Source organism: Vibrio sp. 1401, from assembly GCF_033340295.1.
This window is the reverse complement of sequence record NZ_JAWOWF010000020.1, coordinates 1-83215: the sequence shown is the minus strand read 5'-3', so window position 1 is coordinate 83215 and position 83215 is coordinate 1. Positions and strand designations below refer to the sequence as shown.

Genomic DNA, 83215 nt, shown 5'->3' with positions numbered 1-83215 from the left:
GCCTTGTTTGTTTTGCTTCCACTCAGCTATCGCTTCCTCATCAATCCAAAAGGTCAGAGAACCACGGTTGATTAAGGATTTATTGTACTGCTTCCAGTTAGTTGTTTTGTAACGAGGTTTAGGCATGAGGCTACGACGATTGATGGGCGTAGCCGCTCAGATCGTAGTTTCTTGATTTAGTTCCATCGAATTACGCAACAAAGCCCAATACCAATGCTAGCTCCGACGCATAACTCTTTACCTTTAAAATGAATTACTTTTTCTATTTCTTGGATATAGCGTAGTGCACATGCAGACAGAGACGTACCTGTTGTGTGTGAACGATGAATAATAATAAATTCATCTCCACCAAAGCGGCCTACCATGTCTGATTCGTCGATAATACTTGATAATCTACTAGCTACAGATTTTAACACTGCATCACCTGCCTCATGGCCATGGCTATCGTTAATATCCTTAAATAAATTTAAATCTATAAAAAACAAACTAAAACTATTCTCACTGCCTCTGAAATTACGCGTAAGCTGGATCAAATGTTTTTCTATTGCTCGACGATTGTAGATATTAGTTAAGGAGTCGTGCTCAGACAAAAATACCAAACTTTCTTTTTGACGATTTAGAACTGAAGTTTGATTCTCTACTTCTTCTTTAAGTTTTGATTTTGATATTGTTGTGTGGTTTAACAATGCCGCCATTTTATTGAAGTAACAAGACAGATTTTCAAATTCCGTGAATTGATTTTCTGAAGGGATTTTATAGTCAAAATTTGACCTGCTTAATTGTTTTATTCCATTTATAAACCTTTGAAAGCTTCTCTTGAACTTTATTTTTATATAAAAGCATAATAGCATAACAACCAGAGAGATAAAAATAATACCTGCTTGAGTGTAATAATTTAAATTTTGTAGTTTTGTAGACTTATTATTAAGTATTTTTTTATAAATATATATTATTTCATTATTCATATCCTGGGATACAATGTTTATTCTGGATTGTATGACAGGATTTGATTTATTATAATTTACGACTGAATCATAATGGCGATCTTTGTCTAGTAAATGATTATTTTCGTATTGAACTAAAAAATACAGTTCGAGATTCATTTTTTTTAGGTCTTTAGTAAGGTATAAAACATCTTCATTTTGAGATAATAATTCGTTTAATTTGTTATGAGAAATCATGAATTGTGTGAAATTGTTTTTTCCCCTATTTTGAGTGTAAGCCCAAAGATAACTACTTAATGACTCTAATGATATTTGTATGTCCATTATTTGGTTTAATTGTTTCTTGGCTTTATAATCTTCTATTTTTATGAAGCTTATGTATACTATAACGCTGATACATAGTATTACGCTTAGACTGAATAGTGATGCTAAATAGTGGTTTAACGAACGATGCATTTTAATCTAGACCATCAAAATATGAATTGATATAGTTTTCTTTAAATATTTTTCTGTAATTTGGAATCTGTCCTTCTACATAGTTTTGTTTTAATGCCCAATTAGCTTCTGATTGTAATGTAAATAATAAAGAATTCGTTAAATTTAATCGAAAGTTATAATCATCCCAACTCCAAGATATTTCTTCAACTGTTGTGTTAAGTTTTTGTGATAGTATTTTCATTGTTAAATGAGGGTTTTTATCCATCCAGTTAATTGAGTGATGAAGTGACTTTATTATTTTCATTACTTCTTGATCTGATTTTTCAATGTGTATTTCTTTTGATACAAGCAAAAAGTAAAGTTTATACACGCCAATAATTCCTATGTTCTTTACTTCTTCATTTATTCTATTCTTGGCCATAAATCCGTATGGCTCCCAAGTAGATATTGCATCGACGTTTCCTTGCATTAAATGATTTATAATAACCTGCGTTGTTGATGATATTTTTTCTACTTTTTCTAAATCAATGTCATTTACCTGTAGCAACAAGTCTAAGTAATATTCGCTAGCGCTCTTTTTTATTACACCAACCTTTTTTCCTGGTAATTTATCTATACTTTCTATGCCAGACCGCTTTTTAGTTAGCAGCTTAATATCATTCGTAGAAGATGCAAAAGAAGTGATTAATGCTAAATCTTTGTATTCAAAGCTTTTAAACATCAGTACGCTTTCAGAAAAAGTGGCGTAATTAACATGGTTTTCTAGAAGTAGGTTTGAACATTCGACCCCTCCAAAGCACATGATAAGTTCGACGTTTAAATCGTTTTCTTCAAACGCACCTATGTGCTCTGCAATGATAAAAGGGGCTGACAGAGGCGTCTTAGATATACCGATTGTTGTAGGTTTGTGGATAGCATTTGATACCGTTGTTAACTTTAAATAAGCAACTACTAATGCAGAAAGAACTAAAATTATGATAACTGTAGAAATCTGTTTTGTATCCATCAAAAACAACTCCCTTCATAATAGTAGTAATTAATCTATCAGTTAAATGAGTGTAGTTGCTTATTGGGTTGATGCTAGGAGAGGAGGGGATTTATTTGTATCGTGCCAAATTTATGAGTACCTAGGGGTAATTTCGGTAACTGGCTTAGATATAAAGAATTTATCTTTAGTTAGTTCAAGTTGTAGCAAATGACTGATTTCATAACATGATGATTTATGGAGAGATATCAACTTTTTAAGTTGAAAAATTGTACTCCATTTTTGTCATTTTTCTTTATCTCATACATTGCGTGATCGGCTTTTTGATACACTTCATTAAACGGTTGCTTTCCTTTGTTAAAGAGACAAACACCGATACTCATTCCTATCGTTACTTTATGTAAGTCTTGATTTATCGCTGGAATGATTGAATCTAAGAGTTGATTGCAAAGTTGGGATATTTCCTCTCGACTTGAATGCCAGTTTAAGATAACAAATTCATCGCCTCCTATGCGTCCAACTTGAGACTTGCTTGACGCAAGCTCTGTTAAGCTATTGGCGATATTGATGAGGAGGGTGTCGCCAGTATGATGGCCTAGCTGGTCGTTAACTGCTTTAAAATTATCTATATCAACAAACACTAAAGCAGACTGCTGAGACGGTTCGGTTTGAGGTTGATGATTAAAGTTTTCCTCAATTGCTTTTCTATTTAACAATCCAGTCAATGGATCACTCGAAGCCAACTTGGCCAGTTGCTGCTCATAACGCTTTTCTTTTGTAATATCGATATGAGTACCCATCATCCGTAGTGGTTCGCCATCAGAACCATACTCGACGATGCGCCCTCGATCGTAGACCCAGCTATCACTGCCGTCTTTATGAATCATGCGATGCACTACCTCATAAAGGTCGGTCTTGCCTGCTAGGTGATCTTCAAATGCACCCACCGCAAGATCATAATCTTCAGGGTGGAGATTGTTTTTCCACGTTTCAACCGTCGCGGTTAACTCATGGGGCTGATAACCTAGCATTTTTCCCCACTGCATATTGAATATCGTCAAAGTACCTGAAGGAATATGCTGCTCCCACAAACACAGTCCATTACTGTCGAGTGCAGCATTCAACTTTTCTTGTAGTCGCGCATTCTTCCGCTTCAGCTCTTCATTTTCTTTTTCTAAGCAGGCAATTCGAGTTAGATATTCTTCCATTTTGCGCATAATTTACGTCGTTTTCGGAGCGACAATATACGAAAAATACTTTGCAATTTCTATGATTGAGCTTGGAGATATAAATATTGAATATGCGGTAAATAATAAAGAATCGGTGATGTTACTTAAGAGCAGTAAAGTAAATGCTTGGAAAACAAAGAAGGAAATAGGGGGTAAGCGAGGGGCTCTCCTGGTGCAAAGTCTTAAATGGAGGCCTTTGCACCGGGACTACTGAGGGTTAGCGGTTTAGTGCACCACAACGCTCAGGTTGGTATGTGATATCGACAATTTCAATTGTCTTCACTTGATTATTTGGCATTGGCCAGTCAAGTTTTTGGCCGACAGACAAACCGATCAGTGCGCTGCCTACGGGTGCAAAAATAGAGATATCATCACTGCTTTTCAGTTCAGAAGGGTAAACCAGTGTCTTTGTCATGGTTCTATCTTCACCTGAAAATTTAAACTCTACAGTCGAGTTCATCGTGACCACGTTATCTGGCATTTGTTCTGGCTCAAGAACTGTTGCTCGGTCGAGCTCTGCTTCTAATTCCACAAGCTCCGCTGCGATGTTTGGCATTTTATCCAACAAAGCCGTGATTCGGTTCATATCTAAGCTTGAGATGTAGATAGAATTGTTTTCTGACATTTTATGACTCCCAAATAAAAGGCCGCCTCACAAAAATGGGACGGCACTCTATATGTCAATTACGGTATCAATCATATGGACGCTATTCCATATGAACTAAACCTGATTTTAGTCTTTATAGTGCGACTTAGCTAGTAAAAAATTTTTGTTGTGAAGCTTGATTTTTCTAAATCTTTCAATCACTTCAGATATTGTTCTCTGATCACCTTGAAACGGTGAAGTCAAGTGAGTGCGTCGTTTAGAAGCAAAGCAGGATTTATCGTAGGTGTGCTCGGTTTCGATGGTCAGCCTAACTTCATAAAAGCAAAACGGTATAGTCCGTTGCTAGCATGGCTTCGGTTATCTCAGTTTGTTAAAACTACCAATATCCGTTAATAAATTACTTTTTATTTCGCAATAGTCAGATAAATACGTTCATCTACCCCTTTAGGGTAGTTTGAAATTGTAATTGATTTACATCATGTATTAATTTTCTTTCACAATTAACAATGAGCTCAGTGATAAGAACCTAACCCTTAGGAATTATAATGAGCAAGTTGAAGCTAGTAGTCATCGGTAACGGTATGGTAGGGCACCGTTATATTGAAGACTTAGTCGAGAAAGCTGATATGTCTAATATGGACATTACGGTTTTCTGTGAAGAACCTCGTGTCGCATACGACCGTGTGCACCTTTCCTCTTACTTTTCTCACCATACTGCAGATGAACTTTCTTTAGTGAAAGAAGGCTTCTACGAGAAACACGGTATTAACATGCTGATCGGCGAACGCGCGATTAACATCAACCGTGAAAACCGCATTGTTTACTCAAGCACTGGCCGAGAAGTTCAATACGACAAGCTGATTCTTGCTACTGGCTCATTCCCATTTGTTCCACCTATCAAAGGTCACGAAAGCAAAGACTGTTTTGTTTACCGTACTATCGAAGATCTTAAAGCGATCGAAGCGTGTGCGAAGAAGAGCAAATCAGGCGTTGTTGTCGGTGGTGGTCTGCTAGGCCTTGAAGCAGCAGGCGCACTGAAAGCACTGGGTGTAGAAACGCACGTTGTTGAGTTCGCGCCAAAGCTAATGGCTGAGCAACTTGACCTGGCTGGTGGTAACCAACTTCGTCAAAAGATCGAGCGTATGGGCGTGAACGTTCACACCAGCAAAAACACGCTTGAGATTGCGGCAGAAGGCACAAACGCACGCAACGTTATGCGTTTTGCTGACGGTTCAGAGCTAGAAACAGACTTCATCGTATTCTCTGCAGGTATTCGCCCACAAGACAAACTAGCACGCCAAATGGAGCTAGAAGTGGCACCTCGTGGCGGTGTTGCTATCAACGACCATTGTCAGACTTCTGATGAGAACATCTACGCTATCGGTGAGTGTGCGTCTTGGAACGAAATGTTCTACGGCCTTGTTGCTCCTGGCTACAAGATGGCGACCGTTGCTGTTGACCACCTACTAGGTAACACAGAAAGCAAATTCGAAGGCGCTGACATGTCTGCGAAGCTGAAACTTCTTGGCGTGAAAGTAGGCTCTATCGGTGACGCGAACGGTCGTACTGAAGGGTGTAAGAGTTACGTTTACCAGAACGAAGAGCAAGAAGTTTACAAACGTCTTGTCGTTTCTGAAGACAACAAGAAACTGCTTGGCGCGGTTATGGTTGGCGATACGTCTGACTACGGCGACCTGCTTCAACTTATGTTGAACGAAATCGACCTACCAGAACACCCGGATGCGTTGATCCTTCCTGCACACGCAGGCGCTGAGAAACCAGCACTAGGTGCAGACGCTCTACCAGAAAGCGCAGTGATCTGTTCTTGTTTCGACGTGACAAAAGGCAAGGTCGCACAAGCGGTCGCTAATGGTCACCACACGTTGGGCGACATCAAAGCCGTGACGGGCGCGGGTACAGGCTGTGGTGGTTGTATTCCTCTAGTGACCTCTGTTCTAAATGCTGAGCTTGCTAAATCTGGTATCGAAGTGAAGAACGACGTGTGTGAGCACTTTGCATACTCACGCCAAGAGCTGTTCCACCTAATCCGCATTGAAGAGATCAAAACGTTTGATGAGCTTCTAGAGAAATACGGCAAAGGTTACGGCTGTGAAGTTTGTAAACCACTGGCTGGTTCTATCTTGGCTTCTTGCTGGGGTGAGCACATTCTTAAGCCACAACTGGTTAAGCTGCACGACACGAACGATAACTTCCTAGGTAACATCCAAAAAGACGGTACTTACTCTGTTATCCCACGTATGGCGGGTGGCGAAGTAACACCTCAAGCACTGAGTGCACTAGCGAACGTTGCAGCAGAATACAACCTATACACCAAAGTAACCGGTGCTCAACGTATTGGTCTGTTTGGTGCTCAAAAAGACGATCTTCCAGAGATCTGGCGCAAGCTTATCGACGCTGGTTTCGAAACAGGTCAAGCGTACGCAAAAGCACTTCGTATGGCGAAGACATGTGTGGGCTCAACTTGGTGTCGTTACGGCGTTCAAGACTCTGTTGGTCTGGGTTCTTACATCGAGAACCGTTACAAAGGCATTCGTACACCTCATAAGATGAAGTTCGGTGTTTCTGGTTGTACTCGTGAGTGTGCGGAAGCACAAGGTAAAGACCTTGGCATCATCGCGACTGACGCAGGTTGGAACATGTACGTATGTGGTAACGGCGGCATGAAACCTCGTCACGCAGACCTACTTGCAAGTGACCTAGATAAAGAAACACTAATCAAGTACATCGACCGCTTCATGATGTTCTACATCCGTACTGCTGCGCCACTACAACGCACATCAGTTTGGATGGAAAACATGGAAGGTGGCGTTGACTACCTACGCGAAGTGATTGTTAACGACAAGCTTGGTATCAACGCTCAACTAGAGGCAGACGTAGCGAAGCTTGTAGACGAGTACGAGTGTGAGTGGACTGCGACCATCAACGACGAATCACAACTGACTCGTTTCGCGCACTTCATCAACTCTGACAAGCGCGATGAAAACGTCGTGTTTGTACAAGAGCGTGAACAGCACCGCCCAGCAACCTTCACGGAAAAACACCCTGAAGCGAAAGGCGACATCCTACACGTAGCGATCACTGAAGCATAAGGGAAGGTTGATTATGTCATTTGAAAAGATTTGCCAAATCAGCGACATCGTACCGGGCACGGGTGTTTGTGCACTGGTTGATGGTCAGCAAGTTGCGGTATTCCGCCCAACACAAGCAGAAGAAGTGCTGGCGATCAGCAACACAGACCCGTTCTTCCAATCAAACGTGCTTTCTCGCGGTTTGATCTGTGAGCACCAAGGCGAGCTTTGGGTGGCTAGCCCACTTAAGAAGCAACGCTTTAACCTGACAACAGGTGCGTGCATGGAAGACGAGCGTTTTAGCGTGAAAGCGTACAAAACCCGCGTAACAAACGGCGAAGTAGAAATCTCTGCGTAAGCTTGGTTTTCATTCCCTCCTCTTAGGGGAGGGAATGAACTGAAACCTAGATTTAATAGACAAAGGCTTTCCAAGCATCAACTCAGGGGAACAGGGAAGCGAGGTGTTGTAGACAGCGTTCAGGTGTCAACGGGAAGCCTTTCTCTATTAAATCTTTAACTTTTTAACTTTCAATTTTGGATAAGGACACATTCATGTCTACTGATTTTAAGCCTGCAGAATTCGTGCAAACCATGATCAATGTTGGTGAAGCGAAAACCAATACAAGCACGCGAGATCTTCTGCTTCGCGGTACGATGGCTGGCGTTATTCTTTCGCTTGCGGTGGTGGTTGCTATTACCGCGATTGTACAAACGGGTATCGGCCTTGTAGGTGCACTTGTTTTCCCCGTTGGTTTCGTAATTCTAAGTGTGATGGGTTATGACCTAGTAACCGGTGTTTTTGGTCTAGCGCCTCTGGCTAAGTTTGCGAACCGTCCGGGCATCACTTGGGGTCGTATCTTCCGTTGTTGGGGTCTTGTAGGCTTGGGTAACCTTATCGGTTCTCTGATCGTTGCTTACCTAGTGGCTATCTCTCTAACAGGTAACTTCTCTCTAGAACTGAACGCAGTAGCGAAGAAATTTGTCGCTGTTTCTACCGCGCGTAGCCTTGGTTTTGAAAACATGGGTATGGACGGATGGATCACGTGTTTCGTACGCGGCATCTTCTGTAACCTAATGGTGTGTCTTGGCGTTATCGGCAACATGACAGCACGTTCAGTGTCTGGTCGTGTAGCAATGATGTGGTTCCCAATCTTCATCTTCTTTGCGCTAGTATTTGAACACACCGTAGTAAACATGTTCCTATTCCCACTAGGTATGATTCTAGGTGCGGATTTTGGTATCGCGACTTGGTTGAACTTCAACCTTATTCCAACCATTCTAGGTAATATTGTCGGTGGTCTCGTAATGACTTGTATTCCACTGTACCTAACTCACGCAAAAACAGCGCCTTCTATCAACGTAGTTGAAGAAGAAGTAAAAACAGAGCCTGCAATCGCAAAATAAACCGCTTTTATCTGGCCCTACCTATGGTAGGTAGGGCTGTTCAACTCATTTAACTTTCGATAAGTATTGTATTGATTTAACTATAAAAAGTAATAACTCCTTGGGGTGATTTTAACCTTGAGTTAATGACTTGAGTGTTACTTTTTATGTCCAAATTTTCGATAGGCGTTGATATGACAACTGTTAACTCATCTTTAAACAGCGGCTTTGTTTCTCTTGTTGGTGCAGGTCCAGGTGATCCTGATTTGCTCACAGTAAAAGGCTTAAAAGCCATTCAAGCGGCTGAAGTTGTGGTGTACGACCGATTGGTGTCGAAAGACATTCTTGAATTGGCTCACGCATCAGCAGAGATGATCTACGTAGGTAAAAAATTAGACTTTCACTGTGTGCCTCAAGATCAAATCAACCAAATCTTGGTGCAGAAAGCGCAAGAAGGTAAACGCGTTGTGCGCCTAAAAGGTGGGGACTCATTTATCTTTGGCCGTGGTGGTGAAGAGCTAGAAGAGCTAGCCGAATTTGGCATCAAATACGAAGTGGTTCCTGGTATTACGGCGGCGGCGGGTGCAACGGCATACGCTGGTATTCCATTAACGCACCGTGACTATGCTCAAAGTGTTCAATTTATCACTGGTCATGTACAAAAAGATGGGTGTGAGATTGAATGGCATTCACTAGCGCAATCCAACAACACACTTGTGTTCTATATGGGGTTGAAGCAAAGCGGCCATATTATGGATAAGCTGATCACTCATGGGTTAGATCCTGAGATGTCATGCGCCATTATTGAAAACGGTACGCGCCCAGAGCAGCGCGTGTTCCAAGGAAAGTTGAACGAGCTATCGATCATGGCAGAGCAAGCCGTGAGCCCAGCATTGATTGTGGTTGGCAGCGTGACTCAACTTCACAACAAGTTGGATTGGTTCGCAAAGTAATACTGCCCAGAAGTGACTATATTTTACAGGGGCTTTGTTGCCTCTGCATTTCTTGCTTACGCATAGGCATTTGATCAATGAGGTTGTTGATAAACGGCCAGTCTGTTTCTGCGCCCCAACGGTGCTTTTCTAGACCATCTTTACCAAGCAAAATAGCAGTATGAGAACCTTTTTCGACCGCATAAAGACGAGCTAGCATTTTTAGGTCGAACTCTTCTTTAAGCCAAGCAGGAAAGGTATAACCTTGTTCTGTAATGACCAGTGTGACGACATCTCTGTCTTCCAACTCACACTCATTCATAAGTGTTTCTAGCAAGAATTGTTTGACGTATTCATCATTTTCCGGCGCAAAGTAGAGCACACTTCTATGTGGCCAGTATTTGGAGTGCGCTGGATAACCAAATGCTGTCGATGACAAGATACAAGAAAGCAGTATCACTAGTAACTTTCCGCCCATGACAGTTCCCCTAGAAACCCAAATAACTTTTTATACGTTAAGTTTAGTGGAATTGGCTCATTGTGCTTTTTCCAAAACTGGCATAGGGTAGGCAGCAAATAAATTGAGCGTAGAAATAGATGAGTTCGGAAAGCAAACAAAAAATCGCCATTTTGGTTGATGTACAGAATGTGTATTACACCTGTCGCGAAGCGTATCGAAGCAATTTTGATTACAACCAGTTTTGGTATGTCGCCACACAAGGGAAAGAGGTGGTAAGTGCTCGTGCTTATGCCATCGCGAGTAACGATCCAAAACAACGTCAGTTTCATCACATTTTACGCGGTGTTGGATTTGAGGTGATGCTTAAACCCTACATCCAGCGTCGTGATGGCAGCTCGAAAGGCGATTGGGATGTGGGTATTACTCTCGATGCAATTGAAATTGCTCCCGAAGTTGAGGAAGTGATTCTAGTTTCGGGAGATGGAGACTTTAGTCTGCTAGTAGAGAGAATTCAGCAGCGCTTCAATAAAACGGTGACCGTTTATGGTGTACCTAAACTTACATCTCAAACTCTGATTGATTGTGCCGACAATTTTGTCGCGATTGATGACGATTTCTTGCTGTAGTTAATAGTGCAATAAAGAAAGGCGAGTCACTCAGGCTGTACGAAAACGTACAATGACTCGCCTCTAATTTATCGTTGATTTGGCTAGTTACGAAGGAATGATCATTTGCCCTAGCAAGTAACCCAAGCAACACGCACCAATCACGCCGATTAAGCCCACAGACATGAATGAGTGGTTGAAGTACCACTTACCAATCTTAGTTGTGCCCGAGGTATCGAAGTTCACAGTCGCGATATCTGAAGGGTAGTTGGGAATAAAGAAGTAGCCATATACCGCTGGCATCAAGCCGATAAGCAGCGCAGGTTCCAAACCTAAGCCGAGACCAACAGGTAGCATCATGCGAGCCGTTGCAGCTTGAGAGTTCACCACAACCGACACGATGAATAACGCAAGCGCGAATGTCCAAGGGTAGTTGGTTACCATCTCTACGATGCCGGATTTAAATTGAGGCATAGCGTACTGGAAGTAGGTATCTGACATCCATGCAATACCGAAGATAGCAATCGCCGCCACCATACCAGATTTAAATACCACCCCATTTGGTACGTCACGCGGGTCAGTTTTGGTCGCAAGCAAAATGATACCGCCGAAGCAGAGCATCATCATTTGAATCACAACCGCCATGCTGATTGGCTTCGAGCCATCTACGATGGTACGAATGTCTGGCCACATCGCGATAACGACGATAACCAAGATCGATGCAATGAACAGCAATACAGAGTTACGAGCACTTGTTGGTAGTACTTCATCAAGAGACGTTGCAGTTGTGTTGAGGATTTTTTCTCTCCACACAGGATCTTTCAAACGCTCTTGGTATTCTTCATCGTCGTCTAGTTCTTTACCACGCTTTAGGCTGTAAAGTGACATCAACAACGTACCGAATAAGGTTGCAGGTACAGTAACGAGCAGAATTGAGAGCAGAGTGATCTCGTGTTGAATATCAGAGAGTTGCGCCAAGTAGTAAACTACGGCCGCTGAAATTGGCGAGGCTGTGATTGCGATTTGAGAGGCGACAGAAGCGGCAGCCATAGGACGCTCTGGACGAATGCCGTTTTTAAGCGCAACGTCGCCAATGATTGGCATGATAGAGTAAACCGCGTGACCTGTACCAAGTAGGAAGGTCATAAAGTAAGTCACGAACGGAGCAATAAGGGTGACGCGTTTTGGGTTCTTACGAAGCACACGCTCGGCAACTTGCAGCATGTATTTCAAACCGCCAGCGGCTTCAAGAATGGAAGCACATGTTACCACCGCTAAAATGATCAACATGACGGTGACAGGAGGAGAGGTTGGCGGCATCTTAAAGATGAAGACTTCAATCACCAAGCCAATTCCGGATACGACCCCAAGGCCTATACCACCATAACGTGAGCCGATATACAGCATCACGAGCAAAAATAGAAACTCAAGATACAACATGTGGATTTCCTTATTCAAAACAGAGGGCTACATAGCCAAATTACCTCTTTGTATTGTCTCGATATTCAGAAAGAAAATACTTCATGTTGTTCACAATCCGCTGGATAAGAAACAGCAATATTCAATTATTGGCAATAACTCACGCTACACAGGTGAACTGTTAACACAGTTTTATCAGGGTGTTTTTATGCTGTGTATTTTTGCGATCATGTGAGCGTTAAATGCGAAGAGGTTTAAGAGTTTGTTGCTATTCATCGCATACGTAACCAGACCTTACAGTTTCACAGAACGCGGAAATACAGTCATAGCTAACCCTAAGAGTGTTTCTTTGTTATGAAAACGCAAAGGATAATAGTTTGCATTGCGATTAGTGCTTGGGTATAAAGGTGTCAGAATGAATACAACTACAATAAGCCATCATGTCTGAGCAATTTTTCCCGCAACTGTTTCAAACTTCGAGTGAGATAACACCTTACCTACACGGTGATATCGGCGAGATAGGGCAAGAAGCTATCCATATCGAAAATGATATCAACCCGATCATCCAAGGCCTTTACCAGCAAATCTCGGAGGCTCATCCGGAAGCGGGAAAAGCATATTGGTTGACAAGAACGTGGGATTTACTTTGTTGGCAGCCAGTTTATGTCGCATTCATCTCTATTTACGGTTACCACACGTTGCCAAACATTCGCGAGATAGCGCAGCACCTCAAACCTTGTTTTGTTTCTGGGTACCGATTCTCCGACGAAGCGCATATACATGGCGAGCCAGAGGCGTTGATAAAAGAGGCGGGGCGTCAAATCCGAGAACTGTTCGACTTCTATCAACAAGAGATGAGTCAATGGACACGCATTCGTCCTGGCTTCACCCATCAATTGATGTCGGACGGAATCATGGCTTGTTTAATTCGTCTCCAACAGCGCTTTCCGCAAATGACTAACTCGACACTTCAGGAGCATGCGGTCTTGTGGCTAAGCGCAATGGGTTTGGATGTTGATAATAGCCGCTCACTTCATGAGACGGAATCTGATCAGCCGCTAAAGTTAGTAAGAAAAAGTTGTTGTTTAGTCTATAAGTGTGAAGGCAGAAAGCTTTGTGCAGATTGTCCTCGTTTAGAGGAAAATCGACAGCTTATGAGCAAGAAGGTTCTTAATTAACATTTATTTAACTTGTGTAACAGTGCTCGATTTGAGAGTGAGAATAAGTATCATTGCATGCTCTTGTTGACAACAAAAAGATAAATACAATGATGAAAAGGACGTTTTCTTTCAATCTCATCGTACTTGCGATGAGCAGTGGATACGCAGTTAGCTCAATAGCAGCAGAAGATCTTCAACAAACATCGACTCCGAGCGATGAGCAATTGGTTGTTGTAGGCAGTGTGATGCCGAAATCGATCTCCGATATTCCAGGAACGGTTTGGTTTGTTGGCCAAGAAGAGATTGCTCAGCAATATCGTGCGGGCAAGACACTGGGTGATATTCTTTCTGCAACCATCCCTTCTTTAGACGTCGGCACCGGTGGTCGAACTAACTATGGTCAGAACCTTCGCGGTAGAGCAATGTTGGTAATGATTGATGGTGTCTCGTTACAGTCTTCTCGCCCGATTAGTCGTCAGTTAGATGCAATAGACCCATTCAACATCGAGCGAATTGAAGTACTATCTGGTGCAACCTCCATTTATGGTGCAGGCGCTACTGGTGGTGTTATTAACATTATCACCAAGAAAGCGTACTCGGATGACTTGTCGTTTGAATCCTACGTGAGTGGCACTACAGGCTTTAATAGCAGCGATGACTTTGATTACAAACTCGCTCAGTCTATCTCGGGTGGTAATGAGCGAATTACCGCTAGAGGTTCGGTTGTGTACACCGAGACACAAGGTGCATTTGACGCAAATGGCGACATTGTCACCCCAGACATTTCACAGGGCTCTTTGCAGTATAATTCAACGCTCGATGTTATGGGATCGACCGAGATTCAAATCTCCGATGCCAGCAAGTTAAACCTTGTCGCACAATACTATGACAGCCAGCAAGATTCGCCATACGGTTTGTACATTGTTAACAATAAATTTGTTGATGTACGAGAGGGGTTCGATTCCGACCGTGAACATGGTACAGAGCGAGTTCTCTTAAGTGCGAACTACGCTCACGACAGCGTATTCGGTCATCAACTGATAGGCGAGTTATCTTACCGTAGTGAAGACCAAACCTTTACTCCTTATTACCAAAGTGCCTCTCAACAAAAAACAGAAGTTTTTGCTGGGCGCTTAGCGTTAGCTAAAAGCTGGGAGTCATTCAAACTTGTTTATGGTGTCGATGCGTACTTAGACCGTTTTGAAAGTAACCAGGCTCTGTTCGATCCAACCATTGCGAACAGCTCTGGGAACTTAATTAATCGAACCTATGCCGAAGTGGGGCGTTACCCAGATGTTGATGTGGCGTCTTACGCAATGTTTGTCCAAGGGGATTACCAAATCAATCAAGATTGGTCAGTACAAGCAGGCTACCGCTACCAATACATGGACAATAAGATTGATGATTTTGTTGCCTATAGTATACAAAAGAAGATCGCATCGGGTAATGGTGTATCAGCGGATGCGGTACCAGGTGGCAGCACTGACTACTCTGTGAGCTTATTTAATTTGGGCACCATTTATCAGCTTAACGATGAATCTCAGCTTTGGGCGAACTTCTCTCAAGGTTTCGAACTCGCTGATCCTGCAAAGTACTACGGCCAAGGTAGCTACGATGCCGCGGATGCAAATGGTCACTACGCGTTGAACAATAGCATTAACGTATCTGACTCAAAAATGTCGGGCATCAAAACGGACAGCTATGAAATTGGTTACCGATTAGATACGGATACTGTCGCACTGCAAGCGGCGGGTTACTACTCGGTGTCGGATAACTCAATCAAGTATGACAAGAAGACGCTCCTAATCACCAATGTTGATGACGAGCAACGTGTATACGGTGCCGAAGCAAACATTAACTACTGGGTAAACCGTGATATTTTGTTAGGTGCATCAGGTCACTATGTGGTTTCTGAGCTGAAAACCAACGGTAAGTGGGAAGATCTAAGTGCGGGTAAAGCAAGTACATCAAAAGCGAACGCGTGGGCGGCTTACTATCAGGATGGCTATTCACTACGTCTACAAAGCCAGACGATGTTTGATTACGAAGATGACGCAAACAACAAACTAGATGGATACACTACGTTTGATCTTCTTGGTAACGTAACACTACCTATCGGGCAGTTAGGTTTTGGTATTCAAAACCTATTTGACGAAGACTACACAACCGCTTGGGGACAACGTGCGCAGATTCTTTATGCAGCACACTACGATGCAGCAGCGTACGACTACAAAGGAAGAGGTCGCACATTCACACTGAACTACAGTGTTGAATACTAAAGCTAACTCGCTCCAAATATCAAAAAAGCCGCTTGAAGCGGCTTTTCTTTTAGGCTTGATCTGTCTGCGCTGTGTCTACAACGTTTTCCGTGTGTTCTGAAGCTTGGTTTTGTTCTTCAGCTTCCATTTTCGCGCGTTCAGCTTTGGAGATATAACGCGGCTTATTGCTCTTATGTAGCTTAGCGTTATGCTTCTTCTGCTTCGCTTTCAAGATCTGATTGATTTTCTTCTTGCGGTTCATGGTGGTGGTCCTTTAATTTAGCGAGGCAGGATAGTTACTTTTTTATCAAGTTACAACTAAATAAGCGCCGGTATCGGTCGCAAAATTCAAGTACGTTCCTATGTCCAATCATCTATCGCGTTTTAATGGAGCCCAAATGAAAACACTGTACACCGAACGTTTGATACTGCGTCTTGTGAGTGTAAATGATGCACCATTTATACTAGAACTTTATAACCGCCCAGACTTCTACCGTTTTGTCGGAGACAAACAAATTCGTACCGAATATGAAGCGGCGCGTTACATAAAAGAAAACATGCTACGCATGCAAAAAATTAGAGGCGTGAGTTTACTCGTTGTAGAGAAGAAAGAAGATGGACAACCCATCGGGATTTGTGGGTTGGTTAAACGTGACACATTACAACACTATGATCTCGGATATGGATTTTTACCTTCCGCTTATGGCTTCGGCTACGGAACGGAGTCTGCAACCGCAGTGCTGGAATACGCTAGAGAGGAAATGAAACTCGATAATTTGGTTGCCATCACCAACAATGACAATATTCGTAGTATAAGTTTGCTCAAAAAACTGGGCTTTGAGTTTGAACGAGTTGAGCAGCAATATGATAATGGCCGCACGTTAGAACTTTACACAATGATGTTGTGATTTTTGGATAGCGCATGAGCGATATTTTACTTGGCAAACTCGCCACTGAATTTAAGACAGTAAAAGCCATGGTAGAGGTTTACTGTCATGACCATCATGGAACAAAACGTGACTTATGCTCAGAATGTCATGAGCTGCTTGAATACGCAGAAGTGCGCCTCGACCGCTGTCCTTATGGAGAGAATAAACCGACGTGTAATAAATGTCCGATTCACTGCTACAAACCAGAGCCGAAAGAACAAATGCGTTTGGTCATGCGTTACTCTGGCCCCAGAATGTTACTGAAACATCCCATCTTGGCGGTTCGTCATTTGCTTCATGAAAAGCGAATGGTACCGGAAAAGCCTGCAGCGAACGCGTCAAACCGTCACAAGCGTTTATCTAAACAAAAATGCGAAGAATAAAAAAACGAGGGCGACATGCCCTCGTTTTCGTTGAGTAGAAGCGGCGTGGTTAGAGGCCAGCGGCCATACGCTGCTTGGTTTTGCTCGCAGCAAGTAGCATGTATACGCCAGTCGCAACCAAAGCGGCAAACAAGTAGCCTAGCAAGCCGTGTTCTTGGCCCATAAATTTATCAGCGACAACAGGACCAGCAACAGAGCCGATGCTGTAGCTAAACAGCATGACTTGTGTCGCAGAGACAATAAAGCGTTCATCAAGTCCTTCGCAACCTAAGTTGATTGCAATCGGGTACAAGGCAAAAGTAGCTGCACCTAAAAAGAATAATGCAGCAGCCAATACCACGGCTGACGAGGAAATAAAGGTCATACCGATCGAAAAAATACCCAAAATACAGAAAAACGCCATTAGCACTGTGCGGCTCATGTATTTGTTTAACGCGGTCACCATTGGTTGAACTAGCATGCCACCTAGAATCACTAGCGCCATCAATGTACCAATGTCTTGATGGCTAATTTTACGGTTAGTTAACTCAACTGGCATTAATCCGTAGATCGCGCCTAAGGTCAAACCTGAAACAACACAACCAATAATTGCTGCATGGTTTAGTTTGGCAATTTGCTTAAATGATAAAGCGGTTGATTCATGGCTGTTTGGCTGCTCACACTCAATGAACATTAGCACCAGCATCGCCATTAAGATCAACGTCGTGATCGCAATAAACGGAACGCCGCCACTTACGCCAAGCACGCCAATACCAAACTGGCCTAATGCTGAACCACCATAAAGCGATAGCATGTACAAGCTCAAACGTCTCGCACGCGATGCTTCGTCTCCAGACATTAGCCAAGATTCAACAATGACAAAAACACCAGCAACCGCGATACCCGCAATAAAGCGAGCGGCAAGCCACATCAATCCGTTAGCAAACACGGGTAGTGTGACGATAGTTAGCGAAAATACGGCCAAGCAACCAATAAACGCGTTACGGTGACCAACTTGACGTACGATACGTTCAATAAAAATAGCACCGGTTAATAAGCCGCCATAAAACACACTCGCCAACCAACTCGCGTAATCTGCTGAGATGTTGTATTCACCGAGCATGAGAGGGATCAAGCTCATTAAATAGCCCGAAGCCACCGCATAAAGAGACAGTGCGACGACTGGAACTGTAACTCGTGGTGATGCTGCAGGAACGACTGTGTTTTCCACTGTTTTGCGCCTATAAGTTAAATGAAATCTAAGGGTTATTCGGCGCGAATATGAGGCTAATAGTTAGGCAAGTAAAATGATAAATTTAAGTCGTTTCGATAAATAATATTTGTTAACTAGATAGGTTGATAAGTTGCATAAAAACGCCAACCTACAAACAAGGTTGGCGTGGAAGATTATTTAGTAAGTGCTTGATTTAACCATTGATCGAATTGAGTTTTAGGTAACGCACCATTGATCATATCAACGCGTTGACCATTCTTGAAAACCATAATGGTAGGAATACTGCGAATACCAAATTGCGTCGCAAGTTGTTGTTGAGCTTCGGTATCAATCTTAACAAAACGAGCCGTTCCGGCTTGCTCATGAGCAACATCAGAGAAAACAGGAGCAAAACCAACGCACGGGTTGCACCATGGGGCCCAAAAATCTACTACAACAGGCATATCACTTTGTAATAGAGCAGAAAAGTTATCTTGTGTACCTTCGATAGGCGAGCCGTCTAAAAGTGCACTTTTACATTTACCGCAAGTTGCAGATTCGGCAACGCGCTCATTAGGGACACGATTTAGACCGCCGCACGAAGGGCAGCGAGTTTTAAACGATGACATGACTTCTTCCTTTATTACGTATTGATGAAAACATGACTTACCAGTCAGCCTCATTATTTGTATACTTATTTTTTAACCTGCCGAAATAACGCAGCGCAGGTTTGTATTTGAGCCTAAGGTTCTAAGAAATTTTATTAAAATACAACAATAAATAGGTCTGCGATGACAAATTACTACGCTGAAATTACAGGTTGGGGGAAATGTGTTCCGCCAGCCGTGCTCTCTAACGATGATCTTAGCACTTTCCTCGATACTTCCGATGAGTGGATTCGTACCCGCACTGGTATCGAAAACCGCCGTATTAGTCATGTAAACACGTCAGACATGGCGACCGTTGCTGCTAAACATGCATTAGCTCGAGCAGGCGTCGATGCAACAGACGTGGATTTAATCATTGTGGCGACTTGTTCACCAGATTCATTGATTCCAAATATCGCGTCTAAGGTACAGCAGAACCTAGGTATTCGTGCAGCCGCTGCCTTTGACTTAAATGCCGCATGTACGGGATTTGTCTATGGCCTAGAAACGGGCACACGTTTGATTCAATCAGGTAACTATCGTAACGCGATCATTATTGGTGCGGAAAGATTGTCTTTCTACATCGATTGGGCAATGCGAGATACCGCTGTTCTATTTGGTGATGGTGCGGGCGCCGTTGTGTTATCAAGAACGGAAAAAGAAACGGGTTTACTACAGTCTCAAATCGGTTGTGACGCAAAAGGCCGAGATATTCTGTCCGTACCAAAGTTTGGTACTTGTATGGATCGCTTTGCGGAAGACAACGGTTACTGGGATTTCAACTTTGTAGGACAAGAAATTTTCAAACGTGCAGTAAAAGGCATGGGGCTAGCTGCGAAAACCGTACTGAAAGCATCACAGTTAACGACGGAACAAATCGATGTTGTGATTCCGCATCAAGCGAATATTCGTATTATTCAAACCTTGTGTGACCTGTCTGGAATTCCACACGACAAAGCGTTTGTTAACATTCAAAACTATGGCAATACTTCAGCTGCGACGGTGCCAATTGCATTGTGTGAAGCGGTAGAGCAAGGTCGAGTTAACCCAGGTGATAATATGCTTCTTGCTGCATTTGGTGCAGGTTTGACATGGGGTGCGGCAGTATTGAAATGGGGTGACCGCGTAACGCCAGTTTCTGAAAGTGATGCGGTTCTGCCTGAGTGTGAGCAATCCGCGTTAGAATTACTTGAGCGTGCCATTAAGCTGTGTAACGAACGCCGTCGCGACGAGGTGTAACGGACACTCTGCAAACATAAGATGAGTAAGGGAGCGCGAGGCTCCCTTATTTGATGATGCGTTCTACAGCTAACCTGAAAAATATCTTAAGCCATAAAGCCCAGGTTTGAATGAGTAAAATTACGGATGTTCGGGAAGACGTATTCCAGTGCAGCGTTATCACTCACGCCCATCCACTGTGCTAGTGTTGAACCAACTTGATCAGCGGCAATTTTGGGTATGAGTCGGCCTTGAGAGTAATCATCGTTTCCGCCCAGTATTAGTTCCGGCCATGTACCGATAGGTTGTTTCCCATTTACCGCGCCTCCAATTAATAGTTGATGGCCACCCCAGCCATGATCGGTACCATTTCCGTTGCTCATCATCCGTCGACCGAAGTCAGACATAGTGAAAGAGGTAACTTGCTTGTTTAGCCCTAACCGTTCGACCGCACGATACATTGCTAAAAGGTTTGTCGCGAGATCCTCAAGTAACACTGGATGACGTGCCAATTGCGAATCGTGTAGGTCATACCCAGAGTGTTTAACGAAAAAGACTTGTCGTTGCTGCTTCAGGACATCTTGGCTTGCTATCAATTTGTACACGGTTTGCATCTGCTTGCCGAGCGTCGATGACGTAAACAGCGGCTCGTCAGCAATGTGGTTGAGTTGCTCGCTCAGTACACTACTCATTACCATCGACTCATCAACCATCAAATTAAAATGACCATTAAATGGATTGTCAGTTTGATGAGAGAGAAGGCGGTCATAGATACCTTTGTATAAAGGGCTATCAATCGCGGTAAGCTGAACTGCGCGATCTTTTTTCAGGACGGTTTGGCGGTGTTCCATTGCCCGTAACCAAAGCGAGTTGCCATGCACACTGTATAGCGGTGTTATTTCTGATTCAGAGTTTAATACATCCAACATTCTGCCAGCCCAACCAAGATTTTTAGACTCGCTCATTCCACCAAGTAACCAAGCGTCTGTTTGAGAATTATGAGAAAACAGTTGCTCGGGAAGTGATGCTTCACCTTGCTCAATAGCTTGTTTGGTGACGGGATGGTTGAGAATGCCACTATTGAGCACGATGCTGGCATCGCCTTGTTCGAAAACGGAAGTCAACGCATTTAACTTTGGGTGTAAGCCGAGCTTCACTGGGTGATTTGAGCTATCGACAGCACTCAAATTGATAGGGAGTATGTCTTCTTTGGCGACAGAGAGTGGCCCTCTGACTTTGGAATATTGATGATAGTGCGCCTCCGATAATGGCAGTACGGTGTTGAACGCATCGTTTCCGCCAGCTAAATACACACATATTAATGCTCGAAAGTCATTGGATGGCGCTGCGAGAGAGTAACCTGGCAGACTAAGAGAGGCTAGTGCGCCCATTGATAGCGTGCTTTGTATAAAATGTCGTCGTGAAATATCCATAATTCACTCCTAATCCTGAATATAGAATTCGTCGCCAGAAATGGCGGTAAATATCACTAGAGCAAGTTTTGTTGTTGGCACATAGTCCCCACGATAATCATTCAGGGCGGTGAGCATGAGCTCTTTCAATTCAGCAGAAGCCGTTCCAGCAAAGAAACGCTCGTTAACCAATTCGACTAAGGCACGGTGATTGTCCAGAAGAAGATAAAACTCGTTAAGATCGAAGTGGTAGGAATCACCACCTCCTCTACGAGTGCTGGTTAACATATAGTTGACCAAATCGGTATAAACAGACCAATTGAGAAGTTCATACTCTGGAGAGTTAATACCAGACTCCGTAAACTCGTTAGACGGCTGATAGTCTGGAGAGTAAAAATTAAACACGGAAGGAGAACGAAGCGGCCCTTGATTAGCGATGTTCATCATCGTTGTTGCGTCTTCGTAACGTGATCCTTTAACCGTAAAACCTGATGCTCGATGAAAATTAGTCAGGACCAGTATCGGTTCTTTCACTTTTATAGGCGGGGTATCCGTCATCCCTAATGCTTCAGGGTCGAGCAATATGGCTCGAACAACGGCGGTTAGATCGCCTTTTTCTCCTTCCCCATTGTTGTTAAATATCGTAGCAACACGCGCGACGTACTCTGGGCTTGGATTTGAACTGACCAAACGTTGGATAAGTAACTTTGAAACAAATGGAGCAACATTTGGGTGAGACATCAACATATCAATCACTTTTGAAAGCTCTTCTTGTGCGGTTAGACCCGGTGGGATCACGTTCCCTAGAAATCGCTTCTCGCCGGTGTCGTGTCTTTGACTGATAACTCGCATCGGTTTCACGAATGCGATGTCGGAATTTTTCCATCCAGTTAATGCTCGCGCGAGCTCTTGAATATCAGTTTGATTGTACGTGGGGATAGGTTTGCCTGTTGCGTGGTTTAGCTTTTTACTGCCATCTAAATTGAGTTCATACAAACCGATAGTAAATAACTGCATTAACTCTCGAGCAAAGTTCTCATCGGGAAGCGTTCCTGTCGCACTATTTTCTTTTGCACTACCGAGCATAGACAAATAGCTCCCCATGACTGGATGGATGGAAACGTCATACAACAGGTCTCGGTAGTTGCCAAACGCATGCTCAACCAACAGATCGTAGTAATTCACTAACCCTGTAGGTTTGCTGGAAAGAACGCCGCCATAACGAGAAACGACTACGATCTGACTCAATGCATAAGCCGTTCGCTGCCTAAGCTGATCTTCAGCAGTAACAACAATTTGATACCAAGCATTTTCTCGGTTTGACTGTAGGCCTTTAGAAAAAGGCGTTTGATAAAGTGGTTGATGGTAGGTTGCTGGCAGGTTGATTTGTTTCTGTATCCAATCCTCTAACCCGTTTTCCCTAACCTCATTAATTAACGCAGGTGTTGGTCCAAAAGAGGTTTGATAGAGAAAACGCGCAACGGTTTGATCGGATGGGGATTGCTGTATTTGTGCTGATACATTAGACACATGGCTCAGCAATAAGATAGCCAATCCTAGTACCCAAGCAGAGATTTTATTTAGCTTCTGACGTCTCATAGTTAACTCGCTTACCCGAAGTAACGATTTAAGTCCATTTAACGGGAGTTATTAAGCTCTTTTGAGCTGTTTAGTAAATTTATGAAAATCAAGCAGCTGCATAGGCGAGTATAGTAGCTATAAGTGGTGAACAAAAAACTCAAACGATGAATTTGGTACTATAGTGCTAGAAGTTTTTGATGCTATTTTTTCTAAGATACTGATATTAAATATGGCCAATGAAGAGTAACAAGCAGAGATATCGCAATGGATATAGAAGGGGGACAGCTAAAGTACGGTTAACAAGAGATTGGTATGTTTGTTAAGGCTTAAGTTAGTTTCAAGAAATTATTGAGCCAATAAATAAAGTCCATTGGTTTGCACAAGAGAAAACCACACGGATGTTCTCTTGTACAAAGCAACAAAGGTTATTTTCGGGCAAGCTTATGGTGAGCACGAGAAAAGTGATCGGCACAAAATGCGCCCACAATCGAGAGTTCGCCAGCCAGACAAAGCGAAGCTGCGACTTCGGCTAACGCTTTCGCATTGCCGTTGCCGTGCAAACCCAAAATATCCAAACATGCTTTTTGCGTTGGAAGGCCAGTACCACCGCCAACCGTTCCCACCATGATGTTTGGCAAGGTCACGCACGCGTACAAGTTGCCTTGAGCGTCCACATCCATACGAGTGATACCAATGGCAGACTCTGCAACGCAAGCGGCATCTTGACCACAAGCAATGTAAAGCGCGGCAAGGGCATTTGCGTAATGCGCGTTGACGCCAATTGTCCCGCTGAGTAAACCACCCACCGTGGTCATTTTGCCAAATTGAACCATAGACTCCGGCGTCGTATGCAGATATTTTTCCACCAACTCAGCAGGAATGGTCACTTCGGCGGATACTTTCTTACCGCGTACCGAGCGCAGTGTGTGTGCGTTTGGTTTTTTGTCGCCTGATAAGTTGCCATCCAAGAATGCTTGAGTTGGTTTGATTGGGCTGGTCGCCAAAATATGATGGAACACTTCGTTTGTTGCGATGGTCACCATGTTTTGTCCGGAAGCGTCACCAGTCACGTATTCAAAGACCAAATAAACATGGTTTCCTTCGATATTTACATTGATGTCTTTGAGTTTGCCATGTGAGGTGGTGGATTCCGCAATTTGACGAAATACGTCAAACTGGGTCACAACCCAACTGACGAACTGGCCGGCGTCAGCAAGGTGATTAAAGGCGAATACTGGTGTTCGGCTCACCCCTTCACTTAGTAACAATGCGCTCGCGCCACCAGCGGCGGTGATAAGATTTCCGCCACGGTTGTAGGAAGCGACTAACGCGGCTTCTGTCGTTGCGAGCGGAACCAAAAAGTCATCGTTCGCATACAAGCCGTTGACGCGCAAAGGGCCTGCAATGCCGACCGGCACATTAACAGTACCAATGAAGTGCTCGATGTTGTTGGAGTAAGCATCGCAATGTGACTGCGTGAAAGGATCAAGGAGATGATCTTTATTGGTCACGTGTTCCAATACTTGCCAACGGCGCGCCAAATGCTTATCCGACAGGCCAGGGCTTAAGCAGAGACGTTTCTCTGGCTTGTGAAACTTCGGTTCTAATGCCGATTGAATCTTACTGCTGGTTTCGATATCGGAAAGGGCGGAGCTTTGAACAGGGTTATCTTGGTTTAACTTCGGCATACAAACGTTAACTGAAAAATCGAACCAGAGATTGTAGTGATTGAGGCTTTGATTACAACGTTGATTATACGTTTTGCAACAAATACCACTGTGCAAGCGCCTTTATTATCCAAGTGATTTGATATTGGAGCGACGAATTTACCGGACATAAATGGGTTTTGACAATGAATGTTGCAGTAAATGGCAGATCCGGGAGGTTATGCCTCTTAGAGAAACTGGCCTGTAGGTGTTTGGATTCGACAAGGTGTAAGCATGAGTGCCTTAAAAGCGGAATGGTTCAATCTATGAAAGGAATAAATTGTCTAACCCAGTCCCTTGGGTCAGACGTTAGTTTGAATCAGTTATTCAAAAACTAGTTGAAGGCGCGAGCCACACGTCCCGCACTTTGAATACGGTAATGACCAACGTAAGCAGGAACAAATACAGATTGTCCTTTCGAGGCAGTTAACGTCTCACCGTTATCACTGATGAGTGTCAGGTCGGCATCAATCGCCATCAAAATCTCTGCGCTATTGGCATCAACCACTTCATTGTTCGGTTGGTTAAGAATGCTGAAACTAAAGTCTGCCACTGGAACGGGGTAAAGGCTCTGGCAACCATTGGCATTGGGTTTTAGGACAAGGCTGTGAAACGGCTTAGGCACAAAGTCTGTGCATTTAACCAGTTCTTCAACATCCATATGTTTCTGCGTGAGTCCTGCACGCAAAACGTTATCTGAGTTCGCCATGATCTCTAATCCCGTACCTTTAATGTAAGCGTGTGGCGTTCTTGCGCTCAGGAACATGGCTTCGCCAGGTTGCAGCGTGATGACATTCAACAGTAATGGCGCAAACAAGCCGACATCGCCAGGGTATTGAGTGGATAGATCCAAGATGAGCTGGAAAACGTCGTTGTTAGTACCTTGCTCTGATTGGTCTGAAGCTTGGGCAAGAAGCTGTTTCAGTGCACGCTCTTTTGTTTCGCCTTCCATGGTCAGAATGTGCACAAAGAAATCGCGTAAACCTTGTGAGTTGATTTCGCGTTTGAATGCATCTAGCGGTGTGCGTAGCTCATTGATATCGCAAAGGCCAAATGCCTCAATAATCTCGTCATACGAACGAAAACCGTTCATGGCTTGGTAACTTGTCAGCGCGTACACCAACTCAGGTTTATGGTTTGGATCCTTGTAGTTACGATGGCTTGCGTTTAGTGGGATCCCGGCACTTTGTTCTTTTTCGAAGCCTATTTCGGCATCTTGTTTGCTTGGGTGAACTTGAATCGACAGTGCATGTTCGGCCGCTAAGATCTTAAACAGAAAGGGCAGGTCGCCAAATTTCGCTGCGGTTTCTGCTGATAAGTAAGCGGGTTGGTTTTGTTTGATCAGTTCAGACAAAGGCAGCGTGTTTTGCTCAACCTGAACTTCAGAGCAGCCGTTTGGGTGAGTACCCATCCATACTTCTGCTTGAGGCTCATTCGTTTCGTTAGAAAAGCCAAACAAATCGTGAATAGAAGAGGTGCTTCCCCAGGCGTAGTTTTGGATTTTGTTGTTCATTTGAAAGAAGCTATGCGATGAAATAGTGTTCAAATTCATGAATTTTTCCCATAGTTAACCCTCCGAACTGAATCGGAAGAAAAATTGAGCAGAGATACGTTAAATAAGGAGGGCGAGCGCGGTTAGGTCACTCGCCAATTTGCCCTAAGGGCGATAAGTCGATTTACAACCGAGGCTTTGGTTCGAGTGGTTTTCGTGATGGCTGCGCTTGCAAAAATGGCAGCAACAAAAGGCCAATGACGGCTGCACAAACTGAAATGGTGATGAAGAAACCCGTCCAATGATATTCTTCAAGAATTAACGCCAGTGGATAACCAGACAATGCTGCGCCCATGTAGGCGAACAAGCCCACGAATCCTGTTGCCGCGCCGGCAGAATCTTTGTGAGAGCACTCCGCCGCCGCCATACCGATCAGCATTTGTGGTCCAAAAACAAAGAAGCCGATGGAGAACAATCCCGCCGCTTGGAATGCAAAGTTGGTCAGAGGCATCAGCCAAAGCGCAGAGACAGATAAGAAAATCCCAATCGCGAACAGCAAGTTCATTGGCCCACGGTTACCGCCAAAGAGTTTGTCTGAGCCCCAACCCGCAACCAATGAACCAACAAAACCGCCGATTTCAAACATAGACAGAGCAGCGTTGGCGTTAATCAGGCTATAGTGATGCTGCTCGGTCAAGTACAGGTTTCCCCAGTCATTGATTGCGGTACGAACGATGTAAACCAACACATAACTGAACGCGAGCAGCCAGATGTATTTGTTGTTAAATACGTACGATTTCAGAATTTCGCGGTAGGTGAGGCCACGTCCGTAATTTTCTTGCGCAAGTTCTAGCGCGTCGTTGCGCCATTGGCCGACACTTGGTAAACCCATTGTTGTGGGTTTGTCGCGCAATCGCCAACAAACGAATAGACCGAGTAATACACCGATGATGCCGGGTAGAATAAAACCTTCACGCCAGCTGTAGTGCAACGTTAAATAGCCCACCAAAATAGGGATCAGCGCGCCACCAACGTTGTGTGCGGTGTTCCAAATCGCCCATAAGAAGCCACGCTCGGAACGTGAATACCAAGTCGTTAACAGCTTGGAGCATGAAGGCCAGCCCCAGCCTTGGAACCACGCGTTTAAGATCCACAGAGTAATGAAAGCCGCGAGTGAGCTAGAAAAGCCGAACGCGATGTTGACCAGACCTGTCGCAATCAATCCTAATCCCATGAAATAACGAGGATTAGAGCGATCCGAAATCGTGCCAGAAATAAACTTCGAGCAGCCGTAGGTGATGTAGAAAAGCGTACCGATAAGACCCAAATCGCCTTTATCTAAGCCAAGATCGGTAATCATCGCTGGTGCGGCGTAGTTAAAGGTCTTACGGGTAAAGTAGAAACCTGCGTAGCCGATGTACATCCCCAACATAATGTGCAAACGCCAATGGCGGTAACGCTGGTCGATTTGCTCGTTGCTTAGACTCGGTTGAGTAAATTTAGGTGAACGTAAAAATCCAAACATCTTGAGTTACACCTTAGGTAAAGTAATGCTGATTTGTGTGCCAGTCACTTGATCGCTGGTGGAGTAGATAACCATTTTTCCACCTAACGCGTGCACACGCTCTTGCATGCCGCGAACGCCCATGCCTTTCATACTCTCCTGAACTTTGAAACCGACACCATCATCGTGAATCATCAATGACATCGCCGTTTCTCCAATTGTCAGTTCAATATTGATCAACTGCGCTTCTGCGTACTTGGCTGCGTTATTCAATGACTCTTGGCATAAACGGAATAGGGTGACTTTGAGCGTGTCACTCAAGTTGGTGTAATCGCCTTGCCAGTTCAGTTGAACAGTCGTTCCGTGATTGGCAAATTCCATCTCTCGCGTCAGTTGCTCGACGGATTCTTTCAAGTCCAAATCATCCAGCATTTTTGGTCTTAGCTTGCTTAACAGTCGCTTAGTGGTGTCGTACACGTTGAGGGAAAGCCCTTCGATCATGTCGGCGCAACCCACGCGTGTTTCTGTGTTATTTACCCGCTTAATGATGTTGGCTTGTGTGCGGATTGCCGTGATGTTCTGGCCGATTTCGTCATGTAGCTCGCGCGCAATATCGCGTCTTACCGATTCTTCCGCTTTGATAAGCTGGCGAGACAAATTCTGATTGCGTGCAAGTTCGCCGCGCAGTTTGTGATTGAGGTCTTTTTGTTTCTGAACCCCTAAGCCGAGCATAATGCCGGTGATGGTTTGCGCCGAGAGAGATAATAACAAATCGGTGATTTCTAGATTTGATACGCCGCTGCGAGCCGCAATCAGAGCAATGCTGTTGAGCATGGTGGCGAGCAGGGCTCCTTGCCAGCCGTAACGAAGTGCCAACACGATGATTGGGATAGCCATACAAAATGGCGCAAATCGTTTTAGCTCTTCAGGTAAACTGGTTTGCACCAAAATACTGCCGATCAAAAGCAGCGCATAAAGCACGATATGACGCACCTGAAATACAACGGCATTACTAAGTAGGAGAGAGCTAAGCGGAGACCAACGACTTTGGAACAAATAGCTCCACAACAGGTAGCACATAGGCACCACGAGCAAGCCTCCAGAAATGCTAGCCAGCCATACCATGTAAACAGAAGGCACGTGAAATCCGACCGCCATTACGTTGATGAAGGCGGTAATGATGATCACAATGCCCATGACGGCTAAGTGGCGGTTTTGGTCACCGTAGTAGTATTTTTTCGCAATCAGAGTGACCGGGATACTGGCAATGCTCGCAATCAGCACGGTAAGCCACTGCGGTTGACCCAGTAAGATCGCAAGTGCGATGGAAAGCCCCCACTCTGAAAGATAAATCGTTGGCCAATAAGCGGTGCGAGTGTGTAGGGCGACACCTAATCGTAAAGCGAAAGGAAACAATAAGATCGCCAGCTCGGGATCATTGACAAAGTAATAGGCAATCACCCATAAGCAGAACCAGGCGCAAGCCATAACAAAAAGTCCGCAAATGGTGGTAACAGCATAAGCTCGCATTAAAAGGACTCTTGAGAAAATAGTTTGGCGAGCTCAACGTTGTTTTTCACGCCGAGTTTGTCGATGGCATTCGCACGATGAACATGCACAGTCTTGTGGCTCAAGCCAAGCTCTGCCGCGACAGACTTTACATCCAACCCAGTGGCAAGTAGCTGACATACCTCGTTTTCACGTTTTGTCAGTTGGCATAGAGAGGTGGTGTTGTCGCTAGGCGTTGCAAGTTTAAGTGCAATATCTGATGTGAGGTAACAGCCGCCAGAAGCACTGGTTCTCACAGCTTGAATAAGTTCGTCTGGGCTACAGCGTTTACTAAGATAGCCTTTTGCACCTAGCTTTAGTGATTTTTCCACCATCGCAGGGGAGTCATGCACGCTAAGCATCACGCAGGCAATGCCAGTTGGTATTTCGCTGAGAAAGTTTAAGCCGCTTTCATCTGGCATGGAAATATCTAGGATGACGACGTGTGGGTGTACCGCAGGCAACCCTTTTCGCGCTTCGGCGACAGAGCCGAATTCACCAACAACGGTAATATCACTTTCTAAATTTAATAATTGTGCGAAACCTGAACGCACGATGACGTGATCATCAACTAGAGCAACATGAATCATTATTACAACCAAATAGAGCAGACGACTAACAACAATAAGCTCCAACAGGAGCTAATAGAAAAATCTTTAATGATACTGAATTGAGCCATGCTTTTTAATGATCTTGCGCGCTTTACCGAAGTAAAGCGCGCAGAGAAGTTAGGCTTGGTTTTGTGCAAGTTGAAGCTTCTTCGCGTGTCGAATCTTCTTCTCTTCCGCGATAGCGACGAAAGCAAGCAAAACAATACAAATCATGGCGGAGGTATCTAGGGCTGCGAAGGTACCTTTCCAGCCTGTTAAACCGAAGATTGGTGTACCGTCTGCAATCATACCGAGACCAAGTTTCGCGAAGCTGTCACCGATTAGGTAAGCGAATGTACCTTTCACACCGTCAGCCACACTGATTGCTTTTTTAGGAACAAAACCAACCGCGGCAACACCGATAAGAAGTTGCGGACCAAACACCAAGAAACCAAGTACGAATAGAGATGACAAGTACATGAATTCATTTGTTGCGTGTTGGTAGAACTCAAGCGATACGATGATCAAACCAAGAGACACACAAGCAACCAATGCGCGGCGACCGTTTGCTAGGTCAGATAAGTAACCCCACATCAAAGTACCCACAAGCGCACCGACTTCGAACAGAGTAAAGCCAGAGATTGCCGTTTCTTTTGACAGACCAAGCTCTTGGTACGCGTATACCGTTGACCATTGGTCGATACCAATACGCACGATGTAAAGGAAGATGTTGGCAAAGCAAAGTAGCCAGATAACTTTGTTTTTAAGAACGTATTCAACAAAGATTTCTTTTTTGGTCATCTGGTTTTCTTCAGCGGCGGTGTCTTCTTCACTCACTGCTTCATCGAAAAGTTCTTCTACTTTACCTAGACCGTAAGCTTCTGGTGAGTCGCTACCAAAGCGCATACCGATAAAACCAACGATGATCGCGATGATAGAAGGGAACACGAACATGCCGATTACGTGTCCGTCGAATAGGTAGTTGGCACCGAAAAGAGCAACACCCGCTGCGCCCGCACCACCAACGTTGTGTGACATGTTCCACAAGCCTAGGTAAGAGCCGCGTTTGTTACGAGGTGTCCATTTTGTAATGGTTGAGTAACTAGAAGGGCCACCAGTACTTTGGAAGAAACCACTCAGAGCGTAGAAAGCCACCATCAAGAACAGGCTTGCACTACCGCCGCCCATGCTGAAGCTGAAACCAAGCATTGCAAGACCAGAAAGGATCAGCATAAAAGGGAGGAATTGCTTGGTGTTCTTACCGTCAGCGTAGTAAGACACAACGGTTTTACCGATGCCGTATGTGATGGAGAAGCCAAGGCCAATAAGACCTAGGTCTGTCATGCTCAAACCGTAAGTTGAGATCATGTCGTTTTGCGCGACATTGAAGTTCTTACGAATCAAGTACATGGTTAGGTAGCCGATAAATACGACCAAGTAAGATTGGATGAACGGTTTAAACCACATCTTTCTTCTAACTTCGACAGGAAGATCGAGGGTCGGCTTCCGCACCTGTTCGAGGAATTTTAACATGATGAACTCTCTTGTAATTGTTTTAGAAACACAACGGCGGCCGTTATGCGCTCTTGTTACCTTTGACTGAGCGGAATTCTAGAGAGTGGTTTTGTAAGGCACATGAGATGGTTGCCTAGATCGGCTAGGAAAAATTCCTAGAAATGCCTAGGAAGGCGGAAAAGCGTGAAAAGAGTCACACAAAATCCTTACTAATTTATGGGTTTTTGACAGGGTTCTTATCGGGTTGGAAAGCGTTCAAATGCAAGCAGGTTAATATACGCAAGCTTAGTGCTGACAAGGGGTGAGCACGTTTGGTTGGAGAGAATAGTGTCTTGTCGCTAAGTATCAATTGGGAACGAGAAGCAAACAACAGAGACCCAGAGGTCTCCGTTAGAAATATTAGGAATTCGATTAGGTTGACGTGTTAAGGCGCGGGGCTGTATAGACGCGGCGAGCCGTGTTTTGGCAAGTGAATTAGGTTCAAATGGTTTCTTCTTGCCCATTCGACAGTTAACGCTGTAGGCGCAGATAAGCAAACCAGAGTGGGGATACGCGCGCGAACGGCTTTGTGGATCAACTCCAAGCTGCAACGGCTTGTCATGATTGCGAAGCCACTTTGAGGCTCGATGTGATTGTTGGTCAATGCGCCAATCAACTTATCTAGCGCGTTGTGACGGCCGATGTCCTCTCGGCACAACTTGATGTTGCCTTGTAAATCTGCAAATAAAGCGGCGTGTAACGCGCCAGATTCACGTGCGGCTTCTTGATGCAGTGCGACTTTGTCTCGCAGCCCTTCGAATACATCGGAGCGCGGAGGAAGAGACGGTGTTAGCGGTGCCAAATCAGGCAAAGCTTGTTCCAGAGCCTCTACACCACAAATGCCGCATCCGGTTGTGCCGGCAAGATTTCGGCGCTGTGTTTTTAGCGCCCAGAAAGCGCGGTTGCTGATTTCCACTTCCGCATAGTGAGATTCGTGATCGCCACCAATTTCAATGTCTTTAATCTCTTTGAAATCGTGGACGATGCCTGTGCTTAGGCTAAATCCTTTCACGAAGTCTTCCAGATGGCCTGGCGTCACCATCATGACCGCTTGGCTAATGCCGTTATAGCTGATAGCTAAGGCGGATTCACTCGCCAGCGACATTTGTTGCACTGGGCGGCCATCAATCAATTCTCGGTAATTGAACGCACTTGGTTGAGGTGGTGCTTGATTGAAATCGGACAGTTCAAAATAAGATTGAGTAGTACATCTCATGAAATCACCTCATAAGCCGTTATGTATGCCAAACATTGACGTGTGGGTTGTTGTTATCGATTGAATATGTTTTTTGCTTCTGCGAAGCACTGATCGGTTAGCGCGGAGAAGGGTTCTTGTTTTCGCTTTAACAAACCTAGTGGGGCGTGAACGGCGGCTTCTTCGATAGGGATAATGCGAAGCGTATCGTTCAACTCTTCTAATCCACAGTTCAGCGGCATAATGGCGCAACAAAGGCCACTGGTTACTGCTTGGATCAAGTGAAAGGTGGAGTTACTTTCAATGACGGTTTGCGGAACTAGCCCTTTACTCACAAAGCTAAGATCAATTGAGTGGCGATAGTGCATACCCTTCGAAAGCAGCCCTAGCGGAATGTTATTGAGTGACTCCCACAACACTTCAGATTCGGCAAAATCAAAATGACGCTCATCGAATAAAACGCCAAGTTTGGTCGAGTCGAGCTCGATAACATCGAAGTAAGCGGTGTTAACTTGATCGACATAACACATCCCCAAATCTAGTTGATTGCGATTGAGTTGGTCTATGATCTGTTCGGTCGTCATGGAGAGTATTTGAAAGCGTAACTCAGGGAACTGGTGAGCTAATGGTTTGAGCAATTGCATCGGGTTTTGGCTGGCGAGTGGCACCATTCCAAGCCGAAGAGAGCCGACCAACTGACCACGGCAGTTGGCGGCTTCAGCTTGCAATCCATCATGAGCGGCTAAGACGGTTTTTGCCCAAGCTAAAATGCGTTCTCCTGCTTCAGTAAACCCTTCAAATCGTTGACTTCTTTGGATTAATTCGAGATCGAGTTCTTCCTCTAAGCTTCGGATTCTCATGGACAAGGTAGGCTGCGTAATGTGGCACAATGCGGCGGCTTGACCAAAGTGTTTGGTCTGTTCAAGTGCGATGAGATATTTAAGTTGTTTGATATCCATAATGGCTTGTTAACCTTGCGTTGTGAGTCACATGTACGGGGGGAACTCCCTAAAAAGGGCACAGCACTACCGTACTTTTTAAGCGCTGGAGCGTTTTAACTGGGGAATGGAAAACCAAAACCAAGTCAAGAATAAAACCACACTCAAAATTGATCTGAATCAAGGCTATTCCTGATATTAATTAGGGTCAAATTTAAAGTATCTATAGTGTGATAGATATTATCTATTATCAAGAGGGCCGATTTTATTGAGTTCGTTAAGCGAACTAGGTGGAATCTGATGGGAAAACGATTAACCTCATAAATTGTATTGATTAAAAATGTGACGACCGTCAGTGGAAAAATTCGTCATAGATTTTGTTTATCACTCGGTCAGGATTATCAATTGGACGCATATTGAATAACGACTTAATCTTTGATTTAGATCAAGGCGCAACAATGCGAATTGAATCTAACAGTCTTAGAAACAGTAGGCGGGTATCCGATATCAAGAATCTAGATAAGTAAACGCTCGGACAAGCGAGAGCATGTTGAGTGGTTACTTATTTGGATTAAAAAATACATGGATTAGAAACTAAGCCCTTCAATACTTCCGCATTATCTCAATAAATAACGCGCTTGTTTTCACGGGCACCCTGCTTGCTGGTATATCTGCGAGGAGTAAAGTCGTGAGCCAAAAAGAACAAATAAAAACATACAAAGGTCCAGCTGGTGGTTGGGGTGCACTGAAAGCCGTAACCAGAAGTTGGTGGGGCAGTGAAAATGCAGTTAAAAACATTCGCACCATGCTCAAAACCAACCAAAATGGCGGTTTCGACTGCCCGGGATGTGCATGGGGTGAGTCGCCAGATAGTGGTAAAGTCAATTTTTGTGAGAATGGCGCGAAAGCAGTAAACTGGGAAGCGACCAATCGTCTGGTTGATCCTGAGTTTTTTGCCAATCACAGCGTTTCTTCTCTCTCAACGCAAACCGATTACTGGTTGGAATACCAAGGCCGTATCACGCACCCAATGCGATACGATGCTGAATCCGATCACTATGTGCCAGTCTCTTGGGATGAGGCTTTTGCACTTGTCGCGAAACATCTCAATCAATTGGATTCACCACACCAAGCTGAGTTTTATACCTCTGGTCGTGCAAGCAACGAAGCGGCGTTTTTGTATCAGCTATTTGTGCGCGCATTCGGTACCAATAACTTTCCAGATTGTTCCAACATGTGCCACGAAGCCAGTGCTATCGGGATGAAAGACACCATTGGCGTTGGTAAAGGCACAGTGATCTTTGATGATTTTGAAGAAGCTGATGCGATTTTCGTGATTGGTCAAAACCCGGGCACGAACCACCCACGAATGCTTGAACCTCTGCGCGAAGCGGTGAAACGTGGTGCACAGGTTATCTGTCTAAACCCGCTGAAAGAGCGCGGATTAGAGCGTTTCCAAAACCCACAAATGCCGATTGAGATGTTGAGTAATGGCTCAGAGCCTACAAACACGGCGTACCTGCGTCCTGCTTTGGGCGGAGACATGGCAGTATTTCGTGGCATCGCGAAATTCTTGTTGCAATGGGAACGCGAGGCATTGCAAAACGGTGGAAAAGCGGTATTTGATCGTGAATTCATCAAGCAACACACAACAGGTATTGATGAGTATTTGGCTGAAGTGGACGCAACCTCTTGGGAACACATCGCGGAACAATCGGGTCTTGATTTAAGTGAAATCGAGATGGTGGCGAGCATGTATCGACGTGCAGAACGTGTGATCATGTGTTGGGCGATGGGGTTGACTCAGCATCGTCACTCTGTACCAACCATTAAAGAAGTCGCAAACGTGCAAATGTTACGAGGTAACGTTGGTAAGCCGGGCGCGGGTCTTTCACCAGTACGTGGTCACAGTAACGTTCAGGGCGACCGTACGATGGGCATTGATGAAAAACCTTCAGATCTGTTGTTGGATCGCATTGAAAGTCGATTTAACTTTGCCGTCCCGCGCGGTGAAGGCCACAACACTGTGCAAGCCATTAAAGCGATGGAAGAAGGGCAAGCGAAAGTATTTATCGGTTTGGGCGGTAACTTTGCACAAGCAACGCCAGACACAGAACGTACGCACAACGCGATGCGAAACTGTAATTTAACCGTACACATTTCGACGAAGTTAAATCGTTCTCACCTTGTCACAGGTAAAGATGCGCTTATTCTTCCGTGCTTAGGCCGTACCGAGATTGATCAGCAAGCAACTGGCCCACAAGGCGTGACGGTTGAAGATACTTTCAGCATGGTGCATATCTCATTTGGTCAGCTAAAACCGCGTTCGGAGCATTTGCGTTCAGAACCAGCGATTATTGCCGGTATTGCCAATGCTACACTCGGGGCAAAACCAATTGATTGGTTGTGGGCGATTGAAGATTACGACCGTATTCGCGATTTGATTGCCGACACGATTCCGGGCTTTACCGACTTTAACCATAAGCTTAAACACCCGGGTGGATTCCACTTGGTAAACCCAGCTGCTGAGCGTCGATGGAATACACCAAGCGGCAAAGCACAGTTCAGCTCTAGCGAGTTGCCGAAGCAGTTGATCAGCGAAGCGATACTCGAAAAAGGCCAAAAGCCAGATTTGATCTTGCAAACCATGCGCTCACACGACCAATACAATACGACACTTTACGGCTTGAATGACCGTTATCGTGGAGTATTTGGTATGCGCGAAGTGCTGTTTATCAATGAAGCGGATATTCGTAAACTCGGTTTTGAACCGGGCGACAAAGTGGACATGGTGTCATTGTGGGAAGATGGCGTTGAGCGCCGTGTGAGCGGATTTACGCTTGTTGCCTATGATGTACCAGCAGGTCAGGCGGCGGCTTACTATCCAGAAACAAACCCATTAGTTCCTTTGGACAGTTATGGGGATAGAACGTTTACGCCAACCTCTAAGTTTATTGCGATAAAATTGGAAAAATCGACATCCGATAAGATCGCTTTGGTGGAAGCGGAATAGTGACCAAACCGGCACAACGACATTTCCGATAAGCAAACGGCTGATATTAATTATCAGCCGTTTTTAATTGCGCTCAGTCTGCATTTAGTGCGCATAGCTTGTGTATAATGTTAATGACATTATGCTGCTCGATAATAGACAGATAAGGCCGATTTGAATCTAATTTCAAGTAGTAAAACTAATAAGAAGATGCTTATGACCTTGAAAAATATAATTAAATTAACAATCAGTCACTTAGTGGCAGTTTCTATTGGCATTGCGATAGGTATCTATACTTTACCGATCCTTATTGCACCACCTGCGCCGACCGATGAACAAGTTGCTAAGAGCAAGCAAGGTGCAGAATACAGCGCAGTGTTTAAGAGGGAACTCAAAGGTAGCGACGCTTTTCATTGGGGAGAGGGAGAAATTCATTTGAGTTCTGAAGTCATTACGTTGGTAGGAAAACTCGCTCCCGGACCAGACTATAAACTCTATCTATCTCCTAAGTTTGTCGAAACGGAACAAGAGTTTAATGACCTTAAATCTGAGATGAGCTTAATTGGTGATGTCAAAACGTTCGATAACTTCGTTGTTGAGGTTCCTCAAAGCACTTCAATTTCTGAATACAATACGGTTGTTGTATGGTGCGAGACATTCGGTGAGTTCATTACTTCGGCAAAGTATCAATAAACCTTAGCAGTAGAGTAAAAGGCTTTTCTTTTCACTTTACGCTAGGATGTTGTTTCGCATCATTAGAAGGCAAAGACTCTTAAACATTCTAAATTTAAGAGTCTTTGTTTAGAGTTATTGACAGAACCATTCGACTTGTAAGTCGTTTGCACCTTTCAGGCTACGTTCTGGAAAAACAAGATTTCGAACTATTTAGAGTTATTCTCTGTTTGGCTTGTTTCGTTCGATGACGCTAATCGCAATGGCTAAAAATAGAATATCTTTTACTAAAAAGAAGTTTGTCACCAAAACCCCATCAGACACTTTCCATGTATTCGGTGTTGTAATTAGAAAGCTGAGTGTCGCAAGAAAAATAATTGCGGCGGCTATGCCAGAAAAATAAGCGACTCGTGTGTTTTTAAGGCCAACGATTAATCCAATAGCGACAATGATTTCTGTTGCGCCAATGATGTTTGATACGGTTTGAACTGACATCACATCATACAACCAACTCATCAGAAAATGATTTTCAACGAGCGGTTGTATAAGCTTGGCCTCTGTAGGTGTGAATTTATAAATACCAATCCATATTAGAACTAAAGAAACGCCGAAAACTCCGATAAGATATCCAATTGAGTCACATTGATGATGGCTTTTTACGTTTTGCATAATTAACTACATTCTCCTGTTTGTTAGCGCTTCCAACAAGACCTATAAGGTTGGTAGAAAATTTCATAGGTTTTTTTTGCTCAAACAACAGATATTAAAAATCACGTGATACAGAATTACGTGTTTGATAGAACTTAAGGATATTTCGTGGAAGTTAAAATTTTTCAGGTTGACTCGTTTACATCAGAGGTTTTCAAAGGTAATCCCGCGGGTGTTTGTATCACAGAGTCAAGCCTTGATGAGGAAACGATGTTGGCCATCGCGGCCGAGATGTCGTTATCTGAAACGGCATTTCTGTCACTCAGTACAATGCAACTTCGTTGGTTTACACCGAGGACGGAAGTTGCTTTGTGTGGACACGGCACACTTGCAACGGCGCACGTTCTGAAAGAGCAGGGGTTATATAATACTGGAGATACGATTGAGTTCGTTACGCTATCTGGGGTTTTAACTGCACAACTCGATCATGAAGAAATTCATTTGGTGTTTCCTGCTCCAACTTTAGATATGCGAGCTAGTATTAACAAAGACTTACTTCATGGTTTGGGGTTAGATGCCGCCAATGTAGTCGCCTACGGTCAGTTTGATAATAAGCAGTTGGTCGTCATTAATGATGAATTTGTACTTGAACAGCTCGACCCTGATTTTGGTGCGCTGCTTAAACAAAAAGGCCGTGGCGTCGTCATCACTGCTCAATCAAGCACTGACGCCGATTTTGTCTCTCGATACTTCGCGCCTTGGGTGGGTGTTAACGAGGACCCAGTTACAGGCTCTGCACATTGCGCTTTATGTGTTTACTGGGCTAAAAAGCTCAACAAAAAGCAACTGAAAGGCTTCCAAGCCTCTAAGAGAAGTGGGGTCGTTCATACAGAGTTGTTAAGCATTGAGCACGTTAAACTTTCTGGAAGTGCGGTAACTATATTGCGAGGATATATGAGAATCGCGTAGCGGTCCCTGTGGGAATGATTTTATTTTCGTGTTACCCAATGCTCAATAGTGAATACGCTTGAATGCTTCTTATTTAAGTGGTTAATTTTGTTTGTAACCCCCCTGACACGGTGGTGTATAACGATTGGAGAGTTATATGAAAACTATCGGCCTTCTAGGTGGTATGAGCTGGGAGTCGACGCTTAGTTATTACAAATTGATCAACGAAGGAGTCAAAGAGGCGTTAGGCGGCCTAAATTCCGCAAAAATTTGTATGTATAGCGTGAATTTTTCGGAGATAGAGAAACTTCAACATCAAGGTAAATGGGAAGAAACGGCAAGCATTCTATCTGATGCTGCATCTTCAATAGAAAAAGGGGGCGCTGACTTCATTCTTATTTGTACTAACACAATGCACAAAGTTGCGCCTCAAATTGAAGCCAGTATTAATATCCCCATACTACATATCGCAGACGCGACTGCTGAGTTACTTCGTGAGAAAGGGGTTCAAAAGGTCGGACTCCTTGGTACTCAATTCACAATGGAGCAAGACTTTTATAAAGGAAGGCTTTCCGACCGTTATGGGCTTGATGTCGTCATTCCCGATCAAGACGACCGCTCTAAAGTACATAACATTATTTATAAAGAGTTATGCCAAGGTGAAATCAAAGAGGAGTCAAGGACGATATACTTGCAAATTATTGAAAAACTAAAAGAGCACGGAGCTGAAGCTGTGATTCTCGGGTGCACTGAAATTGCCTTACTTGTAAACCAAAGTCACACCGAGGTTACACTACTTGATACAACTTCTATCCATGCTCAAGCAGCAGTCCGTTTGGCAATTGAAGGTGAATGATCTACGCTTTCTTTCCTGCAAAAAAAGAGAAAACCAAGCACGTGGTTTTCTCTTTTTTATTATCAAGTTATAAGCGAGCAAATTTGAGAGTTCTGTATCCACCAATCAAGTTGCGGGCTTTGTAACCATTGTTGACCAGCTGACGGTATGCTACGTTACCGCGTAACCCAACTTGACAGTAAATCACGATCTCTTTGTCTTTAGGAAGTTCGTGCATGCGACGACGTAGTTGATCGACAGGAATATTAATTGCACCTTCAAGATAACCAACGGACTCCAATTCACCAGGATTACGAACATCAAGTAACAGTTGGTCTTCTGTCAGTGAATCCATTTCATCATAATGAATCGCGGTCGCATCGCCTTTGATGATGTTATTTGCCACAAACGCCGCTTGGTTAATTACATCTTTAGCAGAGCCATAAGGTGGCGCGTAAGTTAGCTCAAGGTGTTGCAGTTGTTCTACCGTCATACCAGCACGCTGAGCAACTGCCATTACGTCGATACGTTTATCAACACCGTCTTTACCTACTGCTTGCGCACCTAATATTTTACCTGTTACTGGATCAAACAGCATTTTGAATGACACGGTTTCTGCACCTGGGTAGTAACTCGCGTGACTTGCTGTATGCACATACACTTTTTCATAAGCGATGTTTTCACGTTTCAGCTGTTTCTCGTTTTTACCAGTAGAAGCGACGGCTAAATCAAAGATCTTACAGATCGCCGTGCCTTGCGTACCTTGGTAAGTTTCTTGGCGGCCAAGCATGTTGTCTGCTGCCATTCGGCCTTGACGGTTTGCCGGGCCCGCAAGTGGCACTAGAGTTTGCTCGCCAGTCACGAAGTCTTTCTCTTCTACCGCGTCGCCGACAGCGTAGATCGAAGGATCGCTGGTTTGCATGTATTCATTGGTATAAATACCACCAAGAGCGCCGATTTCTAAGCCAGCTTCTTTTGCTAATTTGGTCTCGGGGCGAACACCAATTGCCATAATCAGAATATCGGTGGTGAGTCTTTCACCATTGTTTAGTGTTAATTCCAATTCACCTTCTAGATGTTGGTGTTTTTCGCTCTCACCAGAGTCGAAACTTGCCACGTGCTCGTTAGGTACGAATTTCACCGACTCAAGTGCGACGCCAAGTTTAAGTTCGATGCCTTTCTCACGAATTTCAGCATGTGCGAAGCCAGCCATTTCTCGGTCAACGGGCGTCATCACTTGATCCGCCATTTCAACCAATGTGGTTTTTACGCCAAGCTGGTGGAAGGCTTCCATCATTTCCAAACCGATAAAACCACCGCCAACGACTGTAGCGTGTTCAACTTTGTTGGTTTCGATCGTCTTAATGATACGATCCATATCTGGAATATTACGCAGTGAGTGCGTTAACGGGTTATCAATACCGGGAATAGGCGGCACAACTGGACCTGCACCAGGGCTAAGTAGAAGGAAGTCGTAACTCTCTTGGTATTCAGAGCCATCAAGTAGGTTCTTAACCGTAACCGTTTTATCTTGGCGGTTAATTGAAACCACTTCGTTCATCACACGAACATCAACATTGAAACGCGCTAAAAAGCTCTCAGGCGTTTGAAGAAGCAGTTTGCTGCGTTCTTGGATATCGCCACCAATGTGGTACGGCAAGCCACAGTTTGCAAATGACACAAATGGACCGCGTTCAAACATAATGATTTCTGCGTCTTCACTAAGACGACGAGCGCGAGCTGCTGCAGATGCACCGCCAGCAACACCACCAATAATCACGATTTTGCTCATGGATTTCTCCTACTGAATGATCGAAAGCGTCTACACCTTACTTAAATAAATTAGCTGTGTCTAATGTTAATTTGGCTACATTAGCATTGACTTAATAATGTTAATTAGTAATATCTAATAAAAATTAACGTATTGATGAAGGGGCATAAGAATGGGCGACAGTATGCTACAAAGCGCGACCGAAGCGAGTGAGCTACTTAAAATTATGGCTCATCCGGAGCGCTTAATCGTGATGTGCAAGCTAATTGAAGGCGAAAAAGGGGTCGGTGAACTGTTTGAAGGCTCAACATTAAGCCAATCAGCCTTTTCACAACACCTCACCGTATTGAGAAAACACGGCATCATCAAAGCTCGAAAGGTGTCTCAGCAGGTGTTTTATTCGATTTCTGATGGGAGAGTCGCTCCGCTGATCGAAGCGTTTAACCAAGTTTTCTGTAAGCAATAATTCAAACTTTATATCGGGGTTGTTATGTTTGAAGTTCCTTGGATGTCGCTTTTGGGCGGCGTAATGGTTGGCGCATCAGCGGTAATATTGATGCTTTTCACTGGTAAGACGGCGGGAATTAGCGGGATATTAAATGGCGCTGTTGAGAATACAGATCGCGTTTGGCGAATTGTGTTCTTAATTGCGATGGCATTAGGCGGTGTGTTTGCTGTTTATGCCCTTGGCGGACACGTACCAACTGAGTACAGCGGTTCTCTTGGTTTGGTTGTCGTTGCTGGTTTGCTTGTCGGAGTCGGTACACGTATTGGTAATGGTTGTACAAGTGGTCATGGTATTTGCGGAATGGGGCGTTTCTCTGTCCGTTCTGTTGTCGCGACGTGTACTTTTATGGCAACAGCCATGTTAACCGTCTTGCTAGTCTCGTAAGGAATAGTGTCGTAATGAAAACCCACGTAATGAAAAGTATTAAGCAAATTTCCATCGTTGCATTTTCTGGTGTGCTCTTCGGCATTGGTATGGTGATTTCCGGTATGGCAGACCCGGCAAAAGTGATCGGCTTTCTCGATATTACCGGTTCATGGAACCCAAGCTTAGCCTTCGTTATGGGCGGAGCACTTGCGGTGTTCGTTCCTGCTTATCTGTTATTCATAAAGCCAAGAAGCGAATCTGTGTTTGGTGATGAGATTGTATGTCCAACTTCTAAAGCGATAGACAAAAAGCTAGTTGGTGGTGCAGCACTGTTTGGTATTGGTTGGGGCTTATTGGGTGTGTGTCCTGGTCCTGCGGTTGCCAGCCTTTTTACTGGCAACGTACAAGTTCTGCTCTTTATAGCGGCAATGTTGGTTGGGTCATTCACCGCTAAAAGAGTGGTTCGTGGCTAAAAAGAGAGCGTCGTAGATACCGGGCAATGATCACTCAGTTTGTAGTCGAGCACATCTTGTGTTTTGAAAACGGTTTGAACACCAGACGACGCCTTTAAATCACCACTCACAATAATGTGGTCTATCACCGAGCGGAATTGGTGGGTTTTATTCGGATTACGATTAGAACGCACTTTACATTCCGCTTTGGTATTTTTGGTCACTAACTTAGCATCGGTATTGTCCGATAGTACTTCCCATAACCAATCTCCTCGATAACCCAAATTGTGGTTAAAGTCGCCAAGCACCGCATATTGTTGTTTGTTGTCTTCGCGCGCTTTTATCCACTTAGCTAGTGCCTGTCCTTGTTGTTTCACTATCTTACAATCGCGGTTATTACGATACGCGCCACTGCAACCCGCTTTCAGATGTACAGAGAGTAGGTGAGTCTCGTTTTCTTGGTTTGGATTGAAAACAAGGTAGCTCGCGAAGCGCAGCTTGCTGTTGCCTCGTGTGATTGAGAAGTCTGGCTTGTCTAATACGCTTACGCCATTGCGCACGGCAAAGCCTGTGTATTGGTTAGTGTCGTTAAACTGAAGGTGTCGGTTGGAGGCGTTTGAACGATCGGAAAGATAAATAGTGAAGTCATTGCCAACGGCTTTTTGGATGGCAGCAGCACTTTCGACTTCTTGAAAAGCAAAAATGTCGGCTTGTGTTTTATCCACATAGTGGGTCAGCTTTTCAAAATCTTGTGGTGTTCTCGACACTTTTCCACCATCTATAGATAACCATTCTATGTTCCAACTGGTTAGATTGATGGAGTTTTGAGCAAATGAAAGAGAACTAAAAAGTAATATTAACGTAACAAAAAGTGATCGCATTTTGGCCTGTTGCACTCCTATCTTTTAGCGTATTCCTTTCCATCCTTTATCCTACAAGACCTCCAAAAATAGCAAGTAGATTTAGTACCAATTTTGCAATTTTCATGGTTTTCTTCGCAACTGAGATCAACGCCAATAAGATCGATTTCTTCTTGTTCGCTAGCCAATCTTTATTGATCAAAATCAATGTTTTCGAGTGGTGCTTCTCGTTAAATACGCCACAATATATTGTGTTGCCAGAATAAAAAATGACCCCATATAGTGTGTTTATGGATAACTCTGTGAGTATGCTCGGGTAAGGAGAACAAAGTGAAACCAATCGTAATCAAACGCGACGGATCAAGAGCTCCGTTCAACAGGGATCGTATCCAAGCAGCAGTTGAAGCAGCAGCGGAAAACAAAGATAAAGATGTCGCTATTTATGCTCTTAATGTGGCTCTTGCTGTCGAGTTACAGTTAAGAGAACACGATGAAGTTCACATCCATGAGATTCAAGACTTAGTCGAAAATGAACTCATGCAAGGTCCTTACAAAGCCCTAGCGCGTTCTTACATTGAATATCGCCACGATCGCGACATCGCTCGTGAGAAGCAAAGTGCACTAACTCGCGAAATCGAAGGTTTGATTGAAGAAAGTAATCTGGATCTAATCAACGAGAACGCGAACAAAGACGGCAAAGTAATTCCGACTCAACGTGACTTGTTGGCTGGTATCGTAGCGAAACACTACGCGAAGACGCACATTCTTCCTCGCGATGTGGTTCAAGCGCACGAAGTGGGTGACATTCACTACCACGATTTAGACTACGCACCGTTCTTCCCAATGTTTAACTGTATGCTTATCGATCTTAAAGGCATGCTGACGCATGGTTTTAAAATGGGTAACGCTGAGATTGATACGCCAAAATCAATTTCGACTGCAACAGCGGTAACAGCACAAATCATTGCTCAAGTCGCGAGCCACATTTACGGCGGTACAACCATCAACCGTATTGATGAGGTTCTAGAACCGTACGTAATCACAAGCTACGAGAAACACCTAGAGATTGCAAAAGAGTGGAACATTGCTGAGCCAGAAGAGTTCGCAAAAGCGCGCACTGAGAAAGAGTGTTACGACGCATTTCAATCTCTAGAATACGAAGTAAACACGCTGCATACAGCGAACGGTCAAACCCCATTCGTTACGTTCGGTTTTGGTCTTGGTACAAGCTGGGCATCCCGCCTGATCCAGAAATCGATTCTGAAGAATCGTATTGCAGGTCTAGGCAAGAACCGTAAAACAGCGGTATTCCCTAAACTTGTATTCGGCATCAAAGATGGTTTGAACCACAAATCAGAAGATCCAAACTACGACATCAAGCAACTTGCGCTTGAGTGTGCGTCTAAGCGTATGTACCCAGACATTCTTAACTACGACAAAGTAGTGGAAGTAACCGGTTCATTCAAAACGCCAATGGGTTGCCGTAGCTTCCTTGGTACTTACGAAGAAAGCGGTGAGCTGATTCACGAAGGTCGTAACAACCTTGGCGTCGTGAGCTTGAACCTTCCTCGTATCGCTATCCGTGCAAACGGAAGCGAAGAGAAATTCTACGAGCTTCTAAATGACCGCCTACGTCTTGCTCGTAAAGCACTAGAGACACGTATCTCTCGCCTTGAAAACGTGAAAGCACGCGTGGCCCCAATCCTATACATGGAAGGCGCATGTGGTGTTCGCTTGAAAGCAGACGACTCAATCGCAGATATCTTCAAGAACGGTCGTGCGTCTATTTCTCTTGGTTACATCGGTGTACACGAGACAATTAACGCGCTATTCGGTACAGAAGCGCACGTTTATGATGACGCTGTTTTGCGTGAAAAAGCGGTCGCTATCATCAAGCATCTAAAAGATGCTGTGAATCAATGGGCTGACGAAACTGGCTATGGCTTCAGCTTATATGCAACGCCAAGTGAAAACCTATGCAGCCGTTTCTGCCGCATCGATGCGAAAGAGTTCGGTGTAATTGAAGGCGTAACAGACAAAGGTTACTACACCAACAGCTTCCACCTAGATGTTGAGAAGAAGGTGAACCCGTACGACAAGATCGACTTTGAGATGCCTTACCCAGAAATCTCAAGCGGCGGCTTTATCTGTTACGGCGAGTTCCCGAACATGCAACGTAACGTTGAAGCACTAGAAAACGTATGGGACTACAGTTACACCCGAGTGCCTTACTACGGTACAAACACGCCAATTGATGAGTGCTACGAGTGTGGCTACAACGGCGAGTTTGACTGTACAAGTAAAGGCTTCACTTGCCCAAGCTGTGGTAACCATGACTCAACTAAAGTATCAGTAACACGTCGAGTTTGTGGCTACCTAGGCAGCCCAGATGCACGCCCGTTTAACTTCGGTAAGCAAGAAGAAGTGAAGCGCCGAGTTAAACACCTGTAAGGTTTACTACCACTCGTTTTAACACTTTGAAAATCAACTTTAAACAGGTTGATTTTCTCTTTCGCGATAACACAGAGACGCATTATGAATTACCACCAATACTATCCAATTGACGTTGTTAACGGACCGGGTACGCGCTGCACGCTGTTTGTGTCGGGTTGTGTGCATCAGTGCCGTGGGTGTTATAACCAGTCGACGCAACGTTTGGATTCTGGTGTACTTTTCACGCAAGAAGCGGAAGACAAAATCATCGCTGACTTAAACGACACGCGTATCAAACGCCGTGGCTTGTCGTTGTCGGGTGGAGATCCGCTTCACCCTGCTAATGTGCCTCATATTTTGAAGATAGTGAAAAGGGTGAGAGAGGAGTGCCCAGGTAAAGACATTTGGGTTTGGACTGGCTACACGCTGACGGAACTGAATAACGCGCAAAGGGAAGTGGTGCAATACATCGATGTTTTGATTGATGGTAAGTTTGAACAAGACAAGAAAGACCTCAATCTCGAATGGCGTGGCAGTTCAAACCAAATCATTCATCGCTTTACGGACATCTAATCAAGCATTCTCCGCACATAAAAAGGGCTCACGCGTGCATAACGGGTGAGCCCTTTTGGTGTGAGTTCGTTAATGTCTTTTTGGTTACGCTGTCACCGATTGGTCATCTTCAACCATATTATTTATCCAACGTTTAGATTGAATACGGTAAGTCGTCAGTACGCCTTTCACTAACTCTTCCGCGAGCAGAGACATCAAGACAAAATGCAAAGGCAGCCCTAACACCATGCCTGTGTAATAAGTAAGGGGGATGCCAATAGCCCACTGACCGAACGTGTCGATGAAAATGCTATAGCGAATATCAGCGCCACTCTTTAGTACGCCGCCAATCCCAACCATGTTAAACACCCTCAAAATCATACCTAGCGCCATGACTAAACATACGTTAAGTGCCATGTCTGCATCGGTTAACGGGCTCAGTACCAATAGGTGATGAATCATGGGCGAGCTCAACCACACTAGGAAAAACAGCAAGGTGGCTAAGATTGCGCTGGTTAACACATACCACCACGCCGTTTTCTCGACTCGGTCATAATGTTTTGCACCAATATCATTCCCAAGAAGAACGGATGCAGCGACCGCAAATCCCATAAAGGTTGAAATCAGTACCCCTTCAATCGGTGATAAGAATGAGATGATCGCCAGTTCTGAAACGCCCAATTGACCATAGATGATGCTGTAAACGATCAATCCACCAGTCCAAAGTGCATCGTGGACCAACATGGGTAAAGAAACCTTAAAGTACTTTTTTCGATACTGTTTTAAGCGGCCTTGTACCCAATCGAACTTAGTCGGAATTAGGTAAGCATATCGTTTGTAGAAAAAATAAATCAAGACGGCGGTTTGGAAAAATCGAGAAACAAAACTACCTACGGCTGCACCAAATACGCCCCATTGAGGGAAACCAAATAAACCAAAAATCAAAACATAATTAAGCGCGACGTTAACGACAATGGCGGAGATACTAACGTTGGTTGCCAGTTTGGTTTGGCCCACGGAGCGCAATACCGCTTCAATCGGTACTACTATCGCCGTAGCAATGAGGCTAAAGCCCGTAACCACAAGATAATCACGTGCATAAGTGACGTATTCAGGATCGTCTGACATAAAAGAGACGATCTCTTCATCAAAAATCGCATAAAGAACGATAAACGGCAGCGTCACCAAAATGGAAATAAACCAAGATTGCGCCAACGTTCTGCGAATTCCGGCTAGGTTTCCTGAGCCGTAGTATTGAGAAGCAAGTACGGTAACTGCACCGCACAGGCCAAAGACAACCGCTAGGTTGAAGAAAAAGATACGATTTCCAACTCCAACTGCTGCCGTTGCAGATTCTCCGAGTAGGCTTACCATGAAAATATCCACGACGCCGAGCAAAGCAAAAAGCATGGACTGAAGTGAAACAGGTAGGCCAATCGTAATCAGCTTTTGCCAAAATGCTTTATCGATGTATTCGCGTGTTAAGAGCATCGCATTTCTCCTTAAAGATTAATGCGAGTAGTTTATCCTCATGATTTGGCGGTGTATTTTTCAAAGGAATCCAAAACCTTTGTAAAACTCTCTACTAACGCACATGTGAGCCAATAAATCATGGAAGATAAACAAGAACGCTACGCGATTTCAGAAAAAACTTATCAAGAGTTTATTGATCACAGTCGAGTATTAGCACTTGAGGAGAGAGGCATTGTGCAGTGCGGCATTGCCACTTGTCGTGACTTCTTCTCTGTTTATCGTAAAAACCAAAAGAAACACATGCTGCTCTATACGGTGCGTGGTAAAGGGTGGCTAGAGAGTGGGACTTATCGATACGATTTGGAACCGGGCTCGTTGATTACAGTACCCGCAGGTGTTGAAAACGGTTTTGGTATAGAAGAAGAACCTTGGCAGATCGCGTGGCTTTTTCTTGCTCCTGATAGAGAGTGGCCGATATTAGAATGCGATGTTCGCTACCAGCTTTCATCTACACCTGAAGTGATGTATGCATGTATCCAAACGTTACTACGCAGCATTAACCTTCCAATCGATTATGGTGGTGCGGTAGGTGAGCATAGTGTGGCTCAGTTAGAGCTGATGTTAAACATGCCGCCCTCAGAGTCGATATCACGCAGCCAATTGAGGCTTCGGCGTGTATTTGACCTTGTCCAACGTCAGCTCCATAAGGATTGGAGCGTTGAGCAGGTGGCGGCTCTATATCCATGTTCGGAGCCTCATTTGCATCGACTGACTCAAAAGCAGTTTGGTCGAAGCCCAATGGCACATTTAACGCGTATGCGCATGGAATATGCTGCTAGGTTACTTCGTTCAACAGAATGGCCAATTCAGCATATTGGAGAAATAGTCGGATATCCGACCAGCGCTAACTTTAGTACACGTTTTAAAGCGTGGTCGACCATGACACCAAGAGAGTTTAGAAAAAACGGTAGAGTGGATTGGTACAACGAGGAGTGAATCGTTCTTTTTCTGAACGATAGAGCGCACAAAACTCACCGCAATCCAGAATTTTGTTCTCTAATTGATGAAATAAGTGAAAAATCATTTCGTCATTTTTTGCGATGGTGTTAACGTGAGGTTCGGTACTTGAATTTCAAAGGGTTATGACTTTCATGTTTTCTAATCTCCCAACTCCCGTATTAGATCCTATTTTATCTCTATCCGTTGCATACCGTAACGATGAACGTCCAAACAAGGTTGACCTTGGCATTGGCGTATACAAAAACAGCGCAGGCGAAACGCCGATTATGAAAGCCATTCAAATGGCGCAGGATGTCGTTGTTGAAACTCAAAAAACCAAGTCTTATGTTGGTCTTGCAGGTTGCGAAGAATTTAATAAAAGCATGATCAATTTGCTACTGACGGGAACGTCTGCAATGGATCGTGTTGCAGCTATTCAAACGCCAGGTGCAAGTGGTGCGCTGCGTATGCTCGGTGATCTAATGAAGATCGCACAGCCAGATACGACGGTTTGGATTTCCAACCCAAGCTACGTAAACCACAAGCCAGTGATGGAAGCAGCAGGCCTTAAAGTTAAGTTCTACCACTATTTCTCTTCGGAAACGAAACAAGTAGACACCGAAAAAATGATGGATGATCTTGCGAAAGCTGGGCCTTCAGATGTGGTACTTCTTCATGGTTGTTGCCACAACCCAACTGGTGCGGATATTGACTTCTCTGCTTGGCAAGCCATTACAGAATTGTCGCAGAAGAACGGTTTCATCCCATTTGTGGACATTGCTTACCAAGGCTTCGGTGATGGCCTAGAAGAAGACGCAAAAGGCCTTCGTTTTATGGCAGATAACGTTGAAGAGATGTTGATTACTACTTCATGTTCGAAGAACTTTGGTCTGTACCGTGAACGAACTGGTGCAGCGATTGTGGTTGGTAAGAACATGCATGATGTAACCAATGCAAAAGGTAAACTCCTCACTCTAGCTCGCTCGACTTACACGATGCCACCCGACCATGGTGCAGCTTTAGTTAAGACCATTCTGCAAGATGACAATCTCACTTCCGTTTGGAAGCAAGAATTGAGTGAAATGCAACATCGTTTGGTTAGCCTTCGTCAAAGTTTGTGTAACGAGTTGAGAAACAACCATAATACAGATCAATTTGATTTCATTGAGGGTCACAAAGGCATGTTTACTGTGCTAGGCTTTAGTGGAAACCAAATGGCGCAACTGCGTGAAGATTATGGCATTTATGGTGTTGGCGATGGTCGAATTAACATTGCCGGACTTACCGAAACTCATATTCCATACGTAGCGGACGCAATTAAGAAAGTATCTCAAGCTTAATTGGAGTGTGGATGAAAAACTGGAAACTGATTCTGCCGCTTATGATGAGCGGCAGTTTAATTGCTTGTACGTCAACTCAAACGACGCAGGAACCTGTTGAGCCAGAGTCGCCAAAGGTCGAAGAGCCCGTTAAAGTCGAGCCAGAAGTGAAACCTGATGTAGATCCAAAGCCAGAGGTGGAGCCCAAACCAGAAGCGAAACCTGAGAAAAAGCCGGAACCAAAGCCTAAGAAGCCAGTCAAGGTCACAAAAACACCCGATGGCATGTTAATTCTTGGTTCTGAAGAATGGGTTTATGTTCCTGAAATTGACCAGACTTTCAAGGCTAGAGTCGATACAGGTGCGACAACATCATCAATTAGTGCGACTGACATTGTTCCGTTTGAGCGTGATGGTAAAGACTGGGTTAAATTTAAGATAGATTTAGGTGACAAAGACACCAAAGAATTTAAAGTACCCGTTGAGCGCTGGGCTAAAGTTAAGCAGTCTTTGTCAGAAGAGGTGGATAAACGAGCGGTGGTAAAAGCCTACATTACCGTTGGGGATCACAAAGAAAAGACAGAGTTTACGTTAGCGGATCGCGGACATATGACGTTTCCAATTTTGCTTGGTCGAAGCTTTTTTAGAGATATTGCCGTTGTGGATGTATCGAAAAAATATGTGCAAGATAAACCTAAAAAAACCGCTAAAAACTGATGTATTAAAGCTAGTTTCTGCTACAAGCTAATAATTCTTGATTAGCAAAAAATGGCCTCCAAAATCGGAGGCTATTTTTATTGAATCATATGCTTGCTTGTGATGCCCTGGTAGTCATAGTCATGTCCACTAAAATGCAAAACGAGCAGACATTACAATTTGCTGGCCATAGACACCATTATTTTTAAAATCTGCACCAAGCGATAGTTGCTGAGTTGAGTGGAATCGTGCGCCTAGATTGTAAATGGTATTCGAATCGTCATTATCTATGATTTGGCCGATACGGCCATGTAGCTCAACATTTTGCATAAACCAAATACGAGTGCCAATATTCACTTCCGTGCGCCACTCGTCGCCGACTTTATCACTGCCGTTCTCTTTAATGTTGTGTACCAACATTTGGCCATAAATATCTGCAAATTGGCCTGCTGGCCCATTAAAGCCTATACCACCAGCAATGTCCCAGTCTCCGCTGAATTCACTGTCTGCGCGAGCAATGAAATGGGTATTCTCTGTAAAGTAGGTATTGAACTCGCCACCAAATGTACCAGGGCTAGTGCCCATGCGAAATTCCATCGTGTTGTAGTTGAAATTATTTGCATGTGCGGAAAGTGGCAAAATAGCACACAAACCAAAGGCTGCAACCTTTAGAGCTTTACCTAGCATGGTGTCTCCGGGCAAGATGAATAAAATGAACAAAAAAATGGTCTGCAAAAAGCAGACCAAGATTGATAAAGCTATCATTTTAAGTGCTTGCCGTCACTATTTAGCTGTAATCGTCACTACATCATGTTGATATGCACAGCAATCGGGGTTTGTTTTACATGACCACGAGTTGTTCGACTTCAATCTCTGGTTTGTTCCCGCCTTCAAATTCGCCAAACAGACGGACTTTAGTCGTATGATCAATCGGAGTATTTAGCTGAATATCGTCATCGAGTTCGACCATCACTTCACCGGAACCATCGCTAAAGACAAACTTATCCGCGCGAACTTGACGCAATAAGTTACCTTCAACGACCACATCTTTTTCAGTAAACATATTGGAGTCGTTTAGCAAGGCATCCAATTTTTCCACAGTGACAGGACCGTTAAACTGCAAGTTTGATTGGTTTTGAGCGTTATCTTTCGCGAACGCGATAGAAGGAGCAATAGCTAAGGCGGCGATTGTTGCGATAATTGTATTCTTTTTCATGTTACATCCTCATCGGTTTGTTTTGATGGGGTCATTAAAGCAGGGCTTGTTTGAACCAATGATGATTTCAACATTCATATTCTATTCATTTGCTTGAGTAAGTGGGGACGATGACGTTATGATTGTTCATCTTCCTCTATTCCTTACAAATGTTCATGAAATCAGCGATCCCATCTTTAATGGTTCAAGGCACCACTTCGGATGCCGGAAAAAGTGTCCTTGTGGCAGGTTTATGCCGTGTATTAGCACGAAAAGGGATAAATGTTGCCCCATTTAAGCCACAAAACATGGCACTAAATAGTGCGGTAACCAAAGATGGCGGTGAAATAGGTCGAGCACAGGCCGTTCAGGCACAGGCGTGTAATATTGAGCCAACCGTACATATGAATCCGGTTTTAATTAAACCTAACAGTGATACAGGTGCTCAGATCATTTTGCAGGGTAAGGCGATTTCCAATATGGATGCGGCTGGCTTTCATGATTACAAGAAAGTGGCGATGGACACGGTGTTAGATTCCTTCTCTCGTCTGACTCAAGAATTTGATTCGATCATTATCGAGGGCGCGGGGAGTCCTGCTGAAATCAATTTACGAGAAGGCGATATTGCAAACATGGGTTTTGCTGAGGCCGCTGATGTACCAGTGATCATTGTTGCTGATATTGATCGTGGTGGAGTGTTTGCACATTTGTACGGAACACTTGCGTTACTTTCTGAATCTGAACAAGCGCGAGTAAAAGGATTTGTTATCAACCGTTTTCGAGGTGATATTCGTTTATTGCAATCGGGCCTCGATTGGCTAGAAGAAAAAACAGGTAAACCTGTACTTGGTGTACTTCCTTTTCTTCATGGTTTGAATTTAGAAGCAGAAGACGCGATCACTGCGCAGCAAGAGTTGCACTCTGAGGTAAAACTGAATGTTGTTGTGCCTGTTTTAACCCGGATTAGTAATCATACTGATTTTGATGTGCTGCGATTGAATCCAGATATCAATCTACGTTATGTAGGTAAAGGCGAAAAAATAGATAAAGCCGACCTTGTTATTTTGCCTGGGACCAAATCAGTGAGAGACGACTTAGAGTATCTAAGAAGCCAAGGGTGGGATAAAGATATCTTGCGTCATATTCGTCTTGGTGGAAAAGTGATTGGTATCTGTGGCGGCTACCAGATGCTTGGAAACTTGATTGATGATCCAAACGGCGTCGAAGGCCAACCAGGTCAAAGCGAAGGACTTGGCTTGCTTGATATCACTACGACGCTAACTAACAGCAAACAGCTTACAAACACACAAGCACAGCTTTCTCTTAACGGCAAAACAGCCAATGTAAAGGGTTATGAAATCCACGTAGGGCGAAGTGAAGTACGGGGCCTGCAACCTCTTACATTCAGTTCCGGTGAAGCGGAGGGGGCGATCAGCGAGTGTGGCCAAATCATGGGAACCTACCTTCACGGGTTCTTTGACGAGGCAGCTGTCTTAAGCCTGGTATCAGAATGGGTAAACGGCACCCAAATCAAACAACAAGACTTTGAAGAGTTAAAGGAGCAAGGCATTAATCGCATCGCAGATGCGATAGAACAACATGTGCGCCTTGATTTTTTGTTTAAATAGCCCATTAACTGATTGAACTTTATATTTAAATAACCTGTTCTTTCGCTTGCCTTGTATTGGAGTATCTCTATGAAAGCATGGAAACAGTATGCTTGCCTTACGGTAGTATTAAGCATTTCATTTTCAGCAAACGCATCAACGAACCTAAAAGTGTATGCAGCCTCTTCTATGACGAATGCGATTAACGAGATCGCGCAAAACTTTGAAGAAAAGTATGACGTTTCTATTACTCCCGTTTATGGTGGTTCTTCTTCTATCGCTCGACAAATTATCAATGGCGCACCAGCGGATGTATTCATTTCTGCGAACACGAAATGGATGGATTATTTGGTCGATAAAGACGTCATTTATCGTGACAATGTCACAAATCTAGTGCGCAATAGCTTAGTGTTGATTGCTCCTCAGTCTTCAGAATTAACCTCATTTAACTTTTCTGATGCAAAGGCATGGGAGAAGGCATTGCATGGAAATCGTCTTGCTTTAGGCAATCCGACGTCAGTACCTGCTGGTATGTACGCGAAAGAGTCATTGACTACACTGGGTGTATGGAAAGCGGTTCAAACTCACGTCGCACCAGCAAAGAATGTGCGCTTAGCTTTGGCGTTGGTTGAACGTGGAGAAGCGCCTTTAGGTGTGGTCTACAAAACCGATGCTCAGTTAACTGATAAAGTCAAAATTGTCGGCGAATTTGCGAGTGATACGCATGCGGCTATTGTTTACCCGGCTGCAATTGTGAATGATTCTACTGAGTCGGAGCAGTTCTTCCAGTACCTAAAATCGGACGAAGCCGCACGCGTTTTTGCTCAATATGGCTTTCAGCAATAAACCGGCCTTCAATTATAGGAACGAAGCGTGACAGAACTGGAATACCAAGCCTTAATGTTAAGCCTCAAAGTAGGCGCGTACGCAGTACTTTGGCTGATTCCTCTCGGCGTTTTTCTTGCTTGGCTACTTTCTCGAAAAACGTTCTTTGGTAAATCGATTCTCGATAGCTTAGTTCATTTACCACTGGTATTGCCGCCAGTGGTAATCGGCTATTTGTTGTTGATTTCTTTAGGACGACAAGGGTTCCTTGGAAAGTGGCTCTATGAAAACTTAGGGGTAGTCTTTAGCTTTAATTGGAAAGGGGCAGTAGTCGCTTGTCTTGTCGTGGCTTTGCCTTTGATGGTTCGTTCAGTACGCTTAAGCTTAGATAGCGTCGACCCTAAATTGGAGCACGCAGCCTCTACGTTAGGCGCTTCTCCTTTAAAAGTGTTTCTCACCATCACGTTACCACTGACCATTCCCGGAATTATTACGGGCACGATGCTGTCATTTGCTCGTAGTCTTGGCGAATTCGGGGCGACGATCAGTTTCGTCTCTAACATTCCGGGTGAGACCCAAACGATTCCGCTGGCAATGTACAACTTTATTGAAACGCCAGGTGCAGAAATGCAGGCGGCTCGTCTGTGTATCATTTCTATCGCGTTAGCCTTGTCTACATTAATGATCTCTGAATGGCTAAATCGTAAAGCGGCAAGCAGATTGGGTGCGAAGCAATGACGATTAAAGTCCAATTTAAACAAATGCTTGGTGAGACTGACTTCGACATCAAACTTAAGTTACCCTGTAACGGAATTAGTGCCTTGTTTGGACGATCTGGTGCTGGTAAAACGACGTTGATTAACATCATCAGCGGATTGGTAACTCCAAGGCAAGGGTATGTTGCGGTTGGTGAGCATGTTTTGTTTGACAGTGAACAGGGAATCAACCTACCAACGCACAAGCGTGGTATTGGTTATGTGTTTCAGGATTCACGTTTGTTTCCTCACTATTCGGTTCAAGGCAATTTGTTATATGGCGTTAAAGAAAAAGATGACGAGTATTTTGATGCAGTCACCGAACTCTTGTCTATCAAACCGTTACTAAAGCGCTTTCCGGTATCACTTTCTGGTGGTGAAAAGCAACGTGTTGCGATTGCGCGCGCATTGCTATCTAAACCCAATTTGCTTTTGATGGATGAGCCACTTGCCTCACTCGATATGCCAAGAAAGCGTGAGGTAATGCCTTTTCTTGAGGAGTTGTCGGAGAAGGTAAATATCCCTATTATCTATGTCACACACAGTCTCCAGGAAATTTTAAGGCTTGCTCAGCACCTTGCAATTATTGACCAAGGTAAAATTTCGAGTTCAGGTAAGCTTGAAGAAGTGTGGGCTTCTCATGCTATGCGTCCATGGCAATCTTTCTCAGATCAAAGCAGCTTATTTGAAGGCCGGATTGCTGAACATCATGAACGTTATGCACTGACTTGTATCAGCCTTGCACCTAATGTATTCCTGTGGGTGCAAAAGATTGACGGAACACCAGACACGCCAATACGCTTGCAAGTGCGTGCCAACGACGTTTCTATCACGCTCGAGCAGCCCAAGGCGACGTCGATTCGAAATATTCTGCCTGCTATTGTCGATTCCATCGAAGTGTTTAACGCAGCCGATGACAAACAGAGTATTAATGTATCACTCAAGCTAGACGAGAAATGTTATTTGTGGGCAACGATCACACCGTGGGCCCTTGACGATCTCAACCTAAAAATTGGTAGCCGTGTTTTTGCACAAATTAAAGGTGTCAGTGTGACACAAAAAGATATGGCACTAGCGCCTCATTAACCGTTTAGACTGATTTACGCTTCATGATCAAAAAAGGCCGCAAAGTGCGGCCTTTGTTACTAGAAGAATGTCGGAATTACTTCGCGAATACTTCTTTGAATTCACGCTTAAGAAGTGGGTCACGACGTGCTTTCTTAAGTTGCTTAACCATGTCTTTCACACAGTTGTGAAGCACATTATCAAGTAGTTGAGCACGGTATTCTTCTTTATCTTCATCTGTCATGTTTTCTGGCAGATTAAGAGTCGGAAACTCTTCCATCACATTAATACCAGCGAATGCTTGGCCTACAGAAACTAGAGCATGAAACTGTTCAAAGTTGTCTAGAATGTTCTGTGCACTTGCTGGCATTTCGTCCCATGATTCACGTACCGCTTCTTCAGACACTTCATGGATAGAGGTAACCATTTCGAACATTTGCTCTGGAACTTCGTCAAATTCGATAACTTTACGTAGCTCTGGAGAAATGCTGGCTAGATCGATTTTTTTGCTTTCGCTGTTAGTTGCTTCTGACATGGTGTGTCTCTCATTACAAAAAGGCGGGAATATTAATACCAAATGCATCAAATAGCTATACCCATTAGTCCGCAAGATGACCAAAGTGAATGAGTTTGTTGAACTTCTGCTCACAGGCTATGATTAGATAGGGTAACGTCCAGTCTAACTGCTTTATGCAATGGATTCCGTGATATTCAAACAAAAATATAGCACTTAATTATGAGTCGAATGCAACAACTCTATGAGTATGGTATATGTTTAATAAAGACATAATTAAAAATGGAACGCGTTATGCAACCGACAGGGACATCGATGCGAATCCTTCTGGTTGACGATGTTCAGCTAGACAGGATGCAGTTGGCTATTCGTCTAAAGCAACTTGGACATATTGTAAAAGCCGTAGGTAGTGGACTAGAGGCGTTAAATACCTACGAGAGTTTTGATCCGGAACTGGTGTTACTCGATATATCAATGCCAGATATGAACGGTTTTGAAGTCTCTCTTCATATAAGAGAAACGTTTCCGGATTGGATCCCAATTATTTTCTTGAGTAGTCACGAAGAGCCAGAAATGATTGCTAAAGCCATAGACGCGGGCGGTGATGACTATTTAATTAAGCCGGTAGATAAACTGGTACTGAACTCTAAACTTATCGCAATGCAGCGTATTGCTCATATGAGACGAGAGCTTAAGCAAGCGACAGCTCAATTAGAGCAAGTTAATCAACTTTTGACTCAACAAGCGAATGAAGATGGCCTAACCAAACTCTATAACCGCCGTTATATCGACCATAAGTTGGAATCGATGGTTGCATGGCATGGCCGTCACAACATGCCAATGGCTTTGATTCTATTGGACGTCGATTTTTTTAAACCGTTTAATGATAATTACGGTCATATTGAAGGCGATCGTTGCTTGCAAGCGATTGCGAATCAACTCAAGGCTACTTTTTGTCGCTCTGGGGAATATGTAGGTCGATATGGTGGAGAAGAGTTTGTCGTGTTGCTAGGGTGTACCGACACTCAAACAGCAGAAAGAGAAGCCGAGCGTATACAAGAGGCTATGTATTTTCTCGATTACCCACATGAGTATTCTAGTGTGTCAAATAGAGTGACAGTGTCACAGGGTGTTTTTGTTTTTCAACCGACAGGGAAAGAAGTGCAATCAGACTTGTATGCAACCGTTGATAAAGCGCTATATACCTCGAAGTCTTTGGGAAGAAACACACATACTTTAGTTAATTCTCTTTAAAAACAAAATCTTATGAACGCCACTCTTTTTGTTGCGTTGTCACTTTTTGGTGGTTATTTTAAAGCTCACTCAAAGTAAGATAGGCAAACAGTGCGAACGGAATGTCGCAATCGGGCGTATACCTTATACCTTTGATTAGATAGATAACATCGGGATAGTGGCAACGATGAGTGCAGTTATTATGCTGATGGGGAAGTTCGGTTTTGTTGTAAACCCAGACAAGCTTGTTAACTTTCACGATTGGTGAGAGTCTAACGAAGCTTTATGCAGTTACGTCCGGCCTTTTTCGCTTTGTAAAGTGCTTCGTCCGCTGATTTAATGACGTCCAGAGGAGCTTGCCCATTCCGGCTATCAGCAACTCCGAAACTTGCGGTAACAAAAACCGACTTTCTCTTCGAACTGTTGCTACCACGACGTTTTTGTCCTTGTTTATGGTTCTCAGGGCGAGATTCTTCATCGCGTAATATCATCTCGTATTCTGCAATCGATTTGCGAGCTTCTTCCAAAAAGTTCTTACATTCGTCAGTGTATTTGCCTTTAAAAACGATGGTAAATTCTTCTCCGCCAAATCGATAAACTTTTGCGCCGCCTGGGGTTTTAGTGAGGCGCGAAGCGACCATTTTTAGAACGTCATCACCAGTATCGTGACCGTAGGTGTCGTTAAACTTTTTAAAATGGTCAACATCAAGCATTGCGATCGTGAACTTCTTACCCATGTGTTTTAGATCGAGATCAAGTGCACGTCTGCTCGGAATCAGCGTTAGGCTATCGGTGAAAGCCAGTTGATGGCTAGCGGAAGCGGCATAAATAATGATAAGCAGCCCTGTTAGCGTAAACATGGTGCTTGATATGTACTGCACATCAAAGAAAATGAACGTCGCAGACGCCAATACCATGGCAGAGTAGGTCATCGCATGGATAATTTCATTCTTCTTTAAAACAAGGATTCCAAGAAAACAGACAATACCCACGCAATATAAAACAAGAATTAAAGGCAGTTTAGAGACCGTAGGTACAATAAATAAAATACCGCTTGTCCATTGTTCAAACCCTCCTTCAACGTAATATGCTAGCGTTAGATAAGACCAAAGAACGAACATTGCTAACATCAAGATGTAAGTCAACATGGCTCTAGAGTCAAAACCTTCTTTACTAAACAAAAATACCGTAAGAAACGAGACAGGAAGTAACGTGGCTAAAATGGTTAGCTCAAGTAAAGCGGTACCACTTTGAAGCGGGACTTGTAGGCGGTGCTGTATCACGAAGTAGGCTAGCAACATTGCCAAGCACACCATGGACTCTCTGCCTTGCTTAAATGAATAACAAAGGAGTAGCGCACAACCTAATAGTATGTACGGCAAGTTTGCGGCAATGCCCCAGTTTGCCTGAGTCATCTGAATAATGCTGTCCATGCCCGAACTCACTATGCCCAGTAGCAAAAAAGGGGATAAGAATCTGAAGCCTGATGAAGTCATTGACGATGAGGACATCTATTACAAACTGCCTGAAAATAGTTGACTATATAATTGGTTAGGTAAATCGTTTTATCAATATGGATATTTATCCGTTATTGAATTTCGAACTTTGAGAACTAGCAAGAATACGTCTATTTGTTCCTTTTCCCAAGTATTTTGGAAGACATTACGGCAAAAAGAGAGAGATTGATTAAATTAAGAGCAATCAATAAGTTGTTATAAACAAGTCGTTGCTATACTCATTTCATAGGAAAAAGGAGATTTACAGATGCAGATAAGCTCAGATGTGCACAATTACATGGAAACATTAGTAGGCCAGGTTCTCAGTTTGCCCGAATTTTTAGAACAGTATGACAACGAACAGTTAGCCGATATTGCTTGCCTTGCGCTTATCCAGCTCAAGCCTGTCTATATCCGTCATGATATTGATTTTTTGTCTTCACTTCCTGAACAAAAATTAAGCCAGTTTAAGCAAAGCGCGGATATAGCGGTGAAAAACGCCGCAGAAATGGTGAAAGAAGACAGGCGTAAGAACCGAGAGTATGATGTGCCTGTAATTTTTTCCCATACTAGTTATGATGATGACAAAGAGTTGGATTGGTATGAAAAACCGATCCTTAACGTTAATATTAAGTAAGAGTCGCTCAGTTGACTAGTGAGCTGACCCAAGGAGGAATCGTGGGATTTTTTTCGCGTTTGTTTGGTGGTAGTGAGAAAACGGTTGAAGCCAAAAATATCGAACCAGTTGAGTATAAAGGTTTCCTTATTTACCCAGAGAGCCTTTCAGAGGGCGGACAATATCGCATCGCTGGTCGAATAGAAAAGCATGACAATGATGAAGTGAAAACACATCGGTTTATTCGCTCCGATTTGCTTGGCTCAGAGCAAGATGCCAATGACCTTATGTTGAAGAAATCTCAAATGTTTATTGATCAAATGGGCGATAAAATCTTCGACTAGCAATTTACTGCAATTTGATTCCAGTCATCTTAAAAAGAGCCATTAGTGTATATGCTAGTGGCTCTTTCTTTTTAACGCTTAAATCTCTGTTAAGTCAGTATTTAATCGTCACCTGGTTAGACCTCAGTCTAGTACGGTGTTGCGTTGTTATTTTTCGTGCACAGAGCGACAATCATTCATTACTTAGCGTTATATGTAATGAAATTTAGTATTTAAATTACAAAACACTTGAAGTAATGAGACGCGTTCGATACAAACAGAATAATAACAGGGCTGTTAGTCAAGGTGTTATTGTGCAAATGGGTGTCCCCAAACATCATCTTTCGTTTGCAATTGTCTTGCGTGGTAAACAGATAGAAATAAAAAAGAATTAGAGTAGAGCGACGCTCTGTTTTGGGACTAATTTATTGATATGTATACAAGGAGTATGCGTTTTGCAAATCGGTGTACCTAAAGAGATACTCGCGGGTGAATCGCGAGTGGCTGCATCGCCGAAGTCGGTTGAGCAGTTAATAAAATTGGGATTCGATGTCGCGATTGAATCCCAAGCGGGGGTGCTAGCGAGTTTCGATGATGCCGCTTATGAAGCAGCTGGTGCGAAAATCGTTTCTAGTGAAGAAGTTTGGGCATCTGGCCTTATTTTAAAAGTTAATGCGCCAATTGTGGATGATGAGCAAGGCATTGACGAAATTGCGTTACTGCAAGATGGAGCAACACTGGTTAGCTTTATTTGGCCGGCTCAAAATGCTGAGTTGATGGAACAACTTTCAAGTAAGAACATTAACGTTCTTGCCATGGATTCCGTTCCTCGTATCTCACGTGCACAAGCCTTAGACGCGCTATCTTCGATGGCTAATATCGCTGGTTATCGTGCAGTGGTTGAGGCAGCTCATGAGTTTGGTCGTTTCTTTACAGGTCAAATTACGGCTGCCGGTAAAGTACCTCCAGCGAAAGTATTGGTTGCGGGTGCTGGCGTCGCTGGCTTGGCGGCTATCGGTGCTGCAGGTAGCTTAGGTGCCATTGTCCGTGCGTTTGACGTCCGCCCAGAAGTAAAAGAGCAAGTTGAATCGATGGGCGCTGAGTTCCTGACCGTTGACTTTCAAGAAGAGTCAGGCTCTGGGGATGGCTACGCAAAAGAAATGTCTGATGACTTCAACAAAAAAGCGGCAGAGTTATACGCAGAGCAAGCTAAAGATGTTGATATCATTATTACGACCGCGCTCATCCCTGGTAAACCTGCGCCGAAGTTGATCACCAAAGAAATGGTCGACAGCATGAAAGCGGGCAGTGTAATTGTTGACTTGGCAGCCGCTAATGGCGGTAACTGTGAATATACAGTGAAAGACCAAGTTATCATGACGGATAACGGGGTAAAAATTGTTGGTTACACTGACATGGTTGGTCGTTTGCCTACACAATCTTCTCAGCTTTACGCGACAAACCTTGTTAACCTTCTAAAACTGCTGTGTAAAGAGAAAGATGGCAACATCAATATTGATTTTGAAGATGTTGTTATCCGTGGCGTTACCGTGGTGAAAGAAGGTGAAGTTACTTGGCCAGCGCCACCAATTCAGGTTTCAGCTCAGCCGCAAGTGAAACAAGAACAGCCTGTGAAGCCAGAGCCTAAAGTAGAAGAACCTACGTCTCCAACGAAGAAAATTATTGGTGTGGCAGCGGCTGTTGGAGCCTTTGCTTGGGTTGCTTCTGTTGCTCCAGCGGCGTTTCTCTCTCACTTTACTGTATTTGTTCTAGCGTGTGTTGTCGGATACTACGTAGTATGGAATGTTACCCATGCACTTCATACTCCACTAATGTCAGTAACGAATGCTATCTCTGGCATTATTGTCGTTGGTGCATTACTGCAAATTGGACAAGGTAATGGCGTCGTTTCATTCCTATCTTTTATTGCTGTATTGATCGCGAGTATCAATATCTTCGGTGGTTTCACCGTCACCAAGCGTATGCTTGAAATGTTCCGCAAAGATAAATAGGAGTCACAATGTCTGCAGGATTAGTACAAGCAGCTTACATTGTTGCTGCATTATTTTTCATCATGAGTTTGGCGGGGCTTTCAAAGCAAGAGTCTGCTCGTAATGGTAACTACTACGGTATCGCTGGTATGACGATCGCGCTGATAGCGACGATCTTTAGCCCAGATGCGCAAGGTTTTGGTTGGATCATTATCGCGATGGCGATAGGTGGTGCGATCGGTATTTTCTATGCGAAGAAAGTAGAAATGACCGAGATGCCAGAACTGGTTGCGATTCTACACAGCTTTGTAGGTTTAGCTGCGGTTTTAGTTGGCTACAACAGCTACCTAGATGCGCCAGAAGCAGCAACACATGCTGAGCATGTTATCCACCTTGTAGAAGTATTCTTGGGTGTGTTCATCGGTGCCGTAACTTTCACCGGTTCAATTGTCGCATTTGGTAAGCTGCGTGGTGTGATTTCTTCGTCGCCACTTAACCTGCCTCATAAGCACAAAATGAACCTCGCAGCGGTTGTTATTTCTACGCTTCTTATGATCTACTTCGTAAAAGCAGATGGCAGCATGTTCGCTCTTATTGTGATGACTTTGATCGCGTTCGCATTCGGCTACCATTTAGTCGCTTCAATCGGTGGTGCTGATATGCCAGTTGTTGTCTCTATGTTGAACTCATACTCAGGTTGGGCAGCAGCGGCAGCAGGTTTCATGCTAGCAAATGATCTATTGATTGTAACAGGTGCTTTGGTAGGTTCATCAGGTGCGATTCTTTCTTACATCATGTGTAAAGCAATGAACCGTTCGTTTATCAGTGTTATTGCCGGTGGTTTTGGTCAAGAGATAGTGATTTCAGGTGACGAAGAGCAGGGCGAATATCGTGAAACAACGGCTGAAGAAGTTGCAGAGATGTTGAAGAACTCAAAATCAGTAATCATCACTCCAGGATATGGCATGGCAGTAGCTCAGGCACAATACCCTGTTCATGAAATTACTGATGTACTTCGTTCACAAGGTATTGAAGTTCGCTTTGGGATTCACCCAGTAGCGGGTCGTCTACCGGGGCATATGAATGTGTTACTCGCTGAAGCAAAAGTACCGTATGATATCGTTCTTGAAATGGATGAAATCAATGATGACTTTGCTGAAACCGATACCGTATTGGTTATCGGTGCTAACGATACGGTCAACCCAGCCGCACTGGAAGATCCGAACAGCCCAATCGCTGGTATGCCCGTATTGGAGGTATGGAATGCGAAAAACGTAGTGGTATTCAAGCGCTCAATGAATACGGGTTACGCAGGGGTACAGAACCCACTGTTCTTCAAAGAAAATACATCAATGCTATTTGGTGATGCGAAAGAAAGTGTTGAGTCTATTTTTAAAGCACTTTAACCATTCTTGATTTAAAACTATACAGGGTCAGCAATCGCTGGCCCTTTTTTGTTCCGTTTCAATGTTATAGTAATGCAAATCCTTCTGTTAGCTGATGTCAATTGCTTGTAGATTGATGTATAGTTTTGGCTAATGTAATAAGTGACGGTAACAGTTTGATTAAAAAGTTTTTGCTCGGTTTTGCAACTGTATTGCCGCTTTTTTCGGCACCTGCATTTTCCGATTCACTACCAGAAAGAATAGATACGTTTACAGAGCTATTTAACTATGAAGTAGCTCTTAAGTCGTACGATATTCGTATTCTGCAATCAAATTATCCTACCAAGTTACTTGCGCCAGATTCGCTTCTGCCGCAAACGTCTGACTATCCGTTAAAAGATATCCAACAGCTTTACAGCTTGGCGAATACTTGTCGTGGCAAATTACCATTAAGTCCTTTAATTACTGAGCCTTTAGTATTTACAAGAGCGATTTGTAAAGGGACGCAGCTGACACCTCGTTGGTTCTCGCGTAGTGGTCTCATTCACCCTGGTGGTGGGACGTACGCGGCACGTTATGTGGATAAGTATCCAGAACTCAAACCCAAACTATCTCAGTACATGCATATAAAAGAGCGTGATAACGAGGAAGGGGATGAGTTGCTAGAAAGCTTGAAAAACATGGATGACGACGCCATTAATGCTTTGATTGCAGGCGCGAGCATGTTTATTGAAGGTAATGAACTTTGGCTAAGACGTGGTGACCGTTACTTTGTTTTCGAGAAAGATATCTGGCAAGAGAACGTAGCGAATGCGGGTCTGTCATACGCTCTAGCCTCTCAAAGCAAAAGTTGCTTTGTTAAACGAGGCAATATTTGTTGGGATGTAGAAGATCACTCGCAAGTTTTGCGGATCAGTATGATCATACTGGTAATCGCCAATATTCTTTTGGTGATTGGTTGGGCGGTGTACCGTTGGAATAGCAAGCGAGAAGAACTACGTAGTAGAATGCTCGTGTTGCAAATTTTAACGCATGAGCTCAGAACACCGATTGCATCCCTGTCACTAACGGTTGAGGGCTTTCGTCGAGAGTTCGAGCATTTGCCTGAAAGTGTGTATGACGAATTCCGCAGATTGTGTGAAGATACGCGCCGCCTGCGTCAATTGGCAGAAGCGAGTAAAGATTATTTGCAATCTGATAACCAAATGCTTGCAACAGACTGGGTACCATCCGTTGCAGATTGGTTAGAATTTAAGATCGAAGAAGAATTTGATAGTGCCGTGCTTTTTAACATCAATGAAGATGTGGCTGCTAAAGTTAATGTGTACTGGTTAGGAACTTGTATCGATAACTTGCTTCGTAATGCGCTTAAGTACGGTGTCGCACCGGTTGAATTGGATGTCTCAACTAGTGAAGAAAAAATAGTATTCCAAGTCCGAGATGCAGGAGGCCTAACGGCTAAAGATTGGGCAAATTTGAAGAAACCGTTCGTAAGTAAGAGCGGGTTAGGACTTGGATTAACAATCGTTGAATCTATGGTAGGCCGCATGGGCGGAAAAATGTCCTTAATGGGACCACCTACAACTTTTATATTGGAGATACCTTGTGAAACAGACACTGCTTCTCGTTGAGGATGATAAAAACTTGGCTGACGGCCTGTTAGTAAGCCTGGAACAAGCAGGATATGAGTGTTTACATGTGGAGCGTATTGCAGACGTAGAGCCACAATGGAAAAAAGCTGACTTGGTAATTCTCGATCGCCAACTCCCAGATGGTGACTCTGTACAATGTCTCCCAGAATGGAAACAGATTAAAGACGTACCAGTTATCTTGTTAACGGCACTTGTTACCGTAAAAGATAAAGTTGCAGGCCTTGATTCCGGCGCGAACGACTACTTAACAAAGCCTTTTGCTGAGGCGGAGCTTTTTGCGAGAATCCGTGCACAGCTACGAGCACCGGATTCAGCAGAACAAAGCAACGCTGATAAAGTGATTACAAAAGACTTAGAGATTGACCGCTCGACTCGTGAAGTGACTTATAAAGACGAGCTAATTACGCTTACTCGAACAGAGTTTGATTTGCTGCTATTTTTGGCGTCAAACTTAGGTCGCGTGTTTACTCGTGATGAGCTACTTGACCACGTTTGGGGTTACAATCACTTCCCGACAACACGTACGGTTGATACACATGTACTACAGCTTCGTCAAAAACTGCCAGGACTGGAAATTGAAACACTTCGTGGTGTTGGCTACAAGATGAAAGCATAAGTCGTAATGAAAATACTACTCCCTGTAGTTGTCTCATTAGCGTTAGTGAAACCAGTCCATGCGATGGACTGGTTTCAAACTAACACGCCTTTAACACAGGCACATCAACACTTACTTGAAGATGATCTTGCGGGTATGTTCAACTCTCTTGTTGAACTCTGGCAAACGGAACCAAGTAAAGATTTGACTCCTCACCTTAATGATCTTCTTGGTCAGTCACTATCTAAAAACTGTGGCAAGGCTCTCACTGGTGTAACGCTGCCTGATTGGATAAGTGGTGTGAACGTTATTCGTCAGACTATTCAAAGCCCTGGGCGAGATACATTTAGATTGGTGATCAAGCTAAGAGCTACAACTGACATCGAAAATATTTCATTTAATCGATGGGTGGATGATTCTATATCCGCGGACAGTTCATTCAGCTATGAACAACAGCCGAACGGGACAGAACTTGCCAACGAGCGTAGTTACTCGAAACGCTATAACTTAACAGGCAAGCTTGAAGCTGGTTTATATCACTTAACCGTTGTTTCTACTGATAAACAAGAGTATCGAACTTGGGTAATACTTGGAGATTCAAACTCTTCTCAATATGTTCGTTGGACATCTAAAGAGAATTGGAAAGTAGAAAAGAGCGCACTTCGTAATCCCCATTGTCCATTACCGCAACTTGAAGTTGGTTTGTATGACTACATTGATGGCCAGTACGAGCAAATGTGGAAAAAGACTTATGAGTCTAACTATCCAAATTCATTGGAGCTAGCGGGTGTCCCAAACGATAGATACGTATTGGCGGTAAGTATCAATAGTCGCCGTTGGCAGGGCGATATAATTGTTGAGCAGGCTCAAACTATTAGCCGAACCTATGATCTTTCCCAGGAAGAATAGTTAAAGAAATACTACTTGTGCCGATAAAGGTTCAGGACGAACTAAAATCACAAGTGTAGTATGAAAAACAAATATAAAATTCTTGCCACTTCTGTTGCTACTATTCTTTTCGCTAATGCTGCCTCTGCTGCTACTTATGCGATAGAGGCTCGTAGTGATGCAATGGGTGGCGTTGGTACCGTATCAGCAACTTATCTAACTGCGCCTTTTTTCAACCCCCGCTCTTACTGCGATTTATCGCCGAAATGACGATGCAGGCATGATCGTGCCAAGTTTTGGTGGCAGCTACGATGATCAATATGATCTAGTTGATGAGATCGAACGCATCAGCAAATTGACAGACGTCGATGAAATCAAAAAATCGATGGATGCTATCGATGGGAAAAAGACAGACTTTGATCTTGGTGGTGTCGTTGCCATTGGTATTCCCAACAAATTCTTATCTGCAACTGCATACGGTAAGCTATACACTGAATCATTCGTACAACCAAATGTTGATACCTCAGGTACTAATCCATTAGATGATAGCTATGTACAAGGTGTTTCTATTGGCGTGGCTGAAGCAGGTATTTCACTTGCTAAATACACTAATTTCATGAACCAACACCTTTCTTTTGGTGTTACTCCTAAACTTCAGCGTATATACACATACTCATACGCCACGAGTTTTCAGAATTTTGATACTAAAGACTTACGTGAAAATGAGACCGCGGAAACGATGTTTAACTTAGACGCCGGCGCACTTTGGTTCTTTGGCCCATATCGTCTCGGTATTTCAGCGAAAAATTTGATCGGAAGAGACGTTAAAACAAAGTCATTCCAATATGGCAGCGATACGATAAAATCATACGAATATAGCATGCGTCCTGTATACACCGTTGGGGCAGGGATTGTTGCCGATTACTTTACGATGAGTGTTGACTACGATCTTAACGAAGAAAAACGTTTTTCATCCTTTGATGATAATACGCAAATGATTCGAGCTGGTATTGAATTTGATATTTTGCGTCAAATGGCATTACGAGCAGGGTATATGAAGAACTTAGCTCGAAGTAATGACGAAGGAACCATTACTGCTGGTATCGGGTTGTCTCCACTTAAGTTGTTCGAATTGGATATCGCAGCTCAGTACACAAACGAGAACGCTATGGGTGCATCCATTAATTTCCTTGCTACCTATTAATTGAATCGTTATAGTCAGCTCCTCAAAATGAGGAGCTTTTTATGTTTGACGATTTACCCCCTCTATCTCACCAAGAGCAACAACAAGCTGTAGAGAGAATTCAAGAATTGATGGCGAAGGGCACAAGTACTGCAGAAGCTATCAAAATTGTTGCCGAACGGATTCGATCTGAGTACGCAGAAAAACAACAGCAACAAAACTAATCAATTCATGGACAGGGCATACGCCCTGTTTTTTTTGCGTTTCTATTTTCTATTCCTTTACATTCCCAAATACCACCATGGTTACGCTGTAACTACAATTTACTATACCTATATGATTTTAATCTTGCTCAATTACCTTTAAGACTAAATAGTGAGTTGGTAAAATTTTACCTCATTATGTTAACCTTGGTTTGCATAGTGCAGGTAATTAGGCATTTTTTAAAGAACTTATAAATTAAACTCAATTATATCAATTATTTACCTCGGTCTTTTAATCTGCCAACCATATTGGTCGCGATTGATCTTGTAATTTAATTACAAAGCCCAAGAGAGCCTCGTTCTCAGGCAGAAGATTATGCTAAAAAAAGAAAAAAGAGACACCGTAACTTATAACGATAATTCAACTGGAGTTATTAAATAAGCGATATAAAAACAGTAAGCACTCGCAGACATATGTAATAGATGAAGCGAAATTCATCTTATTGAGCTGCTTTTTTTAGCCGAAATACGTCTCCTGGATTTGAGCGGAGCGTTACATATTGAGCATGCTTAATCTAAAGTAGTTTTACTAAACTAGGCGACGTTGAAGTGGGTAATATGAAACCTCAAGAGTAGTAGAAATCAAGAGTAGTAACGCGTGTTACAACGTAATGTTTTCTGGCATCCTTCCTGTTAAATAGTCCGATAATTAGAGAAGAAATTGGAAAAACATCGTTGATCTTTGGATGAGAGGAAGCAACAAGGTTGCAATGAAAACTATTTGCCTGTTTTACACTAAACTCCTTTAACTATCATGTAGCAGTAGTTTTGATGTTGTGTTCGCTCTATGTGGACTAGACTTAATATGAGAACAAAAACTAACCTAGGGAGGAATGATGGGTTATAAGCACGTTTTGGTTGCTGTCGACTTATCTCAATCTAGCCAAGCCGTTATCGAAAAAGCAATAATGCAAGCAGATAACTCAAGCAGCAAACTCTCATTTGTTTACGTAGATGTTGATCGCATAGTCATGGAAGCGAAGGAAGAGCAAGAATTGGAAAGAAGGCTGCAAGAGCTCGCTGATAAATGCTTATACCCAGTAAACGAGACCATGGTAGTAATAGGCGATCTTCATATAAAACTATCGGGAATCGTCAAAAAAGAGGGGATAGATTTAGTTGTCTGTGGTCATCATCACAACTTATTGAGTCGCTTTTTTTCATCGATACCAAAGGTTGTGAACGAAGTTGAAGCTGATTTATTAATCGTCTATTTAGACGAGTGATCGACAACTCTTGTTCGCACTCATCATTTTTTGTCACTAAAAAGCCGAACTTTTATGTTCGGCTTGGTGTATCGGTGATAATAAAAGTTTTTAGCCAGGAATGATTGATGTCTCATGAGATAAAACAGATGCAGACTCCGCGTTTGACTGCAGATCAAAATGTACGTTAACTTGCACGCCTTCTCGCTCAAAAGTGACATCATCAAAATCGGTCATAGCGATTTTGAATCCATTTCTAGCAAAAAAGCCAGTCACCATAGTTCGCTGCTTAATTTCTAATGCAGACGCGAGTAGCTTATCCATGGCATTCTCCTTGGTTATTGTGGGGATATGGGTAGAAGATACACATAGATTGGTATGAAATCAATTTTATATAAAGTTGCCTTTGATGAAAATTTTAATGTAAGTCAATCTATCGTTTACCCCACGTGATTTATTCCACGCAAAACCTTGATAACAAGACGGCAGAGCATCTCACATTGTGATAGCAAGCATAAAGATGGGGGTGTTAATAAATACCTCTGAAACAATATGTTACAAAGATTAGCGTTAGGCCTAGTTGAGTAGACAACGCATCTGAACAACCGCCCTAAAATGACTCACTCTTCAATACTTGTGATAACTCAGACCTAATAAAAGTAGATATCTCAGCTAGCTTTCTTGGCAAAGGGTTTTGATAAGGGTAGGCAATATACATGGAACGTTCTATATCAAAAGTTTGCGATATTCGGATGTTTTTGTCTATATAGTTACTTTTAACAAGATAGTTTGGAATGACACCAACCCCAACTCCCTCAGAAACAAAGTTTATTAAAATAGAGGTGTTATCAACTTCGATAACATCAGTATATTGATTTTTAATTGATTCCTTATTCGAATGATGTTTGTAGATTAATAGTGTTTTGTTGTTAGCATTACTTACCCTAGATATCAAAACATCACTATAATCACCAATTTTATGTGCAATAAGAGTGTCATCAATAACATTATTAAGCCTAATCGCTAAATCTACATTGCTTTCTAATAAATTTTCTACATTGTTACTTGATGATATTTCAAAATCAACTTTTGGATATCGTTCTTTTAAGTCTTTAAGAACAGAACCAAAAATAGAAGAGGCTATAGAGTTGGGCATTGTGATTTTGAACTTTCCATCAATGCATTCACTCAACGAGCTAGCTCTGTAATTTAACTCGTGCAAACTCTCTAACGTCTTGATAGCAAGCTCTCTAATGCTTTCGCCATGATCAGTTAAAACGAGTTTCCTTGTTGTCCTGTGGACGAGTGTTACGCCAAGTTGTCTTTCTAATGCTGCTAGCTGCCTGCTGACTTGAGCTTTCGACTTTCCAAGTTCTTTTGATGCCTCTGTAAGAGAGAGGTGTTTACAAATGGCAGCAAAGCAGATCAGCTCATTGTTCATCAATTCCATGATTGTTACCTTTTTGCAACTCTGAGTCACGTTGTCTTTTAACTGGTGGGAAAGTATAACTTGCATCATCGGAGGGGGACAATGATATTTAAAAGCCGCCATGAAATAATGGCAGACTACTATCTTAATAAAACCATATTGGATATTAAGTTAAACCGATATCCTGAAGGAATTAACTCAATCGGATTAAATATAGAAAATAAAGATTTAAAAATAAAAAAATTGTCTCGCAAAATTACTAAGTTGGATTCGGGTGATTTAATGTTGATTGTGCATCATTGATAAAGACTCATTTCATATCGGAAAAAGTAATAATAAAAGTTGAAATTGATTCTTTAAATTATAAAGTTAAACGTGTGAGGATATTTAAATATGAAGACTGCAACACAAAATTCGAAAAGATCTGTTTATCAGAAAGATACATTGTATAGAATTATAAATAATATTAGTACTTTGTATACCAAATCACTAGTAAAATTATTTGGTGAAGAGTTGAGAGTCCATCATTGCAAACATAAGATTAATGTAAGAACCACTAACGAGTTGAGTGAACATATGAAGAAAGATCTAGGTATAGATTGAAAAGTAGCGAGTTTACACTTGTTAGATTCCTTGTTCCTATAAAGATAATCTAGTACTTACACTTTTGGGTTAAGCAAATGCGTGTCCATGTTGACTCATATTGAACGAGCAAGATGCAAAACCAACGTGCATGGTGTCGGACGTAACCAAAGATACAGTTCAAGTGGTCGCTGTGGTGGAATCGAAACCAAAGATACAGTTCAAGTGGTCGCTGTGGTGGAATCGAAGTTCATGGCCCATACAAGACAGCTGATGAAGCTTGCAAAGCAGCAACAGCCAAATACGGTGTAACTAAACTGACTTCACCAATGCTAATCTTCTAACCCTTAAGTTCGTATTATATGTGTTATGTTAAATTCACCTTTAGTGTAAGTTAGTACACCAACTCTTCTTTCATTATTTCATTCAACATAAGTTATTTACCATAAAGTATATAATAATCAACAACTTATTATCTTCGAAATAAGTTGTTGATTATTAATTTCACAAAACATAGAAAACGACTTAGTAATGCTATATCTTCTAGTCTATTATTGTACATTGTCGTTAAATCTATGAGAGTTAATTTGTTCATGTATAAGGTTGAAAAATGTGGCGACGAGTTCTGGTGCATTCTAGATGTGCAAACCACTATGCCACCACTACTTTCGTTTCGTTGGCTAGAATCTCAGTTAAAAGAAAAAGCACTTGGCACCCAAAAATCTTATATGGACTCTCTCAAGCTGTTCTATGACTTTTGGTTACAGAAACATGGTGTTTCTCTGGATTACTCTTTCTATCGTACCGATTACCAAGACGTAGAAGCTATGATTGCTGAGCTTGATGCCTTTTGGGATTTCCTGATGGCTGGCAAGCTGATCACTAATATTACTGCGCTTCCATCTTCTGTTAATGCAAGCGAAGAAACTAACAGGAAAAAACGAACTGCTGCCAAGCATTGTCGCGTGGTGTGTAACTTCATTAAGTTCTTAAATTCAACCTACATATCAGCATCTTATATAGATGAAGACCGTAATACCCTTCGTAGATTGAGAACTGAAACCGCAGAGAGATTGAATGAGGCTCGTGAAAAGTTCAATAAATTCAATAAGTCTGCTGCTAAAGCCACCACCAGTTTCGATGATTTGAAGAGTTTGACTGAAGAGCAATACGTGGATTTCTTCAAAGTGCTTCTGCCAGATGTGATGAAGCCGCTAAAGAACGACAAAACGGGAGTTATTGAATGGGAGTTGATCAAAAAGAACCCTCTCAATCCTATTGTCACCTATGAAGTTCAAATGCGAAATTACCTCTTAACAAACTTACTTGTTAAGTACGGATTGCGCATTGGCGAGTCCCTACTCCTTCGAAAGAATTCGTTCAAAAAATCACGAACCGTAGAGAACAGTTGGATTATGAGTGTCAGGAATCTATCTGATGATTCATTAGATGATTCTGCCATTGAAGATGAGCGAAATAACAAGCCTCAGATTAAGACAAAGTTTAGTAACCGACACATTCACGTTACTGCTGATGACTACAAGAATTTGATGACCTATTACAGGTTTATTAGATCGCCGGAAGCCAAGCATGACTTTATCTTTTCAGCAAGCACCAGTCCTTTTAAGCCATCGAGTTACTCGACTGTGATGACTCAGTTCAAAGATGTTACAGAGTCGTTTAAGAAACATTTTCCTGAGCACTTCGATCCCGAGTATGCCGAATCTATAACAAAAAGTATCTCTCCCCACTGGCTCAGGCACACGTGGGCTTTCGGCACAATGGAAAACTTATATGACAAGCTCAAACAAGAGTTCATTGAGGCTGGTGCAGTGAACGTCAAAGGAATAATGGCAGAAGTGAGAGATAAATTACGAACACTTGGTGGGTGGTCTATCAATTCGACCATGCCCTCCAAATATGCGAAACGTTTCGAAATGCGTAAGGCAAATGAAACGTTAATGCATGTCTACAATAGCCATAAAACTGACGTTACCCTTTACGAGTTTGACGAAGAACTCCCATGGTAGAAACAGTACAACATCTTAACCTTTTTGCAGGAAGCAACAATGAGCAACGTAACACATCTGAACCAAACGAGTAGCCCAAGCCTAGCGCCAGCCTTTACGGTAGCGCAGAAAGCCTTTATTAATGACTTACATTTACCTGCTGTGATGGCTATTGACGTAGCAGCCCAAGATGATACCTCCCACGTTCAAACGAAAAGTGACCGTTGGGAGTATGTCAGATTGGGACGTATTCATGTTCTCAAGTTTGACCTGTCTCCTGAATGGAATAAACTGTTGAAATTATTGGTGATAAAGTACACTTCAGGACACCTAGCCCCGTTACCATCAGTTAAGTTTACAGAAATCAAGAGCGCTATCAGATCGTTAGAAGACGTCTCCTACGGGACATTCTATAAATGGCTTGAAGTTCGTGCTGCTGCTAACAAAGCCCACGGATATTTCGAAGTTAAATCGTTTACTCGATATCTTGTAAGAATGGGGTTCCCTGACTTTGACATTGACGATTTAGAGTCATTGGTTCGCTTACCTGTTCCCTCTACTACCGATCCATTTCTTCGCTATCAAGATGTCGAAGCCGCAATGCCTACCCACTTCAAAAACCTGATAGTAAATCGGCTGGTTGAGTTCGGCACGCCAGAGGGACTTTCAAGTCTTAACAACAAGGAACTAAAAGACTTATCCGTTCTCGCGATTTCTTATGGCGTCGGTTGTCGTCCTCAACAGTTTGCAAAGCTGATTGGTGGCTCTGTAAAACTACATTCAATGAATCATAAAACTGGCTTAAAACGATATTTAATTGCGGTTCCATTGGTCAAGCAAAGCGCAGTGACTGATTCGACTACACCAGTTGCGTTGAGCAGCGAAATTGGTCGCATTATTGATGAATACAAGAAGCGGTTCAATATTGAAAATGGGGATACTTTGTATCCCTATGACGGTGATAAAAAGCGTTCATTATCTCAACAGTTGCATAAGTCTCTCAACGATGCACTGCTGTTTATCCAGCCTGAACACGTAAAGGTCGCTATTGCAAATGAGCGAATGGATACCCCGACTTACACGCTCTATGATTTCCGACACAACATTGGTCATAGCATGGCAATGCTTAATGCGTCAGCGGAAGAAATAGCCATGGTGCTTGGTCATGCTTCTACGGTTGCTGCCAGTTATTACATACAAGCGACGCCAGAGATAGCCTTATTAAAACATAAAGCTCTTGGTTCAAATCCTGTCTGGAAAGGCATGATGGGACTGCTTTTAACTGGCTATTCTGTGGATGAAACTGAATGGCAGGGATACTTTGTTTCGGGGATCATTCGGGGCAAGTTAATTAAGCGAGTTGGAGGATGCAAAAGACACCAAAAACTGTGTCACCTTCAGAAAGTTCGTAGCTGCTACGGCTGCTTTTACTTCAGACCTTTCAGGGATATCAGCAAACATAAAGAGGTGCTCGATATCATGACTGAAGAGCTAATTGACGTTGTTGACGTTTCACAGGAAGGTCAAGGTGTACTCAACCCTCTTATAGATACTGCAACACAGACTAAAAACGAAATTGAAATGGTGATTAACCGTCTTGAGGCTGGCTTTCGATGAAACAAAACTACGAGCAATTAAACGACTTTATATCCCTGAATAAGTCGTTCTTCGAAGATGCACTTTTACCTGAAATTAATGCAGGTAACGAGCAATACTCTTGGCAATCTCAAAACTGGACATTTGGAGGGGTTTCCTCAGGTATATTTGCGACGACAAAAGGACATGTGAATTTTGGTCAAGCCAGAACCAATTCAATGAAAGGCATGTTTAAGGGTGACGAACAAAAATTAGGTACGATTGATTTGAACCCAGTTTTTTCTGAATTCATCAAGGCTTACTGCGTGTCACTTTTCAGGGATAGAACTGCCTCTGGGTCAGTTGTAGTTAACACACATATACTTTTTAAGCGTGTTTACGTTCGCATGTTGATGCGTGGTATTGAGCCTCACCCTATCAATATTACTTCTGAAATCTTGCAGGAAGCCGTTGACCTATGTGCTCAATCACGAACAGGCAAATCAGCAGACACTAATGCGGCTGATGACTACATTCGAGCGAAGCAAGTAGTCAAAGAATTAAACTATCTTGGCATAACTCAAACTGAATTAGAGATTGAGACAAAGCAAACGAACATCTCGTACAATTACACAGATCAAGTTAAGAATGAACAGAAGAAAGAAGGTGAAGCCCAAAATAGTAAAGACAAAAACCTGTCCATTCAAACCTTCTTAAATATCGTTGCCCTACGCTCTTTGGTTCAAAATGATGGAGAAAAAATAGTTCTCAACTTTGTGTTGTTACTGATGGTAACAGGCTTTCGTCATATGGAAGGGGCAACCGCCCAATATGATAACTTTAAAGTTGTTGAAATTAGTGACCCTTACACAAAGGACGCTATGGAAAAACGGGGCTTGCCAACTTACTTTGTGGGTCTGAAATATCGTGGTGAAAAAAAAGCAGGCATTCGCACACATTGGTTTGAGCCAATGACAGTTGATCTACTTGAAGAGATTGTAGTAGACACGATATGCCTCAATGAGCGACTTCGTCGTCAAGTAGAACATATTAGAGCAAATAATTTTAAATCATTTCTTCCGTATACATGGGTTGGCAATCATAACAGCGAAGTTATTGAGTTACGCCCTAAAGTCGCGAACCTTGATTTAATCGTCGATGATGTTTACGAGTCCTATGCGAAGACTGTCGTTTTACGTGGTCGCGGAGCCGCACGAGACTACGCCAACAAAAAAATGTTGGGTTACGGAATTATGCCCTTCTCAGAAACTGACACTGGTAGAAACAGCAAAGAGAAACGATACAACCACAGTGATATTGATACATTTATCAAGGCGGTCTTGGAAGAAGATAAAGGAATTTCGTCGGACTTAATCTGGCGCTATACAGATTCAGACACTAAAGAAGTGATTAGTATTCCATACGAGAAATTGCTATTTATTTTACCCTTAGGTAGTGCGAACCTAACCCGACAAGCTGCTCTGAAAGTCATTCCACAGGTAATTGATAAAGACGTTATCAGTCAGTTTTTGGGATATGGGCAAACAGGAAACCGTGAGCGTAGTGTGTTTGCGAAATACGGTTTAATCAATGAAAATGGTGAGGTCGATACAATGTATTCTCACTCCCCAAGGCATGGGATAAATACATTTTATGCATTAGCCGATGTGTCTGACCATCTTCAAGCGATGTTTATGGGACGCAACAATATCAAGCAAAATAAGAACTATCAGCATCTAAGCTTTGAAGACCGTGCTGTTTCTACCGAGTTGGTCTCGTTTGGTAATGCCAAGCAATTTTCCAGCGAGGGAAAGGCGTTAGAGACGGTGAAGGAGCAAGCCTCCATAAAAATCAACCCAAGTCTTACTCCCTTAAATGCACTAGCACAAGCACTCGGCACACAGACAACAAGTGAAGATAAAACCTCATTCATTGTCGATTTGTCAAGCAACAGCTCAAGCGATGTATTCGCTGAGTTTGGTGAGCTGTTTGACTTGATCGATGAAGAAGAAATGGATGATAAGTCATCTCTAGCCAGAAAAGAGGCTGAGGTTCGCCCCCACTCAGATTTGCATGAAATGAACCTCGGAAGCTGTATGCGCAAAATATCGACGTTCTCATGCCCTTACAACATGAAGTGCCAAGACGGCTCACCCTGTGCGTATTTTACTCTTACTGGTAGATCTGACGAGGAACACAAAGTTAGGCAACTGGGAGAAAGAATTGCCTCTCAAATAACTGTCGTCAATCACATGGAGTTAACTGGAGAACTTTCTGTCGAGGAGTGTGAAGAGATACTTGGTGAGCTTCATTCCCGCCAAGATAATGTCTCGTATCATGAGAGCCAGTCTGACACCCTAGTGAATGAAAAGACATTGATAAATTTGGCAGCTTTAGATGGGAATCGAAAACCGAAAATGCTTTCAGAAATATTTGCGGTTGCTCAGCGTGACATAAAGTCAATGAAGGCATTAGAGTCCAAACGTAACAAAGAACTTCATACAGCACCTCTCCCAACGGATAATGCTTAGCCTTATGGCTGCTCAAGTCAAATCGTTGACATCTAGCGAATATTGAGCTGTGCGAACGTAATGAGCGGTTCAACTATTTTATTGAACAGCCACCAAATAATCAAACTTGTAAGGGGCATTGATTACACAGAGTGTCATCAATGCTACACCAGATCATTAGGAGTTAAACATGAGTGAAAAACTCAAGGGCAAAGAGCTTGATGCTCGAATCGAGCAAGAGCTATTAGATATGCTTAGTGAGGGCTACGAGCGTTCTCCTATAACTCAGGCAAACCTCTTTAGAAGGCTCAAAGAACGGGACTTAATAAACAGTAAAGCGACTTTAACTAGCCGTAAAGAGTTGATAGAAATGTTTGCCAAAGACCAGATTGGTAAACTGAATGGAACGTTTGGTGAAAGCGTCAAAAGCTCGCGCTCTATGAGCAGAAAGGAGTTGGAGACTGCCAATGCTAATCTTAACGACCAAATCAGAGAATCAAGACGCATGGTGCAACAAAACACGACTTGCATCTTAAACATGATTAAAGTGATTCGTGCACAAACCACAGTTAAGAATATCGAGCGCTGCCTGTCCCCTTATCTCATAAGAGAGTTGCATGAATTAAAGATGATGGATAAATCAAATAACGATGAGTGATCTAAACAAATTTAATGCCGTTAACAACAAACCCATTTATACAGTGGTTCGGCAGTGAGACATACTTCAAGGTCAACGACCCAATTATTTTCACCAAAATGATCAAGAACTAGGAGTCCAGAACGGCACTATAAGCAAAATCATCAAGTATGAGGCTGATAATAAGACCATATATGTCGATTCAGATAAAGGGGGAAATGACGAAGATTCAAACATCGTTTGCTGCGCTCGTTTTTACGATATGGATCTTGCTTATGCTATAACGCTTCGCAAGGCGTAATACTCTGGCTCGTTGATAACAGTTGGATATATACAGCAGTGACACGCGCGACGGACAAGTTGGTCATTGTTGGTAGAGAGAAACGATGGTTGAAGCTATTTCTCTACCATCTTCGCCGGAAAAGGCAGACTTACCTTTCAAAATTGATTAGAAGTCTCGTGTTAAAAATACTTGTACATGTAATTGTCCTGAAGTGTTGTCGCCGCCTGTCTTTTGTTCTGAAAAGCTTTTGCCCCAAACCTTCTCAGGGTCATCAGTCATAAGGTTTCTATTAATTTCAGTTTGATTCAATTTATCTAATGCCTCATTATGTGTTTAGTTGATTAAAAATCTAACTTATCCGTGGACTAAAAAGTTGAGTTCAGGTCACATGCGCACTAATAAAATCTTAGAGGCAAAAAAGGACTGAGAAATGGTTACCGAAGAGTGGCTAGCTAATCTAAACACAGAGTTCCGAGCTGCTGGCATAGAGCAGCGACGGCGGCCTTGGGAGGCAATTCGTCGTTATTCAGAGCAATTCAATACCTCGGTGAATTTTTCATCGGATGTCGCGAAAACCATTTTTAAATGGTTTGAGGCAAATTCAAAGCCAGGAGCACATCAAGTTGGGAGCTTATATGAAGCCGTATATTTCTATGATGCGCAATTTTGGGTTGTTTCTATTCCAATTTCGTATGGCACGGTTCAGTTAAATGCTCTCGATTGTATCCACGAAATGCCTAATGGCATCAAACAAGAGATGATGGCAGATCATAGGCAATCTTGGGATTACGTGATCTATTGGGCGGACTGTTTAGACTATGGAATGGGGGTAGATGATCTACGCAAAATGCAAGGCTTGAATGAATTTGGCCTTCAACTACTCATGTCAGCAGATCAAGAGCTAAGGTCTGCCACATCCATACTTTCCCAACATCGACCAGATCCTCGCGCCATTCTTAATTGCAGAATGGCTCTTGAAATATTTTTTAAGTCATACGTTGCCTTGAAAAATGGCCTTACACAAAGCGAGGCAAAAGCCATCGGCCATAACTTGAATAAGGGGCTAGATAAGTTTATCGAGGCATCAGGGTTCGATGATTGGGAGAGTACAAGACAACTACTATCAGTTTTTCCTGATATACATGAGCGCTACAAAGAGCAAGACATAACCTTTCGAAAGCTTTGGGATGGTTACTCGCTAGCTCACTCTTTAGGCGCGGTTATTATCAGAGAGTTTACCGACAGAAATACGATTCAACAAGTGATGGCCTCTAGCAATGCAAATTAACTCGGAAGTGCCCCATTCCGTGCTAGCCATCACAAGAGAGTAATCGTCAGTGCACAAATTTGCCTTAGCTAAATTATGGCTAAGCTAAGGCTTGCTTTAACTGAGCAATAAGGTAGTGACTAACTAAAATGAAGACGGTACCTTCCTCATTGTATGTTTATGAAATGAATGTTGGGCTTCAGCTCACAATTTTAACCAGCAAAAAGGCGAACCATTGGTTCGCCTATCCAGTGTTCTATTTTTAGCTTACTTAAATTATGCTGCTACTTCATTTAGCTCATATTCACCTTCATAGTTTTTCATTTCTTCGAGGACTTCATCTGCGGAAACGAAGAAAAACTCTTTCCTACCATTAACAAGATTTACTCTCTGTTCGGCAAATCTAGTGTGTAAGAACCGTTCAAATGTTGGTGCATCCTCAGTAAATGCGAATGCGTGGACATCAAATAGTTCAGGTACTGAAGCATCACCTAGCTCTTTTACTCGGTCATTTGGGTCAGCACGTCGTGTCATTCCTATCTTGACGACGCTATCGCCAAACGACAATTTATTTGATATCACATACACATAGCCAGCTCTTGTTTGCTGAGCTAGAGAAACAGCTCTTTTCTCCTTTTCACGAAGCTTTTCCAGTTCTTGCTTATGGAATTCATACAAAGCCCTTTGCTCTGCACTGCTGGACTCAAGTTTACTAAGTTCTTCAGCAACCAAGCGCTCCATAACTTGTCGTTCTTTCTCTGCTTTCTCCGCAGCAGCTTTTATTCGTTTTTCCTCTCGTTCAGCTTCTCTTTGAATTTGAAGCTCTTCGCGTTCTTCATCCTTGAGTTCTTGCTTGAGCTGGGCGATCTCGTAACCCAACCTTAGTTCCTTAATTTTCAACTGCAAATATTCATTTTTTAGGTGTGTTTTTACTAAGTCTGCTGAAGAATTAATCTCCTCAAAGGTTTTTTGAGTGCGCTCTATAAGTCGGTTGATATTGTTCCAATCAACCAAGGCTGAAGCCGCTTTAAACTCATTATCTAGGCATCGTAGTCTTAATTTAATTTCTCTGTTAAACAGCTTTTTAGCTTCTGACTTTTTACCATTAACAGCGACGTCTTTGCCCATAGAGCAGATACATGCCCGTTTATCGCTAACGAGCTGTTTTATTGCCAACTTAGTTTCAGCGTATCTACTCTCAAGGCTTTCTAGGTCACGTGACGGTGATAGGTTGGTATAAGATATGGAGTCAGTGGTGCCGACACCAAGGTAGTAATTAGAGAGCTGTTTTTCACCTTCCTTCAGGAGGAACAGCTCTTTTTTATAACTTTCTTGTAGAGCTTGGTAGTTATTTGCAATATCTGAGAGTAGTTGTTCTTTCTCAGTTGCTGGGGCATAAACTTTCTCAATATCTTCATCTTGCAGTTGTAGTTCTTTCAGTGAAGAACGAGATCTTATTAATAAAATCAGTGAGAGCACAGTAAACGCAGCTAAGGCGATAGTAACGAACATAGACACTCCTTAAATTGACTGTGGTAACTGGCTAGAAGCGGAAGCTGTTTCCACTGCTTCTTGTTTGCGAGCTTCTCTGATTAGGTGACTCTCTCGATACTCTTTTGCTTCTACGTCAAAGTACCAATCACATTCAACACCAAGTTCTTCCATTGCTGTTGCAACTTCTTGAAGAGCTACTCTGAAGAACTCTTTGCGATGATTTTCAGTGTTCACCCGTGCTTTATTGAACTTGCGGTGAAGCTCTTTCTCTATTTTCGGCGCATTCTCTACAAAGGTTAAGGCGTGCACATCAAATTTGAATGGAACACTGGCATCACCTAGCTCATTTACTCGATCCATAGGCTCTAATCGGCGCGTCATTCCGATTTTCAAAACGCCTTCCCCAAAACTACCAATGTTAGAGATTACATATATATAACCAGCTTTCGTAATTTGAGCCTGAGAGGTTGCGCGTTCAAACTTACTTTCTAGCTTTTCGATCTCTTTTTGCATTTTGGCGATCTTTTCTTCCATACCTAGAGCACTTGTACCGTGAAGTTCTTTCGCTAGTTTTTGTGCTTTCAAAAGATCTGATTTTTTATAGTAAATCTCATCTTCCAGCTCGTCCGTATCGCCTCCAGATTGCTTAGCCTGTTTAGCTTGCTCTCGCAGCAGTGCTTGTTGTTTCTTCTTTTCCTGATTAATTTTCTCTTTGTGAAGCATCTCCTTATGCCATATGGAGAGTTCTTCTACCTTCAAATTGAAGTATTCTTGTGAAATGGCGACGTTTGCTGTTTCACCGAGCTTCTCCAATTGTTGTTCTAATTTGTCTAGTTTATTTAAGGCTGTGTCGAAGCTCGAATGGCGCATTTTCTTTCGAATCATATCGAACTCGGCATTAAATGCTTTGAGAAGAAGGCGTTGGTATGAAGTGACCATTTGCGCTCCTTTTGCTTTACTACCAAACCAATCCCAGTCTGAATAGGCACTTGTAGCTCGACCCGATTCAATGACCTGATACTGACGCTCAATGCAAGTGGCAACTTTATCTTTTAGTGACTGGCTGTCATCAAACTTGTAAGCGGGCGGAAAGAGACCGACGTTAATGTATTTCATTTGCTCTTTATTTTTAGTCGCTTCGTCTTTAAGCCGTGAGTAGATTGGCCTTCCGTGCTCAATTTTGGTTTCAATGTCGCCAATTTGATTATCCAAATCTTGAACTATTTCCTCGACGGACTTTTCAGCTAGAGCTTTCTGCTTTTTATTAATCTCTTTCAGAAGATTTTTACGCTTTTTTTTTGTATAGCTAGCGGATAAAAAGAAGGTGAACGTCAGCAATGCTAGTACAATCCATACTAACTGGTAGGGTTCAGCAGTTTCAGGCATTGATATTCCTTTTGTAAATGTTGGAGCGTGCAGGCGAAATGACACCCATTGCATAAGTAAGGTTAATCATACTTCATATTATGAGGTGGATCTAAGGAACCTGTATGTGACTAAAAATGAATTGTTCTTTGAAGCGTAACAAACGACCATCAAGGTTCGTCATACTCCGAGTAATCCGCGAATACCTAAATTGGCAGATTCACTGACTCGGAAATGTCCAGAGGTATGCCAGCGCCGATCACGGCAAACACACCTTTGTCGAGTAGACGACACCTGTTACCAAGTGTCGCCCCTCTAAGAACCCAGCGTGCAACTTTCACCGCACTAGGCT

General features: G+C 43.2%; 74 protein-coding genes and 2 pseudogenes. 44 read left to right on the top strand and 32 right to left on the bottom strand.

What is annotated here, in order from left to right; all coding sequences use genetic code 11:
* The 5 genes and pseudogenes from R7Z77_RS12315 to rnk form a co-directional block, all read right to left on the bottom strand.
* Nucleotides 1–126: pseudogene (locus tag R7Z77_RS12315) on the bottom strand (IS5/IS1182 family transposase); the annotation flags it as partial.
* A gap of 50 nt (nt 127–176) precedes the next feature.
* The gene (locus R7Z77_RS12310) at nt 177–1268 is read right to left on the bottom strand and encodes a GGDEF domain-containing protein (RefSeq protein ID WP_318136689.1); all 1092 of its coding nucleotides are present in this window, start codon (nt 1266–1268) and stop codon (nt 177–179) included.
* 133 nt (nt 1269–1401) lie between these two features.
* The gene (locus tag R7Z77_RS12305) at nt 1402–2388 is read right to left on the bottom strand and encodes an ABC transporter substrate-binding protein (RefSeq protein WP_005376042.1); all 987 of its coding nucleotides are present in this window, start codon (nt 2386–2388) and stop codon (nt 1402–1404) included.
* A gap of 227 nt (nt 2389–2615) precedes the next feature.
* Nucleotides 2616–3575, bottom strand: a complete 960-nt coding sequence (locus tag R7Z77_RS12300; RefSeq protein WP_318136690.1) for a GGDEF domain-containing protein — start codon at nt 3573–3575, stop codon at nt 2616–2618.
* 238 nt (nt 3576–3813) lie between these two features.
* Entirely contained in the window at nt 3814–4221 is a 408-nt protein-coding gene (rnk, locus tag R7Z77_RS12295; protein ID WP_005390213.1) for a nucleoside diphosphate kinase regulator, read from the bottom strand.
* 527 nt (nt 4222–4748) lie between these two features.
* Between rnk and nirB the strand changes: the two genes are divergently transcribed.
* From nirB to cobA, 4 genes are all read left to right on the top strand, one after another.
* Nucleotides 4749–7313 carry a nitrite reductase large subunit NirB gene (gene nirB, locus R7Z77_RS12290; protein WP_054575959.1) on the top strand — a complete coding sequence of 855 codons (2565 nt, stop codon included), beginning with the start codon at nt 4749–4751 and terminating at the stop codon, nt 7311–7313.
* Between the two features lie 13 nt (nt 7314–7326).
* Nucleotides 7327–7650 (top strand): nitrite reductase small subunit NirD, encoded by a 324-nt coding sequence (gene nirD, locus R7Z77_RS12285; protein ID WP_005387969.1) that lies wholly within the window; start codon nt 7327–7329, stop codon nt 7648–7650.
* Between the two features lie 194 nt (nt 7651–7844).
* Nucleotides 7845–8696 (top strand): formate/nitrite transporter family protein, encoded by an 852-nt coding sequence (locus tag R7Z77_RS12280; RefSeq protein ID WP_033907034.1) that lies wholly within the window; start codon nt 7845–7847, stop codon nt 8694–8696.
* Nucleotides 8697–8869: 173 nt separating this feature from the next.
* Nucleotides 8870–9628 (top strand): uroporphyrinogen-III C-methyltransferase, encoded by a 759-nt coding sequence (cobA, locus tag R7Z77_RS12275; RefSeq protein WP_318136688.1) that lies wholly within the window; start codon nt 8870–8872, stop codon nt 9626–9628.
* 16 nt (nt 9629–9644) lie between these two features.
* Here cobA and R7Z77_RS12270 read toward each other — a convergent pair whose 3' ends face one another.
* Nucleotides 9645–10085, bottom strand: coding sequence for a DUF4174 domain-containing protein (locus R7Z77_RS12270; protein WP_017820187.1), 441 nt, complete (start codon nt 10083–10085; stop codon nt 9645–9647).
* A 119-nt stretch (nt 10086–10204) separates the two neighbouring features.
* On the opposite strand from R7Z77_RS12270, the gene R7Z77_RS12265 reads away from it, so the two are divergent.
* Nucleotides 10205–10693 carry an NYN domain-containing protein gene (locus tag R7Z77_RS12265; RefSeq protein WP_005387978.1) on the top strand — a complete coding sequence of 163 codons (489 nt, stop codon included), beginning with the start codon at nt 10205–10207 and terminating at the stop codon, nt 10691–10693.
* A gap of 87 nt (nt 10694–10780) precedes the next feature.
* Here R7Z77_RS12265 and R7Z77_RS12260 read toward each other — a convergent pair whose 3' ends face one another.
* On the bottom strand, nt 10781–12112 hold the full coding sequence (locus R7Z77_RS12260) for an anaerobic C4-dicarboxylate transporter (protein WP_005376060.1): 1332 nt from the start codon (nt 12110–12112) through the stop codon (nt 10781–10783).
* A 419-nt stretch (nt 12113–12531) separates the two neighbouring features.
* Between R7Z77_RS12260 and R7Z77_RS12255 the strand changes: the two genes are divergently transcribed.
* Complete coding sequence (locus R7Z77_RS12255; protein ID WP_318111376.1) at nt 12532–13269, top strand: siderophore ferric iron reductase; 738 nt, start codon at nt 12532–12534, stop codon at nt 13267–13269.
* Nucleotides 13270–13358: 89 nt separating this feature from the next.
* Nucleotides 13359–15530, top strand: coding sequence for a TonB-dependent receptor (locus R7Z77_RS12250; protein WP_017634648.1), 2172 nt, complete (start codon nt 13359–13361; stop codon nt 15528–15530).
* Between the two features lie 49 nt (nt 15531–15579).
* On the opposite strand, the gene R7Z77_RS12245 is transcribed toward R7Z77_RS12250, so the two are convergent.
* Entirely contained in the window at nt 15580–15771 is a 192-nt protein-coding gene (locus R7Z77_RS12245; protein ID WP_005376066.1) for a DUF2986 domain-containing protein, read from the bottom strand.
* A 136-nt stretch (nt 15772–15907) separates the two neighbouring features.
* Here R7Z77_RS12245 and R7Z77_RS12240 point away from each other — a divergent pair, with 136 nt between their 5' ends.
* Nucleotides 15908–16417, top strand: a complete 510-nt coding sequence (locus R7Z77_RS12240; RefSeq protein ID WP_025767743.1) for a GNAT family N-acetyltransferase — start codon at nt 15908–15910, stop codon at nt 16415–16417.
* Nucleotides 16418–16431: 14 nt separating this feature from the next.
* A complete protein-coding gene (locus R7Z77_RS12235) occupies nt 16432–16821 on the top strand; it encodes a nitrous oxide-stimulated promoter family protein (RefSeq protein ID WP_025767744.1) in 390 nt (129 codons plus the stop codon).
* A gap of 49 nt (nt 16822–16870) precedes the next feature.
* Here R7Z77_RS12235 and R7Z77_RS12230 read toward each other — a convergent pair whose 3' ends face one another.
* The gene (locus tag R7Z77_RS12230) at nt 16871–18031 is read right to left on the bottom strand and encodes an MFS transporter (protein ID WP_017634647.1); all 1161 of its coding nucleotides are present in this window, start codon (nt 18029–18031) and stop codon (nt 16871–16873) included.
* 176 nt (nt 18032–18207) lie between these two features.
* Complete coding sequence (gene trxC / locus R7Z77_RS12225) at nt 18208–18642, bottom strand: thioredoxin TrxC (RefSeq protein ID WP_005387991.1); 435 nt, start codon at nt 18640–18642, stop codon at nt 18208–18210.
* 162 nt (nt 18643–18804) lie between these two features.
* Between trxC and R7Z77_RS12220 the strand changes: the two genes are divergently transcribed.
* Nucleotides 18805–19899, top strand: coding sequence for a ketoacyl-ACP synthase III (locus tag R7Z77_RS12220; RefSeq protein ID WP_053349917.1), 1095 nt, complete (start codon nt 18805–18807; stop codon nt 19897–19899).
* A gap of 86 nt (nt 19900–19985) precedes the next feature.
* Here R7Z77_RS12220 and R7Z77_RS12215 read toward each other — a convergent pair whose 3' ends face one another.
* From R7Z77_RS12215 to R7Z77_RS12170, 10 genes are all read right to left on the bottom strand, one after another.
* Nucleotides 19986–21311 (bottom strand): DUF1501 domain-containing protein, encoded by a 1326-nt coding sequence (locus R7Z77_RS12215; RefSeq protein ID WP_318136687.1) that lies wholly within the window; start codon nt 21309–21311, stop codon nt 19986–19988.
* Between the two features lie 9 nt (nt 21312–21320).
* The gene (locus R7Z77_RS12210) at nt 21321–22889 is read right to left on the bottom strand and encodes a DUF1800 family protein (protein ID WP_137282613.1); all 1569 of its coding nucleotides are present in this window, start codon (nt 22887–22889) and stop codon (nt 21321–21323) included.
* Nucleotides 22890–23296: 407 nt separating this feature from the next.
* Nucleotides 23297–24559 carry a hydroxymethylglutaryl-CoA reductase gene (locus R7Z77_RS12205; RefSeq protein WP_213967658.1) on the bottom strand — a complete coding sequence of 421 codons (1263 nt, stop codon included), beginning with the start codon at nt 24557–24559 and terminating at the stop codon, nt 23297–23299.
* 352 nt (nt 24560–24911) lie between these two features.
* Nucleotides 24912–26129, bottom strand: a complete 1218-nt coding sequence (gene manA / locus R7Z77_RS12200; protein WP_005376084.1) for a mannose-6-phosphate isomerase, class I — start codon at nt 26127–26129, stop codon at nt 24912–24914.
* 124 nt (nt 26130–26253) lie between these two features.
* On the bottom strand, nt 26254–27594 hold the full coding sequence (locus R7Z77_RS12195; RefSeq protein ID WP_005480243.1) for an MFS transporter: 1341 nt from the start codon (nt 27592–27594) through the stop codon (nt 26254–26256).
* Between the two features lie 6 nt (nt 27595–27600).
* On the bottom strand, nt 27601–29103 hold the full coding sequence (uhpB, locus tag R7Z77_RS12190) for a signal transduction histidine-protein kinase/phosphatase UhpB (protein ID WP_064354809.1): 1503 nt from the start codon (nt 29101–29103) through the stop codon (nt 27601–27603).
* Nucleotides 29103–29711 carry a transcriptional regulator UhpA gene (gene uhpA, locus R7Z77_RS12185; RefSeq protein ID WP_005376090.1) on the bottom strand — a complete coding sequence of 203 codons (609 nt, stop codon included), beginning with the start codon at nt 29709–29711 and terminating at the stop codon, nt 29103–29105. Before uhpA ends, uhpB begins: the two co-directional genes overlap by 1 nt.
* A 138-nt stretch (nt 29712–29849) precedes the next feature.
* A complete protein-coding gene (uhpT, locus tag R7Z77_RS12180) occupies nt 29850–31244 on the bottom strand; it encodes a hexose-6-phosphate:phosphate antiporter (RefSeq protein ID WP_005479317.1) in 1395 nt (464 codons plus the stop codon).
* 406 nt (nt 31245–31650) lie between these two features.
* The gene (gene fdhD, locus R7Z77_RS12175; RefSeq protein ID WP_017634640.1) at nt 31651–32481 is read right to left on the bottom strand and encodes a formate dehydrogenase accessory sulfurtransferase FdhD; all 831 of its coding nucleotides are present in this window, start codon (nt 32479–32481) and stop codon (nt 31651–31653) included.
* A gap of 53 nt (nt 32482–32534) precedes the next feature.
* The gene (locus R7Z77_RS12170; RefSeq protein ID WP_005376096.1) at nt 32535–33419 is read right to left on the bottom strand and encodes a LysR family transcriptional regulator; all 885 of its coding nucleotides are present in this window, start codon (nt 33417–33419) and stop codon (nt 32535–32537) included.
* A gap of 667 nt (nt 33420–34086) precedes the next feature.
* On the opposite strand from R7Z77_RS12170, the gene R7Z77_RS12165 reads away from it, so the two are divergent.
* Nucleotides 34087–36411 (top strand): FdhF/YdeP family oxidoreductase, encoded by a 2325-nt coding sequence (locus R7Z77_RS12165; RefSeq protein WP_064354808.1) that lies wholly within the window; start codon nt 34087–34089, stop codon nt 36409–36411.
* 195 nt (nt 36412–36606) lie between these two features.
* Nucleotides 36607–37083: a DM13 domain-containing protein gene (locus R7Z77_RS12160; RefSeq protein WP_005376099.1), complete on the top strand. Its 477-nt coding sequence runs from the start codon at nt 36607–36609 to the stop codon at nt 37081–37083.
* 198 nt (nt 37084–37281) lie between these two features.
* Here the strand turns inward: R7Z77_RS12160 and R7Z77_RS12155 are convergent, their stop codons facing one another.
* Nucleotides 37282–37731, bottom strand: coding sequence for a YkgB family protein (locus R7Z77_RS12155; protein ID WP_053303648.1), 450 nt, complete (start codon nt 37729–37731; stop codon nt 37282–37284).
* Between the two features lie 147 nt (nt 37732–37878).
* Between R7Z77_RS12155 and R7Z77_RS12150 the strand changes: the two genes are divergently transcribed.
* Together R7Z77_RS12150 and R7Z77_RS12145 are read left to right on the top strand one after the other, a co-directional pair.
* Nucleotides 37879–38679: a PhzF family phenazine biosynthesis protein gene (locus R7Z77_RS12150; protein ID WP_064354807.1), complete on the top strand. Its 801-nt coding sequence runs from the start codon at nt 37879–37881 to the stop codon at nt 38677–38679.
* A gap of 136 nt (nt 38680–38815) precedes the next feature.
* Complete coding sequence (locus R7Z77_RS12145) at nt 38816–39514, top strand: aspartate/glutamate racemase family protein (RefSeq protein WP_017820174.1); 699 nt, start codon at nt 38816–38818, stop codon at nt 39512–39514.
* Between the two features lie 67 nt (nt 39515–39581).
* Here R7Z77_RS12145 and R7Z77_RS12140 read toward each other — a convergent pair whose 3' ends face one another.
* On the bottom strand, nt 39582–41285 hold the full coding sequence (locus R7Z77_RS12140; RefSeq protein WP_258470672.1) for an FAD-dependent oxidoreductase: 1704 nt from the start codon (nt 41283–41285) through the stop codon (nt 39582–39584).
* 151 nt (nt 41286–41436) lie between these two features.
* Between R7Z77_RS12140 and R7Z77_RS12135 the strand changes: the two genes are divergently transcribed.
* The 3 genes from R7Z77_RS12135 to R7Z77_RS12125 are packed head-to-tail and all read left to right on the top strand — an operon-like array spanning nt 41437 to nt 42611.
* Nucleotides 41437–41730, top strand: a complete 294-nt coding sequence (locus tag R7Z77_RS12135; RefSeq protein ID WP_318136686.1) for a metalloregulator ArsR/SmtB family transcription factor — start codon at nt 41437–41439, stop codon at nt 41728–41730.
* A gap of 24 nt (nt 41731–41754) precedes the next feature.
* On the top strand, nt 41755–42156 hold the full coding sequence (locus tag R7Z77_RS12130) for a YeeE/YedE family protein (protein ID WP_045465622.1): 402 nt from the start codon (nt 41755–41757) through the stop codon (nt 42154–42156).
* Between the two features lie 14 nt (nt 42157–42170).
* Nucleotides 42171–42611, top strand: a complete 441-nt coding sequence (locus R7Z77_RS12125; protein ID WP_213967857.1) for a YeeE/YedE family protein — start codon at nt 42171–42173, stop codon at nt 42609–42611.
* Here R7Z77_RS12125 and R7Z77_RS12120 read toward each other — a convergent pair.
* A complete protein-coding gene (locus R7Z77_RS12120; RefSeq protein WP_213967856.1) occupies nt 42608–43471 on the bottom strand; it encodes an endonuclease/exonuclease/phosphatase family protein in 864 nt (287 codons plus the stop codon). The two genes, R7Z77_RS12125 and R7Z77_RS12120, sit on opposite strands and share 4 nt — an antisense overlap.
* A 309-nt stretch (nt 43472–43780) precedes the next feature.
* Between R7Z77_RS12120 and nrdD the strand changes: the two genes are divergently transcribed.
* Together nrdD and nrdG are read left to right on the top strand one after the other, a co-directional pair.
* Complete coding sequence (gene nrdD / locus R7Z77_RS12115) at nt 43781–45901, top strand: anaerobic ribonucleoside-triphosphate reductase (RefSeq protein ID WP_205391165.1); 2121 nt, start codon at nt 43781–43783, stop codon at nt 45899–45901.
* 84 nt (nt 45902–45985) lie between these two features.
* Complete coding sequence (gene nrdG / locus R7Z77_RS12110) at nt 45986–46456, top strand: anaerobic ribonucleoside-triphosphate reductase-activating protein (RefSeq protein ID WP_017634628.1); 471 nt, start codon at nt 45986–45988, stop codon at nt 46454–46456.
* Nucleotides 46457–46540: 84 nt separating this feature from the next.
* Here nrdG and R7Z77_RS12105 read toward each other — a convergent pair whose 3' ends face one another.
* Nucleotides 46541–47926 carry an MATE family efflux transporter gene (locus tag R7Z77_RS12105; RefSeq protein WP_005388027.1) on the bottom strand — a complete coding sequence of 462 codons (1386 nt, stop codon included), beginning with the start codon at nt 47924–47926 and terminating at the stop codon, nt 46541–46543.
* Between the two features lie 120 nt (nt 47927–48046).
* Here R7Z77_RS12105 and R7Z77_RS12100 point away from each other — a divergent pair, with 120 nt between their 5' ends.
* The 3 genes from R7Z77_RS12100 to R7Z77_RS12090 all read left to right on the top strand — a co-directional run bounded on the left by R7Z77_RS12100 (nt 48047) and on the right by R7Z77_RS12090 (nt 50942).
* Nucleotides 48047–48904, top strand: a complete 858-nt coding sequence (locus R7Z77_RS12100; RefSeq protein WP_025767758.1) for an AraC family transcriptional regulator — start codon at nt 48047–48049, stop codon at nt 48902–48904.
* A 155-nt stretch (nt 48905–49059) separates the two neighbouring features.
* A complete protein-coding gene (locus R7Z77_RS12095; RefSeq protein WP_025767759.1) occupies nt 49060–50247 on the top strand; it encodes an aromatic amino acid transaminase in 1188 nt (395 codons plus the stop codon).
* A gap of 11 nt (nt 50248–50258) precedes the next feature.
* Nucleotides 50259–50942: an ATP-dependent zinc protease gene (locus R7Z77_RS12090; RefSeq protein WP_213967854.1), complete on the top strand. Its 684-nt coding sequence runs from the start codon at nt 50259–50261 to the stop codon at nt 50940–50942.
* A gap of 129 nt (nt 50943–51071) precedes the next feature.
* Here the strand turns inward: R7Z77_RS12090 and R7Z77_RS12085 are convergent, their stop codons facing one another.
* Together R7Z77_RS12085 and R7Z77_RS12080 are read right to left on the bottom strand one after the other, a co-directional pair.
* A complete protein-coding gene (locus R7Z77_RS12085) occupies nt 51072–51608 on the bottom strand; it encodes a hypothetical protein (protein WP_017634623.1) in 537 nt (178 codons plus the stop codon).
* 154 nt (nt 51609–51762) lie between these two features.
* On the bottom strand, nt 51763–52137 hold the full coding sequence (locus tag R7Z77_RS12080; RefSeq protein ID WP_005376220.1) for a YgiW/YdeI family stress tolerance OB fold protein: 375 nt from the start codon (nt 52135–52137) through the stop codon (nt 51763–51765).
* A 155-nt stretch (nt 52138–52292) separates the two neighbouring features.
* Here R7Z77_RS12080 and R7Z77_RS12075 point away from each other — a divergent pair, with 155 nt between their 5' ends.
* The 4 genes from R7Z77_RS12075 (at nt 52293) to modC (ending at nt 56389) form a co-directional block, all read left to right on the top strand.
* Complete coding sequence (locus R7Z77_RS12075) at nt 52293–53744, top strand: cobyric acid synthase (protein ID WP_053308076.1); 1452 nt, start codon at nt 52293–52295, stop codon at nt 53742–53744.
* A 69-nt stretch (nt 53745–53813) separates the two neighbouring features.
* Nucleotides 53814–54569: a molybdate ABC transporter substrate-binding protein gene (gene modA / locus R7Z77_RS12070; protein WP_005376225.1), complete on the top strand. Its 756-nt coding sequence runs from the start codon at nt 53814–53816 to the stop codon at nt 54567–54569.
* 27 nt (nt 54570–54596) lie between these two features.
* The gene (gene modB, locus R7Z77_RS12065; RefSeq protein WP_005376227.1) at nt 54597–55286 is read left to right on the top strand and encodes a molybdate ABC transporter permease subunit; all 690 of its coding nucleotides are present in this window, start codon (nt 54597–54599) and stop codon (nt 55284–55286) included.
* Nucleotides 55283–56389 carry a molybdenum ABC transporter ATP-binding protein ModC gene (modC, locus tag R7Z77_RS12060; protein ID WP_005376229.1) on the top strand — a complete coding sequence of 369 codons (1107 nt, stop codon included), beginning with the start codon at nt 55283–55285 and terminating at the stop codon, nt 56387–56389. Before modB ends, modC begins: the two co-directional genes overlap by 4 nt.
* 76 nt (nt 56390–56465) lie before the next feature.
* On the opposite strand, the gene R7Z77_RS12055 is transcribed toward modC, so the two are convergent.
* Nucleotides 56466–56903 carry a DUF3069 domain-containing protein gene (locus R7Z77_RS12055; protein ID WP_005376232.1) on the bottom strand — a complete coding sequence of 146 codons (438 nt, stop codon included), beginning with the start codon at nt 56901–56903 and terminating at the stop codon, nt 56466–56468.
* A 273-nt stretch (nt 56904–57176) separates the two neighbouring features.
* On the opposite strand from R7Z77_RS12055, the gene R7Z77_RS12050 reads away from it, so the two are divergent.
* Nucleotides 57177–58136: a diguanylate cyclase gene (locus R7Z77_RS12050; RefSeq protein ID WP_005376234.1), complete on the top strand. Its 960-nt coding sequence runs from the start codon at nt 57177–57179 to the stop codon at nt 58134–58136.
* Nucleotides 58137–58387: 251 nt separating this feature from the next.
* Here R7Z77_RS12050 and R7Z77_RS12045 read toward each other — a convergent pair whose 3' ends face one another.
* A complete protein-coding gene (locus R7Z77_RS12045; protein ID WP_031778917.1) occupies nt 58388–59626 on the bottom strand; it encodes a sensor domain-containing diguanylate cyclase in 1239 nt (412 codons plus the stop codon).
* 253 nt (nt 59627–59879) lie between these two features.
* Here R7Z77_RS12045 and R7Z77_RS12040 point away from each other — a divergent pair, with 253 nt between their 5' ends.
* From R7Z77_RS12040 to R7Z77_RS11995, 10 genes and pseudogenes are all read left to right on the top strand, one after another.
* Nucleotides 59880–60248, top strand: coding sequence for a late competence development ComFB family protein (locus R7Z77_RS12040; RefSeq protein ID WP_005376241.1), 369 nt, complete (start codon nt 59880–59882; stop codon nt 60246–60248).
* Nucleotides 60249–60289: 41 nt separating this feature from the next.
* Nucleotides 60290–60571, top strand: a complete 282-nt coding sequence (locus R7Z77_RS12035) for an HlyU family transcriptional regulator (protein ID WP_005376244.1) — start codon at nt 60290–60292, stop codon at nt 60569–60571.
* Between the two features lie 434 nt (nt 60572–61005).
* Complete coding sequence (locus R7Z77_RS12030; RefSeq protein ID WP_054575447.1) at nt 61006–62562, top strand: Re/Si-specific NAD(P)(+) transhydrogenase subunit alpha; 1557 nt, start codon at nt 61006–61008, stop codon at nt 62560–62562.
* Between the two features lie 8 nt (nt 62563–62570).
* The gene (pntB, locus tag R7Z77_RS12025; RefSeq protein WP_005376248.1) at nt 62571–63947 is read left to right on the top strand and encodes a Re/Si-specific NAD(P)(+) transhydrogenase subunit beta; all 1377 of its coding nucleotides are present in this window, start codon (nt 62571–62573) and stop codon (nt 63945–63947) included.
* Between the two features lie 155 nt (nt 63948–64102).
* Nucleotides 64103–65557 (top strand): sensor histidine kinase VxrA, encoded by a 1455-nt coding sequence (gene vxrA, locus R7Z77_RS12020; protein WP_025767766.1) that lies wholly within the window; start codon nt 64103–64105, stop codon nt 65555–65557.
* Complete coding sequence (gene vxrB / locus R7Z77_RS12015; RefSeq protein WP_005376251.1) at nt 65532–66194, top strand: response regulator transcription factor VxrB; 663 nt, start codon at nt 65532–65534, stop codon at nt 66192–66194. Before vxrA ends, vxrB begins: the two co-directional genes overlap by 26 nt.
* 6 nt (nt 66195–66200) lie before the next feature.
* Nucleotides 66201–67082, top strand: coding sequence for a DUF2861 family protein (locus R7Z77_RS12010; protein ID WP_005388048.1), 882 nt, complete (start codon nt 66201–66203; stop codon nt 67080–67082).
* A 60-nt stretch (nt 67083–67142) separates the two neighbouring features.
* A pseudogene (locus R7Z77_RS12005) lies at nt 67143–68265 on the top strand (conjugal transfer protein TraF).
* A 41-nt stretch (nt 68266–68306) separates the two neighbouring features.
* A complete protein-coding gene (locus R7Z77_RS12000; protein ID WP_005376257.1) occupies nt 68307–68468 on the top strand; it encodes a YoaH family protein in 162 nt (53 codons plus the stop codon).
* A gap of 875 nt (nt 68469–69343) precedes the next feature.
* Nucleotides 69344–69733: a universal stress protein gene (locus R7Z77_RS11995; RefSeq protein WP_017634770.1), complete on the top strand. Its 390-nt coding sequence runs from the start codon at nt 69344–69346 to the stop codon at nt 69731–69733.
* Nucleotides 69734–69823: 90 nt separating this feature from the next.
* On the opposite strand, the gene R7Z77_RS11990 is transcribed toward R7Z77_RS11995, so the two are convergent.
* Both R7Z77_RS11990 and R7Z77_RS11985 read right to left on the bottom strand, forming a co-directional pair.
* Entirely contained in the window at nt 69824–70036 is a 213-nt protein-coding gene (locus R7Z77_RS11990) for a hypothetical protein (RefSeq protein WP_213895843.1), read from the bottom strand.
* Between the two features lie 286 nt (nt 70037–70322).
* The gene (locus R7Z77_RS11985; protein WP_213895842.1) at nt 70323–71162 is read right to left on the bottom strand and encodes a LysR family transcriptional regulator; all 840 of its coding nucleotides are present in this window, start codon (nt 71160–71162) and stop codon (nt 70323–70325) included.
* A gap of 81 nt (nt 71163–71243) precedes the next feature.
* Here R7Z77_RS11985 and R7Z77_RS11980 point away from each other — a divergent pair, with 81 nt between their 5' ends.
* From R7Z77_RS11980 to R7Z77_RS11950, 7 genes are all read left to right on the top strand, one after another.
* Nucleotides 71244–71444 (top strand): hypothetical protein, encoded by a 201-nt coding sequence (locus R7Z77_RS11980; protein ID WP_226975298.1) that lies wholly within the window; start codon nt 71244–71246, stop codon nt 71442–71444.
* A gap of 387 nt (nt 71445–71831) precedes the next feature.
* Complete coding sequence (locus R7Z77_RS11975; protein WP_213967853.1) at nt 71832–72035, top strand: hypothetical protein; 204 nt, start codon at nt 71832–71834, stop codon at nt 72033–72035.
* Between the two features lie 176 nt (nt 72036–72211).
* The gene (locus R7Z77_RS11970; protein WP_318136685.1) at nt 72212–73753 is read left to right on the top strand and encodes a site-specific integrase; all 1542 of its coding nucleotides are present in this window, start codon (nt 72212–72214) and stop codon (nt 73751–73753) included.
* A 39-nt stretch (nt 73754–73792) separates the two neighbouring features.
* The gene (locus R7Z77_RS11965; RefSeq protein WP_225452544.1) at nt 73793–75349 is read left to right on the top strand and encodes a hypothetical protein; all 1557 of its coding nucleotides are present in this window, start codon (nt 73793–73795) and stop codon (nt 75347–75349) included.
* Entirely contained in the window at nt 75346–77838 is a 2493-nt protein-coding gene (locus R7Z77_RS11960; RefSeq protein WP_168936739.1) for a hypothetical protein, read from the top strand. The genes R7Z77_RS11965 and R7Z77_RS11960 overlap by 4 nt, the downstream gene beginning before the upstream one ends.
* 169 nt (nt 77839–78007) lie before the next feature.
* Complete coding sequence (locus tag R7Z77_RS11955) at nt 78008–78475, top strand: hypothetical protein (RefSeq protein WP_203514216.1); 468 nt, start codon at nt 78008–78010, stop codon at nt 78473–78475.
* Nucleotides 78476–79167: 692 nt separating this feature from the next.
* Nucleotides 79168–80025: a hypothetical protein gene (locus R7Z77_RS11950; RefSeq protein WP_203514217.1), complete on the top strand. Its 858-nt coding sequence runs from the start codon at nt 79168–79170 to the stop codon at nt 80023–80025.
* A gap of 255 nt (nt 80026–80280) precedes the next feature.
* Here the strand turns inward: R7Z77_RS11950 and R7Z77_RS11945 are convergent, their stop codons facing one another.
* On the bottom strand, nt 80281–81516 hold the full coding sequence (locus R7Z77_RS11945; RefSeq protein ID WP_203514218.1) for a GIY-YIG nuclease family protein: 1236 nt from the start codon (nt 81514–81516) through the stop codon (nt 80281–80283).
* A gap of 9 nt (nt 81517–81525) precedes the next feature.
* Entirely contained in the window at nt 81526–82884 is a 1359-nt protein-coding gene (locus R7Z77_RS11940) for a DUF4041 domain-containing protein (RefSeq protein ID WP_225452543.1), read from the bottom strand.
* Between the last annotated feature and the right edge of the window lie 331 nt (nt 82885–83215).

Coding starts and splice junctions, on each gene's coding strand:
- modC (WP_005376229.1), top strand. CDS start 55,283: ATGACGATTAAAGTCCAATTTAAACAAATGCTTGGTGAGACTGACTTC.
- R7Z77_RS11990 (WP_213895843.1), bottom strand. CDS start 70,036: ATGGATAAGCTACTCGCGTCTGCATTAGAAATTAAGCAGCGAACTATG.
- R7Z77_RS12305 (WP_005376042.1), bottom strand. CDS start 2,388: ATGGATACAAAACAGATTTCTACAGTTATCATAATTTTAGTTCTTTCT.
- R7Z77_RS12095 (WP_025767759.1), top strand. CDS start 49,060: ATGTTTTCTAATCTCCCAACTCCCGTATTAGATCCTATTTTATCTCTA.
- R7Z77_RS12045 (WP_031778917.1), bottom strand. CDS start 59,626: ATGTCCTCATCGTCAATGACTTCATCAGGCTTCAGATTCTTATCCCCT.
- uhpT (WP_005479317.1), bottom strand. CDS start 31,244: ATGTTAAAATTCCTCGAACAGGTGCGGAAGCCGACCCTCGATCTTCCT.
- R7Z77_RS12195 (WP_005480243.1), bottom strand. CDS start 27,594: ATGTTTGGATTTTTACGTTCACCTAAATTTACTCAACCGAGTCTAAGC.
- R7Z77_RS12240 (WP_025767743.1), top strand. CDS start 15,908: ATGAAAACACTGTACACCGAACGTTTGATACTGCGTCTTGTGAGTGTA.
- R7Z77_RS12105 (WP_005388027.1), bottom strand. CDS start 47,926: ATGCTCTTAACACGCGAATACATCGATAAAGCATTTTGGCAAAAGCTG.
- R7Z77_RS12000 (WP_005376257.1), top strand. CDS start 68,307: ATGTTTGACGATTTACCCCCTCTATCTCACCAAGAGCAACAACAAGCT.
- R7Z77_RS11980 (WP_226975298.1), top strand. CDS start 71,244: ATGATATTTAAAAGCCGCCATGAAATAATGGCAGACTACTATCTTAAT.
- R7Z77_RS11955 (WP_203514216.1), top strand. CDS start 78,008: ATGAGTGAAAAACTCAAGGGCAAAGAGCTTGATGCTCGAATCGAGCAA.
- R7Z77_RS12155 (WP_053303648.1), bottom strand. CDS start 37,731: ATGCAAAACGTAAAAAGCCATCATCAATGTGACTCAATTGGATATCTT.
- nrdG (WP_017634628.1), top strand. CDS start 45,986: ATGAATTACCACCAATACTATCCAATTGACGTTGTTAACGGACCGGGT.
- R7Z77_RS12040 (WP_005376241.1), top strand. CDS start 59,880: ATGCAGATAAGCTCAGATGTGCACAATTACATGGAAACATTAGTAGGC.
- R7Z77_RS12235 (WP_025767744.1), top strand. CDS start 16,432: ATGAGCGATATTTTACTTGGCAAACTCGCCACTGAATTTAAGACAGTA.
- R7Z77_RS12210 (WP_137282613.1), bottom strand. CDS start 22,889: ATGAGACGTCAGAAGCTAAATAAAATCTCTGCTTGGGTACTAGGATTG.
- R7Z77_RS12050 (WP_005376234.1), top strand. CDS start 57,177: ATGCAACCGACAGGGACATCGATGCGAATCCTTCTGGTTGACGATGTT.
- R7Z77_RS12215 (WP_318136687.1), bottom strand. CDS start 21,311: ATGGATATTTCACGACGACATTTTATACAAAGCACGCTATCAATGGGC.
- R7Z77_RS11985 (WP_213895842.1), bottom strand. CDS start 71,162: ATGGAATTGATGAACAATGAGCTGATCTGCTTTGCTGCCATTTGTAAA.
- R7Z77_RS11965 (WP_225452544.1), top strand. CDS start 73,793: ATGAGCAACGTAACACATCTGAACCAAACGAGTAGCCCAAGCCTAGCG.
- trxC (WP_005387991.1), bottom strand. CDS start 18,642: ATGTCATCGTTTAAAACTCGCTGCCCTTCGTGCGGCGGTCTAAATCGT.
- R7Z77_RS12255 (WP_318111376.1), top strand. CDS start 12,532: ATGTCTGAGCAATTTTTCCCGCAACTGTTTCAAACTTCGAGTGAGATA.
- pntB (WP_005376248.1), top strand. CDS start 62,571: ATGTCTGCAGGATTAGTACAAGCAGCTTACATTGTTGCTGCATTATTT.
- R7Z77_RS12145 (WP_017820174.1), top strand. CDS start 38,816: ATGAAAACTATCGGCCTTCTAGGTGGTATGAGCTGGGAGTCGACGCTT.
- R7Z77_RS12160 (WP_005376099.1), top strand. CDS start 36,607: ATGACCTTGAAAAATATAATTAAATTAACAATCAGTCACTTAGTGGCA.
- nirB (WP_054575959.1), top strand. CDS start 4,749: ATGAGCAAGTTGAAGCTAGTAGTCATCGGTAACGGTATGGTAGGGCAC.
- R7Z77_RS12310 (WP_318136689.1), bottom strand. CDS start 1,268: ATGGACATACAAATATCATTAGAGTCATTAAGTAGTTATCTTTGGGCT.
- R7Z77_RS12270 (WP_017820187.1), bottom strand. CDS start 10,085: ATGGGCGGAAAGTTACTAGTGATACTGCTTTCTTGTATCTTGTCATCG.
- R7Z77_RS11940 (WP_225452543.1), bottom strand. CDS start 82,884: ATGCCTGAAACTGCTGAACCCTACCAGTTAGTATGGATTGTACTAGCA.
- R7Z77_RS12130 (WP_045465622.1), top strand. CDS start 41,755: ATGTTTGAAGTTCCTTGGATGTCGCTTTTGGGCGGCGTAATGGTTGGC.
- R7Z77_RS11945 (WP_203514218.1), bottom strand. CDS start 81,516: ATGTTCGTTACTATCGCCTTAGCTGCGTTTACTGTGCTCTCACTGATT.
- R7Z77_RS12125 (WP_213967857.1), top strand. CDS start 42,171: ATGAAAACCCACGTAATGAAAAGTATTAAGCAAATTTCCATCGTTGCA.
- R7Z77_RS12090 (WP_213967854.1), top strand. CDS start 50,259: ATGAAAAACTGGAAACTGATTCTGCCGCTTATGATGAGCGGCAGTTTA.
- R7Z77_RS11950 (WP_203514217.1), top strand. CDS start 79,168: ATGGTTACCGAAGAGTGGCTAGCTAATCTAAACACAGAGTTCCGAGCT.
- R7Z77_RS12260 (WP_005376060.1), bottom strand. CDS start 12,112: ATGTTGTATCTTGAGTTTCTATTTTTGCTCGTGATGCTGTATATCGGC.
- uhpB (WP_064354809.1), bottom strand. CDS start 29,103: ATGCGAGCTTATGCTGTTACCACCATTTGCGGACTTTTTGTTATGGCT.
- R7Z77_RS12250 (WP_017634648.1), top strand. CDS start 13,359: ATGATGAAAAGGACGTTTTCTTTCAATCTCATCGTACTTGCGATGAGC.
- R7Z77_RS12280 (WP_033907034.1), top strand. CDS start 7,845: ATGTCTACTGATTTTAAGCCTGCAGAATTCGTGCAAACCATGATCAAT.
- nirD (WP_005387969.1), top strand. CDS start 7,327: ATGTCATTTGAAAAGATTTGCCAAATCAGCGACATCGTACCGGGCACG.
- uhpA (WP_005376090.1), bottom strand. CDS start 29,711: ATGATTCATGTTGCTCTAGTTGATGATCACGTCATCGTGCGTTCAGGT.
- R7Z77_RS12080 (WP_005376220.1), bottom strand. CDS start 52,137: ATGAAAAAGAATACAATTATCGCAACAATCGCCGCCTTAGCTATTGCT.
- R7Z77_RS12220 (WP_053349917.1), top strand. CDS start 18,805: ATGACAAATTACTACGCTGAAATTACAGGTTGGGGGAAATGTGTTCCG.
- rnk (WP_005390213.1), bottom strand. CDS start 4,221: ATGTCAGAAAACAATTCTATCTACATCTCAAGCTTAGATATGAACCGA.
- modA (WP_005376225.1), top strand. CDS start 53,814: ATGAAAGCATGGAAACAGTATGCTTGCCTTACGGTAGTATTAAGCATT.
- R7Z77_RS12245 (WP_005376066.1), bottom strand. CDS start 15,771: ATGAACCGCAAGAAGAAAATCAATCAGATCTTGAAAGCGAAGCAGAAG.
- cobA (WP_318136688.1), top strand. CDS start 8,870: ATGACAACTGTTAACTCATCTTTAAACAGCGGCTTTGTTTCTCTTGTT.
- R7Z77_RS12100 (WP_025767758.1), top strand. CDS start 48,047: ATGGAAGATAAACAAGAACGCTACGCGATTTCAGAAAAAACTTATCAA.
- R7Z77_RS12140 (WP_258470672.1), bottom strand. CDS start 41,285: ATGAGCAAAATCGTGATTATTGGTGGTGTTGCTGGCGGTGCATCTGCA.
- R7Z77_RS12010 (WP_005388048.1), top strand. CDS start 66,201: ATGAAAATACTACTCCCTGTAGTTGTCTCATTAGCGTTAGTGAAACCA.
- R7Z77_RS11960 (WP_168936739.1), top strand. CDS start 75,346: ATGAAACAAAACTACGAGCAATTAAACGACTTTATATCCCTGAATAAG.
- fdhD (WP_017634640.1), bottom strand. CDS start 32,481: ATGAGATGTACTACTCAATCTTATTTTGAACTGTCCGATTTCAATCAA.
- manA (WP_005376084.1), bottom strand. CDS start 26,129: ATGAATTTGAACACTATTTCATCGCATAGCTTCTTTCAAATGAACAAC.
- R7Z77_RS12135 (WP_318136686.1), top strand. CDS start 41,437: ATGGGCGACAGTATGCTACAAAGCGCGACCGAAGCGAGTGAGCTACTT.
- R7Z77_RS12085 (WP_017634623.1), bottom strand. CDS start 51,608: ATGCTAGGTAAAGCTCTAAAGGTTGCAGCCTTTGGTTTGTGTGCTATT.
- R7Z77_RS11975 (WP_213967853.1), top strand. CDS start 71,832: ATGTTGACTCATATTGAACGAGCAAGATGCAAAACCAACGTGCATGGT.
- R7Z77_RS12120 (WP_213967856.1), bottom strand. CDS start 43,471: ATGCGATCACTTTTTGTTACGTTAATATTACTTTTTAGTTCTCTTTCA.
- R7Z77_RS12055 (WP_005376232.1), bottom strand. CDS start 56,903: ATGTCAGAAGCAACTAACAGCGAAAGCAAAAAAATCGATCTAGCCAGC.
- R7Z77_RS12075 (WP_053308076.1), top strand. CDS start 52,293: ATGAAATCAGCGATCCCATCTTTAATGGTTCAAGGCACCACTTCGGAT.
- R7Z77_RS12300 (WP_318136690.1), bottom strand. CDS start 3,575: ATGGAAGAATATCTAACTCGAATTGCCTGCTTAGAAAAAGAAAATGAA.
- R7Z77_RS12170 (WP_005376096.1), bottom strand. CDS start 33,419: ATGGATATCAAACAACTTAAATATCTCATCGCACTTGAACAGACCAAA.
- R7Z77_RS11995 (WP_017634770.1), top strand. CDS start 69,344: ATGGGTTATAAGCACGTTTTGGTTGCTGTCGACTTATCTCAATCTAGC.
- R7Z77_RS12265 (WP_005387978.1), top strand. CDS start 10,205: ATGAGTTCGGAAAGCAAACAAAAAATCGCCATTTTGGTTGATGTACAG.
- R7Z77_RS12205 (WP_213967658.1), bottom strand. CDS start 24,559: ATGCCGAAGTTAAACCAAGATAACCCTGTTCAAAGCTCCGCCCTTTCC.